We start from the raw sequence: 112006 nt of genomic DNA on the forward strand, positions 1-112006 counted from the left end.
CGCTGTTGATCTTCAGGCCCGAGGATAGGCGCTGGATCGAGGTGCTCAGGCTGCTTTCCGAAGAAGACAGGTTTTGCTGGGCGATGAGCGAGGTGATGTTGGTATTGATGACAGACATCGTGCGGTTCCTTTCGTGGTTGGGCAGTTGTCTTGCTGACAGCGCGAACATCGGCGCCCCGAAAACCCACCTTTAGCGCCCGGCAAAAAAAATTTCGCCCGCGCCGATCGCCCGCCCGGTCGCTCAAGCTGAACGGCAAAAGTGCCTGTATTAGCGCCTTTGGCCCCGCCTGCGCGGGGCTATAAAGCTCGCCATCATTGTCTACGGCCGGCTGCCGTCCACGGAGTGCCCATGAACCCCTCGACCCTGGTCGGCCTGCTCGCCAGCCTGCTCCTGCTGACCGTCCTGCTGCTGTTCACCGCCCAGCAGCCGTCGCTGCTCATCGACTTGCCAGGCCTTGGCGTGGTGTTGCTGGGCACCTTCGCCGCCACGTTCATCAGCTACCCCATGGCCGAGGCGCGGCGCCTGCCGCGCCTGTTCGCCGCCGTGCTGCGCAACGAGCCGGACCACGCCGAGCGCGCCATCGACGACCTGGTCAACCTGGCCCGGCGGCACCTCGACGGCGACAGCCGCGCCGTGGAAAACGCCCTGGCCCAGGTACACAACCCGTTCGTCTGCCACGGCGTGCAGTTGCTGGTGGACCAGGTGGCCGAAGAGGACATCCTCGAACTGCTGCAATGGCGCATCGCCCGCCTGCGCGCCAAGGAGCGCGCCGAGGCGGCGATCCTGCGCAGCATGGCCAGCTACGCGCCGGCCTTCGGCATGCTCGGCACCCTGGTCGGCCTGGTGAACATGGTGTTCGTGCTGGGTGACGGCGACCTGGGCAGCGTCGGCCGGCAGATGGCCCTGAGCCTGACCACCACCCTGTATGGCGTGCTGCTGGCCAACCTGCTGTTCAAGCCCGTGGCCCTCAAGCTGGAACGCCGCACCGAACGCCGCGTGGTGATCATGAACATGATCCTGCAAGGCATCTCGATGATGGCCCGCAAGCGCAGCCCTGGCCTGATGCGCGAAACCCTCAAGGCCTTCGTCGCCCACTACCACGACGAACTGCACGCCGAAGATGCCCGCCCGGCGCGCAAACCACTGTCGCTGGCCTGGCGCAAACGCCCATGATGCCCAACGCCTCCCCCAGCAGCCTGGCCGACAACCGCCACTGGCTGGCCCACCAGCGCGCCCTCGAAGTCGAGCTGAACAAGGCCCGCGAACGACAGATCACCCTCAAGCGCACGGCGTCCGCCCCGGACTGGCTGGACACGCCGGCGGCGGAGCCGGAAAGCGACAGCTGGATGCTGACCTACCTCGACCTGATGACCCTGTTGCTGGTGATGATCCTGGCGATGCTGGCCCAGGCGATGATTCACCACCGGCCTGCCGCGAAAACACCAGTCCATTTCGAGTTGCCGGTCGATGTCGAGCGACTGACCCGTATCGATCCGCCGGGCTCGCTGCTACGGGTGCCGCCCAGCGTTGTCGAGCCGGTGATCGCCGAAGTGCCTGCCATCGAAGCGACACCTGCCCCGCCGCCGGAGCCAGAGCCGGACCCGCTGGCCGAGCTGCCCGTGGACCAGCTGGGCGCCGATGTCGAAGTCATCCGCAACGAGCGCAGCGTGAGCTTCCGCATCGACAGCAGCATCCTCTTCCCGTCCGGGCAGACCGAGCTCGACCCCAAGGGCATGCAAGTGCTGCAGCGCCTGGCGAAGGTGCTGGCCACGGTGTCGCACCAGATCGTCGTGGCCGGGCATACCGACACCCGCACCATCCGCAATGCGCGGTATCCGTCGAACTGGGAGTTGTCCGGGGCACGGGCCGGGAGCGTGGTGCGCTTCCTGCAGCAGCAGGGGATCGCCGGAAGCAGGTTGAGTGCCGTTGGGCTGGCGGATACGAAGCCGCTGGGGGATAACGCGACGGCTGAGGGACGGGCGAAGAATCGGCGGGTGGAGTTGACGTTGGAACAGCAGCCAGCCGAAAGATGAGGATGCACTTTTCTCCGTCGGCATGAGCCACCGCTCGCTAAGCTTCAGCAAGCCGCAGGAAGCGGCCCTTCACTTGCGACAACGGAGCGTCCATGTCCCTCGCCCTCGTCCACAGCCGCGCCCAGGTCGGCGTGCAGGCCCCGGCAGTCAGTGTCGAAACCCACCTGGCCAACGGTCTGCCCCACCTCACCCTGGTCGGCCTGCCGGAAACCACGGTCAAGGAAAGCAAGGACCGGGTGCGCAGCGCCATCGTCAACTCCGGGCTGAACTACCCTCAGCGGCGCATCACCCAGAACCTGGCACCCGCCGACTTGCCCAAGGACGGCGGGCGCTACGACCTGGCCATCGCCTTGGGCATCCTGGCCGCCGATGGCCAGGTGCCGATGACGGCGCTGGCCGATGTCGAGTGCCTGGGCGAGCTGGCGTTGTCCGGCAGCCTGCGCCCGGTGCAGGGCGTGCTGCCGGCGGCGCTGGCGGCGCGCGAGGCCGGGCGGGCGCTGGTGGTGCCCAGGGAGAATGCCGAGGAGGCCTGCCTGGCCGGCGGGCTGGTGGTGTATGCGGTGGGGCATCTGCTGGAGCTGGTGGCGCACCTCAACGGGCAGGTGCCACTGCCGCCGTTTGCCGCCAACGGCCTGATCCTGCACAGCCGGCCCTACCCGGACCTGAGCGAGGTGCAAGGCCAGCTGGCGGCCAAGCGTGCCCTGCTGCTGGCGGCGGCCGGGGCGCACAACCTGCTGTTCACCGGGCCGCCCGGCACCGGCAAGACGCTGCTCGCCAGCCGCCTGCCTGGCCTGCTGCCGCCGCTGGATGAACATGAAGCGCTGGAGGTGGCGGCGATCCAGTCGGTGAGCGGGCATACGCCGCTCAGCAGCTGGCCGCAGCGGCCGTTCCGCCACCCGCACCATTCGGCCTCGGGGCCGGCCCTGGTTGGTGGTAGCAGCCGGCCGCAGCCTGGCGAGATCACCCTGGCGCACCATGGCGTGCTGTTCCTGGACGAGCTTCCGGAGTTCGAGCGGCGCGTGCTGGAGGTGTTGCGCGAGCCGCTGGAGTCCGGGGAGATCGTGATTGCCCGGGCGCGTGACAAGGTGCGCTTCCCGGCGCGCTTCCAGCTGGTGGCGGCGATGAACCCCTGCCCCTGTGGCTACCTGGGCGACCCCACTGGCCGCTGCCGGTGCAGCACCGAGCAGATCGCCCGCTATCGCAACAAGCTGTCCGGGCCGTTGCTGGACCGCATCGATTTGCACCTGACGGTGGCGCGGGAGACCACCACGCTGAACAACCAGCCCTGCGGCGAGAGCAGTGCCGAGGTGGCGGTGCGGGTGGCCGAGGCGCGCGAGGTGCAGCAGCGCCGGCAAGGCTGTGCCAATGCGTTTCTCGACCTGGAGGGGTTACGCCGGCACTGTGGGTTGCTGGCGGCGGACCAGGCCTGGCTCGAGGCAGCGTGCGAGCGGCTCAGCCTTTCGTTGCGGGCGGCGCATCGATTGTTGAAGGTGGCGCGCACGCTGGCGGATCTGGAATGTAGCCAGGCGATTGCGCGGGCGCACCTGGCCGAGGCCCTGCAGTATCGCCCGGGGAGCCTTTAGATCCCCGGGCTGCTCTGCACAAGGCCCCCTGTAGGAGCGGCCTTGTGTCGCGAAAGGGGCGCAAAGCGCCCCCAAAATCCATCAAGAAACCACCTCCCCCCGAACCATCGCCGACACCGAATAAGCCCCAGGCCCAGTCAACGCCAACCCACCATACAACGCCACCAGCAGCCAGGCGAACTGCCCCTGCTCCAGCGTCCAGTCCGGGTGCACCACCACCAGCGCCACCAGCAACACCGCCAGCACCGGCAGGCACGCCAGCCGTGCCGCAACCCCCAGTACCAGCAACACTGGGCACAGCACCTCGGCAAACACCGCCAGGCCCAAGGTCAGCGGCGCCCCCAGGCCGAACGGGTCTTCGATCAGTTGCAGCTGCGCGTTCCAGTCCAGCAGCTTGGGCAGCCCGTGGATACACAACAGCAACAGCCCGGCCATCACCCGCATGAACAGCAGGCCAATGGCGATCAGGGTCGGTGACGCGGGGTCGAGCAGGTTGTTCAAGCGGGGCATGGCGGTCATCTCGCGGAATCGAACGACCCGCGAGCATCGCCCAGTCCCGGCGGCAATGATTGCTCAGGTGTGCTCAGCGGCCTACTCGCCAGCCAACGCTTCCTCCACCACCTTGAGCAGTACCTCTTCGGGAAACGGCTTGCCCAGGCAGGCCAGTGCCCCGGCACGCATCGCCGCCTGCACCGCGCCTTCGTCCCAATGGGCCGACATGCAGATCACCGGCAAGCGCCAACCCTGGCGCGCCAGCTCACGCTGTACCTCGAGGCCGTTCATCCCCGGCATCTTCAGGTCGAGCAGCACGCACCCGGCATCACGCGCCGGCGCCGAGGCCAGGAACACCTCCCCCGCCGCGAACGCCAAGGTCTCATAGCCTGCCGAGCGCAGCAGGTTGGCCAGGCTCTTGCGTACCGAAGCATCGTCGTCGACGATGCACACCCCTCTGTTCATGCTCCAGCCAGGCCCTCAGGCCGTGCGCCGATGACCTGGTGCATGGCCACCAGCTCCACCAGCGAGCGGGACTGCATCTTGTTCATGATGTTCTTCTTGTGCACCTTGGTGGTCACTTCGCTGGTACCGATCTGCTTGGCGATCTGCTTGTGCGAGAGGCCACCGACCACCAGCGAGAACACCTCGCGCTCGCGCTGGGTCAGGCGCTGGTACTTCGCCTCGACCTGCCGCGCATGGCGCCATTTGCGCCCTTCGGCCACCGCACGGGTGCGCACCGACGCCAGCAGTGCCAGCAACTGGTCCTCGTCGAAGGGTTTGGTCAGGAACTCCACGGCCCCGGCGCGCATGGCCTGCACGGTCATGGGAATGGTGCCGAAACCGGTCATGAACACGATCGGCCAGGGCAACGCCAGCCGGCGCAGCCGGTCCTGCACTTCGAGGCCAGTGGTCTGGGGCAGGTGCATGTCCAGCAGCAGGCAGGCATAGGGGGTTTCCAGCTTGGCGGCGAACAGTTCTTCGGCGCTGGCGAAAAGGCGGTGGGGAATATCGTCGGAACGCAGAAGCCGGCCCAGCGCGCTGCGCACGCAGGCATCGTCGTCCAGCACCAGCACTGGCACGGCAGCGCTCTCGTCGAGCGGTTCGATGGCCTCGGCAAGCGCGCCCAACGGCGAGGCTGCCAGCGTCAGGCCGGGCGCCTCGACGCTGATCTCGGCGGCCAACCGGTAACCCCGACGCGCCACCGTCTGGATCAAGCCGTGGTCGCCAAACGCCTTGCGCAGCAACGACACCTGCACTTGCAGGTTGTTGTCCTCGACCACGGTGCCGGCCCACACCTGGCTGAACAGTTCGTCCTTGCCGACCACCCGGCCCTTGGCGTTGATCAGCGTGGCCAGCACCTCGAAGGCTCGCCCGCCCAACGGGATCGGCTTGCCGTCGAGAAAGGCTTCTCGCCGCTCCAGCGAAACCTGGGCATTGCCTATTCGAATCATGGTTTCCTCGCGCGGGCACGGGCGTTTGCGCAAACCCAGCCAGCCTAGGGCAGCGCACGCCATCAGACAATTATCCCGAGGGATAGGTAGGCCTCAGCACTATACAAGCGCCCGCGCACCGGCAGGGTGCGATAACGGACAACGGCGTTCCCGTTCCTGCCAAGCCGGCTGCAGGCCGCATCCGTACTGGGCCGGCTGCGTATACTCGCGGGCCTGGATGTCGCTAGCAGGGGTGCTTGATGCTCGATGAACGCCTTGCCAACAGGCCCATCGAATTTGACCAGTCGATCGACGAGGACTGGCTGAACCGGTGCGACATCACGCCACTGGGGCAGGAAGGCGAGCTCAGTTACTTCCGCCTGCGTGACCCCGTCACGGGCCAGGCCTGGACCGCCGTGCGCGCGCCGGTCGAGGCCCCCGCCGCCTGCCAGCGCCTGGAGCGTGACTACCGCTTGCAGCTGGACCCGCAATGGGCGGTGATCCCCTGCGCCTTCGTGCGTTCGGCCGAGGGGCCGCTGCTGGTCTACCCGGCCGGGCTCTGCCTCGCCGACCTGATCGGCCATGGCCCGGTGGACCTGGCGACCTTTCTCGACATCGCGGTCAACGCTGCCAATGCACTGGCCCTGGCCCACCAGCACAACGTGCTGCACGGCGCGCTGCAACCGACGCAGGTGTGCCTGCACAACCAGCGCGTGCGGCTGGGCGGTTTTCGCGCCGACAGCGCGGAGTTGATCAGCGAACAAGGCACCGCCCTCGGCAACTGGGCGTACCTCGCCCCAGAGCAGGTCTGCCCCCACGGCAGCAGCAGCGACCGGCGCAGCGACATCTACGCCCTCGGCGCAATCCTCTACCAGCTGCTGCTGGGCGAACTGCCCCTGGCCGGGCGCGATACCCAGCACTGGCGCCAGCTGCATGCCGGCGTGCAGCCACGTGCCGCCTGCGACGTGAACGGCAACCTGCCGCAACCCCTCAGCCGGATCCTGGCCAAGGCCCTGGCCAAGGAGCCCGACGCCCGTTACCAAAGCGCCAACGCCCTGGCCGTGGACCTGGCCCACTGCCAGCGACAATGGGCCGCCCACCAGGCCATCGCCCCCTTCGAACCCGGCTGCGCCGACCCCGTCTCGCCCACGCGCGGGCGCCTGTATGGCCGCCACGCCGAGCAGAAGGCCATCGCCCTGCTGCTCAAGGCCATGCGCCGGGAAAGCCGCCCCCAGGTACTGTGGGTCAATGGCGTCGCCGGCATGGGCAAGTCGAGCCTGGTCGAGGCCGCGTTGAAGGCCCACGCCGAGGGCTACTGGGCCATCGGCAAGTGCAGCAGCAGCGAACAGACAGTGCCCTACGCACCCTGGGTCGCGATCCTCGGCTCGCTGGCCACCCAGCTACTGGCCAAGAACAGCCAGGACCACGACGCCCTGCGCCGCGAGATCCTGCGCCGCATCAAGGGCCATGGCCGACTGCTCGGCACGCTGGCACCGGACCTGAAAGTGATCCTTGGCCCCCTGCCCGACCTGCCAGCCAAACCCACACGCCTGATGCTGCAGAAAGAGCTGCGGGCCATCGTCGCGTTCCTCGAGGTGTTCAGCCGGCCCGGCCAGCCGCTGGCGCTGTTCCTCGATGACATGCAGTGGGCTGACGACGCTTCCCGGCAACTGCTGGAGCAACTGCTCGCCCAGGCACCCGGCAACCTGCTGCTGATCTTTGCCCGGCGCGCCGACACGCCAACCGGCAGTGCACTGCCGATCGTGCCTGCGACGGTTGGCGGCACCACCCTCGAGCTGCGCCCGCTGAGCGTGTCGGCGGTGACCGAGCTGATCGGCGAGCGCTACCACGTCAGCCCCGACGAAGCCTTGCCGGTGGCCGAGCTGGTGCACGACAAGACGGCCGGCAACCCGTTCTTCATCAACCAGATCCTCCGGGCCATGGTCGAGGACCAGCTGTTCACCTTCGATACCCAGGCCATGCGCTGGTCGTGGTGCCTGAAAGCGGTGGCGCGGCACCGCTATTCCGACAACGTCGCCGACCTGATGATCCACCGCCTGGCGCGCCTGCCGGCGCCCCAGCGCGATGTGCTGCGTATCGCCAGTGCGGCGGGCAGCCGCTGCGACGACGAACTGCTGCGCCAGGTGCTCGAAACAAACCCAGGCGAACCGTTGAAGGCCTTGATTGGCGCGGGCTTCCTCCTGCCAGGCCAGAAAGCCCTGGGCTTTGCCCATGAGCGGGTGATGGAAGCGGCCTACGAACTCACCCCCGTGCGCGAGCGCCCGCAACTGCATGCACGTATTGCCCGGGCCATGCACCCGGCCTGGCTGAACGGCCAGCACGAAGCCCTCCCGGACATCGCCAATCAGCTGCAACGCGCCTGCCCACGCGGGTTTGCAGCGGATGAGCGGGAGCACTACCTGCAGCTTCTGCGCGAAGCGGCCGTGCGTTCCCGCGACAGCGGCGCCCATGAACGAACCGCCGCCTACCTGCACGCGGCCGAGCAGTTGCTGGACCACGGCGCATCGCGTGAAAGCCACACGGCGCACGGCTTTGCCGTTGCCTGCATGGCCGCGGAGTGCGACCTGCAACTGTCGCGCACGGCGCATGTGCAAGCCCGCATCGGCGAATGCCGCCAGCGTGCGAATTCAGCGCTGGAGCAGGCCCGGGTCGCGGGTCTGCAGGCGCGCCTGCAAGCCTTGCACGGCGACTATCCGGGTGCCATCGACAGCGCCATGGCCGGCCTCGACCTGCTGGGCATCAGCTTGCCCCGGGGCCTGGCCCCGCAACAGGTCGAGGCCAGCTACACCCAGGTGCGCAACCTGATCGAACAGAAAGGCCGTCATTGCCTGGAGTCACTGCCGCGCACCGATTCGCCGGAGGTGACAGTCGCCATCGGCCTGCTTGCCAGCCTGTCGTCATCGTTCCACGTGAAGGACGACCTTTGCTTCCTGCACCTGGCCAAGCTCATGGAGCTGTCGCTGCTGCACGGCGTCGCCCCGGGCAGCACCTATGGCCTGGCCTGGTACGGGGTGATGATTGCCGAGCGCTTCGGCGCCTACCACGACGGCCACACCTGCTGCCTGGCGGCACTCAAGCTGATCGAGCGGCACGGCTTCGAGGCTGACCTGACCAGCGCGTTGCTGGCCCTCGACCAGGTCAGCGCCTGGACCTCGCCCATGGAGTTCGCCCGCCGCACCGCGGAGGAAGCGGTCGAGTCGCTGCGCCTGAGCGGTGACCGGGCGATGGCCTGCCACGCCTGCAACCACCGGGTTTCGGACGCGCTGTTCATGGGGCGCTACCTGCCGGATGTGGCCGAGGAAGTGGCCCAGGGCCTGGCCACCGTGCGACGCCAGGGCGAACACGAGGCCGAGCAGATTTTGCAGGCGCAGCAGGCATTCGTCGCCAGCCTGAGCGGCGCGCCCTGCCCCGCGCCACCCGCCCGCCACGGCGCGCCGGCCACGCAGTTCTTCAAGCACCTGTTCGACGGCATGGCGGCCTTCCACCTGGGCAACATCCCGCAGGCCATGCGCAGCCTGGCGAGCGCCGGTGATCACGCCTGGTCGGTGCCGGCCCACATCAACCTGGCCGATTACCACCTGTTTTGCGGCCTGGCCCTGGGCAGCCCGGAAGCCCCCGGCAGCCGCGCCGACAAACTGGCCGAACTGCAGGCCCTGCGTGCGCGTTTCGGCTGCTGGGCCGGCTTCAACCCGGCGACCTTCCGCAACAAGCTGCTGCTGATCGAAGGGGTGATCGCCAAGCTCGAAGGCGATGGCCTGACCGCCATCCGCTGCTTCGACCAGGCGCAGATCGCCGCCACCGCTGCCGGCTTCATCCACGAGCAGGCCCTGGCCCACGAGCAACTGGCCGAGGTGTGCATCCCCAGCGGCCTGATCTCCGGTGCCAACCTGCACCTGCGCATCGCCCGCGACTGCTTTCATATCTGGGGCGCGACCGGCAAGGTGCACCAGCTCGAAGCCTTGCACCCGTTCCTGCGCACCCAGCCGATCCAGGAAACCTACCGCGCCACCCAGCAGGCCAGGCTGGACCTGGAGGCCGGTATCCAGGCGGCGCGGGCGTTGTCCGAGGAAGTGCTGCTCGAAGGCCTGATCGAAACCCTGATGGGCCACTTGACCCAGCATTCCGGCGCCGACCATGGCGCGCTGCTGATCGTCAGCGGTGCCGAATTCCAGATGGCGGCGCTGGCCGACATCGATGATGCCGGGCTGCACGTGCGCATGGACAACTGCCAGAAATTCATGACCCAGGCGCCGCTGTCGGTGATCAATGCCACCCTGCGCACCAAGAAGCTGCTGGTGCTCAACGACGCCCAGAGCGACTGCCCGGAAGCCTTCCGCCAGGAGCTGCAAGCGCGCAATGCCCGCTCGGTGCTGTGCCTGCCGCTGGTGATCCAGGGTGTGCTGATCGGCCTGGTGTACCTGGAAAACCGCCTCGTGCCGAACCTGTTCGGCAGCCAGCGCCTGGCCATGCTGGAAATCCTCGCCTCGCAGGCGGCGGTGTCGCTGCAGACTGCCAAGTTCTATACGCGCCTGGCCGAGGACACCCAGAGCCGCGCGCAGATGGAGGCCGAACTGCGCCGATCACGCGCCGAACTGGCGCGCGGCGCGCACTTGCAGGCGATGAACGAGCTGTCGGCGTCGATCGCCCACGAAATCAGCCAGCCACTGCTGGGCATCGCCTCCAATGCCGCGGCCAGCCTGCGCTGGCTCAAGCGTGAGACGCCGAACCTGGAAGAGGCCATCGCCGGCCTGCAAGACATTCGCAACGACAGCGAGCGGGCGGCGAACATCGTCCGGGCCCTGCGCTCGCTGGCCAAACAGGCGCCGGCGCAGCTCAAGGCGGTGAAGATGGATGACCTGATCCGCGAGGTGGTGCGCCTGACCTCGGCCGATGCCGCCAAGTGTGCCGTCGAGGTGCAGACGCACCTGCACGCCGGGGTCAGCGTGATGGCCAACCCGGTGCAGTTGCAGCAGCTGGTGTTCAACCTGATCACCAACGGCCTGGAGGCGCTGGCGGGGTATCGCGGCGACGGGGTGATGCGGATTGCCTCAGAGGTTGCCGGGGATTGGTTGGAAATCTGCGTCGATGACAACGGGCCCGGGATTGCCGCGAATGAGCGCGAGCGGGTGTTCGAGGCGTTCCATACCACCAAGCGCGAAGGGCTGGGGATGGGGTTGGCGATCTGCAGTTCGGTGGTGCGGGCCCATGGCGGGCAGCTGCAGGCGCTGGAGTCGGAGCTTGGTGGGTGCCGGATTCGTTTTTCTCTGCCTGTTAATCATTCGTAGCCTGTTCCGGCCCTTTCGCGGGTAAACCCGCTCCCACAGGTAATCCACTGGCCTCAGACCTGTGTTGTCCCTGTGGGAGCGGGTTTACCCGCGAAGAGGCCGGTGCAGGCCTACATCAGCGCGAGGTCAGCGCCGCATAGCTGTTCATCAGGTTGCGGTAGTTGGGAATCCGCTGCGACAGCAGGTTGCCCAGGCCTTCGATGTCGTTGCGCCAGTCGCGGTGCAGCTCACAGGCCACCGAGAACCAGTTCATCATCTGCGCGCCGGCCTGGGTCATGCGCACCCAGGCAGCTTGCTGCACGGTCTCGTTGAAGGTGCCGGAGGCATCGGTCACCACGAACACCTCGAAGCCTTCCGCCAGCGCCGACAGGGTCGGGAACGCCACGCACACGTCGGTTACCACGCCAGCGATGATCAGCTGCTTGCGGCCAGTGGCCTTGATCGCCTTGACGAAGTCTTCGTTGTCCCAGGCGTTGATCTGGCCTGGGCGGGCGATGTACGGCGCGTCCGGGAACATCTCTTTGAGCTCTGGCACCAGCGGGCCGTTCGGGCCTTGCTCGAAGCTGGTGGTGAGGATGGTCGGCAGGCCGAAGAACTTGGCCAGGTCGCCCAGGGCCAGGACATTGTTCTTGAATTCGTTTGGCGAGAAGTCCTGCACCAGCGAGATCAGGCCGGTCTGGTGGTCGACCAGCAGCACCACGGCGTCGTCTTTGTTCAGGCGCTTGTAATCGGGTTGGCTCATCGGGGTGACTCCTTGGGTTGGGAAAACGGGCCGGCATTGCCCCAACAGGGCTATACCGCAGGATAGATCCGGCTTAAGAAAACGCCTGTGCCTGGCGCCAGGCCTTGGGTGGCTGGCCGACCAGGCGGCTGAAGGCACGGGTGAAATGGGCCTGGTCGCAAAAGCCGCACTCCAGGCTCACATGGGTGATCGGTGCCTCGGTGGCAAGCAGGCGCTTGGCCTTTTCCATGCGCGCCAGCAGGCGCCAGGCCTGGGGCGAAAGGCCGGTGTTGACCTTGAAGGCGCGGGAGAAATGGCTGCGGGTGAGGTTGCACACGCCGGCGATCTCGATGATCGACAGCGAGCTGCGCAGCATCAGCTCCTTGGCCTGGCGCAACCGCGCGGGCGTCAATGCGCCGGGGGTTGGCTGGGGTGCTTGGGGCGTCCCAGGGTGCATGGCGACTCTCCTGTTGAATGCAGAAAGTCTGTGCCCCGGTACATGACAAAGTCCTGAGCCAAAGCTGAATTGTTCTTAATTGTGCGGCGCTGCCCTAAGATGCAGTGCTCAGTACATGTAGGGCTTTGAGGTATGCAGGAAAATCGCGCTCATCGAACCGTGGCCATGGTGCTGTTCAACGATGTGCTGTTGCTGGACGTCACCGGGCCCATGGATGTCTTTGCCATCGCCAACCGGTTCTTGCCCGAGGGCAAGCAGTACCGGCTGCTCACCGTGGCCGAAAGCCAACAGGCGGTTCGCGGCTCGTGCGGCTTGAAAGTCCTCGCCGACCTGCGCCTGGAGGACCTGCCGAGCGGTGTCGACCTGCTGCTGGTGCCGGGCGGCCCGGGGGCTTATGACGTCACCCTGCCGACCATCGAGCACTGGCTGCCACAGGCCGTGCGCAGTGCCCGGCGCTTCGGCGCGATCTGCACCGGGGTGTTCCTGCTCGGGCGTGCCGGGTTGCTGGGCGGCTATCGCTGCACCACCCACTGGAACTATGTGGAACGCCTGGCGCGGGCGTTTCCCGAGGCCAAGGTGGCGACCGAGCAGATCTACGTGCTCGACCGTGACCTGGTCACTTCCGGCGGCATCACCGCCGGCATCGACCTGGCGCTGGCCATCGTCGCCGAGGACCATGGCAAGGCACTGGCCCTGGAAGTGGCCAAGGTGCTGCTGGTGGCGCGCCACCGCCAGGGTGGGCAGACGCCGTACGGGCCGCTGCTGGCCGCAGTGCCGCGCGATGGCTCACCGGTTGCCCGGGTGCAGGCCTACATCGTCGACCATATCGACCAGTCGTTCACCGTGCAGAAGATGGCCGACCTGGTGGCCATGAGCGGGCGCAACTTCGCCCGCACGTTCCAGCGAGAAGTGGGGATCACGCCGCTGCAGTACCTGCAGAACGCGCGGATCGACCAGGCGCGCAAGCTGCTCGAATGCGGCGACCTGCCGTTGAAGGTGGTGGCAGCGCAGTGCGGGTTTGGCAGTGACCGGCATATGCGGAAGGTATTCTGCGAGCGCATCGGCATGACGCCGGCGCAGTATCGGGCGCAGTTTGGTGGGGGCTGAAGCAGGCGCTTTCCTGTGCGGGCCCTTTCGCGGGTAAACCCGCTCCCACAGGTACGGCGCCACCCACAGATACGGCGCTACCCCCAAGGCCTGCACGATCCCTGTGGGAGCGGGTTCACCCGCGAAGAGGCCCACACAGGCTGTCTCATTTACCGGGACAATGTTTCTCAATCCCGGCGGATTGTCTACCCCTTCCCCAACCTCCAGAATTGTCCGCCAAACTGTTCTAACGCTGCCCCGGCAGCTCATGGAGTACGAGCCAATGCCACACGAAGGCAGCCTTCTGCAAACCGCGGTGATCTTCCTGCTCGCCGCCGTCCTCGCCGTCCCCCTGGCCAAGCGCCTGCAACTGGGTGCCGTGCTCGGCTACCTGCTCGCGGGCGTGGCCATCGGCCCCCAGGCCCTGGGCCTGATCCGCAACACCGAAAGCGTCGCGCACATTTCCGAGCTGGGCGTGGTCCTGCTGCTGTTCATCATCGGCCTCGAGCTGTCGCCCAAGCGCCTGTGGCTGATGCGCAAGTCGGTGTTCGGCGTCGGCACCGCCCAGGTGCTGCTGACCGGCGCGCTGATCGGCGCCATTGCCCTGTTCGGCTTCGGCCAGTCGCTGCCGGCGGCCATCGTGCTTGGCCTGGGCCTGGCGCTGTCGTCCACTGCCCTCGGCCTGCAAAGCCTGGCCGAAACCAAGCAGCTCAATGCCCCGCACGGGCGCCTGGCGTTCGCCATCCTGCTGTTCCAGGACATCGCCGCGATCCCGCTGATCGCCCTGGTCCCGCTGCTGGCCGCCAGTGGCCCGGACACCAGCCACGGCGACAGCCTGCAACATGGCCTGAAAGTGTTCGCCAGCATCGCCGTGGTGATCGTCGGCGGCCGCTACCTGCTGCGCCCGGTATTCCGCACCGTGGCCCGTACCGGCCTGCCGGAAGTGTCCACCGCCACCGCGCTGCTGGTGGTGATCGGCACCGCCTGGCTGATGGAAGAAGCCGGTATTTCCATGGCCCTGGGCGCGTTCCTCGCCGGCCTGCTGCTGGCCGACTCGGAGTACCGCCACGAGCTGGAATCGCAGATCGAACCGTTCAAGGGCCTGCTGCTGGGGCTGTTCTTCATCAGCGTCGGCATGGGCGCCAACCTCAGCCTGCTGCTGGAAATGCCCCTGGTGCTGCTGGGCCTGACCCTGTTGCTGGTGGCGGTGAAGCTGATGCTGCTGATCGGTGTCGGCCGCCTGGCCGGTGGCCTGAACAGCGCCAGCGCGCTGCGCCTGGGCATGGTCCTGGCGGCCGGTGGCGAATTCGCCTTCGTGGTGTTCAAGCTGGGCAAGGACCAGGGCCTGTTCGACACCCAGACCTACGACCTGCTGCTGATGACCATCACCCTGTCGATGGCCATCACCCCGCTGCTGATGCTCGGCTGCGCCCGCGCCCTCAAGCGCCCGCAACCGGCGCGCGAAGTGCCTGAGCAATACAAGAGCATCGACGCCGGCACGCCGCGGGTGGTGATCGTCGGCATGGGCCGCATGGGCCAGATCGTCGCGCGCATTCTGCGGGCGCAGAAAGTCCCGTTCATTGCCCTGGAAACCTCGGTGGATACCATCGAGATGACACGCATGTTCGAGCAGGTGCCGGTGTTCTACGGCGACCCCCTGCGCCCCGAGGTGCTGCATGCGGCCAAGGTCGGTGAGGCGGAGTACTTCATCATCACCATCGATGACCCGGAAGCTGCCATTCATACGGCGGAGCGAGTGAAACGCCTTTATCCGCACCTGAAAGTGCTGGCCCGCGCGCGTAACCGCCAGCATGTGCACAAGCTGGCAGACGTGGGTGCCGAGCCGATTCGCGAGACGTTCTATTCAAGCCTCGAAATGACCCGCCGGGCGCTGGTCGGGCTGGGGCTGAGTGAAGAGCAGGCGAAAGACAGGATTGATCGGTTCACCCAGCATGACGAGGAAGTGCTGGAGGCCCAGGGGCATGTGCGCGATGACCGGGCCAAGGTGATGCAGACGGCCAAGGAGGCGCGGGTGGAGTTGGCGCGGTTGTTTGATTCGGATGCGGATTGAGTAGTTAAGCTATCACCAGTCGCGCTATCTGTGGATGCTCACGGTTCGCGGCCTGCCATAGATCGTAAGCGGCCTGTTCGGCAAGGTACTGCCGGGCAGGACCAAGGCCCGCCAGCTCAAGCCGATAAGCAAGATCGGCTGAAATGGCGGCACGCCCATTGAGCACTGTAGATAACTGCCCCCGCGAATAGCCAAGGTGGCGGGCCAACTCAGTGACGTTCATGCCAATTGCAGGCAACACGTCTTCTCGCAAAGATTCCCCAGGATGGGGAGGATCGAACATTGGCATGACTGAAGACTCCTAGTGGTAATCGAGATAATCGACAAGCTCCACATCGGTACCAACGAAGCGGAACACCAAACGCCAGTTTCCCGAGACATTCACTGCCCAAAAGCTGTCCAGCTTTCCATGCAGAGGATGAAGGCGGTTACCAGGACGGTTCATGTCTGCAGGCGTTTGCGCGACCTCAAGGGAGGCAAGTAGGCGCCGCAAGCGATTAACATGATCTGCACGCACTCCAGACGAGTCACGCTGCTGATGGAGCATACGCAGGCCTTTGTGCCTGAAACTCCTGATCATTGGTAATTGAGTGTAAGGTCATGCCTTACACTTTTCAAGCGGGCATTGGCACGGCACATAGAGGCACTCCTGAAGCATTTCCGAGTTGCCAGTTTGTGCTTGGTCTGCCCGTTTAGCGCCGTGATGCCGTCTGTTCTCTGTGTAGGCGGTTTCCCAAAGCTATCTGAGCTGGATCCCGTGAAATGAATTTCAGCAGCGTCCTACAGCTTGGCAAGCTATGTCCTACGTAATCGTATTTTCTGAAGAATTAACCTACGAATCGCGTCGGCCCTCGTCCGATTGTTCCGGGAAAGCCTGCCCTCTAGGCTGACCAGGTCGCTGTCGGTTCAGCGATCGGGTGTGGAAACCTGGCAGGTAATCGGAGTTAGCTGTCGTCATGGCAGCTGCACGCGGGAGGCCGAAAGGCCTGCCGGGGTTCCGATAGCCCGGCTTTCCACCCCGCGTGCAGCCGCCACCCTTCGTGTGGAAACGGATGGTGACGGCCAACCTCTATCGGAGTTTGGCTATGAAAAAGATTGTTGCCGATTCACCACTCCCCAATACTTCCCAACGTGCATTCAGCCGCTGCGATGCCGGCCATCCACCCTTGTTCACAGTTAATCCGGGCATCTCGGCCCACGACGCCCTGGTGCATGCCGCACAGTACCTGCGCGGCGCCTATGACTGTGGCTACAAAGCCCTGGAGCATCTGGATGAAACAGGCAAGAGCCTGTTCTGGAGCAACCTGAATGCCGTCGAACTGGCCGAGGGGTTGATTGAAGCTTTGCTGGAGGAGATCGAATCAAAGCCAGTGAATTGATGTCGACACTAACGACCCCTTCGCGGGCACTGTGACGCTGAGTTTTGGTACGCACCACAGGAAAGGGCCACTGACTTCAGTAGCCCTCATCAAATGCCTGATATTCATATACACACCCTCAAGCCGGGGATGTCGAGGTCTCACCCTACGCTGATGATTCAGCCATCGACGGGGTTCCTGATCCAGTCATTGCCGCTGAATAACAACTGGCTTCGCGCTCGAACGAAACGCTAGCAATGCCACCCATTCAGGTCAACGGCTGGAACAACGTGCAACAAAAAAAGGCCGGCCCCAGGGTGGGGTCGGCCTCGTTAGCTAGAACTGCTCGGTGTTACTTACCCGCCGTCAGCGCGTTGTAGCTGGTCATCAAATTCCGATAATCCGGAATGTGGTTGGAGCACAGTGCCGCCAGCCCTTCAATATCATTGCGCCAGTCGCGGTGCAGCTCACAGGCCACGCCGAACCAGGTCATCAGCTGGGCACCGGCACGGCTCATGCGGTCATGGGCGGCGTCGCGGGTCATCTCGTTGAAGGTACCGGAAGCATCGGTCACCACGAACACCTCGAACTCTTCTTCCAGGGCCGCCAGGGCCGGGAAGGCGACGCACACTTCGGTCACTACGCCAGCGATGATCAGCTGCTTCTTGCCGGTGGCCTTCACGGCCTTGACGAAGTCTTCGTTGTCCCAGGCGTTGATCTGGCCTGGGCGGGCGATGTAAGGGGCGTCCGGGAACAGCTCTTTCAGTTCCGGCACCAGCGGGCCGTTGGGGCCTTGCTCGAAGCTGGTGGTGAGGATGGTCGGCAGGTTGAAGAACTTGGCCAGGTCGGCCAGGGCCAGCACGTTGTTCTTGAACTTGTCCGGCTCGATGTCGCGCACCAGGGACAGCAGGCCGGCCTGGTGGTCGACCAGCAGTACGGCGGCGTCGTCTTTGTTCAGGCGGTTGTATTTGAAGTTGGTCATGGTCGTAGCTCCTAAAGGTTTATGAAGTTTTCAGCAATCTGGGGTGTTTCGCGTTGATAGGCACAGATTAAAATCTTCACCTTTAGCGCGGTAGACTGCGAAAATTGCCTTTAGCGTTCCATTTGGAGAACGATGATTGGAAGACCTCAATTCCCTCTACTACTTCACCCAGGTGGTGGAGCACGGTGGCTTCGCCCCGGCCGGGCGGGCGCTGGACATGCCCAAGTCGAAACTCAGCCGGCGCATCGCCGACCTTGAGGACCGCCTGGGCGTGCGCCTGCTGCACCGCACCAGCCGCCATTGCTCGCTGACCGAGATCGGCCAGGCCTACTACAACCGCTGCCTGGCCATGCGCGTGGAGGCCGAGGGCGCGGCGGAGATCATCGAGCGCAACCGCAGCGAGCCGCGCGGCCTGGTGCGCATCAGCTGCCCGACCACCCTGCTCAACTCCTGGGTCGGGCCGATGCTGACCCGCTACATGCTCAAGTACCCGCAGGTGGAGCTGTTCATCGAGAGCACCAACCGCCGCGTCGACCTGCTGCACGAGGGCTTCGACATCGCCCTGCGGGTACGCTTCCCGCCGCTGGAGAACACCGACATGGTAATGAAGGTGCTGAGCAACAGCACCCAGTGCCTGGTCGGCAAGCCGCAGTACCTGGAGCAGTTGCCCAAGGGCTTCGACCCGCAGCTGCTCAGCACCCTGCCGAGCCTGCACTGGGGCAGTGCCCAGCGGGAGTATCAATGGGAGCTGTTCCAGGGCGAGGACACCAGCCGCAGCATCGTCATCCCGCATACCCCGCGCATGGTGACCGACGACCTGTTCGCCCTGCGCCACTTCGTGGTGGCCGGGGTGGGTATCGCGCACCTGCCGCGGGTGGCGGTGCGCGAAGACCTGGCGGCGGGACGGTTGGTGGAGCTCATTCCGGACTGGCATCCGCGCTGCGGCATCGTCCATGCGATTTTCCCGTCGCGGCGCGGCTTGCTGCCTTCGGTGCGGGCGCTGATCGATCACCTGGCCGAAGAGTTCGCAACCAGCGACATGGCCTGACGCTCTTTCACCAGCAGATCCATCAGCAGCGCCAGCACCACCGCGCCAGCGGCCACGGCGAACAGCGCAGCGTAGTGACCGCCCGTGGCGGCGAACAGCGCCGAGTAGCCGTAGCCGGCGATGGCCTGGAAGCTGGCGAACGAGACGGTCGCCCGGCTCCAGGTCGCGTTCTGCCGGGCGTGGCCGTCGACCAGATGATGCACCCGGGCCAGCGCCAGCGGCACGATGCCCGGCGGGAACGAGCCGATCAGCAGGGCGGCGGCGCCCAGCAGGCGCAGGTCGTGGCTGCCCAGCAGCACAGCCAGTGCCGCCAGTTGCACCAGCAGCACCAAGCGGATGCCGGCACGGGCCCCCAGGTGGTCGGCCAGCAGCCCGTACAGCACCGGCCCGGCAATCGCACCCAGGCCATACAGCCCCCAGATCACCGCCCCGGCATGGGTGCCTGCGCCCAAGCCACGGCTGACGTAGTCCACCAGGAACATCATCGGCGCCACCAGTGCGGTGGCCATCAGTGCATATTGACCGAACAGCAACAGCACCGCTGGCGACACCGCCGCCTGCTGGGGCGCTTGTGCCACTGGCTGCTCATGTTGCTCGTATTGCTGGGGCCAGCCAGCCCAACTGCTGGCGGTCAGCAGCAGCGACAGCGCAGCCAGGCCCAGCCAGGTCTGCTGCAAGCCCTTGCCCAGCAACCACGGCACCAGGCTGGCGGCCCCGGCGATGCCCAGGCCGATGCCCAGGAAGATTGCGCCACTGGCCAACCCCCTGCGTGACGCCTGCACATGGGGAAGAATCGCGCTGGCCACAAGCACCATGATCACCCCGCCGGCCACGCCCGACAGCAACCGCCAGCCGAAGAACCAGCCCACCGACAACGGCCAGGCACAGGCCAGGAATGCCAGGCTGACCAGCACCATCATGGCCCGCAGCACGGTCGCGCTCGACCAGCGAGACGCCAGCAGCCTGCCGATTAAGGCGCCAATCAGATAACCCGCGAGGTTGGCCGCCCCGAGATAGACGACCGCCGAGCTGGCGAACCAGTGCGCGTCGATCAGCGCCGGCACCAGTGGCGTATAGGCGAACCGCGCCAGCCCGATACCGACCAGGCTGGCACACAGCCCGGCCCAGATTGGCAGCCAGGGCGCACGTGCAGTTGAGGCATTCATGATCTTCCCTTGCGCCCGTTCAGGCGCCTGTTGGTAACGATGGGAAAAGCATAAAGCTGCCGGGCGCTGAAATAACGCAGCGAGTTCTCACTGCTACACTGCATTTTTGCATCGCCGAGGATGGCCCTGATGAACTGGGATGACACACGCGTATTCCTCGCGCTGTGCCGCGACCGGACCCTGCGTGGCGCGGCCCGCAGCCTGGGCGTTGATCAGGCGACGGTCGGCCGCCGCCTCGCTTCGCTGGAAGGCGCACTGGACGCGACGCTGTTCCTGCGCACCTCCAGCGGTTACTCGCTGACCCGTGCTGGCGAAGTGGCCATGCAGGCGGCCCTTGAAATGGAGGCCGCCGCCGCCGTCCTGCAGCGGCAGATCCTCGGCCTGGATGACCGCCTGAGCGGCGTGGTGCGGGTCACCACCACCGACTCCTTCGCCCTGGACTTCATCATCCCCGCCGTCGCCCGGCTGCGCCTGGAGCACCCGGGGATCGAGGTGCAGTTGCAGGCCTCGACGCAGATGCTCAACCTCAGCCAGCGCGAGGCGGATATCGCCGTGCGCACGCACAAGCCGGACAACCCCGAACTGGTGGTGCGGCGCCTGGCACGCTGGCACAGCGGGCTGTTCGCTTCGCGCGATTACCTGCAACGATGTGGCGAGCCGCGGCCTGGGGAGGCCTTTGCCGGGCATGAACTGGTGGTCTATCAGCCGCACCTGGACAGCGGCAAGGACGTGACCCTGGCCGGCGAGCCGATCGCCCAGGGGCGCATCGCCATGACCTGTACTTCAGGATTGATGGTGCGCCGAGCGGTGGCCAACGGCATCGGGCTGGGAGAGCTGCCGGTGCCCCTGGGGCTGCGGGATGGGCTGCAGCAGGTCTGGGCGCAGCGCAAGCCTTACGATATCTGGCTGGTGACCCACCAGGATGTGCGCCACACGGCCCGGGTGCGGGTGGTGATCGAGGCGATCGCGCAGGCCTTCAGCCTGTAGATTGCCTGTACCGGCCCTTTCGCGGGTGAACCCGCTCCCACAGGGACCGGTGGGATCTCCGGCCTGTGGTCACCCGCGAAAGGGCCGGCACAGGCAGAACCCACTCCAGCACACAGTTACAAGACCCCTGCCCCCTCCTTGCCCCACAGTCCCGGATCATCGCCCCCCGGAGCCCCCATGATCCGCGCCACCCACGGGCCAGGCCGCGCCCTGCTCGCCACCCTCGCCCTCTGCCCGGCACTCGGCCAGGCCGACGAACCTGGCTGGTCGCTGCTCAGCCGCAACTACTTCCTGCACAGCGACTTCCGCTCACCTTCCGCCAGCGGCCAGAACTACCGCCAGGAATGGGCCCAGGGCTTCATCGGCGAGCTCCGCTCGGGCTTTACCGAGGGTACCGTCGGGCTCGGCATCGATGCCCATGGCTTTCTCGGCCTCAAGCTCGACGGCGGCCGTGGCCATGCCGGCACCGGCCTGCTGCCCCGGGACAGCGATGGCCGCGCCGAGTCGAGCTATTCCAGCGCTGGCGCCGCGCTCAAGCTGCGCCTGGGCAACACCCAGCTGCGCTACGGCGAGATGAGCGTGGAAACCCCGGTGTTCGATACCGGCGACAAGCGCCTGCACCCGGAATACGCCACAGGCTGGTTCATCGAAAATACCGACCTGCCCGACTGGCACCTGCAGGCCGGGCGCTTCACCGCCTTCAACAACCAGGACAACAGCTCCACCCACGACGACTTCACAGGCTACGGCGCCACCACCGGCAACCACGCCATCAGCCTGGCCGGCGCCACCTTCGCGCCCCATGGCCCGCTCGGCGGCGCGCTGTACGCCGGGCAGCTGGAAGACACCTGGCGCCAGGCCTACCTCAACCTCAACCTGGCCGAAGGCAACTGGCGCCTGGACGGCAATCTGTACAAGACCCGCGACACCGGCAACGCCAGTGCCGGGGCGATCGACACCCTCGCCTACAGCCTGCTGGGCAAATATCGCTTTGGCGCCCAGGCCGTGACCCTGGCCTATCAGAAGGTCGAGGGCGACACCCCGTTCGACTTCGTCGGCGGCGACTCCATCTACCTGGCCAACTCGATCAAGTACGCCGACTTCAACGGCCCCGGCGAACGCTCGTGGCAACTGCGCTACGACCTCGACTTCGCCACCCTCGGCATGCCCGGCCTGAGCCTGATGGGCCGCTACGTCAGCGGCCGCGGCATCGACGGCAGCCATGCGCCGGCAAGCGGGGCCTACGTCAACCAGTACGACCAGGGCGGCAAGCACTGGGAACGCGACATCGACCTGAAGTACGTGGTGCAGTCGGGCGCGGCCAAGGACCTGAGCCTGTCGTTCTCCCACGTCAGCCACCGCGCCAACCAGGCCCAGGCCGGCGATGACATCGACCGCATCTACCTGATCATCGAATATCCACTCAAAGGCAGCTTCTGACATGAGCACATCCCCTTCAGGCGCCTGGAGCCCGTTGCGCAATACCACCTTCCGCATGCTGTGGATCGCCACCATCGCCTCCAACATCGGCACCTGGATGCACGAGGTGGGCGCCGGCTGGCTGATGACCACGTTGTCGGCGAGCCCCCTGCACGTGGCGCTGATCCAGGTGGCCGGCTCCCTGCCGATGTTCTTCCTCGCCCTGCCGGCGGGGGCGGCGGCGGATATCGTCGACAAGCGCCGCTACCTGCTGCTGGTGCAGTTATGGATGTCATCGGTGGCCGTGGTGCTGGCGGCGCTGACCCTGCTCGGGCTGATGAACGTCACCCTGCTGCTGGTGCTGACCCTGGCGCTGGGCATCGGCACGGCGCTGATGATGCCGGCCTGGAGCGCGCTGACCCCGGAACTGGTGGGCAAGCAAGACCTGGCCAATGCGGTGGCGATTTCCAGCGTCGGCATCAACGTGTCCCGCGCCATCGGCCCGGCGCTGGCCGGGGTGGTGGTCAGCCTGGTCGGGCCGTGGCTGACCTTCGCGCTCAATGCGGTGTCATTTGCCGGGGTGATCCTGGTGCTGCTGCTGTGGAAGCGCGAGGTGAAGGAGCCGTTGCTGCCGGCCGAGCGTTTCGTCGCGGCCATGCGCACCGGCCTGCGCTTCGCACGCAGCGCCAAGCCCTTGCAGGCCGTGCTGGTGCGGGCCTTGGCGTTCTTCTTCTGTGCCAGCGCCGGGACCTCGCTGCTGCCATTGATCGTGCGCGGCGAGATGCACGGCACAGCCGCCGACTTCGGCCTGCTGCTGGCCGCCATCGGCATCGGCGCGGTGGCTGGCGCCACGCTGCTGCCACGCCTGCGCGAACGCATCAGCCGCGACCGCCTGGTGCTGCTCGCCAGCCTGCTGTATGCGCTGTTCCTGCTGGCCTTGGCGCTGGTGCGCAACTTCTACCTGCTGCTGCCGGCCATGCTGCTCAGCGGCGCGGCGTGGATCGCCGTGCTGTCCAACCTGCAGGTGGCGGCGCAGACCTCGGTGCCGGCCTGGGTACGGGCGCGGGCATTGTCGGTGTACATCCTGATCTTCTTCGGTGCCATGGCCTGCGGCGGGTTGCTGTGGGGCACGCTGGCCAGCCACGCGTCGATCACCCTGAGCCTGCTGCTGGCGGCGGGTGGCCTGGCGCTGGGCACCTTGCTGACCTGCAAGGTGGCGCTGCCGGAAACCGAGGCCGAGGAGCTGACGCCATCGCTGCACTGGCCGGTGCCGGTGCTTGGCGATGACCTGGACCAGGACAGCGGGCCGGTGATGGTCACCGTGGAGTACCACATCGCGCCGGCCAAGGCCGAGGCGTTCCAGCAGGCGGCGCGGGAGCTGGAGGCGATGCGCAAGCGCAATGGCGCGTTGTCGTGGGGGTTGATGCGCGACAGTGCCGACCCTGCGCTGTGGCTGGAGTTCTTCTTTGAAGAGTCGTGGCTGGAGCATCTGCGCCATCACCATCGGGTGACCCGCGGGGAGCTGAAGATCGAGGCGCGGGTGAGGATGCTGCAGAGCGAAGGGGTCGAGGTCAAGATTCGCCATCTGTTGGCGGGTGCAGAGCGCAAGGATCTGCATTGATGCCAGCTGTGCCGGCCTCTTCGCGGGTAAACCCGCTCCCACAGGGACCGCGCAGGTTCTGAACGCTGTGCAGTACCTGTGGGAGCGGGTTTACCCGCGAAAGGGCCGGCACTGAAGAAACAAAAAAGGGGGCCAGATACTGGCCCCCCTGCTTCAGATCAGCTCAGCTCAGAACGCAAAGCACGAGCAACCCAACGCCCCCCAGAAGCCCTGGAAGTCGTTCACCGGCACACTCGACTTGCGCGCCTTGTCATGGCTGTGCGCATGCACCCCGCACGGCCCCGAGCACTGGTGCACGGCAGCGGCCAGCGACGGCGTGCCCACTCGCCAGTGCCCCGGCACCTTGGCCACCGGCGACCACTCTGGCAGCACCGGCACCTGCGGTGGGCCAAGGCGATCGAACTCGCCCGCTGCGTACACCACCTTGCCGTCGACGATGGTCAGCACCGACTCGATGCCCTTGATCGCTTCTTCCTCGACACTGAAGAAGTCCAGCGACAAGGCCGCCAGGTCCGCCAGCTGACCGACCTTGATCTGGCCCTTCTTGCCCTGCTCGCTGGAGAACCAGGCACTGCCCTGGGTGAACAGCTGCAGCGCGGTGTCGCGGTCCAGGCCCTCCGGGTACAGCTCCATGCCGCCAACGGTCTTGCCGCTGACCAACCAGTACAGCGAGGTCCAGGGGTTGTAGCTGGACACGCGGGTGGCGTCGGTACCGGCACCGACCGGCACGCCCATTTCGAGCATGCGCTTGATCGGCGGGGTCTGCTCGGCGGCCTTGGCGCCGTAGCGATCGACGAAGTACTCACCCTGGAAGGCCATGCGGTCCTGGATGGCGATACCACCGCCCAGCGCACGCACGCGCTCGATGTTCTGCGGGGTGATGGTTTCGGCGTGGTCGAAGAACCACGGCAGGCCGTTGAACGGGATGTCGCGGTTGACCTTCTCGAACACGTCGAGCATGCGCGTGATCGATTCGTTGTAGGTGGCGTGCAGGCGGAACGGCCAGCGCTGCTCGACCAGGTGGCGCACCACCGGCTCCAGTTCTTCTTCCATGGTCTGCGGCAGGTCCGGGCGCGGCTCGAGGAAGTCCTCGAAGTCGGCGGCGGAGAACACCAGCATCTCGCCGGCGCCATTGTGGCGCAGGAAGTCGGTGCCGCTGTGCAGCTTGACGCTGGAAGTCCACTTACGGAAATCGTCCAGCTCTTCCTTGGGTTTCTGGGTGAACAGGTTGTAGGCGATACGCACGGTCAGCTGGTTGTTGTCGGCCAGCTCCTGGATCACCGAATAGTCGTCGGGGAAGTTCTGGTAGCCGCCGCCGGCGTCGATGGCGCTGGTCAGGCCCAGGCGGTTCAGCTCGCGCATGAACTGGCGGGTGGAGTTGACCTGGTACTCCAGTGGCAGCTTCGGCCCCTTGGCCAGGGTTGCGTACAGGATCATCGCGTTGGGACGGGCGATCAGCATGCCGGTCGGATTGCCGAACTTGTCACGCTGGATTTCGCCGCCCGGTGGGTTCGGCGTGGTCTTGTCGTAGCCGACCGCCTTGAGCGCGGCGCGGTTGAGCAGTGCGCGGTCGTAGAGGTGCAGCAGGAACACCGGGGTGTCGGGCGCGGCCTGGTTGATTTCTTCCAGGGTCGGCATGCGTTTTTCGGCGAACTGGAATTCGTTCCAGCCACCGACCACCCGCACCCACTGCGGGGTCGGCGTGCGCGCGGCCTGGTCCTTGAGCATGCGCAGGGCATCGGCCACCGACGGCACGCCTTCCCAGCGCAGTTCCAGGTTGTAGTTCAGGCCACCGCGGATCAGGTGCAGGTGCGAGTCGTTCAGACCCGGGATCACCGTGCGCTGCTTGAGGTCGATGATCTGCGTGGCGGCGCCCTTGTGGGCCATGGCCTCGGCGTCGTTGCCCACGGCGATGAAGCGGCCGTCCTTGATGGCGACGGCGGTGGCGGTGGGCATTTCGCGGTCAACGGTGTGCAGTTTGCCGTTGAACAGAATCAGGTCGGCGGTCATGGAACCTCCTTGGGTGGATGCGTGAGCGGATCCGGCGGAGCCGGCAAAGGGCAATGCAGACCAGAGCGCGCCGGCGGCGCCGAGCACGGTGCCGGTGGCGAGGATCTGGCGACGGGTCTTGTCGTTGCGGTCCTGGGACATGGTCTTCTCCGTCTGGGCGGCAGCAGGCGCAACCGTGGAGCATGCCGGTTGACGCGGGGTCAGGGCTTGGATGAATGTGCGGTGGGTGGCTGAAGGCGAGCCTCATCGCGGCGGTTCGACGCCGCGGAGGCCTCCCGCATTTACTTCTGGAGGAACGCCAGCAGGTCTTCGTTCAGCTGCTGAGCATGAGTCACGGCAAACCCGTGGGGCGCACCCGCATACACCTTCAGCTCGGCGCCGCGAATCAGCTCCGCCGCGCGCTTGCCAGTGGCCTCGAACGGCACGATCTGGTCGTCGTCACCGTGGATCACCAGGGTCGGCACATCGATCTTGGCCATGTCCGGGCGGAAGTCGGTCTCGGAGAACGCGGTCACGCAATCCAGGGTGCCCTTGATCGACGCCAGCAGCGCGATGTTCAGGGTCTGGCTCTGCACGCCCTGGGACACCTTCTGCCCATGGTTGATGCCATAGAACGGCGCGGCGAAATCGGCGATGAACTGCGCGCGGTCGGCACGCAGGCCGGCGCGGATGCCTTCGAACACCGACAGGTCGACACCTTCGGGGTTGTCCTCACGCTGGCCGAACACCGGGGTCACCGCGCCCAGCAGCACCAGCTTGGCCACCCGCGCGCTGCCGTGGCGGGCGATGTAGCGGCTGACATCGCCGCCACCCATCGAGAAGCCCACCAGGGTCACGTCGCGCAGGTCGAGGTGCTCGATCAACTGGGCGATGTCGTCGGCGAAGGTGTCGTAGTCGTAGCCGGTCCACGGCTGGCTCGAGCGGCCGAAACCCCGGCGGTCGAAGGCGATGGCGCGGTAGCCGCGGCTGGCCAGGAACTCCATCTGCGAGTCCCACATGTCGGCGTCCAGTGGCCAGCCGTGGCTGAACAGCACGGGCTTGCCGCTGCCCCAGTCCTTGTAGTAGATCGAAGTGCCGTCGCGGGTAACGAGGGTGGTCATGTCGGTATCTCCTTGAAAGTGTCTGGTTGAGGGCGTTGGCTCAGCCGCGCAGCCAGTTGGCGCAGCGGCGGGTGACCCAAGGCATGATGTAGAACACCACGGGCAGGATGACGAACAGGTTGACGATCAGGTTGCCGCTGATCGGCCCGCCCAGTTGCGGGAAGCGCGCGAAAAACGGCGCCAGCAGCTGCGGGATGATCATCGTCATGGGGCAGATCACCAGGTAGGTCAGCAGCGCCTGTTTCCAGCGCGGCGGTTGCTTGGCGCTGCTGCTCGGCGGGGTGAACCAGAACTCCGGGTCGTCGTGCACCTGGGTGCGGTCGCCACCGTCGAGCAAGGGCAGCACTTCATTGACCAGCGCCTGGCGTTCGGCGGAGTTGACCCAGGCCTGCAACAGGCTGGCATCGGCGAAACGCACCACGGTGGTGAAGTGTAGCCCGCCCTCGTCCGGGCGAATGACGTTGACGTCCAGGTGGCCTGGCTGGCGGCGCGCGGTGCTCACCGTGCGCTTGAGCCATTCTTCGTAGGCCGCCAGCGACTCGGCGCGGGCCTTGTGCTGGATGACCAGGGTGACCACGTTGCGGTTGTCTTGGAATGCGGTGTTCATCGGCGTTCCTTGGGATGAGCTTGCCCGCATCCACTGTGCAACGGCGGACGGGCGGAGGATTGGACGGGTGTGCTGCGCTGGCCGGGCACCGCTCGGCGGTGCCCGGTGCGTGGCTTATTTGTTGGCGTTGAAGGCGTTGTAGCTGGTCATCAGGTTGCGGTAGTCCGGGATGTGGTTGGAGCACAGCGCGGCCAGGCCTTCGATGTCGTTGCGCCAGTCGCGGTGCAGCTCGCAGGCCACGCCGAACCAGGTCATCAGTTGCGCGCCGGCCTGGCTCATGCGGTCGTGGGCGGCGTCGCGGGTCATGGCGTTGAAGGTGCCGGAGGCATCGGTCACCACGAAGACGTCGAACTCTTCTTCCAGGGCAGCCAGGGCCGGGAAGGCGACGCACACTTCGGTCACTACGCCAGCGATGATCAGCTGCTTCTTGCCGGTGGCCTTCACGGCCTTGACGAAGTCTTCGTTGTCCCAGGCGTTGATCTGGCCTGGGCGGGCGATGTACGGGGCGTCCGGGAACAGTTCTTTCAGTTCCGGCACCAGCGGGCCGTTGGGGCCTTGTTCGAAGCTGGTGGTGAGGATGGTCGGCAGGTTGAAGAACTTGGCCAGGTCGGCCAGGGCCAGGACGTTGTTCTTGAACGCGTCCGGCTCGATGTCACGGACCAGGGACAGCAGGCCAGCCTGGTGATCGACCAGCAGTACGGCGGCGTCGTCTTTGTTCAGGCGGTTGTATTTGAAGTTGGTCATTTGGGTAGCTCCTAAGGGTTTTGATTTTCAGTAAGTTGGGTGTTTCGCGTTGATGGGAGAAGATTAAAACCATCACCTTTGGAGCGGTAGATAGTGGTTTTTGGCTTTAGCGTTCCATTTAAGGAACGATCTGAGCACATGGATACAAGCCCGGGCCAGACCGCCTGATTCCGCAATTCGGACACACTTTTAGATACCTTCTGCCGGATTGTCAGATTTCTCCTACAGATAAATCTCCAGCCCTGGTAGGACGCGTCTCAATTGACACAGCCCCCGGAAATAGGCGTTTCCAGGGTGATAGCTTCCCGGTTCCGTAGCTCAAGGAACCGAGTCATGAACCTGCGCACCAGCATTTTCGGCAATGGCCAGGGCCTGGATGGTGACCTCACCACCACCGGCGCCACCTGCATCGCCAGCCAGTCCCGCGGCACTTTCAACGGCCGCCGCTGGTTGATCGAGGGCGACCGCACCACCGATTGCCCGCTTTGCGGCGAAGCCGGCGTCATCATTGAAGGCGAACGACGCTGGATCCAGGACGGCCGCCCTACTGCCGTGGACGGCACGCTGGTCAAATGCGGTTGCCCATTGGGTAGCAACCGCGTGGTGGCGCCGCTGCATCAGTCGCCTGCGGCGCGCAGCGCGCCTGCTATGGCAGCTGTACATGAAACATCGCCTCCGGCCTACTCAAGCTCACCGGTGAAAAACACCTATCACCCCCCTGCATTCCCGGCCCCCCCTGGCCCGCATGGAATGGAGCCTGGCTTTTACGTCGTGCCGCGGTGCATGACCTATCAGGAGGTCCTTCTTGAACTGGGTGCCCCCCAAGCCAACCTGCCGCGCTCGCTCCTCGAGCGCCTGAACCCGACCTATCAGCAGGGGTTCAAGGCAGGCGAGATTTTCGTCATCGGCGATGGCTTGAGTCGGCCGGTCTGTACACAGGCAGAGCTATCTGCGATGAGCGCGGCCAAGAAGGCGCGGGAAGCGTTGGCGAGTCTGACGCCGGAAGAGGCGGAGTTCATGATGCAGCACCAGGCGGAGATTGCTGGGTTGCTCAGTGATGTGAGCGTGGCCGTGGGAATGAGCCAGGCGATGATGAACAAGTCATTGGAGGAGCTGAGTTCGATATTGCGAGAAATCGAAAAACTACATAGAAGTCAGTTCATAAAGCACGGTCACCTGAGGCACGAAGAATTTTTCACAGAGCGCAGAAAGCTATTCCAACTATTAGATAGAAATCTGAAAATGACCGTTCTGAATAAACATCTGAATCTTGGTGATTATAAAGCGCTACGAAGAGACCTCGGCATTTCCTCTAGGAGTTTGGTACACCACTGGAGTAAAGCCGGGGGACCGCTGCATATTCCAGGCTATTCAACACATCTGGACAAGCTGGCCAAGATGGCTAAATATTTGAAAGCCGGGGGCTACATAGGGATTGCCATAGGTGGCGCAGGCTCGGCAGTCAAAATCGCAGAAGTGTGCCAGGCAGGTAATACTAAAGCCTGTAAAAAAGTCAAGGTCACCGAAGCCGGTAATTTTTCAGGCGACCTGGCTGGTGGCTGGGCGATGGGGAAGATATCAGGCAGCGTCGCTGCGAAGGTATGCTTGAGAGCTGGGGCTGGTAGTTTGGCATGTATCGTAGTAATCACAGGAGCCGGTGCAGTTGCGGGAAGTGTTGGAGGTATGCAAATTGGAGAAGAAGTAGCCGACTTGATCTTCGAGGCTTTTCCTGATGATTGATAACCTTGACTTGAAGTTAAAGCTATTTTTATATATAGCTCCGTTTCTCTTATGCTGTATCGGGTTTGCGGTAGATTTGCACATAGCTTGCTCTCGTGAGTATGAAGCCATGGCTTCAGCGCTTCAGAAAAGCAAGTGCTTCGAGATTGCGACAACAGTCTTTAGCAAGCAGAACATACGCAGCAGGATAATGATTATCTCCATGATATCAAGCGAACTCTCGTCGCCCTCAGCCAGCATTCTCAGAGGGTCACTGGACATTGAAGATTATTTATACTTCCCCGAGCCACTCCAAAGGAAAATAATATTCTCGTCCAGAATAAATGCCGTAGCTGTACTCTGGTTAATACTCGATTATTTTTTCCTATAGCAATTTCAATGAAGTAACCGGTTGGACCGTATATAAATCACCCGGGGCTATCGCGGCGCCAGGAGAGGAGTCAATGAGTAGGTGAAATAACTACCTCTCCCCCATTGCCTGCCATCTCAACCTCCTCTATTACTACCCCCTGCCCTCCCCTCACCCCCGAGACCTCCATGCTGGCGTTCATCCAGTCGTCCCCGTTGTTGCTCGGCACCGCCCTCCTCCTGCTCGACCTTGTGCTCTGGCAGCTGATCCCCCTTCAGCGCCGGGCCTGGCGCATCGGCACGCGGCTGGTGATCTTCCTGCTGTTCAGCGCGGTGCTGGTGGCCGCCGGCATGAGCCCGCTGCAACCGCCGCCGTGGCCCGACGATGTGTCGCGCAACCTCATGGCCACGGTATTGGCCATCGGCTGGTGGCTGTTCGGCGCGCGCACGGTGACCGTGGTGTTCGGCCTGCTGCTGGTGGCCCGGGGCAGCCATGGCGGGCGTTTGCTGCAGGATGTGCTGGGGGCGCTGATCTTTCTCGCCGCGGTGGTCGCCGCCGCGGGGTATGTGATGCAACTGCCGGTGAAAGGCCTGCTGGCGACCTCCGGGGTGATGGCCATCGTCATCGGCCTGGCGTTGCAGAGCACCCTGGCCGACGTGTTCAGCGGCATCGTGCTGAACACCACGCGGCCCTACCAGATTGGCGATTCGATCTCCATCGACGGCACCGAAGGCAAGGTGCTGGACATCGACTGGCGCGCCACTCGCCTGCTCACTGGCAGCGGCAGCCTGGCAGTGATCCCCAATTCGGTGGCGGCCAAGGCGCGACTGCTCAACCACAGCCGGCCGGCCGACGTGCACGGGGTTTCGATCAGCGTGGTGGTGCCGGCCAAGGTGCGGCCCAAGCGGGTGTTCGATGCGCTGGAGAAGGCGTTGCAGGGCACCAGCGCGGTGCTCGCTTCACCCAGGCCCAAGGTCACGGTGAAGGCGTCGTCGCTGGAGTCGGTGGAATACGAGGCCAGCGGTTTCGTTGCCGACATGGGTGCCAAGACCGAGGCGCGCAACCAGCTGTTCGACCTGGCCCACCGGCACCTGGAGGCCAGCGGGGTGATGTGGAACGTCGACCTCGCGCTGCCGCCGCGCACGCGCCAGCGCGAGGTGCTGGACGAGGTGCGGGTGTTCCGCTCGTTGAGCGCCGAGGAGCGCGATGCCTTGAGCCAGCGGATGACGGCGGTGGAATACCTGGCCGACCAGGTGATCCTCGGTGTAGGCGAGCAGTCCGATCATTTGCTGGTGATAGGCAGCGGCGTGGTGTCGGCATCGATACGCGATGGCGACAAGCTGCTGGAGGCCGGGCGCATGGGGCCCGGCGAGGTGCTGGGGATCGAGGGGATCATCGACGAGGACGACTCGCAGGCCGAGTTCCGCACCTTGACCAGCTGCGTGCTGTACCGGATCGACAAGGCCCAGGTGAAGCGCTGCCTGGAGCAGCGGAGCGAGGTGCAGACGGCGTTGAGCAAGCTGCAGCGGTTCCGCCTTCAGAACCGGGAATCGCTGTTGTTGCAGAAACCGGTTTCGATCAAGAAAGGTGGCTTCTTGAGCTGGTTGCACAAATAAGCCTGTACCGGCCCTTTCGCGGGTAAACCCGCTCCCACAGGGATCGCGCAAGGACTGAATCCTGTGCAGTACCTGTGGGAGCGGGTTTATCGGGGCGCCGAACCGCCGCGAAGAGGCCATTTGCTACAGCACAACCCTCAGACATTGACCGGCGTGGTATAGCGAGAACCCTGACTCATAAAACGCAGTCCGCAACGAAGGCGCACTCACCCCGCTCATCGCCGAGAACGGAATCGGCAAACTGTCCGCCTCCCCCTTCAGCAGAAACTCGGCAAACGCCCGGCCGATCACGGTCCCGGTGGTATTGCCACGCCCGTTGTAGCCGGTCACCGCCACCAGCCCCGGCGCCGGCTCGAACAGCCGCATCAGGTGGTCCGGGGTGAAATCGATGCAGCCAGTCCAGTGCATCTCCCACTCGACCTTGCCCAGCGCCGGGTAGTAGTGGCTCTGGATGCGGTCGGCCCATCTGCGCACGAACCACGCCGGCTTGTTGTCGACCCGGCCCAGGCTGCCGAGCAGCAGGCGGCCCTGGTCGTCGCGGCGGATGCTGCTGAGCACGGTGCGGGTGTCCCATGAGCCCTGGCCATGCGGCAGCACCTTGTCGGCTGCCGCGCCATGCAACGGCCTGGACGCCACCTGGTAGTAGTAACCACGGAAGAACTGCTTCTGCAGGTTGCTCCAGTCGCCCTCGGTGTAGGCACCGGTGGAAATCACCACCTTGTCGGCGCGCACGGCGCCGCGTGCAGTCTTCACCCGCCAGGCATCGCCATCACGCTCCAGGCCTTCGACCGAGGACTGCTGGAACAGCTTGCCGCCCAGGCGCATCATGGCGACGGCCAGGCCCAGGGTGTAGCCCATGGGGTTGAGGGTGCCGGCGCGGTGGTCGAGCAGCGCGGCGGAGATCTTGTCGGTGCCGCAGTATTCCTGGCATTGGGCGCCGGTCAACAGCTCGACATCGGCACCGCGGCGGCGCCATTGCTCATGGCGGGCCTCGAGATCGGCGATGCCGGTGGCATTGTGCGCCATGTGCAGCGTGCCTTTGTGCTGGGCCTGGCAGTCGATGCCAAGGCGTTCGATCATGGCGAACACTTCGCCCGGGGCCTCGCCGAGCACCTTGTTCAGGCGGCTGCCCTGCTTCTGGCCGAGGGTCGCCTCGACATCGTCGGGGCGGATCCAGGTGCCGGCGTTGACCAGGCCGACGTTGCGCCCGGAGCCGCCATGGCCGACCTTCCAGGCCTCCAGCAGGATCACCGACTTGCCCTGTTCGAGCAGGTGTATGGCTGCCGACAGGCCGGTGATGCCGCCGCCGATCACGCAGACATCGGCCTGGTGTTCACCGGCCAGGGCCTGCATGGCGACGGTCGGTTGGCTGACGTGCTCCCACAAGCATTGTTGACGCAGTTCGGACATGGCCCGGCTCCAGCGATATTGTTCTTGTTGCGGTTGGGGCGGCGTTGCCGCCCATTCGCGGGTGAACCCGCTCCCACAAGGACCTCACAGGTTTCGAAAGCTGTGGGGCCCCTGTGGGAGCGGGTTTACCCGCGAACCGGGGGCAAGGCCCCCGGCCATGCAGCATCAATGCATCAGTCGAACACGATCCCCTGCGCCAGCGGCAGCTCACGCGAGTAGTTCACGGTATTGGTCTGGCGACGCATGTAGCCCTTCCACGCATCCGACCCGGACTCGCGGCCACCACCGGTCTCCTTCTCGCCCCCAAACGCCCCGCCGATCTCCGCACCGCTGGTACCGATGTTGACGTTGGCAATGCCGCAATCGCTGCCTGAAGCACTCTGGAATCGCTCGGCCTCGCGAATGTCGGTGGTGAAGATGCACGACGACAGGCCTTGCGGCACCTCGTTGTTCAGGCGCAGGGCCTCCTCGAAATCGTCGTAGGCCAGCACGTAGAGGATCGGCGCGAAAGTCTCGTGGCGCACCACCTCACTCTGGGCCGGCATCTCGGCAATGGCCGGCGACACGTAGTAGGCATTCGGGTATTCGCCGGCCAGCTGGCGCTCGCCACCGAACACCTGCCCACCTTCGTCACGGGCCTTGGCCAACGCGCCCTGCATGGCGTCGAACGAGAGCTTGTCGATCAACGGGCCGACCAGGTTGTCCTTGCGTGGATCGCCGATGCGCACCTTGGCGTAGGCGGCTTTGACCCGCGCCACCACGTCGTCCTTGATCGAGCGGTGCACGATCAACCGGCGCAGGGTGGTACAGCGCTGGCCGGCGGTGCCGACGGCGGAGAACAGGATGCCGCGCACGGCCAGGTCGAGGTCGGCACTCGGTGCCAGGATCATGGCGTTGTTGCCGCCCAGTTCGAGAATGCTGCGACCGAAACGGGCCGCCACACGTGGGCCGACTTCGCGCCCCATGCGGGTGCTGCCGGTGGCGCTGACCAGCGGCACGCGCGGGTCGTCGACCAGCGCTTCGCCGGCTTCACGGCCGCCGATCACCAGCTGGGCCAGGCCCGCCGGGGCATCGCCGAAGGCTTTCAGGGCTTTTTCGAACAGCGCCTGACACGCCAGGGCGGTCAGCGGGGTCTTCTCGGACGGCTTCCACACCACCGCGTTGCCGGCCACCAGGGCCAGGGCGGTATTCCAGGCCCATACGGCGACCGGGAAGTTGAAGGCGCTGATCACGCCGACCACACCCAGCGGATGCCAGGTTTCACGCATGTGGTGGCCTGGGCGCTCAGAGGCGATGGTAAGGCCATAAAGCTGGCGCGACAGGCCCACGGCGAAGTCGCAGATGTCGATCATCTCCTGCACTTCGCCCAGGCCTTCCTGGGTGATCTTGCCGGCTTCGATCGACACCAGTTCGCCGAGGTCGGCCTTGTGCGCCCGCAACACTTCGCCGAACAGGCGCACCAGCTCGCCGCGGCGCGGTGCCGGCACGCTGCGCCAGGCTTCGAAGGCGGCCTGGGCCTGATCGATGCGGGCGCGGGTCTCGGCCTTGCCGAGCAGTTTCACCGAGGCGATCTGGCTGCCGTCGATCGGCGTGTGAACAGGGTGTTCGCCCTGGGTGTAAGCCGCGGCGGCAACGCCAAGGCGCTCGAGCAATCCAGCAACCATTTGTGCTTCTCCTGCATCGGGTGATGGGGTGAAAAAGGGTGTGGGTCAGTATTAATCCGATCTCTGCAGTGCAACAAACGACCTTTATTCCGCATATCATTCCGCCAGGTAATGATCCGAGCCTCAGAGACCGCTATGTCCAAACGCCTGGTGCCCTCCATGACCGCCCTGCAGTGCTTCGAGGCTGCAGCCCGTCACCTGAGCTTCACCCGCGCAGCCGAAGAGCTGCACCTGACCCAGAGCGCGGTCAGCAAGCAGGTGGCACAGCTCGAAGACCTGCTGCGCCACCACCTGTTCCTGCGCATCCGCCGGCGCCTGCAGCTGACCCCGGCGGGCAGCCTGTACCTGGCCGAGGTCAACAAGATCCTCACCCAGGTCGATATGTCCAGCCGCTACGTGCTGACCTACGGCGAGCAGACCGAGATATTGAAGGTAGCCACTCAACCGAGTTTTGGCGTGCGCTGGCTGATCCCGCACCTCAAGGGCTTTGGCAAGCGCCACCCGAACATCCACCTGGACATCCGCAACGAGATGGAGCCGTTCGCCCTGTTGCAAGGGTCGGCGGACGTGGTGTTCTTCCATGGCCAGGGCACCTGGCCAGGGGCGACCTGCGTGGAGCTGTTCGGCGAGCAGGTGCTGCCGGTGTGCGCGCCGGAATTGCTCGCCGGGCGCGAGCTGGGGGGTGCGGGGGATCTCGCGGAGTTGGTGCTGCTGCAGAGCACGGCGCGGCCGCAGGCCTGGCATGAGTGGTTTCTGGAACTGGGGTTGCACAGTGTCAGTGCCTACCATGGGCCACGGTTCGATACGTTCTACATGGCGTTGAGCGCGGCGCAGGCCGGGTGCGGGGTGGCGTTGGTGCCGCGGTACCTGGTGGCCAAGGAGTTGGCCGAGGGGAGCCTGGTGATTGCCTGGGACCATGCGATGCACAGTGGCGGGAAGCATTACATGGCGTATGCCGAGCATGCGGCGGAAGTGCCCAAGGTGCGGGCGTTGGTGGAATGGATTCGCGAGCAGCTTCCGGCTTGAGGGCCCTTTCGCGGGTAAACCCGCTCCCACAGTGATGGCACACAGTCTGAAGCTTGTGCAGTACCTGTGGGAGCGGGTTTACCCGCGAAGAGGCCCTCAAGGTCGATCATAAATGGAATGACTGGCGCACTTTTTTTCGCTTGTGAGCCCAGTGCATTCCCAGCTTTCATGTAAAGGTCCGAACCCAACCAGGAAGCTAGCGATGCCCGCCCACGATTTCGTCAGCCCCGACAGCATCCGTGCGCAGTTCTCTGCCGCCATGTCGCTCATGTACAAACAGGAAGTGCCGCTGTACGGCAAGCTGCTGGAGCTGGTGAGCGAAATCAACCAGCGGGTCCTGGCCGAGCAGCCCAAGGTGGCCGAGGCCCTGTGCTGGACCGGCGAAATCGAACGACTCGACCAGGAGCGCCACGGTGCCATCCGCGTCGGCAGCGCCGCAGAGCTCGCGACCATCGCCCGCCTGTTCGCGGTCATGGGCATGCAGCCAGTTGGCTATTACGACCTCAGCTGCGCTGGCGTGCCGGTGCATTCCACCGCGTTTCGCGCCGAGCACGAGCAATCCCTGCACGTCAGCCCGTTCCGCGTGTTCACCTCGCTGCTGCGCCTGGAGCTGATCGACAACCCGCAACTGCGCGAGATGGCCCAGGGCATCCTGGCCAAGCGCCAGATCTTCACCGCCCGCGCCCTCGAGCTGATTGCCCAGGCCGAGCGCGATGGCGGCCTGAACGCCTCCGATGCCGACGAATTCGTGCAACAAGCCTTGCATACCTTCCGCTGGCACCAGGACGCCACGGTCACTGCCGAGCAGTATCAGCAATTGCATGACCAGCACCGCCTGATCGCCGACGTGGTGGCCTTCAAGGGCCCGCACATCAACCACCTGACCCCGCGCACCCTGGACATCGATGCAATCCAGCTGGGCATGCCAGCCAAGGGCATCCCGCCGAAGGCCGTGGTCGAAGGCCCGCCTACTCGCCGTCACCCGATCCTGTTGCGCCAGACCAGCTTCAAGGCATTGCAGGAGAGGGTCGCGTTCAGTGATCACCAGGGCAGCCACACCGCCCGCTTCGGCGAGATCGAACAGCGTGGCGCGGCGTTGACGCCCAAAGGCCGCCAGCTCTACGACAAGCTGCTCGATGCCACCCGGGCCGCCCTGGGCGGGGTACCGGCCGAGGCCAATGCCGAGCGCTACATGGCTTTGCTGCGCGAAACCTTCGCCGCATTCCCGGACGACCTGGGGCAAATGCGTGAGCAAGGGCTGGCGTATTTCCGCTACTTCGCCACCGAGAAAGGCCTGGCGGCGCGTGGGCAGGCCGAGCGGCCGAGCACGCTGGAGGGGCTGATCGAAGCTGGTCATGTGCACTTCGAGGCGCTGGTGTACGAGGACTTCCTGCCGGTGAGTGCGGCGGGGATTTTCCAGTCGAACCTGGGGGATGAGGGGCAGGCCGAGTATGGCAGCAATGCCAATCGGGAGGCGTTCGAATCAGCATTGGGGCTGCGGGTGCAGGATGAGCTGGCGCTGTATGCGCAGAGTGAGCGGCGATCGTTGCAGGCTTGTGCCCAGGCGTTGGGCCTGGGTTCGATGTAAGGCTCAAGGGCCCATTCGCGGGTAAACCCGCTCCCACAGGGATCGCACACAGTCTGAATGTGGTGCAGTACCTGTGGGGAGCGGGTTTACCCGCGAATGGGCCGCGCAGCGGCCCCGTACGGCCTCAGCGGAAGCGGTCCACTTCCTGGCGCAGCTGCGCCGCCAAGCCTTCCAGCTCGCGCGCGGTAAAGGCCAGCTCGTTGGCCACGTCACGCTGCTCGCTGTTGGCCTGGGCAATGCTCTGCAGGTTGCGGCTGAGCACGGTCGCGGTGCTGCTCTGCTCCTGGGTCGCGGTGCTGATCACGGCGAACTGCTCCCCCGCCGTGCGGCTCTGCTCGTCGATCCGCGCCAGCGCCTGGGCCACCTTGTCGTTGCGCGCCAGGCCTTCCTCCATCAACTGGTTGCCCTGTTCCAGGGTGTTGATGGCATGCCCGGTCTGCTGCTGGATGCTGGTGATCATCCCGGAGATCTCGTCGGTGGCCTGGCGCGTGCGTGCCGCCAGGCCGCGCACCTCGTCCGCCACCACGGCAAAGCCGCGGCCCTGCTCGCCGGCACGCGCTGCCTCGATGGCGGCGTTCAGCGCCAGCAGGTTGGTCTGCTCGGCAATCGCGGTGATCACGCTGATGATGCCACCGATCTCCTGGGAACGTGCGCCCAGGCTGTCCATCACCGTGGCCGTGCCACCCAGGGCTTCGGCGATCTGCTTCAGCGAGCTGGAGGCTTCATCCATGGCACTGCGGCCGATGCGGGTCTGCTGGGCGTTGTCGCGGGCCATGCGCTCGGTGCCGGCCATGTTGTCGGCGATGTTCATCGAGGTGGCGCTGAATTCTTCCACCGCGCCGGCCATGCTGCTGATCTCGCCGGACTGCTGGTCCATGCCCTCGCAGGCTCCGGCAGACAAGCCAGACAGCGATTGCGCACGGCTGCTGACCTGCTCGGAGGCGCTGCGGATGTGCTCGACCATGGTCGACAGCGCCTCGCCCATCTTGTTGAAGCTGCGGGCCAGCTGGCCGATCTCGTCATGGCTGGTCACCGCCAGGCGTGCACTCAGGTCGCCGGCGCCCAGGGCTTCGGCCTGGCGCACCAGGTCGTCCAGCGGGCGCAACTTGCGGCGCAGCAGCCACAGGGTGGCGGCCACGGCCAGCAGCATCGCCAGCAGGCTGCCAATGGCCAGGCGCAGGCCGACACTCCAGGTCACCTCGCGGATCTCGGCCTTGGGCATGCTGGCGACCACGGTCCAGGGGCCCTCGGCGAACGGTGCGCTGGCGCTGAACAGGTCCTGGTCGGCGTTGGCCGGCGGCACCAGCCACTGGTCCTTCTCGTCGCGGATGGCCAGGGAGCCGGTTTCGCCGATGCGGAAGCGCTTGAGGTTGGCGAACTGGGCGTTCTGCGCATCGGTGTAGTCGAAACCGACGAACAGCACGGCGATCACCCGGCCATTGCCGTCGCTGACCGGCACGTAGCGGGTCATGTAGTTGCGCTCGAACAGCACGGCACGGCCGACGTACATCTGCCCTGCCAGCAGTTTGCCGTAGGCCGGGTGCTGGCGGTCGAGCTGGGTGCCGATGGCGCGGGTGCCGTCCTGCTTCTTCAGGTTGGTGCTGATGCGCACGAAGTCTTCACCGCTGCGCACGAACAGGGTCGCGATGCCGGCGGTCATCTGCTGGAACTCGTCGACCACCTGGAAGTTGTTGTTGAGCAACTGGTCGCCCAGGTACAGGGCCGGGGTGGCAAGTCCGGCAACCTGTACGGTCTCGCCCGCATGCAGGGTCAGGCCCGAGGCAAAGCGGCGCTCGAACAGGCCGCTCAGGCGCTGGGTGTTGTCCTTGAGCGAGCCGTGGAAGGTGTCGAGCTGGTCGGCCAGCAGCCGCGCCTCGCTGGCCAGGTGCGCCTGGCGGGTGGCGAGGTTGGCGTCGTCCAGCGAGCGCAGGGCGAACAGGGTACTGCCGGAGATCACCAGCGCCAGCACGATGGCGAGGGCGACACCGAGTTGCGAAGCGATTCGGGCACGCGGTTGAGACATTTGAGAAGCTCCTGGCAAGAGGCCGGGATCATCCTGATCACGCTGACCACCCGCTTTTCATCAAGAGGGGGAAGCACGTCCTCTTCCGGGACGCTGGTGCCACTAGATCGGCGTCGCTGGCGAATACTTGAGTGTCGGGCCGGGGTATTCGCAAACGTTTTCTTCAAGCCTGTGCCGCCCTCTTCGCGGGTAAACCCGCTCCCACAGGGATATCACAGGGCCTGAGGCTGGTGCTGTACCTGTGGGAGCGGGTTTACCCGCGAAGAGGCCGGTACAGGCAGTCAAAGCGCCGGCAGGATTTGCACTGCCGGCAGGTCCACCGCCGCCGCTTCCTCTTGCAAAAATACACTCAACCGCCGCAACCGCTCGCCACCCGGCCGGGTCCGCGGCCACACCAGGTAATAGTCCATGCCACTGGGCACCGCCGTCGGCCACGGCAGGCTCAGGCGCCCCTGGGCAACATCCTCGGCAACCATCAGCAAGTCGCCCATGGAGATGCCATACCCGCGCGCCGCCGCGATCATCCCCAGCTCCAGGGTGTCGAACACCTGCCCTCCCTTGAGCGAGACCGTGTCGCTGAGCCCCATGCGCTCCAGCCATTCCCGCCAGTCGCGCTTGTCCGGCGTCGGGTGCAGCAACTCGATGCCCGCCAACCGGCGTTCATCCCACGGACCTTGCGCCAGCAGGTCTGGCGCCCCGACCGGGATCAGCAGCTCGGAAAACAGCCGGCGCACCTCCCAGTCGGCCGGGAACACTCCGTCGCTGAGCAACACCGCGCAATCGAACGGTTCCTGGTTGAAGTCGACATGGTCGACATCCATCCAGGCACTGGTCAACTGCACCTCGTTGCCCGGCTGCAGGTGCCGATACTGGCTCAGGCGCGCCAGCAGCCAGCGCATGGTCAGGGTCGAGGGCGCCTTCATGCGCAGGATGTCGTCTTCCCCGCGCAGGGTGTCGCAGGCCCGCTCCAGGGCGGCAAAGCCTTCGCGCACACCGGGCAGCAGCACCCGCGCCGCCTCGGTCAGTTGCAGGCTGCGGCCGCTGCGCACGAACAGGCGGCAGGCAAAGTGCTCCTCCAGGGTGCGGATGTGCCGGCTGACCGCACTCTGGGTGATCGACAGCTCTTCCCCGGCGCGGGTGAACGAGCTCAAGCGCGCGGCGGCTTCGAATGCGCGCAGCGCATACAGCGGGGGCAATTGACGAGACATGGAGCTCCTGCCACGCGGGGGATGAAAAGGAATGCACAGGATCATACATACATGAGTTCAACTCATGCCACGCATCGCTTTTATCCTTTTGTGCAAAGTTGACCGAGGCTTCAGAATCGTCCCTCGCCCACAGGCCCAGGAAGAAGGACTTCACCCATGCACGTCGCGCCCACCACTGAACTCAAGGCTCTGCTGCGCCTGGCCGGGCCGCTGATCGCCTCGCAGTTGGCGCACATGCTGATGGTGCTCACCGACACCCTGATGATGGCCCGCATCAGCCCCCAGGCCCTGGCCGGCGGTGGCCTGGGCGCAGCGAGCTATTCGTTCGTGTCGATCTTCTGCCTGGGCGTGATCGCCGCGGTCGGCACCCTGGTGGCGATCCGCAAGGGTGCCAACGACGTCGCTGGCGCCACGCGCCTGGCGCAGAGCGGCCTGTGGCTGGCCTGGGGCCTGGCGCTGGGCGCGGCGCTGGTGCTGTGGAACCTCGAGCCGGTGCTGTTGCAGTTCGGCCAGCAGCCGGAAAACGTCGATGCGGCCAGCGAGTTCCTCACCCTGCTGCCGCTGGCCCTGCCCGGCTACCTGACCTTCATGGCCCTGCGCGGCTTCACCAGCGCCCTGGGCCGCTCGACCCCGGTGATGGTCATCAGCCTGGTCGGCACGGTGCTCAACTACCTGTTCAACGTGGCCCTGATCGAGGGCATGTTCGGCCTGCCCAAGCTCGGCCTGATGGGCATCGGCCTGGTCACCGCGGTGGTGTCGATGGGCATGGCCATCGCCCTGGCGCTGTACATCCGCTGGCACCCGGCCTATGCCGCCTACCCGCTGCGCAAGGGCCTGTCGCGCCCGTCGATGCCGGCGCTGCGCGAGCTGTGGCGCCTCGGGCTGCCAATTGGCGGCACCTACATGGTCGAGGTCGGGCTGTTCGCCTTCGCCGCGCTGTGCATGGGCGTGCTCGGCAGCACGGAGCTGGCGGCGCACCAGGTCGCCCTGCAGATCGTCTCCACCGCGTTCATGGTGCCGACGGGGCTTTCCTACGCGGTGACCATGCGCGTCGGGCTGTACTACGGCGGCGGCAACCTGCTGGCGGCGCGCAGCGCCGGGCGGGTGGGGATCGGCTTCGGGGCGATGATCATGTTCGGCTTCGCGGCGTTGTTCCTGCTCCTGCCGGAAGCGCTGGTGGGGTTGTTCATCGACCGCAATGACCCAGCCTTCGCCGGGATCTATCAACTGGCGGTGCAACTGGTGATGGTGGCGGCGTGGTTCGAGCTGTTCGACGGCATGCAGACCATCGCCATTGGCTCGATTCGCGGGTTGAAGGACGCCAAGACCACCTTCCTGATCGGGCTGTGCTGCTACTGGCTGGTGGGGGCGCCGAGTGCCTGGCTGTTCGCCTTCAACCTTGGCGGCGGAGCGGTGGGGATCTGGTGGGGGCTGGCGTTGGGGCTGGCTTGTGCGGCGGTGGCGTTGACCCTGGGGTTCGAATGGCGGATGAAGCGGTTGCTGGGGAAGGCAGCCCTGGCTGACAGAACTGCAGTGTCTGTGTGATTGCTGGGGCTGCTTTGCAGCCCTTTCGCGACACAAGGCCGCTCCTACCATGGATCGCGTAAACCTGTAGGAGCGCGAAAGGAGGGCAAAGCCCTCCCCGCAGCATTACAGGCTAACCAGCTGCGGCCGAACACTCTCAGTCAGGTACTCGATCAACTCCCCCACCGGCAACGGCTTGCTGACCAGGAACCCTTGCACCTGGTCACAGCCGAACTCCCTCAGCAACGCCATCTGCTCCGGGCTTTCCACGCCCTCGGCCACCACCTCCAGGTTGAGGTTGTGCGCCAGGTTGATCATCGCGTGCACCAGCTTGCGGTTCTCTTCGCGCATCTCCATCTCGGCGACGAAGCTGCGGTCGACCTTGAGCAAGGTGATCGGCAGGCTGTTCAGGTGCACGAACGACGAGAAACCCGTGCCGAAGTCATCCAGCGAGAAGCGCACCCCCAGCCGCCCCAGGGCGTCCATGGTCTGGCGCACCAGCTCGTTGCGGCGCATCACCGCCGTTTCGGTCAGCTCGAACTCCAGCCAGCGGGCATCCACGCCGTGCTCGATGATCAGCCGGCTCAGGGTCGCCAGCAGTTGGCTGTCCTGGAACTGGCGGAAGCTCAGGTTCACCGCCATGTGCAGTGGCGCCAGCCCGCCTTCGCGCAGCGCCTGCATGTCACGCAGGGCGCGGGAGATGACCCAGTAGCCCAGCGGCACGATCAGCCCGCTCTGCTCGGCCAGCGGCACGAATTCGCTCGGCGGCAGCAGGCCGCGTTCGGCATGGCGCCAGCGCACCAGGGCTTCGAGGCCGACGATGCGGCCGTCGGCCAGGTTCAGCCGCGGCTGGTAGTGCAGCTCCAGCTCATCGCGACGCAGGGCGCGGCGCAGCTCGCTTTCCAGGTCGGCCAGGCTGCGCGCGTTGCGGTTGATGCGCTCGTTGAACACATGGAAGGTGCAGCCCTGGACGCCCTTGGCCTGGCGCATGGCGATGTGCGCGTGCCACATCAGCGGGTCGGCGCCGCCCTGGGCGCGGGCGTGGGCCAGGCCCAGGCTGCAGCCCAGCAGCAGGCTTTCGCCGTCGATCCAGTAGGGTTCGGCCAGGGCCTCGACGATGCGCTCGGCGAGCCACTCGGCGCGGTTGGCATCGCGGCGGGTATCGATCAGCAGGGCGAACTCGTCGCTGCCCAGGCGCGCCAGCTGGTCGCCGGCTTCCAGCTCCTTCTTCAGGCGCGACACCACCTGCAGGATCAGCCGGTCGCCGCCCTGGTGGCCAAGGGCGTCGTTGACGTGGCGGAAGTTGTCCAGGTCGAGGTGGCCGAGGGCTAGGCCGCGGCCATCGTTCTCAGCCAGGCGCGCAGTCAGCAGGGCCTGGAAACCCTGGCGGTTGGCGATACCGGTCAAAGGGTCCTGCTCGGCCAGGCGCTGCAAGGTGGCCACCAGCACGCCGCGCTCGCGCACATGGCGCAGCGAGCGGCGCAGGGCATCGCTGCTGAGCTGGCAACGGACCAGCCAGTCGCTGACGCCGGTCGGCGCGGTTGCAGGTTCGTCGTCGAGCAGGAGGATGGTCGGCAGCTCGCAACGCCCGGGGGCCGGCTGCAAGGCCGGGGTGGCCAGCACCACGGCCTGGCGGTCGTGGCTGAACAGGCTGTCGACCGAGGCCCAGTTCGGCGCGGTCAGCAATACCGCGGCGTCGCCCAGAGGCTTGAGGCACTCGCGCAACAAGGCGGCCCACTCCGGCTCATCGGCCAGCAGCAGCAAACGCAGAGGTTCGGCGGGCGTGGACAAGCGGGCTCCTTAAAGCGTGGCGGCATTCGTTCGAAGGCGGGACATGCTACTGCATAAATGAAAATGATTTTCACTTTTAGACAGATCCTTTGCCCGCAGTGCCTCCCGTCACAATTTGACGTGCATCCTGCGGGAAAGTCGTTAAAGCAGCAATTACGATTTTTTCGGTGAATAGCATTAGTCTGATTCATGGTATGGGGCGCGACAGAAAGTCTGACTCAAACGTCAGACGGTCGCGCCACAAACGCCCCATGCCTGTTAGAATGCGCGGCTATTTTCTGGCGACCCCCGGTTTCTAGCATGTCCCGACTCAATCCCCGGCAACAGGAAGCCCGTGACTATGTCGGCGGCCCTCTATTGGTGCTCGCCGGTGCAGGCTCGGGCAAGACCAGCGTGATCACGCGCAAGATTGCCCACCTCATCCAGAACTGCGGCATCCGTGCCCAGTACATCGTGGCGATGACCTTCACCAACAAGGCCGCGCGCGAGATGAAGGAACGGGTCGCCACCCTGCTGCGTCCGGGGGAAGGCCGGGGCCTGACGGTGTGCACCTTCCACAACCTGGGCCTGAACATCATCCGCAAGGAGCACGAGCACCTGGGCTACAAGCCGGGGTTCTCGATCTTCGACGAGTCCGACATCAAGGCGCTGCTGTCGGACATCATGCAGAAGGAATACTCCGGCGACGACGGCATCGACGAGATCAAGAACATGATCGGTGCCTGGAAGAACGACCTGATCCTGCCCGCCGAAGCCCTGGAAAAAGCCCGCAATCCGCGCGAACAGACCGCCGCCATCGTCTACACCCACTACCAGCGCACGCTCAAGGCGTTCAACGCGGTGGACTTCGACGACCTGATCCTGCAGCCGGTCAAGCTGTTCCAGGAGCACCCCGAGGTGCTCGAGCGCTGGCAGAACCGCGTGCGCTACCTGCTGGTGGACGAATACCAGGACACCAACGCCAGCCAGTACCTGCTGGTGAAGATGCTGATCGGCATGCGCAACCAGTTCACCGTGGTCGGCGACGACGACCAGTCGATCTACGCCTGGCGTGGCGCGCGCCCGGAGAACCTGATGCTGCTCAAGGAGGACTACCCCTCCCTGAAGATCGTCATGCTCGAACAGAACTACCGCTCCACCAGCCGCATCCTGCGCTGCGCCAACGTGCTGATCGCCAACAACCCGCATGCCTTCGAAAAGCAGCTGTGGAGCGAGATGGGCGTGGGCGACGAGATCCGCGTGATCCGCTGCAAGAACGAGGACGCCGAGGCCGAGCGCGTGGCCATGGAAATCCTCACCCTGCACCTGCGCACCAACCGCCCGTACAGCGACTTCGCCATCCTCTACCGCGGCAACTACCAGGCCAAGCTGATCGAACTGAAGCTGCAGCACCACCAGGTGCCGTATCGCCTGTCGGGCGGCAACAGCTTCTTCGGCCGCCAGGAAGTCAAGGACCTGATGGCCTACCTGCGCCTGCTGGTGAACCCGGACGACGACAACGCCTACCTGCGGGTCATCAACGTGCCGCGCCGGGAAATCGGCTCGACCACCCTGGAAAAGCTCGGCAACTATTCCACCGAGCGCGGCATCTCGATGTACGCCGCCAGCGAGGAGCTGGGCCTGGGCGAACACCTGGACGCCCGCTACACCGAGCGCCTGCAGCGCTTCAAGCACTGGCTCGACGGGGTTCGCCACAAGGTCGCCCTGGAAGACCCGATCGCCGCGCTGCACGAGATGATCCGCGACATCGACTACGAGAACTGGATCCGCCAGCAGACCGCCAGCGACAAGGCGGCGGAGTTCCGCATCAGCAACGTCTGGTTCCTGGTCGAAGCGCTGAAGAACACCCTCGAGAAAGACGAAGAGGGTGACATGACCATCGAGGACGCCATCGGCAAGCTGGTGCTGCGCGACATGCTCGAACGCCAGCAGGAAGAGGAAGAGAACGCCGAGGGTGTGCAGATGATGACCCTGCACGCCTCCAAGGGCCTGGAATTCCCTTACGTGTTCATCATGGGCATGGAGGAGGAAATCCTCCCCCACCGCTCCAGCATCGAGGCCGACACCATCGAAGAGGAGCGCCGCCTGGCCTACGTGGGCATTACCCGCGCACGCCAGACCCTGGCCTTCACCTTCGCCGCCAAGCGCAAGCAGTACGGTGAGATCATCGACTGCACGCCGAGCCGGTTCCTCGACGAACTGCCACCGGACGACCTGGCCTGGGAAGGCCTGGACGATGCACCGGTCGAGGTGAAGGCCGCACGCGGCAACAACGCCCTGGCCGACATCCGGGCAATGCTCAAACGCTGATCAACCATTACTCTTTAACTCTGCCGCTATTTGCGGCCACCTTTGCTACATCGAGGAAAACATAGTGGAAGCACTGCATCAGAAGATTCGCGAAGAAGGCATCGTGCTTTCCGACCAGGTTCTCAAAGTCGACGCGTTTCTCAACCACCAGATCGACCCGGCGCTGATGCAGCTGATCGGTGACGAGTTCGCCCGCCTGTTCGCCGATGCCGGCGTGACCAAGATCGTCACCATCGAAGCCTCAGGCATCGCCCCGGCGGTGATGACCGGCCTGAAGCTGGGCGTACCGGTGATCTTCGCGCGCAAGCACCAGTCGCTGACCCTGACCGAGAACCTGCTGACTGCTTCGGTGTACTCCTTCACCAAGCAGACCGAGAACACCGTGGCGATCTCGCCGCGCCACCTCAACAGCAGCGACCGCGTGCTGGTGATCGACGACTTCCTGGCCAACGGCAAAGCTTCCCAGGCACTGATCTCGATCATCAAGCAGGCTGGCGCCACCGTGGCCGGCCTGGGCATCGTCATCGAGAAGTCGTTCCAGGGCGGCCGTGCCGAGCTGGACAGCCAGGGCTACCGCGTCGAATCGCTGGCCCGGGTGAAGTCGCTGGAAGGTGGTGTGGTCAGCTTTATCGAGTGATGGCCCTTGGGGCCGCTTTGCGGCCCTTTCGCGACACAAGGCCGCTCCTACAGGGGATCGCATTCCCTTGTAGGAGCGGCCTTGTGTCGCGAAAGGGCTGCAAAGCAGCCCCGGCAATCGTTCAGGTCGCCGCCAACCCCGCCAGCAGCAACCGCTGGTAAAGCTCCTCTTTCAACCCCTGCGGCTTGTCCAGCTGCATGCGCACCAGATGCGCCTCATACCCCTCCGGCCCCGGCGCCTCCAGCGCGGCCTTGCCCAGCTCCAGCACCTCGCTCAGCTTGAACTTGCTCTTCAGCCAGTTCAGCGCCCGCAGCAAGTCCCGCTCCTCAGCCGTGAAGTCCGTACCCAGCGGATACTCCGGGAACAACCGCGCATGGCGCGCCCTGATTTCCTCCAGCCGCTGCGGCGTGTTATCGGCAAAACGCGGATCCAGCTCGAAATCCCTGGCCAGCTTGCCGGCACGCCTGGCCTGCTCCATCAGCTCACCCTGGAACCGCGAATCGCTCACCGCCAGCAACCGCGCAATCACCTCGCTGTCGGTCTGCCCGCGCAAGTCGGCAATCCCATACTCGGTCACCACGATATCGCGCAGGTGCCGGGGGATGGTGCAGTGGCCATACTGCCAGAACAGGTTGGACGTCACCTCCCCGCCCGCCTCGCGCCAGCTGCGCAGCAGCAGGATCGAACGCCCGCCCTCCAGCGCATGGCCCTGGGCGACGAAGTTGTACTGCCCGCCCACGCCACTGAGCACCCGGCCATCCTCCAGCTGGTCGGCCACCCCGGCACCGAGCAGGGTCATGCCGAACACCGTGTTGACGAAGCGCGCGTCGCGGCGCTGGCGGCGCTTGAGGTCTTCCTGCCCGTACAGCTCGTTGATGAAGCTGATGCGGGTCATGGCGAAGCGGGCGCGCTGCTCCAGCGGCATCTCCCGCAGGCGCTGGTAGAACGCCCGCGGGCCGAGAAAGAAGCCGCCGTGCACCAGCACGCCCTGCTCATCCGCCGGGCGCCGCACCACGCCGGCCTCGGCCAGCGCCAGCAGGCCGTTGACGAACATCTCGCTGCAGCCGTAAAGGCCCTGGGCAAAGGCATCCAGGCCCCCTTCCCGCTCGATCAGCGTTTGCCATGGGCCGACGTCCAGCTCGTCGAGCAGGGCGCGATAACCTGGGTTGTCGCCCTGGCGCGCCAGCAACGCCGCCGCCAGCGCATCGCCCATGGCGCCGATGCCGATCTGCAGGGTGCCACCGTCGCGCACCAGCGAACTGGCGTGCAGGCCGATGCAGTGGTCCTGGGTGGTGACCGGCATGTTCGGGGTAGAGAACAGGCGGCGCTGCTCGGCCTCGTCGATCAGCAGGTCGAAGGTGTCGATGGGCAGTTCCGCGTCGCCTGGCATGTAGGGCAATTCGGCGTGTACCTGGCCGAGCATGAGGATGGTTTCGCCGGCCTCCCGGCGCTTGGCGATCATCGGCAGCAGGTCGAGGGTGATGTCGGGGTTGCAGGCCAGGCTCAGGTGCACGGGCTTTTCCGGCGTGGCGGCGACCAGCTGGGCGATCAGGTTCAGGCCCTTGGCGTTGATGTCGCGGGCGGCGTGGCTGTAGTTGCTGCTGATGTAGTCCTGCTGGGCGGTTTCGCTGTGCAGCAGGCTGCCGGGTTGCATGAAGAACTGCTCGACGCGGATGTTCGGTGGCAGGTCGTCGTGGTGCAGGTCGGCGAGGTAGGTGAGTTCTTCGTAGTCGCCGAACACGCGCTCGACGAAGGGTTCGAGCAAGCGCCGCTGCAGGCCGTCGCCCAGGGGTGGGCGGCCCAGGGATAACGCGGTGTAGATGGTCAGGCGGCGTTCCGGCAGTTCACGTACGCGGGCGTAGAGCGCGTTGACGAAGGCGTTGGGCTTGCCCAGGCCCAGGGGCAGGCCCATGTGGATGTGGGCTGGCAGGCGGGAGAGGACCTGCTCGACAGCGTGGTCGATGGCGCAGAGGTGCATCGGGGGGCCTCCTGAATCATCCTTGGGGTCAGGGGTTGGACATGGCGCTAGTGGGTTGGTTGCCTGTGCGGTCCCTGTGGGAGCGGGTTTACCCGCGAAAGGGCCAGCACAGGCAACCCAAAAACTAAGCCCGCCAAAACAGGCGGGCCTCATGCAATTCATCTACCGGCTCAAAGCCCGGACATTTTCTTGATGGCCCCTTTGAGGTCATCATCCGAGCAATCCGCGCAGGTGCCTTTCGGCGGCATGGCATTCAGGCCGGTAATGGCCTTGGCCAGCAGCCCGTCCACCCCACCCTGCTCATCGGCGCGTTTCTTCCACGCCGCGCCATCACCAATCTTCGGTGCCCCCAGCAAGCCGGTGCCATGGCAGGCATTGCAATGCTTGGCGATCACGTCGTCCGGCGTCTTGGCTGCACCGCCAGCCGCTGCGGCCGCGACTTCCATACCCTTGCACTCCTGGCCCTGCACGCACACCTGGCCCACCGGGTCGAGGCGCTTGGCGAGTTCGTCGTTGGTCGCTGCGCTTGCGCTCATTGCCCATAGGGCGACTACGGCTGCTGGTACGGCCAGCATCTTCTTGATTTGGTTCACGCGTACACCCTCATGGTGGCTAATCACGCCCGCGGCCACGGTTATGCGAGCGTTGAAAAGTATAGCGGGTAGCCTGAAAGCGTGGAACGACCCTACTGGGGAAAGGGGTATTGGCGCATCAATGCACTGCGCTGGATCAAAAATTCGACGGGGTAGCCGCGCTGATCAGCCGTGCCGGGGCATCGAACGGGTTGCGGAAACGGTGCGGGCGGGTGCTTTCGAAATAGTAGCTGTCACCCGCTTCAAGGATGAACAGCTCGTTGCCCACCACCAGCTCAAGGCGCCCCTCGAGAAGGATGCCGGTCTCTTCGCCATCGTGGGTGAGCATTTCGGCGCCAGTGTCGGCACCCGGTGGGTAGACCTCGGTGAGAAAGGCAATGGCACGGTTGGGGTGCGACTTGCCGACCAGCTTCATGGTCACCGCGCCGTCGGAGATATCGATCAGCTCGTGGGCCTTGTAGACGATCTGCGTAGGGCTTTCGGACTCGAGCTCGACGGAAAAGAACTCGACCATCGACATGGGAATGCCGCTCAGCACCTTGCGCAGCGAGCTGATCGACGGGCTCACGCTGTTCTTCTCGATCATCGAGATGGTGCTGTTGGTCACCCCCGCGCGCTTGGCGAGTTCCCGCTGGGACAGGCCCTTGAGCTTGCGGATGGCTTGCAGTCGTTCGCCGACGTCCAAAGCTTGCGCCTCCTGAAACGGTGTGATGGCGGGGTGAATGTGAACGATATCATGGCAATGCCGTTCAGTATTTACAACACACCGCCCTCACGCTGTCCGCTACGGCGCCTTATTCGCCGTAATAGTCCAGCGGCACGCGCCTCAGGTTGCAGAAGATCTGGTATGGGATGGTCCCGGCCTGCTGCGCCACCTCGCTGGCCAGCACCTGCTTGCCCCACAGCTCCACCGGGCTGCCGACGGTGGCTTCGGGCACCTCGGTGAGGTCGATGCAAAGCATGTCCATCGACACCCGCCCGATCAGTTGGCTGCGCTTGCCGGCAACCACCACCGGGGTGCCGGTGGGCGCATGGCGCGGGTAGCCATCGGCATAGCCCATGGCGACCACGCCGACCCGGGTCGGGCGCGGGCTGACGAACTTGGCGCCATAACCGACCGGCGCACCGGCTGGCAGCTCGCGCACGCTGATGACCCGCGATTGCAGGGTCATCACCGGTTGCAGGCGTGCGGCCTGGGGCTGGTCGACCTCGAAGGGGGTGGCGCCATACAGCATGATGCCCGGGCGTACCCAGTCGCTCGGCGCCTGCGGCCAGGCCAGCACGCCGGGCGAGTTGCGCAGGCTGCACTCGGCGACCAGGCCGTCACGGGCGGCGTTGAACACGGCGATCTGCTGTTCGGTGGCGTCGGCGTCGGGCTCGTCGGCGCGGGCGAAGTGAGTCATCAGCACGATGCGCGACACCCGCCCGGTGGCCAGCAGGCGCTGGTACGCGTCGTGGTAGTCCTTGGGGTGCAGGCCGACGCGGTGCATGCCGCTGTCGAGCTTGAGCCAGATGGTCAGCGGCTTGTGCAGCTGGGTCTGCTCGATGGCTTCGAGCTGCCACAGCGAATGCACCACGCACCACAGGTCGTGTTCGGCGATCAGCGCCAGCTCGCTGGCTTCGAAGAAGCCTTCGAGCAGCAGCACCGGGGCCTTGATGCCGGCGGCGCGCAGCTCCAGCGCTTCTTCGATGCAGGCCACGGCAAAGCCGTCGGCCTCGGGCTCCAGGGCCAGGGCGCAGCGCACGGCGCCATGGCCATAGGCGTCGGCCTTGACCACGGCGAGGGCCTTGGCACCGGTGAGTTCACGGGCCAGGCGGTAGTTGTGGCGGAGGGCTTGCAGGTCGATCAGGGCGCGGGCGGGACGCATGGCGGCTGCCTTATGGTGTTCGGGTTGAAATCGGTGTTGGGTTCTTCGCGGCTGAAGCCGCTCCCACAGTGGACCGCACAATGCTCAGGATCATGCGGTCCCTGTGGGAGCGGCTTTAGCCGCGAAGAGGCCGGTACAGGCGACCTTACTGCTGGTGGGCAGGCTCGGCCCGCCCATGCTTGGCCACTTCCGGGCTGTTGCCATAGCGCGAGATATCCAGGCCTTCGGCACTGATCTGCGGCTTCTTGCGCGCAATCAGGTCGGCCAGCAGGCGCCCGGAACCGCAGGCCATGGTCCACCCCAGCGTGCCGTGGCCGGTGTTGAGGAACAGGTTGCGGAACGCGGTGGCGCCAACGATCGGCGTGCCGTCCGGGGTGGCCGGGCGCAGGCCGGTCCAGAAACTCGCCTGGCTCAGGTCGCCGCCGCGAGGATAAAGGTCGTTGACGATCATCTCCAGCGTTTCGCGTCGACGCGGGTTCAGCGACAGGTCGAAGCCGGCGATTTCCGCCATGCCGCCGACGCGGATACGGTTGTCGAAACGGGTGATCGCCACTTTGTAGGTTTCGTCCAGGATGGTCGAGGTCGGCGCCATCTCGGCATGGGTGATCGGCACGGTCAGCGAATAGCCCTTGAGCGGGTACACCGGCGCCTTGACCCCCAGCGGCTTGAGCATCTGCGGCGAGTAGCTGCCCAGCGCCAGCACGTAGCGGTCGGCGGTTTCCAGCTTGCCGTCGATCCACACGCCATTGATGCGGTCACCGGCGAAGTCCAGGCGCTGGATGTCCTGGCCGAAGCGGAACTCCACGCCCAGCTTCACGGCCATCTCGGCCAGCTTGGTGGTGAACAGCTGGCAGTCGCCGGTCTGGTCGTTGGGCAGCCGCAGGGCGCCGGCGAGGATGTCCTTCACGCCGGCCAGGGCCGGTTCGACGCGGGCGATGCCGTCGCGGTCAAGCAGCTCGTAGGGCACGCCGGACTGTTCCAGCACGGCGATGTCCTTGGCCGCCGCATCCACCTGGGCCTGGGTGCGGAACAGCTGGGTGGTGCCCAGGCTACGGTTTTCATAGGCGATGCCGGTTTCGGCGCGCAGTTCGTCGAGGCAGTCGCGGCTGTACTCGGACAGGCGCACCATGCGCTCCTTGTTCACCGCGTAGCGGCTGGCGGTGCAGTTGCGCAGCATCTGCGCCATCCACAGGTACTGGTCGACGTCACCGGTGAGCTTGATGGCCAGGGGCGCGTGGCGCTCGAGCAGCCACTTGATGGCCTTGAGCGGCACGCCGGGGGCGGCCCAGGGCGAGGCGTAGCCGGGCGAGATCTGGCCGGCGTTGGCAAAGCTGGTTTCCAGGGCCACTGCCGGCTGGCGGTCGACCACGGTCACCTCGAAGCCTTGCCGGGCCAGGTAATAGGCACTGGCGGTACCGATCACGCCGCTACCAAGTACCAATACTCGCATCGTTCATCCCTCGCACGCGGCGCACCGCTGTTTTGTTGATATGGCATGGATGGGCGCAGTATAAGAATCTCAGACCAGTGCAATTCACTATATAAAAGCCTATTATTGGCGAGAATTCTCGGCAAAAACGCCTTTCACGGAGGGGCATCCCCTATGAGAACCCAGCACCAGAGCAAGCGTGAACTGGACAAGATCGACCGCAACATCCTGCGGATCCTGCAGAATGACGGGCGTATTTCCTTCACCGAACTGGGCGAGAAAGTCGGGCTGTCCACCACCCCTTGCACCGAGCGCGTGCGCCGCCTGGAGCGCGAGGGCATCATCATGGGCTACAACGCCCGGCTCAACCCGCAGCACCTCAAGGGCAGCCTGCTGGTGTTCGTGGAAATCAGCCTGGACTACAAGTCGGGCGATACCTTCGAGGAGTTCCGCCGGGCGGTGCTCAAGCTGCCCCACGTGCTGGAGTGCCACCTGGTGTCGGGTGACTTCGACTACCTGGTGAAGGCGCGGATTTCGGAGATGGCCTCGTACCGCAAGCTGCTCGGCGACATCCTGCTGAAGCTGCCGCACGTGCGCGAGTCGAAGAGCTACATCGTCATGGAAGAGGTGAAGGAAAGCCTCTGCCTGCCGATCCCGGACTGAGGCTAGACCAGGACCTGGCGGGTGCTGGCGATGTACTGGTGGACCAGCTGTTCGGCGGCGGGCTCGATCATCGGCTCCGGGCCACGACCGCGTGGGCAGGCCATGCGCGGTGTGGTGCCGAACAGGCGGCAGATCATCGGGCGCTCGTCATACACGGTGCAGCCGTTGGGGCCCAGGTGCACGCAGTCCAGACGCTCGAGGGCGGCGTCCTGCTCGGCCTGGGTCTTGCGCGGCAGGCGGGCCATTTCTTCCGCCGAGGTGGTGACCGGGCCGCAGCAGTCGTGGCAGCCGGGGACGCATTCGAATGACGGAATGAGCTCGCGCAGGAAGTGGATCTTGTGGCGGTTGCAGGACATGGCTGGGTACAAAGCTGAAAGATTGGATGGATTATAGGCCCATTCGCGGGTGAACCCGCTCCCACAGGTATCCCGCAAGATTCGAGCCCTGTGACGGACCTGTGGGAGCGGGTTTACCCGCGAACGAGGGCGCAGCCCTCGCTGGTTGCCCCACCGCGATGGCTCAGCTTATCCTCGCGCCTCCCTCCATTTTCAAGGGCCGCCCCTCATGATCCACAGCGCGCAGCACGCCGCCTCCTACTACGCCGCCAGCAGCGCGCCCCACCCGGATCATTCCTTCCTGCAGGGCGACCAGCGCGCCGACGTGTGCATCGTCGGCGGCGGCTATTCGGGGCTGAATACCGCCATCGAACTGGCCGAGCGCGGCTTCTCGGTAATCCTGCTGGAAGCGCGCAAGCTCGGCTGGGGCGCCAGCGGGCGTAATGGCGGCCAGCTGATCCGCGGCGTCGGCCACGGCTTGGAGCAGTTCCTGCCGGTGATTGGCGAGGAAGGCGTGCGCAGCCTCAAGCTGATGGGCCTGGAAGCGGTAGACATCGTCCGCCAGCGGATCGAACGCCACGCCATCGCCTGCGACCTGACCTGGGGCTACAGCGACCTGGCCAACAAGCCCGATGAGCTCAAGGGCTTTGCCGAGGACGCCGAGGAGCTGCGCAGCCTGGGCTACCGCCACGAACTACGCCTGATCGGCAAGGACGATATCCACAGCGTGGTCGGCTCCGACCGCTATGTAGGCGGGTTGGTCGACATGGGCTCGGGCCACCTGCACCCGCTGAACCTGGCCCTCGGCGAAGCGGCTGCGGCCAGTCTCCTTGGCGTGCAGCTGTTCGAGCAGTCCGAGGTGACGCGCATCGACTACGGCGCCGAAGTGCAGGTGCACACGGCCCGGGGACGGGTGCGCGCCAAGACCCTGGTGCTGTGCTGCAACGCCTACCTCAACGACCTCAACCCCGAGCTGGGCGGCAAGGTGCTGCCAGCCGGCAGCTACATCATCGCCACCGAGCCGCTTGGCGAGGAACGTGCCCGCCAGCTGCTGCCGCAGAACATGGCGGTGTGCGACCAGCGCGTGGCGCTGGACTACTATCGCCTGTCGGCCGACCGCCGCCTGCTGTTCGGCGGCGCCTGCCATTATTCCGGCCGCGACCCGAAGGATATCGCCGGCTACATGCGGCCGAAGATGCTCAAGGTGTTCCCGCAACTGGCGGACGTGCGCATCGACTACCAGTGGGGCGGCATGATCGGCATCGGCGCCAACCGCCTGCCGCAGGTCGGCCGCCTGGCCAGCCAGCCCAATGTGTATTACGCCCAGGCCTACGCCGGGCATGGCCTTAACGCCACACACCTGGCTGCACGCCTGCTGGGTGAAGCCATCAGCGGCCAGGAGAGCGGGCGTTTCGACTTGTTCGCCAAGGTGCCGCACATGACCTTCCCGGGCGGCAAGCACCTGCGCTCGCCGATCCTGGCCTTGGGCATGCTCTGGCATCAACTCAAAGAGCTGGTCTAAAGGCTGGCACCCTACCCCTGTGGGAGCGGGTTGTCAGTCTTTCCAGAAGGGTTTGCGACCCTCAGTCCGCGCCTGCTCCCAGCTCAGGCCGATGTCCCGCAGTTGGTCATCGTCCAGCTGCAGCAAGGCCCGGCGGGTGTGCCAGCGGTGCAGCATCAGCCCCCAACGCCCAAGCCCGGCCGGCGCGTTGAACACCTTGGTCTGCTGCCCGGCATCCAGCTCTCTGGCCATCAGTTGCAAACGCACATCGCTCATGCCACCCATCGCTGCGGTCTCCCATTCAGTGTGTAACCGTGGAGACAGCATGCGCGTGGGCAGCCTCGGCAATACAGATCCAATACAGGCTTATTATTCCCATACAGAATTGGCCGCCCGACAGCTGAATGATGTATTTTCAGCTCATCTGTACTGGTCGCTTTCTACAGGAACGCGCAGGAGTATGCCGTGACCCTCTACCTGAACCTCGCCGAACTGCTCGGCGCGCGCATCGAACAGGGCCTCTATCGCCCAGGCCAGCGCCTGCCTTCGGTGCGCGCCCTGAGCGAGGAACATGGTGTCAGCCTGAGCACCGTGCAGCAGGCCTACCGCATGCTCGAAGACAGCGGCATGGTCTCGCCACGGCCCAAGTCCGGCTATTTCGTCAGCGACCACCGCGCCCTCCCCGCCCTGCCTGCGGTCAGCCGCCCGGCCCAACGCCCGGTGGACATCTCCCAGTGGGAACAGGTACTGGAGCTGGTGCGCAGTACCCCGCGCCGGGACGTGATCCAGCTTGGCCGTGGCATGCCCGACATCGACAGCCCGTCCCTCAAGCCACTGCTGCGCAGCCTCGCCCAGCTCAGCCGCCGGCAGGACATGCCCGGCCTGTACTACGACAACATCCACGGCAACCTGGCCCTGCGCGAGCAGATCGCCCGGTTGATGCTCGACTCCGGCTGCCGCCTGGGCCCGGCCGACCTGGTGGTGACCACCGGCTGCCACGAGGCGCTGTCGTGCAGCATCCGCGCGGTGTGCGAACCCGGCGACATCGTCGCGGTCGACTCGCCGAGCTTCCACGGTGCCATGCAGACCCTCAAGGGCCTGGGCATGAAGGCCCTGGAGATCCCCACCGACCCGGTCACCGGCATCAGCCTCGAAGCCCTGGAACTGGCCCTGGAGCAGTGGCCGATCAAGCTCATCCAGCTCACCCCGAGCTGCAACAACCCGCTGGGCTACATCATGCCCGAGGCGCGCAAGAAGGCCCTGCTGAGCCTGGCCCAGCGCTACGACGTGGCGATCCTCGAAGACGATGTGTATGGCGACCTGGCCTATACCTACCCGCGCCCGCGCACGATCAAGTCGTTCGACGACGATGGCCGCGTGCTGCTGTGCAGTTCGTTCTCCAAGACCCTCGCCCCTGGCCTGCGCATCGGCTGGGTCGCCCCCGGGCGCTACCTGGAGCGGGTGCTGCACATGAAGTACATCAGCACCGGCAGCACCGCCAGCCAGCCGCAGCTGGCGATTGCCGACTTCATCGCCGCCGGCCACTACCAGCCCCACGTGCGGCGCATGCGCAGCCAGTACCAGCGCTCCCGCGACCTGATGAGCGACTGGGTGACCCGCTACTTCCCGGCCGGCACCCGGGCCAGCCGGCCCCAGGGCGGATTCATGCTGTGGGTGGAATTGCCCGAACATTTCGACACGCTGCGGCTCAATCGCGCTTTACTGGAGCAGGGCGTACAGATTGCCGTGGGCAGCATCTTCTCGGCCTCGGGCAAGTTCCGCCAATGCCTGCGCATGAACTTCGCCGCGCGGCCGACACCGGCGATCGAGGCGGCGGTGCGCAAGGTCGGTGAGACCGCCCTTCGTCTACTGGATGAAGACCACGTCGAAGGGTAACTTTGCGCCGCCCTGCGTAGTCCAACCCGTTAGCGCTTAGCCGTACAGGACGATTCACCCTTGAGCCTCCAGCGAGCCTTGCCTCTGCTGCTGGTGCTGTTGCTCGGCCTCAATGGCTGCGCCAGCGTCGGCACGCCCCGCGAAACCAGCCAGGCGCTGCCCGCCAGCGACTCGGCGCTCGGCCGCTCGGTGCTGCGCCAGGCCGCGCCTTACCAGGGGCGCTCAGGCTTTCGCCTGCTGCCCAACAGCAACGAGGCGTTCCGCGCCCGCGCCGAGCTGATCCGCAACGCCCAGTCGAGCATCGACCTGCAGTACTACATCGTCCACGACGGCCTCAGCACCCGCGCCCTGGTGCACGAGCTGCTGCGCGCCGCCGACCGCGGCGTACGCGTGCGCATCCTGCTCGACGACACCACCAGCGACGGCCTGGACACCCTCATGGGTACCCTCGATGCCCACCCGAACATCCAGATCCGCCTGTTCAACCCGCTGCACCTGGGCCGCAGCACCGGCGTCACCCGCGCCGTCGGCCGCCTGTTCAACCTGTCGCGCCAGCACCGGCGCATGCACAACAAGCTGTTCCTGGTGGATGGCAGCATGGCCATCGTCGGCGGGCGCAACCTGGGCGACGAGTATTTCGATGCCGAGCCCAACCTCAACTTCACCGACATCGACCTGCTGGGCGTTGGCCCGGTAGCCGAACAGCTGGGGCACAGTTTCGACCAGTATTGGAACAGCGCCCTGAGCCGGCCGATCACCGACTTCCTCTGGCGCGAGCCGGATGCCGACGATCTGCGCGCCAGCCGTCAGCGTCTCGAAGTATCGCTGGCCCAGGCACGGGTGCAGCGCAAGGCCCTGTATGACCGGCTGATGGCCTATCAGACCCAGCCACGCCTGGACGTGTGGCGCAACGAGCTGATCTGGGCCCACGCCCAAGCGCTGTGGGATGCGCCGAGCAAGGTGCTGGCCGACGACGAGCCCGACCCGCAGCTGCTGCTGAGCCAGCAACTGGCGCCGGACCTGGCCAGCGTGCACCGCGAACTGATCCTGGTCTCGGCCTACTTCGTGCCCGGTGAGCCGGGCCTGCTGTACCTGACCGGGCGCGCCGACGCCGGAGCCTCGGTCAAGCTGCTGACCAATTCGCTGGAAGCCACCGACGTGCCAGCGGTACACGGCGGCTATGCGCCCTATCGCCGGGCCTTGCTCGAGCATGGCGTGCAGCTGTTCGAACTGCGCCGCCAGCCGGGCGCCCCGGCGACTACGCGCCTGAGCCTGCATGGCAGCAGCTCGGACTCGAGCCTGCACAGCAAGGCGATGGTGTTCGACCGGCACAAGACCTTCATCGGTTCGTTCAACTTCGACCCGCGCTCTGTGCTGTGGAACACCGAAGTCGGCGTGCTGGTGGACAGCCCGGAGCTGGCCGAATACACCCGCGAACTGGCCCTGCAGGGCATGGCGCCGGCGCTGAGTTACCAGGTGAAGCTGGTGGGTGACAAGCTGGTGTGGGCGACCGAGGACAATGGCCAGCGGCACATGCTGACCTCGGAGCCGGGCGGTATCTGGCGGCGCTTCAATGCCTGGATCAGCAAGGCGGTCGGTTTGGAGAAGATGCTGTAGCCGGTATTGCCGGGGCCGCTTTGCGGCCCGCTCGCGACACGACGCCGCTCCTACACAAGCACCGCGTATTCTTGTAGGAGCGGCCTTGTGTCGCGAAAGGGCCGCCAAGCGGCCCCAAAATCCATCAGGCAGACGCCGCCTCAAAAGCCCCCGGCCGCCGCGTCAGCACCACCAACCCCGCCGCCCCCGCCGCCATCAGCCACAGCAACGCATGCCCGCTGACCCACTGGCTCCCCGCCCCGGCCAGCAACGGCCCGAGCAGGCAACCAATACCCCACAGCTGCGCCACATGGGCATTGGCCCGCACCAGCGCATCGTCGCGGTAGCGCTCGCCAATCAGGATCAGCGACAAGGTGAACAAGCCCCCGGCACTGGCGCCGAACAGCACCCACAGCGGCCAGATCGCCGGTGTGTCCAGCAACAGCGGAATCGCCAGGCTGGACACCATCAAGGTCATCGCGCAACCGGTGAACAGCGCCTGGCGCGACATATGGTCGGCCAGCGCCCCGATCGGCAGTTGCAGCACCGCATCACCCACCACCACGGTGCTGACCATGAACAGGGCGATCTCGGTGCTGAAGCCCTGCTGCAGGCAATACACCGGCAACAGGGTAAGAATCATCGCCTCGAAGGCGGCAAACAGTGCGACCGCCCAGGCGATCACCGGCAAGCGCCGGCAGAAGGCGAACAGGTCGCCGAAGGTCACGCTGCAGGCCTCGGTGCTGGGGGCACCGCCGCGACCGAGCAGCAACAAGGGCGCGAGCAGCAGAAGGCCGGTCGCGGCCCAGAAGCCAAAGTCGTCGTCGGAGCCGAGAAAGCCCAGTACCAGCGGCCCGGCCAGCTGGCTCAGGGCGTAACTGCTGCCGTACAACGCCACCAGGCGGCCGCGCCATTGCTCGACCACCAGCTGATTGATCCAGCTTTCACCGAGGATGAACACCACGGTCAACGACATGCCGATCAACAGGCGCAGCGCCAGCCACAGCGGGTAGCTGGGCAGCAAGGCGACCAGGCCGATCGACAGCGCCCCGCCCCACAGGCACAGGCGCATGGCCGAGGGCACGCCGACCCAACCGGCCAGGCGGCTGGCCAGGCTGGCGCCCAGCAGCACGCCGAGCGCCGGCATCGCCGCCATCACGCCGATGGCGAACCCACCGTAGCCCCAGGCCTCCAGGCGCAGGGACACCAGCGGCATGCTCACGCCGAGCGCCAAACCGACACTGAGCACCGATGCCAGTACAGCGAAGTAGGTACCCCAACGCATTGCAGCCTCCCAGGCTGGTTTTTCCAGGCCCATTCGCGGGTAAACCCGCTCCCACAGGTACATCACCACTTTTGAAAGCAGTGCAGCACCTGTGGGAGCGGGTTTACCCGCGAAAAGGCCCTACCGGATTACAGCTTGATCCAGGTCGCCTTCAGCTCGGTGTACTTCTCCAGCGCATGCAGCGACTTGTCACGGCCGTTGCCCGACTGCTTGAAGCCACCGAACGGCGCGGTCATGTCGCCGCCGTCGTACTGGTTGACCCAGACGCTGCCAGCGCGCACGGCGCGGGCGGTCTTGTGGGCCTTGGAGATGTCCGAGGTCCAGATACCGGCGGCCAGGCCATACGGGGTGTCGTTGGCGATGGCGATGGCTTCTTCGGCGGTGTCGAAGGCGATCACCGACAGCACTGGGCCGAAGATTTCTTCCTGGGCGATGCGCATGGCATTGGTCACGCCGTCGAAGATGGTCGGCTCGACGTAGGTGCCGCCGGTCTCTTCGAGTGTACGCTTGCCGCCAGCCAGCAGCGTGGCGCCGTCCTTGTGGCCGGCGTCGATGTACGACAGCACGGTGTTCATCTGCTGGGTGTCGACCAGGGCACCGACGGTGGTCTGCGGGTCCAGCGGGTTGCCTGGCTTCCAGCCCTTGAGGGCCTCGACCACCATGGGCAGGAACTTGTCCTTGATCGAACGCTCGACCAGCAAGCGAGAGCCTGCAGTGCAGACTTCGCCCTGGTTGAAGGCGATGGCGCTGGCAGCGGCTTCGGCAGCGGCTTGCAGGTCCGGGGCGTCGGCGAAGACGATGTTCGGGCTCTTGCCGCCGGCTTCCAGCCAGATGCGCTTCATGTTCGATTCGCCAGCGTAGACCATCAGCTGCTTGGCGATCTTGGTCGAGCCGGTGAACACCAGGGTGTCGACGTCCATGTGCAGGGCCAGGGCCTTGCCCACGGTGTGGCCGTAGCCTGGCAGCACGTTCAGCACGCCGGCCGGGATGCCGGCTTCAATGGCCAGCTGGGCGATGCGGATGGCGGTCAACGGGGATTTTTCGGACGGCTTGAGCACCACCGAGTTACCAGTGGCCAGGGCCGGGCCGAGTTTCCAGCAGGCCATCAGCAGCGGGAAGTTCCACGGTACGATGGCACCGACCACGCCCACCGGCTCGCGAGTGACCAGGCCAAGCTGGTCGTGTGGGGTCGGGGCGACTTCGTCGTAGACCTTGTCGATGGCTTCGGCGGTCCAGTGGATGGCATTGGCCGCGCCCGGGATGTCGATGCTGGAGGAGTCGCCGATCGGCTTGCCCATGTCCAGGGTTTCGAGCAGTGCCAGTTCTTCCACGTTTTTACGCAGCAGGTCGGCGAAGCGGATCAGCTTGGCCTTGCGCTTGGCCGGGGCCAGTTGCGACCAGACGCCGGAGTCGAAGGTGGCGCGGGCGTTTTCCACGGCGCGGTTGGCATCAGCCAGGTCGCAGCTGGCGACCTTGGCCAGGAAGCGTCCGTCGACCGGGCTCAGGCAGTCGAATGTTTCACCGGATGCGGCGTCGGTGTATTCGCCGTTGATGAAGGCACGGCCTTCGATCTTCAGTTGCTGGGCACGTTGTTCCCAGTCCGCACGGGTCAGGGTGGTCATACGAAACTCCTCCTCTTGTTTAGGTGCAACGCCGCACTGAGGACTCACTGGCGTTGTCAGAATTCTGGCCGGGCGACGAGCGCACACGGGCAAGCGATACCCTAAACCAGCCCGGGTAAAGTATCAATATATTTGACACGAACGGCCTAAAAGCCTACTGATGTTCATTTTATTAAACAACAACAGGAGCCGCACCATGAGCATCGACAGCATCATCGACTTCGCCCAGGTTCTCACCGAGGCCGAACGTTACCGCCCGGCGGCGGAGAAAATCCTCAAGGGCGAGCCGGACCAGGCTGTCTACAACCACTATTCGAGCCCGTGCGGGCAATTTGCCGCAGGAGTCTGGGAAGGTGCAGTGGGGCAATGGACGGTGAGCTACACCGAGCATGAGTACTGCGAGATCGTCCAGGGCGTTTCGGTGCTGCGCGATCAGGATGGCGGGGCCAAGACCCTGCGTGCCGGTGATCGGTTCGTCATCCCGGCAGGGTTCAAGGGCACCTGGGAGGTGCTGGAGCCTTGCCGCAAGATCTATGTGATGTTCGAGCAGAAATAATTTTTCGCCTGTTCGGGCCTCTTCGCGGGTAAACCCGCTCCCACAGGGATAGCGCATTCCCTGAGGGCGGCGGAGAACCCGCGAAGAGGCCGGCACAGGCATAAAAAAACCCGCGTCCTTTCGGATGCGGGTTTTTTTCAGGTCGCCGATCAATTACTTGATCTTGGCTTCCTTGTACACCACGTGCTTGCGAACAACCGGATCGTATTTCTTGATCTCGATTTTGTCCGGGGTGGTGCGCTTGTTCTTGTCGGTGGTGTAGAAGTGGCCGGTACCGGCACTCGAAACCAGACGGATCAATTCACGCATGATGCTCTCCCTTAAACCTTGGCGCCAGCTTTACGGATGTCAACCAGAACGGCGTCGATGCCGCGCTTGTCGATGATACGCATGCCTTTGGCGGAAACGCGCAGACGCACGAAACGCTTCTCGGATTCAACCCAGAAACGGTGGTGCTGCAGGTTCGGCAGGAAACGACGACGGGTTTTGTTGTTTGCGTGGGAAATGTTGTTCCCGGTTACTGGACCCTTACCAGTAACTTGACAGACTCTCGACATGACTCAGCCCTCTAAAACCACATGCCCAACCCGGCATGGGTTGGCCGCTTAATCTCTCAGTCTTTGGCGCCAGGCGCCGTGATTCTGGAGGTCTTATCGACCGGATCCGCTGATGCGACAGGCCGAGCCCCTAGAAAAGAGCGCTGCTTTATACCAGAAAGACTGCGCTGCAACAACAGAAGATGAGCATTCCACTGCCACGAATTGCGCGCGAGCAGCATAACGACTCGCCCGCCGCACTGTCGACCGCTCGTCGCCAAGCGCCTGAAAAAGAAGGTGGTCATTTCCTTTTACGCACACTAGGGTAGGACGTTTCCAGACTGCACCGGCAGATGGGCCATCGACCAGCCAAGGAGCCACCATGCGTGCTGCCGCCCTTTCCTTATTGTTCACCTCCCTGTTTGCCGCAGGCGTTGCCCAGGCCGCCCCGCTGAGTGTCTGCACCGAAGCCAGCCCCGAAGGCTTCGACGTGGTCCAGTACAACTCGCTGACCACCACCAATGCCTCGGCTGACGTGCTGATGAACCGTCTGGTCGAGTTCGACGCAGGCCAGGGCAAGGTGGTGCCGAGCCTGGCCCAGAGCTGGACGGTGTCTACCGACGGCCTGGTCTACGATTTCACCCTGCGTGACGGGGTCAAGTTCCACAAGACCGCGTACTTCACGCCGAGCCGCGAGCTCAATGCCGACGACGTGCTGTTCAGCTTCCAGCGCATGCTCTACCCGGCCCACGCCTGGCACAAGAGCGCTCCCGGCGGCTACCCGCATGCGCAGTCGCTGCAACTGGGCAGCCTGATCAAGGCGATCGAGGCGCCCACGCCGAACACCGTGCGCTTCACCCTGACCCACGCCGACGCCACCTTCCTGGCCACCTTGAGCATGGGCTTCGCTTCGATCTACTCGGCCGAATACGCCGACAAGCTGATGAAGGACGGCACCCCGGAGAAGCTCAACAGCCAGCCGATCGGCACCGGCCCGTTCGTCTTCCAGCGCTTCCAGAAGGACGCCGTGGTGCGCTACCGCGCCAACCCGGACTACTTCGGCGGCAAGCCGGCGGTCGACCCGCTGATCTTCGCCATCACCACCGATGCCAACGTGCGCCTGCAGAAGCTCAAGCGCGGCGAATGCCAGGTGGCCCTGTCGCCCAAGCCGCTGGATATTGCCGAGGCTGGCAAGGACGGCAACCTCAAGGTCGCCACCACCCCGGCATTCATGACCGCCTTCGTCGCCATCAACAGCGAGCACCCGCCGCTGGACAAGCCCGAGGTGCGCCAGGCGATCAACCTGGCCTTCGACAAGCAGGCCTACCTCAAGGCCGTATTCGAAGGCACCGCCACCGCCGCCAACGGCCCCTACCCGCCCAACACCTGGAGCTATGCCAAGAACCTGCCGGGCTACCCGCTGGACGTGGACAAGGCCAAGGCGCTGCTGGCCAAGGCGGGCCTGGCCGAGGGCTTCAGCACGACGATCTGGACCCGCCCTTCGGGCAGCCTGCTCAACCCCAACCCGAGCCTGGGCGCGCAGATGCTGCAGGCGGACCTGGCGAAGATCGGCGTCAAGGCCGAGATCCGCGTGATCGAATGGGGCGAGCTGATCCGCCGCGCCAAGGCTGGCGAGCATGACTTGCTGTTCATGGGCTGGGCCGGCGACAACGGCGACCCGGACAACTTCCTCAGCCCGCAGTTTTCCTGCGCGGCGGTGCAGTCGGGCACCAACTTCGCGCGCTTCTGCGACAACCGCCTGGACCAGCTGATCAGCGCAGGGCGCACCACCAACGACCAGAGCGTGCGCAGCCGGCTGTACCAGCAGGCGCAGACGCTGATCCAGCAGCAGGCGCTGTGGGTGCCGCTGGCGCACCCGACGGCGGCGACGCTGTTGCGCCAAGGGGTCGAAGGGTTCCAGGTGAGCCCGTTCGGGCGGCTGGACTTCAGCAAGGTGTCGGCTACTCGGTAAACCTGCATTGGCCCTTTCGCGGGTGAACCCGCTCCCACAGGACCACCACAGGCTCAAAATCTGTGGAGATCCTGTGGGAGCGGGTTCACCCGCGAAAGGGCCGGCACAGGCAGCACAAGGCCTCAGGCCACGATCCACCCCTGCTCGACCATCGACAGTGGCTCCCCATCGCCAACGATGATGTGATCCAGCACCCGCACATCGATCAACGCCAACCCGCGCTTCAGCGAAACCGTCAGGTGCACGTCATCCTGGCTCGGCTCACTGCTCCCCGAAGGATGGTTGTGACACAGAATCAGCGCCGCCGCGTTGTGCTGCAATGCCCGACGCACCACCTCTCGGGGATAGACATTCGCCCGGTCTATCGTGCCCCGGAAGAGGATCTCGAACGCCAACGGCCGATGCTTGCTATCCAGGAACAGGCAACCGAAAACCTCGCTTGCCTCATGGCGCAACATGGATTTCAGATAGCGCCGCACTGCTGTCGGGCTCTCCAGGGCAGGCGTGCGCTCGATATTTTCATCCAGATAGCGCCTGCCAATCTCCAGCAACGCCTGCAACTGCGCATATTTCACCGGCCCCAGCCCCGGCTCGCGCAATACGGCCTGCCGCTCAGCCTCAAGAAACGACCTGAGCCCGCCAAAGCGCGCCAACAGCCCCCGGGCAAGGTCCAGCACATTGCGCCCGGCCACCCCGGAGCCCAGCAACACGGCCAGCAACTCGGCGTCGGACAGCACCGCCGCGCCACGCAGCAACAACTTCTCCCTCGGCCGCTCATCCGCCGGCCACTCCCTGATGTTCATCCCCGCTCCCTGCCCTTGCTGCGGCCCGTTTCGGCCCTGTGTTAATCTATTTCGCCTCGTACATGCGACGTTCTGCCGCAGGCGGTTCCGAACGTCGCCGACCGCTCTCACTGGAATAAAGGCAAGCCTATGCAGCGGCTGTATCGCAAGCGCATCGTTCTCGGCGTCGGGGGTGGCATTGCCGCCTACAAAAGCGCCGAGCTGATTCGCCGACTCCTGGAGCACGGCGCGCAGGTGCGCGTCGTCATGACCCGTGGTGGTGCCGAATTCATCACCCCGCTGACCCTGCAGGCGCTGTCCGGCCACCCGGTGCACATGGATCTGCTCGACCCTGCCGCCGAAGCGGCCATGGGCCACATCGAACTGGCCAAGTGGGCCGACCTGGTGCTGATCGCCCCGGCCACCGCCGACCTCATGGCGCGCATGGCCCAGGGCATGGCCGACGACCTGCTGACGACATTGGTGCTGGCCACCGACGCCACCGTGGCCGTTGCCCCGGCAATGAACCAGGCAATGTGGCGCGACCCGGCCACGCAAGACAACCTCGACCTGCTCAAGCGCCGCGGCATCCAGGTGTTCGGCCCGGCCTCCGGCAGCCAGGCCTGTGGCGACGTGGGCCTGGGCCGCATGCTCGAAGCCACCGACCTGGCCTGGTGCGCCGCCGAAAGCTTCAAGCGCCAGGCGCTGACCGGCAAGCACGTGCTGATCACCGCCGGCCCCACCCAGGAAAACATCGACCCGGTGCGCTACATCACCAATCATAGCTCCGGGAAGATGGGCTTCGCCCTGGCCGAAGCGGCCGCCGAAGCCGGGGCTCGGGTGACCCTGGTGACGGGCCCTGTGCACCTGCAGACACCCGACCGGGTGCAGCGCATCGACGTGGTCAGCGCGCGGGACATGCTCGCGGCCTGTGAAGCGGCCATGCCATGCGACCTGTTCATCGCCTCTGCAGCGGTCGCGGACTACCGCCCAGAGGTGGTCGCCGCGCAAAAGCTCAAGAAGGATCCTACGACCGGCGACGGCATGCTGCTGCAGATGGTGCGCAATCCCGATATCCTTGCGACCATCGCTGGTCGCGTCGACCGCCCGTTCAGCGTCGGCTTCGCCGCCGAGACCGAACACTTGCTCGATTACGCCACGCGCAAGCTCAAGGACAAGAACCTCGACCTGATCGTCGCCAATGATGTGGCCAACCCCAGCATCGGCTTCAACAGCGAGGAAAACGCCCTGACCGTGATCGACCGCCAGCAGCACCAGACCCTCTTCGCGCAGACCAGCAAGGGCAAGATTGCCCGGCAACTGGTCGCCTTCATCGCCGAACGGCTCAACCAGGTTCAATAAGTTACATGCACGCTCTTCAAGCCAAGATCCTCGACCCACGCCTGGGCAGCGAATTCCCGCTGCCGCAATACGCCACCCCGGGTTCCGCCGGCCTCGACCTGCGCGCCCTGCTCAAGGAGGACACCGTTCTCGAGCCGGGCCAGACCCTGCTGATCCCCACCGGCCTGTCGATCTACATCGGCGACCCGGGCCTGGCGGCGATGATCCTGCCGCGCTCGGGCCTGGGCCACAAACACGGCATCGTGCTCGGCAACCTGGTCGGCCTGATCGACTCGGACTACCAGGGCGAGCTGATGGTGTCGTGCTGGAACCGTGGCGACACGCCGTTCACCATCGCCGTCGGCGAGCGCATCGCACAGCTGATCCTGGTGCCGGTGGTGCAGGCGCACTTCGACATCGTCGAGGCCTTCGACGAGACCCAGCGCGGCGCGGGTGGCTTCGGGCATTCCGGTACCCGCTGAGCCGGCCACCGACCGTTCAGGCCATGGATGGCGAACTCTCTGGCGATTGCACCGTCCAAGCGTTCAGTTTGCGCCTGCCCAGAAAGCCTTTGACTAAATGGAGCTCCAGAGATGAACGACATGGCCCACCTGGTCCCCGCACTGCCCGAGAGCATCTTCCGCGCCTATGACATCCGTGGCGTGGTCGGCAAGACGCTGCATGGCGAAACCGCCTACTGGATCGGCCGCGCCATCGGCGCGCAGACCCTCGCCCAGGGCGAACCGCAGATTTCCGTCGGCCGTGATGGTCGCCTGTCCGGCCCGATGCTGGTCGAACAGCTGATCCAGGGCCTGGTCGACGCCGGTTGCCAGGTCAGCGACGTCGGCCTGGTGCCGACCCCGGCGCTGTACTTCGCCGCCAACGTGCTGGCCGGCAAGTCGGGGGTGATGCTCACCGGCAGCCACAACCCGTCGGACTACAACGGCTTCAAGATCGTCATCGCCGGCGACACCCTGGCCAACGAGCAGATCCAGGCCCTGCTGACCCGCCTGAAGACCGACGACGTGCCACGCGGCCAAGGCAGCGTGCAGAAGGTCGAGATCCTCGAGCGCTACTTCCAGCAGATCGTCGGTGACGTGAAGCTTGCGAAGAAGCTCAAGGTGGTGGTCGACTGCGGCAACGGCGCCGCCGGCGTGGTCGCGCCGCAACTGATCGAAGCCCTGGGCTGCGAGGTCATCCCGCTGTTCTGCGAGGTGGACGGCAACTTCCCCAACCACCACCCGGACCCGGGCAAGCCGGAAAACCTCGAAGACCTGATCGCCAAGGTCAGGGAAACCGGCGCCGACATCGGCCTGGCCTTCGACGGCGACGGCGACCGCGTGGGCGTGGTGACCAATACCGGCAGCATCGTCTACCCTGACCGCCTGCTGATGCTGTTCGCCCAGGACGTGCTGGCGCGCAACCCGGGCGCCGAGATCATCTTCGACGTCAAGTGCACCCGGCGCCTGACGCCGCTGATCGAACAGCACGGCGGCCGCGCGCTGATGTGGAAGACCGGCCACTCGCTGATCAAGAAGAAGATGAAGCAGACCGGCTCGCTGCTGGCTGGCGAGATGAGCGGCCACATCTTCATCAAGGAACGCTGGTACGGTTTCGACGACGGCATCTACAGCGCCGCGCGCCTGCTGGAGATCCTCAGCAAGGCTTCGCAGAGCGCCGAAGAGCTGTTCGCCGCCTTCCCGAACGATATTTCCACGCCGGAAATCAACATTGATGTGACCGACGAGGGTAAATTCAGCATCATTGATGCACTGCAACGCGACGCCGACTGGGGCGAAGCCAGCCTGACCACCATCGACGGTGTGCGGGTCGACTACGCCAGCGGCTGGGGCCTGGTCCGCGCCTCCAACACCACACCGGTGCTGGTGCTGCGTTTCGAGGCCGAAAGCGCCGCCGAGTTGCAACGTATCAAGGATGTTTTCCGTGTCCAGTTGCTGCGGGTTGCCCCTGAGCTGCAACTGCCGTTCTGACCGACTATCTGTTCCTTACAGGAGCCCTGCATGACCCTCGATCGCGATGCCGCTTCCCATGTAGCCGAGGTTTTGTCCGAAGCACTGCCTTACATCCGCCGCTTTGTCGGCAAGACCCTGGTGATCAAGTACGGCGGCAACGCGATGGAGAGCGAAGAGCTCAAGACCGGCTTTGCCCGGGACATCGTGCTGATGAAGGCCGTGGGCATCAACCCGGTGGTCGTGCACGGTGGCGGCCCGCAAATCGGTGACCTGCTCAAGCGCCTGTCGATCGAAAGCCACTTCATCGATGGCATGCGCGTCACCGACGCGGCGACCATGGACGTGGTGGAAATGGTCCTCGGCGGCCAGGTCAACAAGGACATCGTCAACCTGATCAACCGCCACGGCGGCAGCGCCATCGGCCTGACCGGCAAGGACGCCGAGCTGATTCGCGCGAAGAAGCTCACCGTCAGCCGCCAGACCCCGGAGATGACCCAGCCGGAAATCATCGACATCGGCCACGTCGGCGAAGTGGTGAGCGTCAACACCGACCTGCTGAACATGCTGGTGAAGGGCGATTTCATCCCGGTGATCGCGCCGATCGGCGTGGGCGCCAACGGCGAGTCGTACAACATCAACGCCGACCTGGTGGCCGGCAAGGTGGCCGAAGCGCTGAAGGCTGAGAAGCTGATGCTGCTGACCAACATCGCCGGCCTGATGGACAAGGAAGGCAAGGTGCTGACCGGCCTGACCACCGAGCAGGTCAACGAGCTGATCGCCGACGGCACCATCTACGGCGGCATGCTGCCGAAGATCAAGTGCGCGCTGGATGCGGTGCAGGGCGGCGTGACCACCTCGCACATCGTCGACGGCCGCGTGCCGAACGCGGTGCTGCTGGAGATCTTCACCGACAGCGGCGTGGGCACCCTGATCAGCAACCGCAAGCGTCACTGATACCTGTGCCGGCCTCTTCGCGGGTAAACCCGCTCCCACAGGTACAGCACCACCTTCAAGGTTGGTGAAGACCCTGTGGGAGCGGGTTTACCCGCGAAAGGGCCGGAACAGGCGATACAAAAAAGGCGACCTTCACCGAAGGTCGCCTTTTTCATTTCCAGGCCAGGATCAGATCCCGTATTGCGCCCGATAGGCCTCAACGGCCGGCAGGTGCTGCTTGAGCTGCGGGTCGTCCGCCAGGAACTCCAGCACCTGGGTCAGCGACACGATGCTCACCACTGGGATACCGAAGTCACGCTCCACTTCCTGGATGGCCGACAGCTCGCCGTTGCCGCGCTCTTCGCGGTTCAGCGCGATCAGCACGCCGGCGGCCTTGGCCTGCTGGGCGTTGATGATCTGCATGACCTCGCGGATGGCGGTACCGGCGGTGATCACGTCATCGATGATAAGCACTTCACCGGCCAGCGGCGCACCCACCAGGCTGCCGCCTTCGCCGTGATCCTTGGCTTCCTTGCGGTTGAAGCACCATGGCACGTCGAGCTGATGCTGATCGGCCAGGGCGACGGCAGTGGTTGCCGCCAGTGGAATGCCCTTGTAGGCCGGGCCGAACAGCACGTCGAACGGGATCTTGCTGTCGACGATGGCTGCGGCATAGCAGCGGCCCAGCTCGGCCAGGGCGGAACCGGTGTTGAACAGGCCGGCATTGAAGAAATACGGGCTGGTACGCCCCGATTTCAGGGTGAATTCACCGAAGCGCAGCACGCCGCGGTCGATGGCAAAACGGATGAAGTCGCGCTGATACGGCTGCATGTAAGGTCCCGGACACCACGGATTTAGCTAAATGGGTTGAGCTCGGGTATCATACACGCACGAGATTTTTGGGGCCATTTATGCGGATCATCAGTGTGAACGTGAATGGCATTCAGGCTGCAGCCGAGCGTGGATTGCTCAGCTGGTTGCAAGCCCAGAATGCCGACGTCATCTGCCTTCAGGATACCCGCGCCTCGGCCTTTGAACTCGATGACCCAGCTTTCCAGCTCGATGGCTATTTCCTTTATGCCTGCGACGCGGAGGTGCCCGCCCAAGGTGGCGTGGCACTCTACTCGCGCATGCAGCCCAAGGCAGTCATCACCGGCCTGGGCTTCGAGACAGCCGACCGCTACGGGCGTTATCTGCAAGCAGATTTCGACAAAGTCAGTATTGCCAGCCTGCTGCTGCCTTCGGGCATGAACGGCGACGAAGACTTGAACCAGAAGTTCAAGTTGATGGACGACTTCGCCAAGTACCTGGACAAGCAGCGTCGCAAGCGTCGCGAATACATCTATTGCGGCTCGTTCTACGTGGCGCAGCAGAAGCTCGACATCAAGAACTGGCGTGACAGCCAGCAGTCGCCGGGCTTCCTGCCGCCCGAGCGCGCCTGGATGGACGCGATCACCGGCGACATGGGCTACGTCGATGCCCTGCGCGAAGTCAGCCGTGAAGGCGACCAGTACAGCTGGTGGCCGGACAACGAACAGGCCGAGATGCTCAACCTGGGCTACCGGTTCGACTACCAGATCCTCACCCCGGGCCTGCGCCGCTTCGTGCGCAACGCCCGCCTGCCGCGTCAGCCGCGCTTCTCCCAGCATGCGCCGCTGATCGTCGACTACGACTGGACGTTGACCATCTAAAAGCATTGGGGCCGCTTCGCGCCCCTTTCGCGACACAAGGCCGCTCCTACAGGTAATCGCATGGGTCCATACGGACGCGATCTCTTGTAGGAGCGGCCTTGTGTCGCGAAAGGGCCGCAAAGCGGCCCCAGCTTTATCAGATCAGATCGAAGTCAGTCGGCCAGGGCAGCGTTCTGCAGTTCGAAGATTTCAGTCATGCCCTTCTGCGCCAGCGCCAGCATGGCGTTGAAGTCTGCAGGCTGGAACGGCGCGCCTTCGGCGGTGCCCTGCACTTCGATGAAACCACCGGCGCTGGTCATCACCACGTTCAGATCGGTCTCGGCAGCCGAGTCTTCCAGGTAGTCCAGGTCGAGCACGGCTTCGCCCTGATACATACCCACCGAAACGGCAGCGATCATGTGCTTGAGCGGGTTGCCGGCCTTCAGGCCGCCGCGCTTCTTGATCACCGCCAGGGCATCGCACAGGGCGACCATGGCACCAGTGATGGACGCGGTGCGGGTGCCGCCATCGGCCTGGATCACGTCGCAGTCGATGTACAGGGTGATGTCGCCGAGCTTGCTCATGTCCAGCGCGGCGCGCAGCGAGCGGCCGATCAGGCGCTGGATTTCCAGGGTGCGGCCGCCTTGCTTGCCACGGCTGGCTTCGCGCTGGTTACGCTCGCCGGTGGAACGCGGCAGCATGCCGTACTCGGCGGTCAGCCAGCCTTGGCCCTGGCCTTTGAGGAAGCGCGGCACGCCGTTTTCGACGCTGACCGTGCAGATGACCTTGGTGTCACCGAACTCGACCAGTACCGACCCTTCGGCGTGCTTGGTGTAGTTGCGGGTGATGCGGATCGAGCGGAGCTGATCGGCGGCGCGACCACTTGGACGTTTCATCTGGGATACCTGTACTGGGACTTTGAATCTGACCGCCATTATAGGGCCCGTCGCCCGAGGTGGACATGCCTATTGTCGCGCCCCCGGCAGCCTGTCGCCTTTTCCCACCCGCGCGCCCACGCTCTGTAACATGGGCGGATTGGGCGCCACGGGCGCACTGCGCTACAATCCCGCGCCTTCCCTTCTTTTACGCGAGGTACTTTCCATGGTGCACAGCATGACCGCTTTTGCGCGTGTCGAGCGCGCCGGCAGCCAAGGCACCCTGGTCTGGGAACTGCGCTCGGTCAACCACCGTTACCTCGAGCCGCACCTGCGCTTGCCCGATGCCCTGCGCGACCTCGAAGGCGCCGTGCGCGAAGGCCTGCGCCAGGGCCTGTCGCGCGGCAAGGTCGAATGCACCCTGCGCCTGCACGAAGACAGCAGCGGCAAGCCGCTCAAGGTCGACCGCGAGCGCGCCGCGCAGCTGGTCGCCGCCGCCGAGGAAGTGGCCGGGCTGATCAAGCAGCCCGCCGCGCTCAACCCGCTGGAAGTGCTGTCCTGGCCGGGCGTGCTGGTGGCCGACGCCAGCGACCCGCAGGCCCTCAACGCCGAAGCCGTGGCGCTGTTCGACGAAGCCCTGGGCGAACTCAAGGCCGGGCGCCTGCGCGAAGGCCAGGAACTGGCCCGACTGATCAACGAGCGCCTGGACAGCATGGCCAGCGAGGTCACCACCCTGCGCGCCCTGGTGCCGCAGATGCTCGCGGCCCAGCGGCAGAAGATCCTCGACCGCTTCGGCGACCTCAAGGCCGAACTCGACCCCCAGCGCCTGGAGCAGGAAATGGTCCTGCTGGCACAGAAGAGCGACGTTGCCGAGGAACTCGACCGCCTCAGCACCCACGTCAACGAAGTGCGCCGGGTGCTCAAGTCCGGCGGCGCCGCCGGCCGGCGCCTGGATTTCCTCATGCAGGAACTCAACCGCGAAGCCAACACCCTGGGCTCCAAGGCCTTCGACCCGCGCAGCACGCAAGCGGCGGTCAACCTGAAGGTGTTGATCGAGCAGATGCGTGAACAAGTACAGAACATCGAGTAAGGCCACCCCCACCATGAATCAAAGCAGCGGCACCCTCTACATCGTTTCGGCTCCCTCCGGCGCCGGCAAGACCAGCCTGGTCACCGCCCTGATCAAGGCCGACCCGCGCGTCAGCGTCTCGGTCTCGCACACCACCCGCGCCATGCGCCCGGGTGAGGAACACGGCGTGAACTACCACTTCGTCAGCCATGACGATTTCAAGGGGCTGATCGCCCAGGGTGACTTCCTCGAGCACGCCGAGGTGTTCGGCAATTTCTACGGCACTTCGCGCAGCGCGCTGCAAGAAGTGCTGGACCAGGGCAACGACCTGATTCTGGAAATCGACTGGCAAGGCGCCCAGCAGGTGCGCAAGCTGATGCCCGAGGCACGTTCGGTGTTCATTCTGCCGCCGAGCCAGCAGGCCCTGCGCGAGCGTCTGGATGGCCGTGGCCAGGACAGCGAGGAGATCATCGCCGGGCGCATGAAGGAAGCGGTCAGCGAGATGGAGCATTACGACGAGTATGAGTACGTCATCATCAATGACGACTTCGCCGTGGCGCTGGAGGAATTGAAGGCGGTGTTCGTGGCCAACCGGTTGCTACTTAAGAAGCAACAGCAGCGCCACGAGATCCTGCTGAAGCAATTGATCGGCTGAAGAATTCGCGGGTAAACCCGCTCCCACAGGGATTGCGGCGCATTCAAGACCAGCGCCGAACCTGTGGGAGCGGGTTTACCCGCGAATGGCTCGAAAGGCTATTCCTGAAGTGGCAGGGTAGCCTGCTGACGCAGGGTCGCCCCCAGGAAATAAGCCGGCGCCCGCATCCGCGAAATCATCATCAGCACGATCCCCAGTGCCGAAATGATCGCTGCAATCACGAACACCAGCCCCAGCCCTGCCACGTGCGAACCGCTGCCGAAGTCCGGCGAGGCGCTGTCGATCGCCGTGCGCACGAAGATCACCGACAGGATCACCCCACCCACCAGCGGGCACAGGCCGCGCATGAAGAAGTGGCGCAGGCTGCCGAACAGGCTGTCGCGGAAGTACCACACGCAGGCGAACGCCGTCAGCGAATAGTAGAAGCAGATCATCATGCCCAGCGCAGTGATGGTGTCGGCCAGCACGTTCTCGCTCAGGGTGCGCATGGTCACGTAGAACACCCCGGCCGCCACGCCGGCGCAGATGGTCGCGTAGCGCGGCGTCTGCGAGCGCGGGCAGACGCTGGCGAACTTCTGCGGCACCGCACCGTAGTAGCCCATGGCAAGCAGCGTGCGCGCCGGCGACACGAAGGTCGACTGCAGCGAGGCCGCCGTGCTGGCCAGCACGGCGATGGACATCAGGATCGCCAGCGGCCCCATCACCGGCCCGGCCAGGTGGGCAAAGACGTTTTCCTGGATGCGCGGGTTGTTCAGGCCCAGGCCATGCTCGCTGATGCCGGCGAACTGCAGGGTGGCGATGGCGGTGACCAGGTACAGGCCGAGGATCAGCAGCACGGTCCAGGTGGCGGCCTTGCCCGGCACCTCGTCGCTGCCGATCGACTCTTCGCTGACGGTCAGGCACACGTCCCAGCCCCAGAAAATGAAGATCGACAACGACAGCCCGGCGGCAAAGGCCGAGAACGACTCGACGCCGAACGGGTTGAACCAGGCGAAATCGAATTCCAGCGGCGGCGGCGCAGTGGTGCCGCCGAAGGCGGCGAAGGCAAAGCCCAGCAGCACCAGCAACTGCAACGCCACCAGGCCGTACTGCACGGTCATGGTGGTGGCCATGCCGCGGCAGCAGATCCACACCGCCAGGGCGATGAACACGCAACAGGTGGTGATGTTCACCAACAGGTTGTCGGCCAGGGCCGCCAGTTCGTGCTGGCCGGTGATCTGGCTGAGGAACAGGTAGAAGAAATCGACGGCCACGCCGGCCAGGTTGGACAGCACGATGGTGGTGGCGACCACCAGCCCCCAGCCGCCGATCCAGCCGATCATCGGGCCGAAGGCGCGGGCCGACCAGGTAAAGGAGGTGCCGCTGTCCGGCTCGGCCGAGTTCAGCTCGCGGTAGCCCAGGGCGACCAGCAGCATCGGCAGGAAGCCAACGATGAACACGGCGGGAAGATGCGCACCGACCTCACGCACGGTCGGGCCGAGGGCGCCGGTCAGGGTGTAGACCGGGGCGATGGTGGAAATGCCCAGCACCACGCTGGCCAGCAGGCCAAGACGGCCCTTGGCCAGGCCTTTGCTGCGCTGAGTGCTGCCCGAGTCGGCCACGTCGGGTGGGCGGCCGGCTTCTGTGTAATTGCTCATGAGTTTGTGCCGTAACTATTGGAATTGTTTTCACAGGCCCCGTACCCAGGGCCTGCTTCCACTCATTGAAAGCGCGCTGCCGGGGGTAGGTCATCCCGGACTTTCGGCTGACTTGCGGTCAGGCCTCCCGTGCAGCATGGGCAATGCAGGCCTCGCGGAACGCCTGGAACAGGCGCAGCGAGACCGGGTTGTCGGCGAAACGCCATTCCGGGTGCCACTGCACGCCGAGCACGAAGCCCGGCGCGTCAGGCATCGACACCGCCTCGATCAGGCCATCCGGGGCCCGTGCCTCGACCCGCAGGCCCGGGGCCAGGCGGTCGATGCCCTGACTGTGCAGCGAGTTGACCTCGAACTGCGCAGCCAGACCCAGCCGCTCGAACAACCCGCCAGGCGCAATGCTGACGGGATGGCGAGGGCCATACTGCACCTCCAGGGGTGCCTCTTCGGGTTCGCGATGGTCCAGGTAGCCGGGCAGTTCGTGCACGCGCTGGTGCAAGCTGCCGCCCAGGGCCACGTTCAGTTCCTGGAAGCCCCGGCAGATGCACAGCACCGGCACGCCGGCAGCGATGGCCGCCTGCAGCAACGGCAGGGTCAGGCGGTCACGCGCCAGGTCGTGGCGGGTGCCGTCGGCGCTGGGAGCGCCATTGTAATGATGCGGCTCGACATTTGAAGGCGAGCCGGTAAAAACAATGCCGTCGAGCTGGGCCAGCAGCGCCTGCGGGTCGCTGCCGCCGTCGCGGGCCGGCAGGATCAGCGGCAACCCGGCAAAGCCCGCGGCCTCCACATACTTGTCGCCCACCGTGTGCGACGAGTTCTTCCCCACCTGCTGGCGGCAGGCGCTGACACCGATCAAGGGGACCGCAGTTGCGCTCATGGGCTTACACCGTGTGCAGGTACCAGTTGTACTCGAGGTCGGAAATCGACACTTCGAACTCGGCCAGCTCGCTTTCCTTGCAGGCCACGAAGATATCGATGTAGTCCGGACTGATGTATTGGTTGAGGACTTCGCTGTCATCCAGCGCGCGCAGGGCATCGCGCAGGTTGTTCGGCAGGCTCTGTTCCAGCTGCTCGTAGGAGTTGCCTTCGATCGGTGCAGGCGGCTCGACCTTGCCGGTCAGGCCGTGGTGGATACCGGCGAGGATCGCCGCCAGCATCAGGTACGGGTTGGCGTCGGCGCCGGCGACGCGGTGCTCGATGCGCACGTTGTCGCTGCTGTCGGTCGGCACGCGCACGGCCACGGTGCGGTTGTCCAGGCCCCAGCTCGGCGCGTTCGGCACGTAGAACTGCGCGCCGAAGCGGCGGTAGGAGTTGATGTTCGGGCAGAGGAAGGCCATCGACGCCGGCATGGTTTCCAGTACGCCGCCGACGGCATGGCGCAGGGCGTCGCTTTGCAGCGGGTCGTCACTGGCGAAGATGTTCTTGCCGGTCTTCTTGTCGAGCAGCGAGATGTGCACGTGCAGGCCGTTGCCGGCCTGGCCCGGGTAGGGCTTGGCCATGAAGGTGGTGTCCATTTCATGGTCGTAGGCGACGTTCTTGATCAGGCGCTTGAGCAGGATCGCGTAGTCGCAGGCCTTCAGCGGGTCGGCCACGTGGTGCAGGTTGACCTCGAACTGCGCCGGGGCGCTTTCCTTGACGATGGCGTCGGCCGGCAGGCCCTGCTCCTTGGCCGCTTCGAGCATGTCCTGCAGGCAGTCGGCGTATTCGTCGAGGTCGTCGATCAGGTACACCTGGGTCGACTGCGGGCGCTTGCCGGAGATTGGCGAGCGTGGCGGTTGCGGGCGGCCGTTGAGGTTGTCCTGGTCGATCAGGTAGAACTCCAGCTCGAACGCGGCGCAGATGTCCAGGCCCAGGGCGTCGAACTTGCTCACCACCTGGCGCAGCACCTCGCGCGGGTCGGCGAAGAACGGCTCGCCTTCGATCTCGTGCATGGTCATCAGCAACTGCGCGGTCGGGCGCTTCTGCCAGGGCTCATTGGAGAGGCTGCCGGCGATCGGGTAACAGATGCGGTCGGCGTCGCCGATGTCCAGGCCCAGGCCGGTGCTTTCCACGGTGGAGCCGTTGATGTCGAGGGCGAACAGCGACGCCGGCAGGTTGATGCCCTTCTCGTACACCTTGTGCAGGCTGGCCCGCTCGATGCGCTTGCCGCGTACCACGCCGTTCATGTCGGAGATCAGCAGGTCGACGTACTGCGTATCCGGATGGGCCTGAAGGAAGTCATTCATCTCGCTGGAAGTACTGGCGCACGGGGTGACCGACGTCATGGCTTACATCCTATGATTTGCTGCGGCGATGTGGGGGATACGGCTGGCGCCTCACGGGCGACGATGGTTGCAGCTGTTGTTCTTTTCACTTTCCCATCGTGGGGATTGGTTACCCGACCGGGCGCATTGATTCCCGGGGGCCGTTTCACTATAAAATGGCCCTGACGCAACAGACATTGGCAATTCGGCAAGCAGAGCGTGCACCAATGCAATATCAGATTACCCACGCCGACCTCTCCCTGGTCCTGGCACTGGAGCGCGGTCGCTCGCTGGCCAAGGCCGCGGAACTGCTCAAGGTCGACGTCTCGACCGTGTTCCGTTCGATCCGGCGGCTGGAGTCGGCGCTCGGCACCGCGCTGTTCGTCAAGAGCCGCAAGGGCTACCTGCCGACCGACACCGCCCAGGCCCTGGCCGAACAGGCCGAACGCGCCGAGCAGGCGCTGGAGGCCGCACGCATCGCCATGACCAGCGGCGAGCAGGTGGTCAGCGGCACCGTGCGCCTGACCTGCACCGAAGCGGTGATGCACAGCCTGCTGCTGCCGGCGCTGGCGGCGTTCATGCCCAACTACCCGGCGCTGTCGCTGGAGATGGGCACCTCCAACACCTTCGCCAACCTCAGCCGGCGCGATGCCGACATCGCCCTGCGCCTGACCAACACGCCGCCGGAACACCTGGTCGGCCGCTGCCTGGGCTCTACTTCCTACGTGATCTGCGGCCAGCCGCAGTGGCGCGCGCGCCTGGACGAGGCGGCGGGCAGCGTGCCGTGGATCGCCCCGGACGACTCGATGCAGGACCACCCCACGGTGGTCTGGCGCAACCAGCAGTATCCGGGGCTGAGCCCGCGCTATCAGTGCAGCGGCATGTCGACCATCGCCCAGCTGGTGAGCACCGGCCTGGGGGTGGCGGCGTTGCCGGACTATATGGTGGATGCGCTGCCGGGCGTCGAGGCCTTGAGCGGGCCGCTGCCGGGGTGCGATACCCAATTGTGGCTGCTGACCCGCCCGGATTGCCGGGCACTGCGCTCGGTGCAGACATTGTTCGAGGAACTGACGCCGCGGTTGCGGGATGCGATGCTCTGAGGTTATCGTCGGGATCATGCAGCGAGGGCGTCTGCTGCGGCCCTTTCGCGGGCAAACCCGCTCCCACAGAGTGCAGAGATACCCAGGCCTGACGAGATAGCCGACAAAACAGCGCTTCCCTATTGGCTGGTGATTTTTTAAACTATCGAGTCCGCCTGCCCATACTGGGCGCACGCCTACCGCATTTGCTACTGAGGAAGACCATGGCCCGCGTAACTGTTGAAGACTGCCTGGAACACGTGGATAACCGTTTTGAGCTGGTCATGCTCTCGACCAAGCGCGCCCGTCAGCTGGCTACCGGCGGCAAAGAGCCGCGCGTAGCGTGGGAAAACGACAAACCGACCGTGGTCGCCCTGCGCGAAATCGCCGAAGGTATCGTCACCCCTGAGTTCATCGCCGCCGAAGAGATCGTCACCGAGGATCCGGTCTTCGCCGCGTTCGAGGACGAGTCCAACGAGGCTGTCTGATCGATGCCCTGTCGACGTCGCGCGGCACAAGGCCTTCTTCCTCGGCAAGAGGTGAAACCATGCCGGGCATAGAAGCCTTAGCCGAACGGCTGTCGACCTACCTGGGCCCCGAACAGGTCAACCTGGTTCGCCGCGCCTATTTCTATGCCGAACAGGCACACGACGGGCAGCGCCGCCGCAGCGGCGAGCCCTACGTGACCCATCCGCTGGCCGTGGCCAGCATCCTCGCCGACATGCACATGGACCATCAGAGCCTGATGGCGGCCATGCTGCACGACGTGATCGAAGACACCGGCATCGCCAAGGAAGCCCTCTGCCAGCAGTTTGGCGAGACCGTGGCCGAACTGGTCGACGGGGTCAGCAAGCTGACCCAGATGAACTTCGAGACCAAGGCCGAGGCGCAGGCCGAGAACTTCCAGAAGATGGCCATGGCCATGGCCCGCGATATCCGCGTGATCCTGGTCAAGCTGGCCGACCGCCTGCACAACATGCGCACCCTGGAAGTGCTGTCCGGCGAAAAGCGCCGGCGCATCGCCAAGGAAACCCTCGAGATCTACGCCCCCATCGCCAACCGCCTGGGGATGCACACCGTGCGCGTGGAGTTCGAGGACCTCGGCTTCAAGGCCATGCACCCGATGCGCTCGTCGCTGATCCACCGGGCGGTGAAGAGCGCGCGCGGCAACCGCAAGGAGATCGTCGCCAAGATCGAGCACTCGCTGGCCAACTGCCTGGCCGCCGACGGCATCGAGGGCGAGGTCAGCGGCCGGCAGAAACACCTCTATGGCATCTACAAGAAGATGCGCGGCAAGCGCCGCGCCTTCAACGAGATCATGGACGTGTACGCCTTCCGCATCATCGTCGACAAGGTCGACACCTGCTACCGCGTGCTCGGCGCCGTGCACAACCTGTACAAGCCGCTGCCCGGCCGCTTCAAGGACTACATCGCGATCCCCAAGGCCAACGGCTACCAGTCGTTGCACACCACGCTGTTCGGCATGCACGGCGTACCCATCGAGATCCAGATCCGCACCCGCGAGATGGAAGAGATGGCCAACAACGGCATCGCCGCGCACTGGCTGTACAAGTCCAACGAGGACGAGCAGCCCAAGGGCAGCCATGCCCGCGCACGGCAGTGGGTCAAGGGCATCCTCGAGCTGCAGCAGCGCGCCGGCAACTCGCTGGAATTCATCGAGAGCGTGAAGATCGACCTGTTCCCGGACGAGGTCTACGTGTTCACGCCCAAGGGCCGGATCATGGAGCTGCCCAAAGGCTCCACCGCCGTCGACTTCGCCTATGCGGTGCACACCGACGTCGGCAACAGCTGCATCGCCTGCCGCATCAACCGCCGCCTGGCGCCGTTGTCCGAGCCGCTGCAGAGCGGTTCGACGGTGGAGATCGTCAGTGCCCCGGGCGCCCGGCCGAACCCGGCCTGGCTCAACTTCGTGGTCACCGGCAAGGCGCGCACGCACATCCGTCACGCGCTCAAGCAGCAGCGCCGTTCCGAGTCGATCAACCTTGGCGAGCGCCTGCTGAACAAGGTGCTCACCGGCTTCGACAGCAGCCTGGAGAAGATTCCCCAGGAGCGCATCCAGGGCATTCTCGCCGAGTACCGCCTGGAACTGATCGAAGACCTGCTCGAAGACATCGGCCTGGGCAATCGCATGGCCTACGTGGTCGCCCGCCGCCTGCTGTCGGCCGAAGGCGAGCAGTTGCCGGCGGCGGAAGGCCCGCTGGCCATCCGCGGCACCGAAGGTCTGGTACTGAGCTACGCCAAGTGCTGCACGCCGATCCCGGGTGACCCGATCGTCGGCCACCTGTCGGCCGGCAAGGGCATGGTCGTGCACCTGGAAAACTGCCGCAACATCAGTGAAATCCGACACAACCCGGAGAAGTGCGTACAGCTCTCCTGGGCCAAGGACATCACCGGCGAATTCAATGTAGAGTTGCGCGTGGAACTCGAACACCAGCGCGGCCTGATCGCGCTGCTGGCCAGCAGCGTCAACGCTGCCGACGGCAACATCGAGAAGATCAGCATGGACGAACGCGACGGCCGTATCAGCGTGGTCCAACTGGTGGTCAGCGTGCACGACCGCGTGCACCTGGCGCGTGTGATCAAGAAGCTGCGTACCCTGACCGGCGTGGTCCGCATCACCCGCATGCGTACGTAGTCCGCCAACCGCAAGGAGTCATCATGAGCAAGACCGTCATCAACAGCGACAAGGCCCCTGCCGCTATCGGCACCTACTCCCAGGCGATCAAGGCCGGCAACACCGTGTACATGTCGGGGCAGATTCCGCTCGACCCGAAGACCATGGAACTGGTCGAAGGCTTCGAAGCCCAGACCGTTCAGGTGTTCGAGAACCTCAAGGCCGTGGCAGAAGCCGCTGGCGGTTCGTTCAAGGACATCGTCAAGCTGAACATCTTCCTCACCGACCTGAGCCACTTCGCCAAGGTCAACGAAGTGATGGGTCGCTACTTCGAGCAGCCGTACCCGGCCCGCGCCGCCATCGGCGTCGCCGCGCTGCCTAAAGGCGCCCAGGTCGAAATGGACGCCATCCTGGTCATCGAATGATGCCCCTGGTGACGGGCGCCCTGCCCGTCACCCTCCCCCTGCAAGGTTATCCCCTCATGCGTCAAGCACTGCTCCTCGCGCTGGCAGGCCTGCTTCTGGGCGGCTGCGCCAACCACAAACCCCAAGACTACGCTGGAACCTGGATCAACCAGGACGCCATCGATGCCACCGTCAAAAGTGGCAAAGTGCTCGAGACACTTTCTGCGCAAGGCGCAGTGTCCGAGATACAGATCGACAACCAAGGCCAGCAGGCCACTTACCTGCACGATTCCTTCGAACACGTCAGTGGTCGCCTCAGCCCTGCGGACGACACCCTTCGATTCGTCGACAGTTCCGGCAAGGAACAGCTGAAACTGAAGGGTGACGAACTGCACTTCACCACCTATGACGGCAACCAACTGGTCTTCGTCAAACCCAAGGCAGCTGAGCCTGCGGGCACCGTCCAGCCTTTGGGCAGCACCTTCAGAAAAGCGCTGTATCAAGCCTACCTCGGAGGATCGTGGAAGATCACCGAAGGCCAGGGCGTGGGCGCCACGGTGCACTTCAATGACAACAGCAGCGTTACCGGCCTTCCAGGGCCTGCCTACTACGCGCTGTGCATGGGGGGTGACTGTCGCAACATGGCCGGCGACAACGACAGCATGTGGCTGGAGCGCGATCAACGGGGTGCGCCGTTCATCTTCAAGCGCGATGGCGACACGCTGACCATCTTCAAGGCAGTGAATACCGCCCAGCCGGACGAGATTCCGCAACTGGTCGCCGGTGCGCGGCAGTGGGTGCTGGAGCGGGACTGACGCCTCTCGTCAATCCGAGTGCCATCCCTGTGGGAGCGGGTTTACCCGCGAAGCAGACAACGCGGTGGATGGCACGGGCTTCGCCCCTGTTCGCGGGCAAGCCCGCTCCCACAGGGGACCGCGCAGGCTTTTCAGATTCCGAGCAAGACAGTTGCTCCCGAAAAAGAACACCGCGCAGGCTTATGGATCAGCGCTTGCCTGCCAGAATCGCCGCATAGCCTTGCTTGTAGCTCGGATACACCGGCGCCCAGCCCAACGCCCGCACCCGGGCATTGCTGCAACGCTTGCTGCCGGTACGGCGCACGCGCTGCTCATCGGACCACTCGGTAACCCCCATGTACTCCCGCAGCCAGGCCACCACGTCGGCCAGCGGCGCGGGGTCGTCGTCGACACCGATATAGCAGTCCTCCAGCGCCGCGCCGTCGGCATCGGCCTGCAACAGGAAGGCCATCAAGCTGGCCGCATCCTCGGCATGAATCCGGTTGCCGTACAGCGGCGGCTCCTCGGCCACCCGATACCCCTGGCGCACCTGGCTCAGCAGCCACTCCCGGCCCGGCCCATAGATCCCGGTCAGGCGGATCACGCTGGCCGGGATGCCGCTCGCCAAGGCCAGGCCTTCGGCTTCGAGCATCACCCGCCCGGAATAGCCCTCAGGCTCGGTGGCCGCCGTTTCGTCGATCCACGCCCCGTCCTGCTGCGCGAACACACTGCTGCTGGAAACGAACAGCAACCGACGCGGGCGCTGGCCGCGCTCGGCCAGCCAGCCCAGCACATGGCGCAAACCCTCGACGTAGGCGCTCTGGTAACCGGCTTCGTCATGCTGGCTGGCGGCCACGCAGTACACCAGGTAGTCCGGCGAACGCTGCGGCCAGGACGGTGGAATGGCAGGGTCGGCAAGGTCGGCAGCGATGGGGGCGACACCCTCGGGCAACTGCCCCACCGAGCGGCGCAGGCCACTCACTTGCCAGCCTTTGGCCAGCAACTGGCGGGCCAGACGGCCGCCTACATCACCGCAACCCACAATTACTGCAGAAAGGCCTGACATCTCTAAACTCCTAGACCAAAGGATCAGGCTAGCCGCATTGGACGATGGACGGCTAGACCACAGGTGAAAAAAGCAACAAGATTACTTTTGTTAACAAGAATTACTTGCAATAATGGCACCCCTATCTGTTCTCGGCCTATTTCGAGGCCTTGGAGAACGCACACTTTCTTCTTCATCAGGTCCGGCCAGCATGACACGTACTCAACCTTCCGCTTCGCCAACCCCGTCGCGCGCCTGGCGCGCCATCGCCGCGCTGATGTTCAGCCTGGTGCTGGCCCCGCTGGCCATGGCCGATGAGCCCAACGCCAATGCCGCCACCACGGCCGCCGCCAGCGCCCCGGCCAGCCCGGCTGCCACCCCGGCACCCGCCGCCGAAGGCCAGGCCGCTACCCCGGTCGACGCACCTGCCGCTGCCGACCCGGCCGTCCAGGAACTGGTTGAAGACACCTCGCTGGGCATGGCCCACGACCTGTCCCCATGGGGCATGTACAAGAACGCCGACATCATCGTGAAGATCGTGATGATCGGCCTGGCCATCGCGTCGATCATCACCTGGACCATCTGGATCGCCAAAGGCTTCGAGCTGATGGGCGCCAAGCGTCGCCTGCGGGGCGAAATCGCCGCACTGAAACAGTCGGTGAGCCTGAAAGAAGCCAGCGAAGTCTCCAATAAAGAAGGCACCCTGGCCCACACCCTGGTCCACGATGCCCTCGAAGAGATGCGCCTGTCGGCCAACGCCCGCGAGAAGGAAGGCATCAAGGAACGCGTCAGCTTCCGCCTGGAGCGCCTGGTAGCCGCCAGCGGCCGCAGCATGAGCAACGGCACCGGCGTGCTGGCCACCATTGGTTCGACCGCTCCATTCGTCGGCCTGTTCGGTACCGTATGGGGCATCATGAACAGCTTCATCGGCATCGCCAAGACCCAGACCACCAACCTGGCCGTGGTAGCCCCAGGTATCGCCGAAGCCCTGCTGGCCACCGCCCTGGGCCTGGTCGCGGCGATCCCGGCCGTGGTCATCTACAACGTCTTCGCCCGCTCCATCGCCGGCTACAAGGCACAGGTGTCCGACGCCTCCGCCCAGGTACTGCTGCTGGTCAGCCGTGACCTGGACCACCAGGGTGGCGAGCGCGCCGCCCCGCACATGGTGAAAGTGGGGTAAGCCATGGGCCTGCATCTCAACGAAGGTGGCGACGACCTCGCCGAAAACCACGAAATCAACGTTACGCCGTTCATCGACGTGATGCTGGTGCTGCTGATCATCTTCATGGTCGCCGCCCCCCTGGCCACGGTCGACATCAAGGTCGACCTGCCGGCCTCGACCGCCAAGCCGGCGCCGAGGCCGGAGAAACCGGTGTTCGTCAGCGTCAAGACCGACCAGAAGCTGTACGTCGGCGACGATCAGGTGGCAGCCCCCGAACAGCTTGGCCAGATGCTCGACGCCAAGACCAAGGGTGACAAGGAAACCACCATCTTCTTCCAGGCCGACAAGGGCGTGGATTACGGTGACCTGATGGAAGTGATGAACACCATGCGCGCGGCCGGTTACCTCAAGGTCGGTCTGGTAGGTCTCGAGACGGCAGCCAAGAAATGACGAAAACGCGCTCAAACATGGCGCGCTACGGTGGCAGCCTGGCAATCGTGCTGGGCTTGCACGCGGTTGCCGTGCTGCTGACGCTCAACTGGTCGGTGCCCCAGGCCATCGAGCTGCCGCCGGCAGCCATGATGGTCGAGCTGGCGCCGCTGCCTGAGCCCGCGCCGCCACCGCCACCGAAGGTCGCACCCCAGCCACCGGCCGAGGTCGAGGAGCCGCCGCTGCCCAAGCTGGTCGAGGCGCCGAAGCCGAAGATCGCCGTCGCCAAGCCCAAGCCCAAGCCGAAACCTCAGCCGCCCAAGCCCGAGAAGAAGCCTGAGCCGCCGAAGGACGAGCCGCCGGCCAAGGAAGAAGTGGTCGACACGCCGCCAAGCAACACGCCACCGCAGAAATCGGCGGCACCGGCACCGAGCATCGCCTCCAACAGCAAAGCGTTGCCGACCTGGCAGAGCGACCTGCTGCGCCACCTGGCGAAGTACAAGCGCTACCCGGAAGACGCTCGCCGTCGAGGCCTGCAAGGTATCAACAAGCTGCGTTTCGTGGTCGACGCCGAAGGCAAGGTGGTTTCCTATGCCATGGCAGGCGGCTCCGGCAGCGCGGCCCTGGACCGGGCGACGATGGAAATGATCCGCCGCGCCGGCACCGTACCGAAACCGCCAGCGGAGCTGCTGACCAATGGCACGATCGAGGTGGTGGCGCCGTTCGTCTACTCCCTGGACCGCCGCTGACACTTTTGTTTCTGTCACAAATCGGCAAGTCTGATAACGTGCGTCTATCGATTGCAGCCGCTATGCTGGGCCCGCAACTTCATGGACGCACGTTATGACCCTCACAGAATTACGCTACATCGTCACGCTCGCTCAAGAGCAGCACTTCGGCCACGCCGCCGAGCGCTGCCATGTCAGCCAGCCGACCCTGTCGGTCGGCGTGAAGAAGCTCGAGGACGAGCTGGGCGTGCTGATCTTCGAGCGCAGCAAGAGCGCGGTGCGCCTGACCCCGGTCGGCGAAAGCATCGTCGCCCAGGCGCAGAAGGTGCTGGAGCAGGCCCAGGGCATCCGTGAACTGGCCCAGGCCGGCAAAAACCAGCTCACCGCCCCGCTCAAGGTCGGTGCCATCTATACCGTCGGCCCCTACCTGTTCCCGCACCTGATCCCGCAGTTGCATCGGGTGGCGCCGCAGATGCCGCTGTACATCGAAGAGAACTTCACCCACGTGCTGCGCGAGAAACTGCGCAACGGCGAGCTGGACGCAGTGATCATCGCCCTGCCGTTCAACGAAGCCGACGTGCTGACCCTGCCGCTGTACGACGAGCCCTTCTGCGCGCTGATGCCGGCCGACCACCCGTGGACGGCGAAGAAGACCATCGACACCGCCATGCTCAATGACAAGAGCCTGCTGCTGCTCGGCGAGGGCCACTGTTTCCGTGACCAGGTCCTGGAAGCCTGCCCGACGCTGAACAAGGGCGGCGACGGTGCCAAGCACACCACGGTCGAATCCAGCTCGCTGGAAACCATCCGCCACATGGTCGCCTCGGGCCTTGGCGTGTCGATCCTGCCGTTGTCGGCCGTGCACAGCCACCACTATGCCCCGGGGGTCATCGAAGTGCGTCCGCTCACGCCACCGGCGCCGTTCCGCACCGTGGCCATCGCCTGGCGCGCCAGCTTCCCGCGGCCGAAGGCGATCGAGATCCTTGCCGACTCGATCCGCCTCTGCTCGGTGGCCAAGCCGCCCGTGGAACAACCGGCCTGATCCATGACTGAGCTGTCGAAGGTCTCGGTCACCGCGCTCAAGGGCGTAGGCGAAGCCATGGCGGAAAAGCTCGCCAAGGTCGGCCTGGAGAACCTGCAGGATGTGCTGTTCCACCTGCCCCTGCGCTACCAGGACCGCACCCGCGTGGTGCCCATCGGCCAGCTGCGCCCGGGCCAGGACGCGGTCATCGAAGGGGTGGTCAGCGGCGCCGACGTGACCATGGGCAAGCGCCGCAGCCTTGTGGTGCGCCTGGGTGACGGCAGCGGTGTGCTGAGCCTGCGCTTCTACCACTTCAGCAACGCGCAGAAGGAAGGCCTCAAGCGTGGCACCCACCTGCGCTGCTACGGCGAAGCCCGCCCCGGCGCCTCGGGCCTGGAAATCTACCACCCGGAGTACCGCGCGCTGAACGGCGATGAGCCCGCGCCCCCGGTCGAGCAGACCCTGACGCCGATCTACCCGTCCACCGAAGGCCTGACCCAGCAGCGCCTGCGCCTGCTGTGCCAGCAGAGCCTGGGCATGCTCGGCCCGCGCAGCCTGCCCGACTGGCTGCCCGACGAACTGGCCCGCGACTACCACCTGGCACCGCTGGACGATGCCATCCGCTACCTGCACAACCCGCCGGCCGATGCCGACGTCGACGAACTCGCCGAAGGTCAGCACTGGGCCCAGCACCGCCTGGCCTTCGAAGAACTGCTGACCCACCAGCTGTCCCAGCAGCGCCTGCGCGAAAGCCTGCGCAGCCTGCGCGCGCCGGTGCTGCCCAAGGCCAAGCGCCTGCAGGCGCAATACCTGGCCAACCTGGGCTTCAAGCCGACCGGCGCGCAGCAGCGGGTTGCCAACGAAATCGCCTACGACCTGAGCCAGCACGAACCGATGCTGCGCCTGGTCCAGGGCGATGTCGGCGCCGGCAAGACCGTGGTCGCTGCCCTCGCCGCGCTGCAGGCCCTTGAGGCCGGCTACCAGGTGGCACTGATGGCGCCCACCGAGATCCTCGCCGAACAGCACTACATCACCTTCAAGCGCTGGCTCGAGCCGCTGGGCATCGACGTCGCCTGGCTGGCCGGCAAGCTCAAGGGCAAGGCCCGCGCCAGCGCCCTGGAACAGATCGCCGGTGGTACGCCGATGGTGGTCGGCACCCACGCGCTGTTCCAGGAAGAAGTGCAGTTCAAGCACCTGGCCCTGGCGATCATCGACGAACAGCACCGCTTCGGCGTGCAGCAGCGCCTGGCCCTGCGCAAGAAAGGCGTGGCCGGCCAGCTGTGCCCGCACCAGTTGATCATGACCGCCACGCCGATCCCGCGGACCCTGGCCATGAGCGCCTATGCCGACCTCGACACTTCGGTGCTCGACGAGCTGCCGCCCGGCCGCACCCCGGTGAACACCGTGCTGGTCGCCGACAGCCGCCGCTTCGAGGTGGTCGAGCGCGTCCGCGCCGCCTGTGCCGAAGGGCGCCAGGCCTACTGGGTGTGCACGCTGATCGAGGAATCCGAAGAACTCACCTGCCAGGCTGCCGAAAGCACCTTCGAGGAGCTTGGCAGTGCCCTGGGCGAGCTGCGCGTGGGGCTGATCCACGGGCGCATGAAACCGGCAGAAAAGGCCGCGGTGATGGCCGACTTCAAGCAGGGCAACCTGCAGTTGCTGGTCGCCACCACGGTGATCGAGGTCGGCGTCGACGTGCCCAACGCCAGCCTGATGATCATCGAGAACCCCGAGCGCCTGGGCCTGGCCCAGCTGCACCAGCTGCGCGGCCGGGTCGGCCGGGGCAGCGCGGTGAGCCACTGCGTGCTGTTGTATCACCCACCGTTGTCGCAGATCGGCCGCGAACGCCTGGGGATCATGCGCGAGACCAACGACGGCTTCATCATTGCCGAAAAGGACCTGGAGCTGCGCGGCCCCGGTGAAATGCTCGGTACCCGCCAGACCGGCCTGTTGCAGTTCAAGGTCGCCGACCTGATGCGTGACGCCGACCTGCTGCCGGCGGTACGCGATGCCGCCCAGGCGCTGCTGGCACGCTGGCCCGACCATGTCAGCCCGCTGCTCGACCGCTGGCTGCGCCACGGCCAGCAATATGGCCAGGTGTGACGCCTGTCCCAGAATGGATCCAGCTTTGCGAACAGGCTGGTTATACTTTGCTTTCAAAAGAAATAGTGGATACAGACCATGACTGAAGTTGCCCTGGATACCGCAACCCCACACGCACCGTCTGTCATCCGGCTGTTGCTCGAAAAAGTTGGCGTGCCCTTCAGAGAAGTGGCGGAACACCCAGCGTTGCCGGCCGCATCACGGGTGCAGGCGGTCCTTCTTGATGACGAGATCGGTGCCCTTCTGGTGCTGTTCCCACAGAGCAAGCTGCTGGACCTCAGCCGCCTCGAAGAACTGACCGGGCGCAAGCTCAAGGCCGTGCCGGTGCCGCGCCTCAAGCAGATGCTCGACAAGCACCAGCTCAAGACCTTGCCGGCCATCCCGGCGCTGACCAGCTCACCGTGCCTTTACGAAGGCAAGTTGCTCGAATCCGAGCGACTGCTGATCCAGTCCGGTGAAGCCGGGCTATTGCTGGAAATCGACAAGGAAAACTTCAAGCGCATGCTGAAGAAGGCCAGTGCTGGCAGCTTTGGCCAGCCCGTGCGCGACATCCGCCCCAACCTCGACCGGCCGGATGACGACCCCAAGGAAATCACCCAGGCGGTGCAGGCCTTCACCGCCCGGCGCATCCAGAAGCGTCTTGAAGAGACCATCGAGATTCCGCCGCTGGCCGACACCGCGCAGAAGATCATCAAGCTGCGCGTCGACCCCAACGCCAGCATCGACGACATCACCGGCGTGGTCGAGACCGACCCGGCGCTGGCCGCCCAGGTGGTCAGCTGGGCCGCCTCGCCCTACTACGCCTCGCCCGGCAAGATCCGCTCGGTGGAAGACGCCATCGTTCGCGTGCTGGGCTTCGACCTGGTGATCAACCTGGCCCTGGGCCTGGCGCTGGGCAAGACCCTGAGCCTGCCCAAGGACCATCCGCAGCAGGCCACGCCGTACTGGCAGCAGTCGATCTACACCGCCGCCATCATCGAGGGCCTGACCCGCGCCATGCCGCGCGCCGAGCGCCCGGAAGCCGGCCTGACCTACCTGGCCGGGTTGCTGCACAACTTCGGCTACCTGCTGCTGGCGCACGTGTTCCCGCCCCATTTCTCGCTGATCTGCCGCCACCTGGAGGTCAACCCGCACCTGTGCCACACCTTCGTCGAGCAGCACCTGCTGGGCATCAGCCGCGAACAGATCAGCGCCTGGCTGATGAAGCTGTGGGACATGCCGGAAGAACTGTCCACCGCGCTGCGTTTCCAGCACGACCCGACCTATGACGGCGAATATGCGGCGTTTCCCAACCTGGTGTGCCTGGCCACCCGCCTGCTGCGTTCACGCGGGATTGGCTCGGGGCCGCAGGAAGCGATCCCGGACGAGTTGCTGGAGCGTCTGGGGATCACCCGGGACAAGGCCGAGGAAGTGGTGAGCAAGGTGCTCGAGGCCGAGTCGCTGTTGCGCGAGCTGGCGTCCCAGTTCAACGCCCCGCACTGAGGGTTGGCTTTGAACCTGTGGGAGCGGCGGGGGGATGGCACCGGCTACGCCGGTGTTCGCGGGTAAACCCGCTCCCACAGGGTATGCGTCAGCCTTTCTTCTTGGGTTTCAGGTACTTCATCAACCCCTGGAACCACATCACCAGCGCCGGGTTGCCCTTGATCTGGATGCTCTTGTCCTGAATCCCCTGCATGAAGGCCAGCTGCTTGTTGCCGGCCTGCATCGTGGCGAAACCATAGGCCGCGTCCTTGAAGGCGATGGCGAAGGCCGGCTGCGGGTGGCTGCCGCCCTTGCTGCTGACGCGCTCGTTGCTGACGATGAAGTGCCGGGCGACCTTGCCGTCCAGGGTCTGCATCTGGAACACCAGGTCCTTGTCCTTGAGTTGCTGCTGGAACGCCGGGTTGTTGCGGCTGGCCCTGGCCATCAGCAGCCCCATGGCCCAGAGAAGAAAGCGAAACTTCATCAACGCGCCTCGAATGAAAAATGACTGAGGCGCGCAGTTTATCCTTTTCTTGAACTTTTTATGCAAGTTCGAAACATTTCACCTGCATAAAGCACAACGGGCGCCCTGAGGCGCCCGCTTGATCGACACTGGGATCAGCCGGTCACTTTTTCTTGGCCGGCTTGGCCGGTACGTTGACGCTGTCGCGCAGGTTCTTGCCCGGCTTGAAGGCGACGGTGTTGCTGGCCTTGATCTTCACCGGCTCACCGGTCTGCGGGTTCTTGCCAGTGCGAGCGCCACGATGGCGTTTTTCAAAGGTACCGAAACCGACCAGGGTGACCGTGTCCTTGTCCAGGGCACCGGTGATGCTGTCGAGAATAGCGTTCAATACCTGGTTGGCCTTTTCCTTGGTCAGGTCGGCCTTTTCGGCGATGACAGCGGCGAGTTCTGGTTTACGCATAGTGAAGCCTCTTTGACGGGATTTCTTGTTGTTATGCCGTGCTGCCATTGAAGCAGCGTTCAAGGCACCGCAGGCTCTAATCTGCGGCAGACGGAACTGAGAATGGCACGCCGACCGGGGCCGCGCCAGTATCTGGGCGGCCATTGTGGGGGCAACAACAGGATAAATCCGACAGAACGCCCGCCATTCATGCCATCAGGGCGGGTAACTGGCGATTGAGGGCCAGTTTTTCCATCACCGCGCTACCGGTCAGGGCATAGCCGAGCAGCTGGCCGTCGGCGGCATGGCAGAGCACTTTCAGGTCACTGCCCTGCCCTTCGACCTGCCAGTTGCCTTCACGGCCCAGAGGCGGCGGCGAAACCACCAAGGGGCAGGCCGGGGTCTTCACGGTGATCGGCATCGGCCCGTAGCTGACCTGGGTTGGGTTGCCGGCCAGGGTCTGGGCCAGGGCGCGGGCGCAGGCCATCAGCGGCATGACATAGAGCAGGTTGATGCCGTCGACCTCGGCGCAGTCGCCCAAGGCGAAGATATTGGCGTGCGAGGTACGCAGCTGGCGGTCCACCACCACGCCTCGGTTGGTCTGCAGGCCGGCGGCGGCGGCCAGGTCGGTGCGCGGGCGCAGGCCGATGGCCGAGACCACCAGGTCGCAGGCGATCACCTGGCCGTCGGAGAGGTGCGCTTCGAGGCCTTCACCGACCTGGTCCAGGCGTGTCAGCACCGGACCGAGGTGGAAGCGCACGCCCAGGCCTTGCAGGCCGGCCTGCACGGCCGTGGCCGCCGCCGGGTGCAACAGCGTCGGCATCACCTGTTCGCACGGTGCCACCACATCGACCTGGAAACCGCCCAGGCTCATGTCGTTGGCGAACTCGCAGCCGATCAGGCCGGCGCCGAGAATCAGCACCCGTTGCTTGCCGACGGCGGCCGCACGGAAGCGGGCGTAGTCCTCGAGGTCGTTGATCGGGAAGACCCACTGCGCAGCGTCGCCCTCGATCGGCACCTGCACGGTCTGCGCGCCCCAGGCCAGCACCAGGTCGCGGTACTCGACCGCTTCCTCGCCGATCCACAGGCGCTTGTGGCCCGGGTCGATGCCGCTGATGCGGGTGTGGGTGCGGACCTCGGCCTTGAGCTGCTCGGCCATGGCACCGGGCTCGGCCATGCACAGGCCGTCGGCGTCCTTGTTTTTGGCAAAGCCGGTGGACAGCATCGGCTTGGAGTAGGAACGGCCATCGTCGGCGGTAATCAGCAACAGCGGCGTGTCGCCGTCAAGCTTGCGAAACTCGCGGGCCAGGTTGTAGCCGGCCAGGCCGGTACCGATGATTACCACTGGGGACGTCATGCCGTGTTTTCCTCTATCAGCCGATGGCGATCATTTCGAAGTCGCTCTTGCCCACGCCGCAGTCTGGGCACAACCAGTCTTCCGGCACGTCTTCCCAGCGCGTGCCGGGGGCGATGCCGTCGTCTGGCCAGCCCTGGGCTTCGTCGTAGATCAGGCCACAGACAATACACTGCCACTTTTTCATCGGGTCGGTTCCTCGGTCAGGCTCAGGCTTTTTTGTATAGGCGGGCATTATGCAAGCAGTCGGGGCAATCATGCTAAGCTCGCGGCCTCTCTGGCTGTCATCAAGCATACCGACGTGTCGTACGAAACCCCGCAAGCAGCCGCTGTCGCGTGGCTGCCGTATTCACAGCTGGCCACCGATAGCGACCAGCCAACCCTGGACTGGCTGTTCGACGAAGGCTCCCTGACCCGCCGCCTCACCCGCCTGTCCCATGATCACTTCAGCGTCACGCCCCTGTTCGAGGGCTGGCAGCCGCTGCGCGCCGACGAATGCCAGGCCCTGGGCATCGCCCCAGGCGCCGAGGGCTGGGTGCGCGAGGTGTACCTGCGCGGCCATGGCGAACCGTGGGTGTTCGCCCGCAGTGTGGCCAGCCGCAGCGCCCTGGAGCGCGGCGGGCTGGACCTGGAAACCCTGGGCAGCCGTTCGCTGGGCGAACTGCTGTTCTGCGACCAGGCGTTCATCCGCCACCCGATCGAGGTGTGCCGTTATCCACAGGGCTGGCTGCCAGCCGCCGTCGCCCATGACGGCCTGTGGGGCCGGCGCTCGCGCTTCGAGCGTGACGGTCTCGACCTGCTGGTGGCCGAGGTATTCCTGCCTACACTGTGGCAGGCGGCCAAGGAGGAGACCCACTGATGTACCTGCAACTGCTCAAGTCGCTGAACCGCCTGCACCCGCGCGCCTGGGACTTCATCCAGCTCAGCCGCATGGACCGCCCCATCGGCATCTACCTGCTGCTGTGGCCGACCCTGTCGGCGGTGTGGATTGCCGGGCAGGGTTCGCCGACCCTGGCCAACGTGCTGATCTTCGGCATCGGCGTGGTGCTGATGCGTGCCGCGGGCTGTTGCATCAACGACTTCGCCGACCGCAAGGTCGACGGCCACGTCAAGCGCACCGCCGACCGGCCGCTGGCCAGTGGCCGGGTCCGGTCGCGCGAGGCCCTGGCACTGTTCGCCATCCTGGTCGCGGTGAGCTTCCTGCTGGTGCTGTGCACCAACAGCCGCACCGTGTGGCTGTCGTTCGGCGCGGTGGCCCTGGCCTTCTGCTACCCGTTCATGAAGCGCTACACCTACTACCCGCAGGTGGTGCTGGGCGCCGCGTATTCCTGGGGCATCCCCATGGCCTTCAGCGCCGCCGGCGGCGAGCTGCCGGCCAGCGCCTGGCTGCTGTACATCGCCAACCTGCTGTGGACGGTGGGTTACGACACCTACTACGCCATGGTCGACCGCGATGACGACCTGAAGATCGGGGTGAAATCGACCGCGATCCTGTTCGGCGAGGCCGACCGGGTGATCATCCTGACCTTGCAGCTGCTGTCGCTGGGCTGCCTGCTGCTGGCGGGCAGCCGCTTCGAGCTCGGTGGCTGGTTCCACCTGGGGCTGCTGGGGGCGGCGGCATGCTTTGCCTGGGAGTTCTGGTCGACGCGCAAGCTGGACCGTGAATCGTGCTTCAAGGCGTTCCTGCACAATCACTGGGCGGGGTTGCTGGTGTTCATCGGCGTGGTGCTGGATTACGCATTGCGCTGACATTCACCACCCCCTGTGGGAGCGGGTTTACCCGCGAATGCGTCTGTAGACCCACCAACGCATTCGCGGGTAAACCCGCTCCCACAGGGTCATGCGATATCCCTCAAGGCTTGGCCACGTGCCAGACGTCCTTCATGCCATCACCGGTCATGTCGCCGGCCTTCTTGTCCTTGACGAAGGTGTACACCGGCTTGCCGTCGTAGGCCCACTGCATCTTGCCGTCGTCACGCTTGATCTGTGTCCACTTGCCATCGGCCTTTTCGCCACCCATGACCATCAGCGGCGGCCAGTTGGTCGCGCAGTCACCATTGCACATGGACTTGCCGCCAGCGTCTTTATCGAAGGTGTAGAGCGTCATGCCATTGTGATCGACCCACATGCCGTCCTTCTCCATGGCATGGTGGGCCGAAGCCACTCCAGGCAGCGCAAATGCAGCGATCAGGGCCATCCAGCTCAGCGTGTGTCGTGTCATTGGATTCACCATAAATTCGGGCGTGGAATGCGTAGGGTTTGCCGCCACGGCGGCTCTGTGTAGCCTAGTCCAGTCATTGAATGTCGCCAGAACGGCCAACACCCTGTCACACAGCTGCAATAATTCCGTTATCTAATGCGGGCCAAGACACGATTCCCGGGAGAGGTTTTGAGCATGGTTGGCAGAAACATTCTGATCGTCGACGACGAAGCACCGATTCGCGAGATGATCGCCGTTGCCCTGGAAATGGCCGGCTATGACTGCCTGGAAGCGGAAAACTCCCAGCAAGCCCATGCGATCATCGTCGACCGCAAGCCCGACCTGATCCTCCTCGACTGGATGCTGCCCGGCACCTCCGGCATCGAGCTGGCCCGCCGCCTCAAGCGTGACGAGCTGACCGGGGACATCCCGATCATCATGCTCACCGCCAAGGGCGAAGAGGACAACAAGATCCAGGGCCTGGAAGTGGGCGCCGACGACTACATCACCAAACCGTTCTCGCCACGCGAGCTGGTGGCGCGCCTGAAGGCCGTGCTGCGCCGTACCGGCCCGAGCGACAGCGAAGCGCCGATCGAAGTCGGCGGCCTGCTGCTCGACCCGATCAGCCACCGCGTGACCATCGACGGCAAGCCAGCCGAAATGGGCCCGACCGAATACCGCCTGCTGCAGTTCTTCATGACCCACCAGGAGCGCGCCTACACCCGTGGTCAGCTGCTCGACCAGGTGTGGGGCGGTAACGTGTATGTCGAGGAACGCACTGTCGACGTGCACATCCGTCGCCTGCGCAAGGCACTGGGTGAAGCCTACGAAAATCTGGTACAAACCGTCCGGGGCACTGGCTACCGCTTCTCCACCAAGAGCTGACAAAGCCCGGAAGCGCCAAGCTGCACGTCGTTGTACAAGGACCGTCAATTGAACCAGAACTGGCACGCGACCCTTATTCGCCACTTGCTGCTGCTGGTCAGCGTCTGCCTGATCGGTGGCCTGGCCAGTGGTTACTACGGCTGGAGCCTGGCCATCGGCCTGGCGCTCTACCTGGGTTGGACCCTCAAGCAACTGTTGCGCCTGCACGACTGGCTGCGCAACCACCAGCCCGACGAAGCCCCGCCCGATGGCTACGGCCTGTGGGGCGAGGTGTTCGACAGCATCTATCACCTGCAACGCCGCGACCAGCGCGTGCGCGGGCGCCTGCAGGCGGTGATCGACCGGGTGCAGGAGTCCACCGCGGCCCTGCGCGACGCGGTGATCATGCTCGACAGCGATGGCAACCTGGAATGGTGGAACCGCGCCGCCGAAACCCTGCTGGGCTTCAAGACCCCCCAGGACGGCGGCCAGCCGGTGACCAACCTGGTGCGCCACCCGCGCTTCAAGGAATACTTCGAGGCCGAGAACTACCTCGAGCCGCTGGAGATCCCGTCACCGATCAACGACCGCCTGCGCGTGCAGCTGCACATCACCCGCTACGGCAACAACGAGCACCTGATGCTGGTGCGCGATGTCACCCGCATCCACCAGCTCGAACAGATGCGCAAGGACTTCATCGCCAACGTGTCCCACGAGCTGCGCACGCCGTTGACGGTGATCACCGGCTACCTGGAAACCCTGCTGGACAACGTCGAGGACGTGAACCCGCGCTGGAAGCGGGCGTTGCAGCAGATGACCCAGCAAGGCTCGCGCATGCAGACGCTGCTCAACGACCTGTTGCTGCTGGCCAAGCTGGAAGCCACCGACTACCCGTCGGACAACCAGCCGGTGGCGGTCGATGCCCTGCTGGCCGCCATCAAGAACGATGCCCAGGCGCTGTCCGGCCAGCGCAACCAGCGCATCACCCTGGAAGCCGCGCCGGGCCTGCGCCTGAAGGGCAGCGAGTCGGAGCTGCGCAGCGCCTTCTCCAACCTGGTGTTCAATGCGGTGAAATACACCCAGGACGAAGGCAGCATCCGTATCCGCTGGTGGAGCGACGAACAGGGCGCGCACCTGTCGGTGCAGGATTCGGGCGTGGGCATCGATGCCAAGCACCTGCCGCGGCTGACCGAGCGCTTCTACCGGGTCGATTCGAGCCGGGCGTCGAACACCGGTGGCACCGGGCTGGGCCTGGCGATCGTCAAGCACGTGCTGATGCGCCACCGCGGCAAGCTGGAAATCAGCAGCGTGCCGGGGCATGGCAGTACCTTCACCTGTCACTTTGCCCCGGCACAATTGGCCGCAGGCAGGGGCTGAGATCGGGGCTGCCTTGCAGCCCTTCGCGGGCAAGCCCGCTCCCACAGAAACCGCGTAGCGACTGGAACCGACGCGATCCGTGTGGGAGCGGGCTTGCCCGCGAAGGCCTTCAGCCGCTACATTGGATCCCCTGTGCCAGCAAGAGCTGGCACTTTTTTTCTCTCCTTTTCTAAGACGGACCCCGTAAAAACTCCATCATGGACCCTTCCCCTGGTATCAGCCTCACCTCGTTGTTCGCCGATTTCGGCATGATCATCTTTGCCTTCCTGCTGGTGCTGCTCAACGGCTTCTTCGTCGCCGCCGAGTTCGCCATGGTCAAGCTGCGCGCCACCCGCGTGGAGTCCATCGCCGAACAGCACGGCTGGCGCGGCAGCATCCTGCGCAAGGTGCACAACCAGCTCGACGCCTACCTGTCGGCCTGCCAGCTGGGCATCACCCTGGCCTCGCTGGGCCTGGGCTGGGTCGGCGAGCCGGCCTTCGCCCACCTGCTCGAACCGCTGCTGGCCTACCTGGGCGTGGACAGCGCCGAGGTGGTCAAGGCCGTGTCGTTCTTCGTCGCCTTCTTCGTCATCTCGTACCTGCACATCGTGGTCGGCGAGCTGGCGCCGAAATCGTGGGCGATCCGCAAGCCCGAGCTGCTGTCGCTGTGGACCGCAGTGCCGCTGTACCTGTTCTACTGGGCCATGTACCCGGCCATCTACCTGCTCAACGCCAGCGCCAACACCATCCTGCGCATCGCCGGCCAGGGCGAGCCCGGCCCGCACCACGAGCACCACTACAGCCGCGAAGAACTGAAGCTGATCCTGCACTCCAGCCGTGGCCAGGACCCGAGTGACCAGGGTATGCGCGTGCTGGCCTCGGCCGTGGAAATGGGCGAGCTGGAAGTGGTCGACTGGGCCAACTCGCGCGAGGACATGGTGAGCATCGACGCCCATGCACCGCTCAAGGAAATCCTCGCCCTGGTGCGCCGTCACAAGTTCAGCCGCTACCCGCTGTACGACGCCGAGCGCGAGGAGTTCACCGGCCTGCTGCACATCAAGGACCTGCTGCTGGAGCTGGCCGAGCTGGAGCACCTGCCCGAGACCGTCGACCTGGTGGACCTGGCCCGGCCGCTGGAGCGGGTGTCGCGGCACATGCCGCTGTCGCAGCTGCTGGAGCAGTTCCGCAAGGGCGGCGCGCACTTCGTGCTGGTGGAGGAAGCCGACGGCAAGGTGATCGGCTACCTGACCATGGAAGACGTGCTGGAGGTGCTGGTCGGCGACATCCAGGACGAACACCGCAAGGCCGAGCGCGGCATCCTCGCCTACCAGCCCGGCAAGCTGCTGGTGCGCGGCGACACGCCGCTGTTCAAGGTCGAGCGGCTGCTGGGCGTCGACCTCGACCACATCGAGGCGGAAACCCTCGCCGGCCTGGTCTACGAGACCCTCAAGCGCGTACCTGAGGAAGAGGAAGTGCTGGAAGTCGAAGGCCTGCGCATCATCATCAAGAAGATGAAAGGGCCGAAGATCGTCCTGGCCAAGGTGCTCAAGCTCGATTGACCTCAGGGGTTGCCGGCGGTGAAGTCCGGCAACCCGCCGATCGGCCGGTCGAACTGGAACGGGATCGATTCCAGTGCCAGGCCGGTGTTGCGCTGTACCACGAAATGCAGGTGCGGGCCGGTGCTGTTGCCGGTGTTGCCCGACTTGGCCAGGGCCTGGCCGAGCACCACCTGCTGCCCCTCCCTCACCACCACCGACCCGCGCATCAGGTGCAGGTACACGCCCATGGTGCCGTCGGGGTGCAGGATCCTCACGAAGTTGCCCGAGGGGTTGCTGCCCCGTCCTGTCTGGCTGTTCTCGACCTTGGCCACCGTGCCGCCCCGCGCGGCGATGATCGGCGTGCCTTCGGGCATGGCGATGTCCATCGCGTAGCGGCTCCTGGGGCCGAAATGGCTGAAGCGCCCGTTCGGGCCCTGGGTCAGGCGGAACGGCCCGCCCTTCCACGGGAACGGGTAGCGATAGGCGAGCGAATGCTGGCCAGGGTCACCCATGGCGTACTGGAAGTTGGTGGCGTACTGCAGCTTGCCACCCGGTGCCGCCAACACCGAGCTCAGCACCTTGCTGGAGCGTGGCCCCACCACGGCTCGGATCATCCGCGGCTTGTTGCCACCGAAGGCGTTGCTCAGCTTGTCGATGCGCAGCTCGACCTGCATCGGCACGTAGAGGTCGTTGCGCACCATGAAGCGAACGCCACCGGGGAAGGTCTCGGCCTGCAGGCGCACCTTGCCGTCGATGCGCTCGAGCATCGGCTCGCGGAATTCGAAGGTTTTCGCCCCGGGGCTGTAGCGCTCGGAGTACGAGACCACGCCGGCGTTGTCGACGGTCTTGTAGATGGTCACGCCCAGGCTCGACGTGGAGGCCGAGAGCAAGGCACCGAGCAACAGCAAGCGGGCGGTGGCTGGCATGATGGTGGCTTTTTGACAGTTACGGTCTGTCGAAGCCTAGCAGCGGGATCTCGGAGTGCTATGACAGTTGGTCGGATCCTGTGGGAGCGGGTTTACCCGCGAATACGCCGGTGGCTCCACCATTGCATTTCGCGGGTGAACCCGCTCCCACAGGGTTCGAGGTAAGACCGAGCTAGGCGCCGGGGGTGAAGTGCTTCTGCTGGGTACCACGGGCGATCAGCCGCGACAGGTAGTCGAGCTTCTGTGCGTCCTGGTCGACGAAGCGGAAGGTCAGCTGCAGCCAGTCGCTCTCGGGCTTGGGCTCCAGTGCCGCAATGGCGTGCAGGTAGCCGTTCAGGCGTGCCACTTCGGCGCTCTCGCCCTGCTCCAGGTCCAGCACCGCGCCTTCGAGCACCTGGGGCAGGGCCGCGCTGCGGCGCACCACCAGCAAGGCTTCCTTGAGGCTCAGGGCCTTGATCACGCAAGGCTGGGTACCGCTGGCCAGGCGCAGCTGGCCCTGGCCACGCCCGGACTGGGCCGCGGCGGCCGCAGACTGTGGCTTGGGCGCGTTGAGCAACGGTTTGGCCGCCGCAGGCGCCGCCACCTTGACCGCTTCCGGCTTGCCGCCCGTCAGGGCGCTCAGCGAATCGTTGGCAAAGGCCGAATTGACCCGCGCCTGTCCCCCGGCCATCAGGCTGTCCAGCTTGCCGATCTTGGTCAGGGCCTTCTTCACCTTGGTCAGCAGCTGTTCGTTGGTGAACGGTTTGCCGACAAAGTCGGAGACGCCGGCCTGGATGGCCTGGATCACGTTCTCCTTGTCACCGCGGCTGGTCACCATGATGAACTGCAGGTTCTTCATCTCTGGCTGCTGGCGGCACCAGGTGAGCAGCTCCAGGCCGGACATCTCGGGCATTTCCCAGTCGCACAGGACCAGGTCGAAGGTTTCCTTGGCCAGCATGGCCATGGCCTTGCGGCCGTTGACCGCGTCTTCGATGACCATGCCCGGGAAGGCGTTGCGCAGGCACTTCCTCACCAGGTCACGGATGAACGGCGCATCATCCACGACCAGCACATTGACTTTACTCATCGATACTCCTCTTGAACCCGGCTAGCCTACCGCGCGATGGTGGCCTATTGCCAATAACTGGGCCACGCCGGGACTTCTTCGCATCGTTCGCGGGTGCCTGCTGGTTGCGCTGCCACAAACGAAAACGCCCGGCGAATGCCGGGCGTCGAGGCTCGGGAGCAATTCTATTTATCGTCCGGTTCGCCCGGAACATTAGCGCTTTCAGCCGCATCGTAGGCGGTACCCTCGACTTCCGCCTTCATGCGCTTGAGGCCCATGTGGCGCACGTCGGTGCCGCGCACCAGGTAGATCACCAGCTCGGAGATGTTGCGCGCGTGGTCGCCGATCCGCTCCAGCGAGCGCAGCACCCAGATCACGCTGAGCACCCGCGAGATCGAACGCGGGTCTTCCATCATGTAGGTGACCAGCTCGCGCAGCGCGGTCTTGTACTCGCGGTCGATGGTCTTGTCGTACTGGGCCACCGACAGTGCCAGGTCGGCATCGAAGCGGGCGAAGGCGTCGAGGGCGTCGCGCACCATGTTGCGTACCTGGTCGCCGATGTGGCGCACCTCGACGTAGCCACGCGGCGCCTCGCCTTCCTCGCACAGCTGGATGGCGCGGCGGGCGATCTTGGTCGACTCGTCGCCGATGCGCTCGAGGTCGATCACCGACTTGGAGATGCTGATGATCAGGCGCAGGTCGGAGGCTGCCGGCTGGCGGCGGGCGAGGATGCGCAGGCATTCCTCGTCGATGTTGCGCTCCATCTGGTTGATCTGTTCGTCGACCTCACGCACCTGCTGGGCCAGGCCCGAGTCGGCCTCGATCAGCGCGGTGACGGCGTCGTTCACCTGCTTTTCCACCAGGCCGCCCATGGCCAGCAGATGGCTGCGCACCTCTTCGAGTTCGGCGTTGAACTGCTGGGAGATATGGTGGGTGAGGCTTTCTTTGTTGATCATCGTTTCGCTCCGCGAAGCAGCTGCAAGTAGTTCGAATCGTTCCCTGTGGGAGCGGGTTTACCCGCGAACACCGGCGAAGCCGGTGCCATACACCGCGGCGCCTGATTCGCGGGTGAACCCGCTCCCACAGGGGCCAGGTACGCTTCCTGGACTTCGATCAGCCGTAACGCCCGGTGATGTAGTCTTCGGTCTGCTTTTTCGCCGGGTTGGTGAACAGGGTGTCGGTATCACCGTATTCGACCAGTTTGCCCATGTACATGAATGCGGTGTAGTCCGAAACCCGGGCTGCCTGCTGCATGTTGTGGGTGACGATGACGATGGTGTACTTGGATTTCAGTTCGTAGATCAGCTCTTCGACTTTCAGCGTCGAGATCGGGTCCAGTGCCGAGCAGGGTTCGTCGAGCAGCAGCACTTCCGGCTCCACGGCGATGGTGCGGGCGATCACCAGACGTTGCTGCTGGCCGCCGGACAGGCCGAGGGCCGATTCGTGCAGGCGGTCCTTGACCTCGTCCCACAGCGCCGCGCCCTTGAGCGCCCACTCCACGGCTTCGTCGAGCACGCGCTTCTTGTTGATACCCTGGATGCGCAGGCCGTAGACCACGTTCTCGTAGATGGTCTTGGGGAACGGGTTGGGCTTCTGGAACACCATGCCCACGCGGCGGCGCAGCTCGGCCACGTCCTCGCCCTTGCGGTAGATGTTGTTGCCGTAGAGGTTGATGGCACCCTCCACGCGGCAGCCGTCGACCAGGTCGTTCATGCGGTTGAAGGTGCGCAGCAGGGTCGACTTGCCGCAGCCGGACGGGCCGATGAAGGCGGTCACGCGCTGCTTGGGGATGTTCATCTGCACGTCGAACAGGGCTTGCTTGTCGCCGTAGAACAGGCTCAGGCCCGGCACTTCGATGGCCACGGTCTCTTCGGCCAGGCGCAGGCTCTGCTTGCTGCGACCCAGGGCAGACATGTCGATGCCGTGGGTGTGGGATTCATTCTGCATGGTTGACTCCATACGCTGTCAATTCGTTTCGAAGGGCCGCCCGGCATGCGGGCGACGCTTGCAGATCAGGCTCAGCTGTCGAGCGCCTTGTACTTCTCGCGCAGGTGGTTACGGATCCACACCGCCGACAGGTTGAGGGTGGCGATCACCAGCACCAGCAGCAACGCGGTGGCGTACACCAGTGGCCGCGCGGCCTCGACGTTGGGGCTCTGGAAGCCGACGTCGTAGATGTGGAAGCCCAGGTGCATGATCTTCTGGTCCAGGTGCAGGTACGGGTAGTTGCCGTCCAGCGGCAGCGATGGCGCCAGCTTCACCACACCCACCAGCATCAACGGCGCCACTTCACCGGCGGCGCGGGCCACGGCGAGGATCATGCCGGTCATCATCGCCGGGCTGGCCATCGGCAGGACGATCTTCCACAGGGTCTCGGCCTTGGTCGCGCCCAGGGCCAGGGAACCTTCGCGCAAGGTGCGCGGAATGCGCGCCAGGCCTTCCTCGGTGGCCACGATCACCACCGGCACGGCCAGCAGCGCCAGGGTCAGCGAGGCCCACAGCAGGCCCGGGGTGCCGAGGGTCGGCGCCGGCAGCGCTTCGGGGAAGAACAGCCGGTCGATCGAGCCGCCCAGCACGTAGACGAAGAAGCCCAGGCCGAACACGCCGTAGACGATCGCCGGCACGCCCGCCAGGTTGTTCACGGCGATGCGGATCAACCGGGTCACCGGGCCCTGCTTGGCGTATTCGCGCAGGTACACGGCCGCCAGCACACCGAACGGGGTGACGATCACGGCCATGATCAGGGTCATCATCACGGTGCCGAAGATGGCCGGGAAGATACCGCCCTCGGTGTTGGCCTCACGCGGGTCGGCGCTGAGGAATTCCCAGACCTTGCCAAAGTACGTGCCCAGCTTGGTGAAGCCAGACATGGCGTTCGGCTGGATGGCATGCACCACCTTGCTCAGGTTGATCTCCACCTCGCGGCCGTTGCCGTCGCGGGCCACCAGGCTGTCGCGGGCGAAGGCCTGGTGCAGGCCGCTGAGGCGCTCTTCGATGGCCTTGTAGCGGCTGTTCAGCTCGGCGCGCTCGGCGTCCATGTCGGCCTGGGCGGCGGCGTCCAGCTTGCCGTCCAGTTCCAGCTTGCGGCCATGCAGGCGCAGGCGCTCGAGGCCATGGTTGATGGCGCCGATGTCTTTCTTTTCCAGCTGCTGCAGCTCGCTGTTGAGCTGGCTGGCGCGCTTCAGGCGGGCCTGCAGCTCGGCCCAGGCGCCTGGGCCCTGGGCGACCACGCGGCCCTCTTGCTTGACGCTGACCAGGTAGCCGTAGAAGTTGCCCCACTCGCGGCGCTCCAGCGCAATCAGCTCGGCCGGGTGCTGCTCATCGACCATCCAGTCGCCGACCACCCAGGTGAAATCACTGCCATACAGGTCGCGGTTACCCACCTTGACCAGCTCGCGGGTCATGAACGCCGGGCCGTCGTCCGGCACCGGCAGGCCGGCGCCCTTGAGGCGCGGGCGCGGCACTTGTTCCTTCTGCACCACTTCGCCGATCACCACGTGATCGGCCTGGCCCGGCACCTTGTAGGTGGCCTGGACCAGGTCGGCCGGCCAGAAGTGGCCCAGGCCGCGCACGGCAATCACCGCCAGCAGGCCGATGGTCATGATCACCGCCATGGCCACTGCGCCACCGCTGATCCAGACGCCTGGGGCGCCGCTCTTGAACCAGCCCTTGAGGGAATCCTTTTTCACGGATCGCTACCTTTCTATCAAAGCGACGAGTATTTCTTGCGCAGACGCTGGCGAATCAGCTCGGCCAAGGTGTTCATGATGAAGGTGAACATCAGCAGCACGAGGGCGGCGAGGAACAGCACACGATAGTGGCTGCCGCCGACTTCCGACTCCGGCATCTCCACCGCCACGTTGGCGGCCAGGGTGCGCATGCCCTGGAACAGGTTCATTTCCATGATCGGGGTATTGCCGGTGGCCATCAGCACGATCATGGTCTCGCCCACCGCGCGGCCCATGCCGATCATCAGCGCCGAGAAGATGCCCGGGCTGGCGGTGAGGATGACCACGCGGGTCAGGGTCTGCCACGGCGTCGCACCCAGCGCCAGCGAGCCCAGGGTCAGGCTGCGCGGCACGCTGAACACGGCGTCCTCGGCGATCGAGTAGATGTTCGGGATGACCGCGAAGCCCATGGCGATACCGACCACCAGGGCGTTGCGCTGGTCGAAGGTCAGGTGCAGCTCGTCATGGATCCACAGGCGCATGTCGCCGCCGAAGAACCAGCTTTCCAGCAGCGGGCTGACCCCCAGGGCGAACCAGCCGATCGCCAGGATCACCGGGATCAGGATCGCCGCTTCCCAGCCATCCGGGACGCGCAGGCGGATCGACTCGGGCAGGCGGGTCCAGGCGAAGCCAGTCAGCAGGATGCCCAGCGGCATGATCAGGAACAGGCTGAACACGCCCGGCAGGTGGCCTTCGAGGTACGGCGCAAGGAACAGGCCGGCGAAGAAGCCGAGGATCACCGTCGGCATCGCTTCCATCAGCTCGATCACCGGCTTGACCTTGCGGCGCATGCCCGGGGCCATGAAGTAGGCGGTGTAGATGGCAGCGGCAATGGCCAGCGGCGCCGCCAGGATCATCGCGTAGAACGCGGCCTTGAGAGTACCGAAGGTCAGTGGCGACAGGCTCAGCTTGGGTTCGAAGTCGGTGTTCGAGGCGGTCGACTGCCAGACGTACTGGGGTGCGTCGTAGTTCTCGTACCAGACCTTGCCCCACAGCGCACTGAAGGAAACTTCCGGGTGCGGGTTGCGCAGGCTCAGCGGCAGCAGCTTGCCGCCTTCTTCGATGATGATGCGGTTGGCCCGCGGCGACAGGGCCAGGGTGCCTGGGCCTGTGGCGGCCGGCTCGACCAGCAGGGTGCGGTGCGCGGTGCTGTGGAACACGCCAAGCTTGCCGTCGCTGTCGAGGGCGATGAAGCCTTTGCGACGTTCTTCGGCATCGATCTGGGCGATCGGCGCCTTGCTCATCTGGAAGGTGCGGATCTGCTTGAAGCGCTGCTCGCCATCGGTGTCACGGGCCATGAACCACTGGGCCAGGCCGCCTTTGGAGTCGCCGATGATCAGCGAAATGCCGCCGACCAGCTGGGTGCTGGCGGTGATTTCGGTGTCGGCATCTTCGGTCAGCTTGTAGCGGCCGTTGAGGCTCTTGTCGCGCAGGCTGAACACATCGGCGGTGGCGCGGCCGTTGATCACGTACAACCACTGCTGGCGTGGGTCGATGAAGATGTTCTTCACCGCCTCGGTCATCTGCGGCAGGACAATGCGGCTCTGCTCGGTGGTGACCTCTTCGGTCATCATGTTTTCTTCGCGGGTCAGCTGCAGCACCTGCAGCTGCGCGCCCGTGGAGCCGGCCACGATCAGGCTGTCGCCGTTGGCGTTGACGCTCACATGCTCCAGCGCACGGCCCTGCTCGTCGAGCAGGAACGGCGTCTGGCCGTAGGGGTAGTCGATGCCGGGGGTGATGGTCTTCCTGTTGTCCGGGTAGGTGACCTTGTAGGTGTGGTGGAACACCAGCGCCTGGCCGTTGGACAAGCCCAGCACGATCAGCGGGCTGCCCGGCTGGTCGGCGCCGATCGAACTGACCTGGGTACCCGCCGGCAGCGGCAGGTCGACGCGCTTGAGCTCGTTGCCGGTCTTGGTATCGAAGAAAAGCGCCTGGCCCTTGTCGGAAACGCGCATGCCTACCAGGTTCTGCTCTTCGAGCGCGATCATCAGCGGCTTGCCGGCATCCTGCTGCAGCCAGGCCGGCTCCAGGGCTTTCTTGCCGGTCAGCTCGGCGCCCTGGAACAGCGGCAGGACCACGTAGGCCAGGTAGAAGAAGATCAGGGTGATGGCCGCGAGCACGGCAAGCCCGCCCACCAGCACGTACCAGCGGGTCAGGCGATCCTTGAGGGCGCGCATGCGGCGCTTGCGTTGCAACTCCGGCGTATTGAAGTCAATCCGCACGGGAGGGGAATTTGGGGTCATCGAGGAATTGGCCAGATCATTCATGCGCACACCCTAGCGGTACCGTATGACAAAAACATGACAAAGTGGTGACGCGACGAAGCCCGCCGCTCAGCAATGCTGGCTTCGGGGCTGGAGAATACGTGGAAGAGGCCGGCATGGGCACCGGCCTCGTCCTCAGTTACTTACTTTTTTGCAACGTTGCCCGCGTGGGACAGGCCCAGGTCAGCCAGGGTCTTGTCGACCACCTTGGCCGGCAGCGGGATGTAGCCATCCTTCACCACCACCTGCTGGCCAGCCTGCGACAGCACCAGCTTGACGAACTCGGCTTCCAGCGGGGCCAGAGGCTTGTTCGGCGCCTTGTTGACGTAGACGTACAGGAAGCGCGACAGCGGGTACTTGCCGTTCAGGGCGTTGGCTTCGTTGTCTTCGACGAACTCGCCGCCTTCTTTCTTGGCCAGTGGCACGGTCTTCACGCTGGCGGTCTTGTAGCCGATGCCCGAGTAGCCGATGCCGTTCAGCGAGGAGCTGATCGACTGCACGACCGAAGCCGAGCCAGGCTGTTCGTTGACGTTGGCCTTGAAGTCGCCTTTGCACAGGGCTTCTTCCTTGAAGTAGCCGTAGGTACCGGACACCGAGTTGCGGCCGAACAGCTGGATCGGCTTGTTGGCCAGGTCGCCGGTCACACCGACGTCGCCCCAGGTCTTGGCTTCAGCCTTGGCACCGCACAGGCGCGTGGAGGAGAAGATGGCGTCGACCTGAGCCATGGTCAGGCCCTTGATCGGGTTGTCCTTGTGCACGAACACCGCCAGGGCGTCGACCGCGACCGGGATGGCGGTCGGCTTGTAGCCGTACTTCTGCTCGAAGGCCTGCAGCTCGACATCCTTCATCTTGCGGCTCATCGGGCCCAGGTTGGCGGTGCCTTCGGTCAGCGCAGGTGGCGCGGTCGAGGAGCCGGCGGCCTGGATCTGGATGTTTACGTTCGGGTATTCCTTCTTGTAGGCCTCGGCCCACAGGGTCATGAGGTTCGCGAGGGTGTCGGAACCGACGCTGGAGAGGTTGCCCGAAACACCGGTGGTCTTGGTGTAGGTCGGGATCGACGGATCGACGGCGGCTACCGCGTTGGCGGCTGCGACGCCAGCGGCAGCGAAGGTGAGGGCCGCCATCAAACGCTTCAGTTTCATGCCTTGCTCCTAGCAGGAATTTGGGGGTGTTGGATGGAACGGGCCCAAGTATCGGCAGGCCGCATGAACACGATATGACTTGATTGTGACAAATGGATGAAAGGCCATCACTGAAAGGCAGGCCTGGCTTCTTCGCGGCTGAAGCCGCTCCCACAGGGTTTTGCGCAACCCCTGTAGGAGCGGCTTCAGCCGCGAAGAGGCCAGCAGCCTTGATACAGATCAGCGCTTGTTGGCGAGCAGGTACAGCCCCACACACAGCCCTACTGCACACAGCCCGGCCACGTAATAGGCCGGTGCCATCGGGCTGACCTTGAGCAGCGCCGTCACCACCATCGGCGTCAAACCCCCGAAGATCGCGTACGCCACGTTGTAGGAGAACGACAAGCCACTGAAGCGCACCGCCGGCGGGAACGCCTTGACCATCACGTACGGCACAGCGCCAATGACACCCACGCAGAGCCCGGTCACCGCATACAGCGGGAACAGCAGCTCAGGCCGGGTCGGCAGGCTGTGGTAGAAGGTCCAGGAAGAGGCCAGCAGCGCCAGGCTGCCGATCACGAACACCCGGCCCGCGCCGAAGCGGTCTGCCAGGCCACCGGCGCTGACGCAACCCAGGCTCAGCAGCACGATCGCCAGGCTGTTGGCCTTCAGCGAGTCGGTGGGGCTGACGTGGTAGATGCTCTGCAGCAGCGCCGGGGTCATCAGGATCACCACCACGATGCCCGCCGAGAGCATCCAGGTCAGCAGCATCGACAGGATGATCGGGCCACGGTGGTCACGCAGCACCGCGCGCAGTGGCAGCTCCTCGGCCAGGGCCTTGCGCGCCTGCATCTCGGCGAACACCGGGGTTTCGTGCAGCCAGCGGCGCAGGTAGACCGAGAACAGGCCGAACACGCCGCCGAGCAGGAACGGGATACGCCAGGCGTAGTCGGCCACTTCTTCCACGCTGTAGACACTGTTGATCAGCGTGGCCACCAGCGAGCCGAGCAGGATGCCCGCGGTCAGGCCAGCGGTCAGGGTGCCGCAGGCGTAGCCGGTGTTGCGCGCCGGTACGTGCTCGGAAACGAACACCCAGGCACCCGGCACCTCGCCGCCGATGGCCGCGCCCTGGATCACGCGCATGAGCAGCAACAGGATCGGCGCCCACAGGCCGATCTGTGCATAAGTCGGCAGCAGGCCCATGACCAGGGTCGGCAGGGCCATCATGAAGATACTCAGGGTGAACATCTTCTTGCGCCCGAGCAGGTCGCCGAAGTGGGCCATGACGATGCCGCCAAGCGGCCGGGCCAGGTAACCGGCGGCGAAGATGCCGAAGGTCTGCATCAGGCGCAGCCACTCAGGCATGTCGGCGGGGAAGAACAGCTTGCCGACCACCGTGGCGAAGAACACGAAGATGATGAAGTCGTAGAACTCCAGCGCTCCGCCCAGGGCGGACAGTGAGAGGGTCTTGTAGTCACTGCGGGTCAGCGGCCGGGAGGGCTGCTCGATACTGCTCGGCACGGAGGTCATCGCTCTTTTATCTCTTGTGGGCATGCAGGCCGCTTGTCGCGCGGCTTCTGGATTGGGACGAGGAGCGAAGATAGCAAATTGCCGAGCCGCGCTGAAAGCGATACAAAATCCCTACAGATATTCATGAAGACGCGGTCGTCGCTGAACCAATGGCTATATATACTGGCCGTTCATAGGAAAAGGCTGCTATTAACAAGGGAAGTTGTGCGAAAACGCCGGTTATCATGTCAGACGGTTTCGCAGAGTTTCCCTAGCGCCGCCAGTTGAAACAGAATCAGCGTAGTATGTTGCCTGCTGAATCGTTTACTCGGCCTTGCGCCATCTCAACGAAAGCGTCACGGGTCAGAGGCCCCATCGCATGATCGAGCTCGAACAAGAAGATCCTATCCCGCAAGGCGACCTGGCCTTGCAGATCACCGCGCTGCCGCGCGAAACCAACGGCTTCGGCGATATCTTCGGTGGCTGGCTGGTGGCCCAGATGGACCTGGCGGGCACCGCCATGGCCAGCCGCGTCGCCGGTGGCCGGGTGGCCACGGTGTCCATCGACCGCATGGCGTTCCTGGTGCCGGTGGCCGTGGGCGCGCAGCTGTCGTTCTACACCCAGACCCTGGACATCGGCCGCAGCTCGATCCGCATGATGGTCGAGGTATGGAGCGACGACCCGCTGTCCAGCGAATGGCGCAAGGTCACCGAAGCACAGTTCGTGTTCGTCGCCATCGACGGCAGCGGCCGCACCCGCTCGGTGCCTCGTCGCTGAGCCTCGCGAGCGGTAAACTCATTGCACGTCATCGGGTCCAAGGGCCCACAGGCATTCAATGGGACGAGCGCAATGGCTAACTTCAAGGTCGAATCCGAGCAACACGGCGAACTCAACTGCTGGCGTATCAGCAGCGACCACGCCGATCTACTGATCGCCCAGCAAGGGGCGCAGATCCTCAGCTACCAGCGCGTCGGCGAGCCCCCGCTGCTGTGGCTGAGCGACCAGGCCATCTTCCGCCAGGGCAAATCCGTGCGTGCCGGTGTGCCGGTGTGCTGGCCGTGGTTCGGCAACCTGCAACGCAACCCGGCGTCGGTGCAGGCCATGTACCGTGGCGAGCAGGCGCCTGCCCATGGCCTGGCGCGCACGCGTGACTGGCAATTGCTGGGGGTCGAGGAAAAAGGCCCGGACCTGCATATCGAGTTCGCGCTGCCCGAGGCCCAGGGCGATCTACCGGACTGGCCGCACGATGTCGAACTGACACTGCAGGTGGTGCTGGGCGATGAGCTCTGCGTGAGCCTGACCAGCCGCAACATGGGCAACAGTCCGGTGACACTCAGCCAGGCCCTGCACAGCTACTTTGCCGTCAGCGACGTGCGCCAGGCGCAGGTAGAAGGTGTCGAAGGGTTGCAGTACATCGAGACCCTGGCCGACTGGGAACAGCGCCAGCAGCAAGGTGCGCTGGCATTCTCCGGGGAAACCGACCGGATCTACCTCGATACCCCGCAAACCCTGAGCATCGTCGATCCGCACTGGGAACGGCGCATTACGCTTGGCAGTAGCGGCTCGCGTTCGGCGGTGATCTGGAACCCATGGACCGAGCGGGCCAGTGAGCTGGCAGACATGGCCGACGATGGCTGGCAGCGGATGCTGTGCATCGAGACGGCAAATGTGTGGGACGATGTGGTGGAGCTCAAGCCGGGGGCCAGCCGGTCGTTGCAGGTCAGGATCGGTAGCGCAAAGATCTGACGCCTTTTCTGGCAGGCCCGGCCCTTTCGCGGGTAAACCCGCTCCCACAGCTTCAGAGCAGCGCTGTACCTGTGGGAGCGGCTTTAGCCGCGAAAGGGCCAGCACAGGAAACTCAGAGGTCGGCGTCCTCCACCACTCTCACCTTCCCCGCATCCAGCGCGTACGCCGCGTCCGCCAGGTCATTGCTGACCTTCTCCACCTTCAGCTTGCCGCTGACCCACAGCGGCGTGTAGATGTCGTCGATCTTCAGACCTTTCGGATAGCGCACCAGCACCAGCTGGTTCGGCGGCGGCGGCGGCACGTGGATGCAGGCGCCCGGGTATGGCACCAGGAAGAACAGCGTGCTGTTGCCCTTGGCATCGCTCTCCAGCGGCACCGGGTAGCCGCCCAGGCGGATCTCCTTGCCGTTCATGGCCGCCACGGTCTTGGTCGAATACATCACCGCCGGCAAGCCCTTGCTCTGCTTCAGGCCGCC

Annotated in this window: 99 protein-coding genes and 2 pseudogenes (2 of these 101 running past the window's edge); 49 read left to right on the plus strand and 52 right to left on the minus strand. The window is 65.1% G+C overall.

Features of this window, described 5'->3' with window-relative positions; genetic code table 11:
* Positions 1-118, minus strand: partial view of a FliC/FljB family flagellin gene (locus ACIP21_RS05995; RefSeq protein ID WP_400685143.1) — the beginning only. The gene continues 935 nt to the left of window position 1, outside the view; 118 of the gene's 1053 nt are visible here — the first part of the coding sequence; it begins with the start codon at positions 116-118; its stop codon lies beyond the left edge, outside the window.
* A gap of 231 nt (positions 119-349) precedes the next feature.
* Here ACIP21_RS05995 and ACIP21_RS06000 point away from each other — a divergent pair, with 231 nt between their 5' ends.
* The 3 genes from ACIP21_RS06000 (at position 350) to ACIP21_RS06010 (ending at position 3617) form a co-directional block, all read left to right on the plus strand.
* Entirely contained in the window at positions 350-1174 is an 825-nt protein-coding gene (locus ACIP21_RS06000) for a motility protein A (RefSeq protein WP_400685146.1), read from the plus strand.
* Entirely contained in the window at positions 1171-2034 is an 864-nt protein-coding gene (locus tag ACIP21_RS06005) for a flagellar motor protein MotB (RefSeq protein ID WP_400685148.1), read from the plus strand. The genes ACIP21_RS06000 and ACIP21_RS06005 overlap by 4 nt, the downstream gene beginning before the upstream one ends.
* A 92-nt stretch (positions 2035-2126) precedes the next feature.
* The gene (locus ACIP21_RS06010) at positions 2127-3617 is read left to right on the plus strand and encodes a YifB family Mg chelatase-like AAA ATPase (RefSeq protein WP_400685151.1); all 1491 of its coding nucleotides are present in this window, start codon (positions 2127-2129) and stop codon (positions 3615-3617) included.
* Positions 3618-3698: 81 nt separating this feature from the next.
* Here ACIP21_RS06010 and ACIP21_RS06015 read toward each other — a convergent pair whose 3' ends face one another.
* From ACIP21_RS06015 to ACIP21_RS06025, 3 genes are all read right to left on the minus strand, one after another.
* The gene (locus ACIP21_RS06015; RefSeq protein WP_400685153.1) at positions 3699-4127 is read right to left on the minus strand and encodes a DoxX family protein; all 429 of its coding nucleotides are present in this window, start codon (positions 4125-4127) and stop codon (positions 3699-3701) included.
* Positions 4128-4208: 81 nt separating this feature from the next.
* Entirely contained in the window at positions 4209-4574 is a 366-nt protein-coding gene (locus ACIP21_RS06020) for a response regulator transcription factor (RefSeq protein ID WP_400685156.1), read from the minus strand.
* On the minus strand, positions 4571-5563 hold the full coding sequence (locus ACIP21_RS06025) for a response regulator (RefSeq protein ID WP_400685158.1): 993 nt from the start codon (positions 5561-5563) through the stop codon (positions 4571-4573). The genes ACIP21_RS06020 and ACIP21_RS06025 overlap by 4 nt, the downstream gene beginning before the upstream one ends.
* A gap of 239 nt (positions 5564-5802) precedes the next feature.
* On the opposite strand from ACIP21_RS06025, the gene ACIP21_RS06030 reads away from it, so the two are divergent.
* The gene (locus tag ACIP21_RS06030; RefSeq protein ID WP_400685160.1) at positions 5803-10848 is read left to right on the plus strand and encodes an AAA family ATPase; all 5046 of its coding nucleotides are present in this window, start codon (positions 5803-5805) and stop codon (positions 10846-10848) included.
* A gap of 115 nt (positions 10849-10963) precedes the next feature.
* Here the strand turns inward: ACIP21_RS06030 and ycaC (ACIP21_RS06035) are convergent, their stop codons facing one another.
* Together ycaC (ACIP21_RS06035) and ACIP21_RS06040 are read right to left on the minus strand one after the other, a co-directional pair.
* Entirely contained in the window at positions 10964-11590 is a 627-nt protein-coding gene (ycaC, locus tag ACIP21_RS06035; protein ID WP_060498171.1) for an isochorismate family cysteine hydrolase YcaC, read from the minus strand.
* Positions 11591-11663: 73 nt separating this feature from the next.
* Positions 11664-12026, minus strand: a complete 363-nt coding sequence (locus ACIP21_RS06040; RefSeq protein WP_400685162.1) for a helix-turn-helix domain-containing protein — start codon at positions 12024-12026, stop codon at positions 11664-11666.
* A 132-nt stretch (positions 12027-12158) separates the two neighbouring features.
* Between ACIP21_RS06040 and ACIP21_RS06045 the strand changes: the two genes are divergently transcribed.
* Together ACIP21_RS06045 and ACIP21_RS06050 are read left to right on the plus strand one after the other, a co-directional pair.
* Positions 12159-13133 carry a GlxA family transcriptional regulator gene (locus tag ACIP21_RS06045; protein WP_400685163.1) on the plus strand — a complete coding sequence of 325 codons (975 nt, stop codon included), beginning with the start codon at positions 12159-12161 and terminating at the stop codon, positions 13131-13133.
* A gap of 262 nt (positions 13134-13395) precedes the next feature.
* Positions 13396-15183: a monovalent cation:proton antiporter-2 (CPA2) family protein gene (locus ACIP21_RS06050; protein WP_400685165.1), complete on the plus strand. Its 1788-nt coding sequence runs from the start codon at positions 13396-13398 to the stop codon at positions 15181-15183.
* A 4-nt stretch (positions 15184-15187) separates the two neighbouring features.
* Here the strand turns inward: ACIP21_RS06050 and ACIP21_RS06055 are convergent, their stop codons facing one another.
* Entirely contained in the window at positions 15188-15472 is a 285-nt protein-coding gene (locus ACIP21_RS06055; RefSeq protein WP_103448510.1) for a HigA family addiction module antitoxin, read from the minus strand.
* Between the two features lie 12 nt (positions 15473-15484).
* Positions 15485-15763: a type II toxin-antitoxin system RelE/ParE family toxin gene (locus tag ACIP21_RS06060; RefSeq protein ID WP_400685169.1), complete on the minus strand. Its 279-nt coding sequence runs from the start codon at positions 15761-15763 to the stop codon at positions 15485-15487.
* A 505-nt stretch (positions 15764-16268) separates the two neighbouring features.
* Here ACIP21_RS06060 and ACIP21_RS06065 point away from each other — a divergent pair.
* On the plus strand, positions 16269-16562 hold the full coding sequence (locus ACIP21_RS06065; protein ID WP_400685172.1) for a hypothetical protein: 294 nt from the start codon (positions 16269-16271) through the stop codon (positions 16560-16562).
* A gap of 331 nt (positions 16563-16893) precedes the next feature.
* On the opposite strand, the gene ycaC (ACIP21_RS06070) is transcribed toward ACIP21_RS06065, so the two are convergent.
* Positions 16894-17523: an isochorismate family cysteine hydrolase YcaC gene (gene ycaC, locus ACIP21_RS06070; RefSeq protein WP_400685174.1), complete on the minus strand. Its 630-nt coding sequence runs from the start codon at positions 17521-17523 to the stop codon at positions 16894-16896.
* A 136-nt stretch (positions 17524-17659) separates the two neighbouring features.
* Here ycaC (ACIP21_RS06070) and ACIP21_RS06075 point away from each other — a divergent pair, with 136 nt between their 5' ends.
* Positions 17660-18571 carry a LysR substrate-binding domain-containing protein gene (locus tag ACIP21_RS06075; RefSeq protein WP_400685177.1) on the plus strand — a complete coding sequence of 304 codons (912 nt, stop codon included), beginning with the start codon at positions 17660-17662 and terminating at the stop codon, positions 18569-18571.
* Here ACIP21_RS06075 and ACIP21_RS06080 read toward each other — a convergent pair.
* Positions 18532-19737, minus strand: a complete 1206-nt coding sequence (locus tag ACIP21_RS06080; protein WP_400685180.1) for a YbfB/YjiJ family MFS transporter — start codon at positions 19735-19737, stop codon at positions 18532-18534. The genes ACIP21_RS06075 and ACIP21_RS06080 overlap by 40 nt on opposite strands.
* Before the next feature lie 129 nt (positions 19738-19866).
* Between ACIP21_RS06080 and ACIP21_RS06085 the strand changes: the two genes are divergently transcribed.
* From ACIP21_RS06085 to ACIP21_RS06095, 3 genes are all read left to right on the plus strand, one after another.
* Entirely contained in the window at positions 19867-20724 is an 858-nt protein-coding gene (locus tag ACIP21_RS06085; protein WP_400685183.1) for a LysR family transcriptional regulator, read from the plus strand.
* A gap of 177 nt (positions 20725-20901) precedes the next feature.
* The gene (locus ACIP21_RS06090; RefSeq protein ID WP_400685185.1) at positions 20902-22164 is read left to right on the plus strand and encodes an OprD family porin; all 1263 of its coding nucleotides are present in this window, start codon (positions 20902-20904) and stop codon (positions 22162-22164) included.
* A gap of 1 nt (position 22165) precedes the next feature.
* Positions 22166-23764 carry an MFS transporter gene (locus ACIP21_RS06095; protein WP_400685188.1) on the plus strand — a complete coding sequence of 533 codons (1599 nt, stop codon included), beginning with the start codon at positions 22166-22168 and terminating at the stop codon, positions 23762-23764.
* A gap of 168 nt (positions 23765-23932) precedes the next feature.
* On the opposite strand, the gene ACIP21_RS06100 is transcribed toward ACIP21_RS06095, so the two are convergent.
* The 4 genes from ACIP21_RS06100 to ycaC (ACIP21_RS06115) form a co-directional block, all read right to left on the minus strand.
* Positions 23933-25774: an amidohydrolase gene (locus ACIP21_RS06100; protein ID WP_400685875.1), complete on the minus strand. Its 1842-nt coding sequence runs from the start codon at positions 25772-25774 to the stop codon at positions 23933-23935.
* A 281-nt stretch (positions 25775-26055) separates the two neighbouring features.
* Positions 26056-26874 (minus strand): alpha/beta fold hydrolase, encoded by an 819-nt coding sequence (locus ACIP21_RS06105; protein WP_400685190.1) that lies wholly within the window; start codon positions 26872-26874, stop codon positions 26056-26058.
* Positions 26875-26914: 40 nt separating this feature from the next.
* On the minus strand, positions 26915-27481 hold the full coding sequence (locus ACIP21_RS06110) for an antibiotic biosynthesis monooxygenase (protein WP_400685192.1): 567 nt from the start codon (positions 27479-27481) through the stop codon (positions 26915-26917).
* Between the two features lie 114 nt (positions 27482-27595).
* Positions 27596-28225: an isochorismate family cysteine hydrolase YcaC gene (ycaC, locus tag ACIP21_RS06115; protein WP_400654143.1), complete on the minus strand. Its 630-nt coding sequence runs from the start codon at positions 28223-28225 to the stop codon at positions 27596-27598.
* Between the two features lie 333 nt (positions 28226-28558).
* Here ycaC (ACIP21_RS06115) and ACIP21_RS06120 point away from each other — a divergent pair, with 333 nt between their 5' ends.
* Entirely contained in the window at positions 28559-29965 is a 1407-nt protein-coding gene (locus ACIP21_RS06120; RefSeq protein WP_400685194.1) for a PAAR domain-containing protein, read from the plus strand.
* Between the two features lie 537 nt (positions 29966-30502).
* A complete protein-coding gene (locus tag ACIP21_RS06125; protein WP_400685196.1) occupies positions 30503-31930 on the plus strand; it encodes a mechanosensitive ion channel domain-containing protein in 1428 nt (475 codons plus the stop codon).
* A 123-nt stretch (positions 31931-32053) separates the two neighbouring features.
* Here the strand turns inward: ACIP21_RS06125 and ACIP21_RS06130 are convergent, their stop codons facing one another.
* Together ACIP21_RS06130 and ACIP21_RS06135 are read right to left on the minus strand one after the other, a co-directional pair.
* A complete protein-coding gene (locus ACIP21_RS06130) occupies positions 32054-33340 on the minus strand; it encodes an NAD(P)/FAD-dependent oxidoreductase (RefSeq protein ID WP_400685198.1) in 1287 nt (428 codons plus the stop codon).
* 173 nt (positions 33341-33513) lie between these two features.
* Positions 33514-35004: an aldehyde dehydrogenase family protein gene (locus ACIP21_RS06135; protein WP_400685200.1), complete on the minus strand. Its 1491-nt coding sequence runs from the start codon at positions 35002-35004 to the stop codon at positions 33514-33516.
* Positions 35005-35139: 135 nt separating this feature from the next.
* Here ACIP21_RS06135 and ACIP21_RS06140 point away from each other — a divergent pair, with 135 nt between their 5' ends.
* Positions 35140-36030, plus strand: coding sequence for a LysR family transcriptional regulator (locus ACIP21_RS06140; protein ID WP_400685202.1), 891 nt, complete (start codon positions 35140-35142; stop codon positions 36028-36030).
* A 202-nt stretch (positions 36031-36232) separates the two neighbouring features.
* Positions 36233-37618 carry a VOC family protein gene (locus ACIP21_RS06145; RefSeq protein WP_400685204.1) on the plus strand — a complete coding sequence of 462 codons (1386 nt, stop codon included), beginning with the start codon at positions 36233-36235 and terminating at the stop codon, positions 37616-37618.
* 124 nt (positions 37619-37742) lie between these two features.
* Here ACIP21_RS06145 and ACIP21_RS06150 read toward each other — a convergent pair whose 3' ends face one another.
* The 3 genes and pseudogenes from ACIP21_RS06150 to ACIP21_RS06160 all read right to left on the minus strand — a co-directional run bounded on the left by ACIP21_RS06150 (position 37743) and on the right by ACIP21_RS06160 (position 40849).
* The gene (locus tag ACIP21_RS06150) at positions 37743-38603 is read right to left on the minus strand and encodes a methyl-accepting chemotaxis protein (RefSeq protein ID WP_400685877.1); all 861 of its coding nucleotides are present in this window, start codon (positions 38601-38603) and stop codon (positions 37743-37745) included.
* Positions 38598-39641, minus strand: a pseudogene (locus tag ACIP21_RS06155) (Cache 3/Cache 2 fusion domain-containing protein); the annotation flags it as partial. The pseudogene ACIP21_RS06155 and the gene ACIP21_RS06150, both read right to left, overlap by 6 nt.
* A 281-nt stretch (positions 39642-39922) precedes the next feature.
* Complete coding sequence (locus ACIP21_RS06160; RefSeq protein WP_400685206.1) at positions 39923-40849, minus strand: LysR substrate-binding domain-containing protein; 927 nt, start codon at positions 40847-40849, stop codon at positions 39923-39925.
* A 156-nt stretch (positions 40850-41005) separates the two neighbouring features.
* Here ACIP21_RS06160 and ACIP21_RS06165 point away from each other — a divergent pair, with 156 nt between their 5' ends.
* On the plus strand, positions 41006-42394 hold the full coding sequence (locus ACIP21_RS06165; RefSeq protein ID WP_400685208.1) for a NorM family multidrug efflux MATE transporter: 1389 nt from the start codon (positions 41006-41008) through the stop codon (positions 42392-42394).
* 105 nt (positions 42395-42499) lie between these two features.
* On the opposite strand, the gene ACIP21_RS06170 is transcribed toward ACIP21_RS06165, so the two are convergent.
* Positions 42500-44164 carry a putative bifunctional diguanylate cyclase/phosphodiesterase gene (locus ACIP21_RS06170; protein WP_400685210.1) on the minus strand — a complete coding sequence of 555 codons (1665 nt, stop codon included), beginning with the start codon at positions 44162-44164 and terminating at the stop codon, positions 42500-42502.
* 300 nt (positions 44165-44464) lie between these two features.
* On the opposite strand from ACIP21_RS06170, the gene rep reads away from it, so the two are divergent.
* Together rep and ACIP21_RS06180 are read left to right on the plus strand one after the other, a co-directional pair.
* Positions 44465-46474 (plus strand): DNA helicase Rep, encoded by a 2010-nt coding sequence (rep, locus tag ACIP21_RS06175; protein WP_400685212.1) that lies wholly within the window; start codon positions 44465-44467, stop codon positions 46472-46474.
* 64 nt (positions 46475-46538) lie between these two features.
* Positions 46539-47111 carry a xanthine phosphoribosyltransferase gene (locus ACIP21_RS06180; protein ID WP_003253535.1) on the plus strand — a complete coding sequence of 191 codons (573 nt, stop codon included), beginning with the start codon at positions 46539-46541 and terminating at the stop codon, positions 47109-47111.
* A gap of 121 nt (positions 47112-47232) precedes the next feature.
* Here the strand turns inward: ACIP21_RS06180 and ACIP21_RS06185 are convergent, their stop codons facing one another.
* From ACIP21_RS06185 to dadA, 5 genes are all read right to left on the minus strand, one after another.
* Complete coding sequence (locus ACIP21_RS06185; protein ID WP_400685214.1) at positions 47233-49089, minus strand: acetyl-CoA hydrolase/transferase C-terminal domain-containing protein; 1857 nt, start codon at positions 49087-49089, stop codon at positions 47233-47235.
* Between the two features lie 170 nt (positions 49090-49259).
* Complete coding sequence (locus ACIP21_RS06190) at positions 49260-49682, minus strand: c-type cytochrome (RefSeq protein ID WP_400685216.1); 423 nt, start codon at positions 49680-49682, stop codon at positions 49260-49262.
* Positions 49683-49818: 136 nt separating this feature from the next.
* Positions 49819-50367, minus strand: coding sequence for a cupin domain-containing protein (locus tag ACIP21_RS06195; protein WP_400685218.1), 549 nt, complete (start codon positions 50365-50367; stop codon positions 49819-49821).
* 109 nt (positions 50368-50476) lie between these two features.
* The gene (alr, locus tag ACIP21_RS06200; RefSeq protein ID WP_400685220.1) at positions 50477-51550 is read right to left on the minus strand and encodes an alanine racemase; all 1074 of its coding nucleotides are present in this window, start codon (positions 51548-51550) and stop codon (positions 50477-50479) included.
* Between the two features lie 145 nt (positions 51551-51695).
* Positions 51696-53000: a D-amino acid dehydrogenase gene (dadA, locus tag ACIP21_RS06205; protein WP_400685222.1), complete on the minus strand. Its 1305-nt coding sequence runs from the start codon at positions 52998-53000 to the stop codon at positions 51696-51698.
* Between the two features lie 153 nt (positions 53001-53153).
* On the opposite strand from dadA, the gene dadR reads away from it, so the two are divergent.
* Positions 53154-53642 carry a transcriptional regulator DadR gene (gene dadR, locus ACIP21_RS06210; protein WP_003258963.1) on the plus strand — a complete coding sequence of 163 codons (489 nt, stop codon included), beginning with the start codon at positions 53154-53156 and terminating at the stop codon, positions 53640-53642.
* Positions 53643-53644: 2 nt separating this feature from the next.
* Here the strand turns inward: dadR and ACIP21_RS06215 are convergent, their stop codons facing one another.
* Positions 53645-53998 (minus strand): YkgJ family cysteine cluster protein, encoded by a 354-nt coding sequence (locus ACIP21_RS06215; protein ID WP_400685224.1) that lies wholly within the window; start codon positions 53996-53998, stop codon positions 53645-53647.
* 208 nt (positions 53999-54206) lie between these two features.
* Between ACIP21_RS06215 and ACIP21_RS06220 the strand changes: the two genes are divergently transcribed.
* A complete protein-coding gene (locus tag ACIP21_RS06220) occupies positions 54207-55499 on the plus strand; it encodes an NAD(P)/FAD-dependent oxidoreductase (protein WP_400685226.1) in 1293 nt (430 codons plus the stop codon).
* 33 nt (positions 55500-55532) lie between these two features.
* Here ACIP21_RS06220 and ACIP21_RS06225 read toward each other — a convergent pair whose 3' ends face one another.
* Complete coding sequence (locus ACIP21_RS06225) at positions 55533-55763, minus strand: DUF1127 domain-containing protein (protein ID WP_400685228.1); 231 nt, start codon at positions 55761-55763, stop codon at positions 55533-55535.
* A gap of 180 nt (positions 55764-55943) precedes the next feature.
* Between ACIP21_RS06225 and ACIP21_RS06230 the strand changes: the two genes are divergently transcribed.
* Positions 55944-57374 carry a PLP-dependent aminotransferase family protein gene (locus ACIP21_RS06230; RefSeq protein ID WP_400685231.1) on the plus strand — a complete coding sequence of 477 codons (1431 nt, stop codon included), beginning with the start codon at positions 55944-55946 and terminating at the stop codon, positions 57372-57374.
* A 60-nt stretch (positions 57375-57434) separates the two neighbouring features.
* The gene (locus tag ACIP21_RS06235) at positions 57435-58991 is read left to right on the plus strand and encodes a phospholipase D family protein (RefSeq protein ID WP_400685233.1); all 1557 of its coding nucleotides are present in this window, start codon (positions 57435-57437) and stop codon (positions 58989-58991) included.
* 124 nt (positions 58992-59115) lie between these two features.
* On the opposite strand, the gene ACIP21_RS06240 is transcribed toward ACIP21_RS06235, so the two are convergent.
* Positions 59116-60255 carry an MFS transporter gene (locus tag ACIP21_RS06240; protein ID WP_400685235.1) on the minus strand — a complete coding sequence of 380 codons (1140 nt, stop codon included), beginning with the start codon at positions 60253-60255 and terminating at the stop codon, positions 59116-59118.
* A gap of 128 nt (positions 60256-60383) precedes the next feature.
* Positions 60384-61877, minus strand: coding sequence for an aldehyde dehydrogenase (locus ACIP21_RS06245; RefSeq protein ID WP_400685237.1), 1494 nt, complete (start codon positions 61875-61877; stop codon positions 60384-60386).
* 196 nt (positions 61878-62073) lie between these two features.
* On the opposite strand from ACIP21_RS06245, the gene ACIP21_RS06250 reads away from it, so the two are divergent.
* Positions 62074-62433, plus strand: coding sequence for a cupin domain-containing protein (locus ACIP21_RS06250; RefSeq protein ID WP_400685239.1), 360 nt, complete (start codon positions 62074-62076; stop codon positions 62431-62433).
* 153 nt (positions 62434-62586) lie between these two features.
* Here ACIP21_RS06250 and rpmG read toward each other — a convergent pair whose 3' ends face one another.
* Positions 62587-62742: a 50S ribosomal protein L33 gene (gene rpmG / locus ACIP21_RS06255; RefSeq protein WP_003253507.1), complete on the minus strand. Its 156-nt coding sequence runs from the start codon at positions 62740-62742 to the stop codon at positions 62587-62589.
* 11 nt (positions 62743-62753) lie between these two features.
* Positions 62754-62990: a 50S ribosomal protein L28 gene (gene rpmB, locus ACIP21_RS06260; RefSeq protein WP_003253504.1), complete on the minus strand. Its 237-nt coding sequence runs from the start codon at positions 62988-62990 to the stop codon at positions 62754-62756.
* Positions 62991-63351: 361 nt separating this feature from the next.
* Between rpmB and ACIP21_RS06265 the strand changes: the two genes are divergently transcribed.
* Positions 63352-64941 carry an ABC transporter substrate-binding protein gene (locus ACIP21_RS06265; protein WP_400685242.1) on the plus strand — a complete coding sequence of 530 codons (1590 nt, stop codon included), beginning with the start codon at positions 63352-63354 and terminating at the stop codon, positions 64939-64941.
* Between the two features lie 122 nt (positions 64942-65063).
* Here ACIP21_RS06265 and radC read toward each other — a convergent pair whose 3' ends face one another.
* The gene (radC, locus tag ACIP21_RS06270) at positions 65064-65744 is read right to left on the minus strand and encodes a DNA repair protein RadC (RefSeq protein WP_400685244.1); all 681 of its coding nucleotides are present in this window, start codon (positions 65742-65744) and stop codon (positions 65064-65066) included.
* A gap of 129 nt (positions 65745-65873) precedes the next feature.
* On the opposite strand from radC, the gene coaBC reads away from it, so the two are divergent.
* From coaBC to argB, 4 genes and pseudogenes are all read left to right on the plus strand, one after another.
* A complete protein-coding gene (gene coaBC, locus ACIP21_RS06275) occupies positions 65874-67085 on the plus strand; it encodes a bifunctional phosphopantothenoylcysteine decarboxylase/phosphopantothenate--cysteine ligase CoaBC (RefSeq protein WP_400685247.1) in 1212 nt (403 codons plus the stop codon).
* Between the two features lie 5 nt (positions 67086-67090).
* On the plus strand, positions 67091-67546 hold the full coding sequence (dut, locus tag ACIP21_RS06280; protein WP_400685249.1) for a dUTP diphosphatase: 456 nt from the start codon (positions 67091-67093) through the stop codon (positions 67544-67546).
* Between the two features lie 135 nt (positions 67547-67681).
* Positions 67682-69055 (plus strand): annotated as a pseudogene (locus ACIP21_RS06285) (phosphomannomutase/phosphoglucomutase); the annotation flags it as partial.
* A gap of 30 nt (positions 69056-69085) precedes the next feature.
* The gene (gene argB / locus ACIP21_RS06290; protein WP_400685252.1) at positions 69086-69991 is read left to right on the plus strand and encodes an acetylglutamate kinase; all 906 of its coding nucleotides are present in this window, start codon (positions 69086-69088) and stop codon (positions 69989-69991) included.
* Between the two features lie 168 nt (positions 69992-70159).
* Here the strand turns inward: argB and pyrE are convergent, their stop codons facing one another.
* A complete protein-coding gene (pyrE, locus tag ACIP21_RS06295; protein ID WP_014861506.1) occupies positions 70160-70801 on the minus strand; it encodes an orotate phosphoribosyltransferase in 642 nt (213 codons plus the stop codon).
* An 80-nt stretch (positions 70802-70881) separates the two neighbouring features.
* On the opposite strand from pyrE, the gene ACIP21_RS06300 reads away from it, so the two are divergent.
* Positions 70882-71661, plus strand: coding sequence for an exodeoxyribonuclease III (locus ACIP21_RS06300; RefSeq protein ID WP_008091582.1), 780 nt, complete (start codon positions 70882-70884; stop codon positions 71659-71661).
* 152 nt (positions 71662-71813) lie between these two features.
* On the opposite strand, the gene rph is transcribed toward ACIP21_RS06300, so the two are convergent.
* Positions 71814-72536, minus strand: coding sequence for a ribonuclease PH (gene rph, locus ACIP21_RS06305; RefSeq protein ID WP_400685255.1), 723 nt, complete (start codon positions 72534-72536; stop codon positions 71814-71816).
* A gap of 205 nt (positions 72537-72741) precedes the next feature.
* Between rph and ACIP21_RS06310 the strand changes: the two genes are divergently transcribed.
* Both ACIP21_RS06310 and gmk read left to right on the plus strand, forming a co-directional pair.
* Positions 72742-73605 carry a YicC/YloC family endoribonuclease gene (locus ACIP21_RS06310; protein WP_400685258.1) on the plus strand — a complete coding sequence of 288 codons (864 nt, stop codon included), beginning with the start codon at positions 72742-72744 and terminating at the stop codon, positions 73603-73605.
* A 13-nt stretch (positions 73606-73618) separates the two neighbouring features.
* Complete coding sequence (gene gmk / locus ACIP21_RS06315; protein WP_400685260.1) at positions 73619-74239, plus strand: guanylate kinase; 621 nt, start codon at positions 73619-73621, stop codon at positions 74237-74239.
* Between the two features lie 98 nt (positions 74240-74337).
* Here gmk and ACIP21_RS06320 read toward each other — a convergent pair whose 3' ends face one another.
* The 3 genes from ACIP21_RS06320 to ACIP21_RS06330 form a co-directional block, all read right to left on the minus strand.
* Positions 74338-75876, minus strand: coding sequence for an APC family permease (locus tag ACIP21_RS06320; RefSeq protein ID WP_400685262.1), 1539 nt, complete (start codon positions 75874-75876; stop codon positions 74338-74340).
* A 118-nt stretch (positions 75877-75994) separates the two neighbouring features.
* The gene (locus tag ACIP21_RS06325; RefSeq protein WP_400685265.1) at positions 75995-76750 is read right to left on the minus strand and encodes a gamma-glutamyl-gamma-aminobutyrate hydrolase family protein; all 756 of its coding nucleotides are present in this window, start codon (positions 76748-76750) and stop codon (positions 75995-75997) included.
* A gap of 4 nt (positions 76751-76754) precedes the next feature.
* Positions 76755-78137 carry a glutamine synthetase family protein gene (locus ACIP21_RS06330; protein WP_400685268.1) on the minus strand — a complete coding sequence of 461 codons (1383 nt, stop codon included), beginning with the start codon at positions 78135-78137 and terminating at the stop codon, positions 76755-76757.
* A gap of 206 nt (positions 78138-78343) precedes the next feature.
* Between ACIP21_RS06330 and ACIP21_RS06335 the strand changes: the two genes are divergently transcribed.
* The 5 genes from ACIP21_RS06335 to ACIP21_RS06355 all read left to right on the plus strand — a co-directional run bounded on the left by ACIP21_RS06335 (position 78344) and on the right by ACIP21_RS06355 (position 83049).
* Positions 78344-79216, plus strand: coding sequence for a LysR family transcriptional regulator (locus ACIP21_RS06335; protein WP_400685270.1), 873 nt, complete (start codon positions 78344-78346; stop codon positions 79214-79216).
* Positions 79217-79419: 203 nt separating this feature from the next.
* Positions 79420-79683, plus strand: a complete 264-nt coding sequence (gene rpoZ / locus ACIP21_RS06340; protein ID WP_016394025.1) for a DNA-directed RNA polymerase subunit omega — start codon at positions 79420-79422, stop codon at positions 79681-79683.
* 59 nt (positions 79684-79742) lie between these two features.
* Positions 79743-81851: a bifunctional GTP diphosphokinase/guanosine-3',5'-bis pyrophosphate 3'-pyrophosphohydrolase gene (spoT, locus tag ACIP21_RS06345; protein ID WP_400685272.1), complete on the plus strand. Its 2109-nt coding sequence runs from the start codon at positions 79743-79745 to the stop codon at positions 81849-81851.
* A 23-nt stretch (positions 81852-81874) separates the two neighbouring features.
* Entirely contained in the window at positions 81875-82255 is a 381-nt protein-coding gene (locus tag ACIP21_RS06350; RefSeq protein WP_009684531.1) for a RidA family protein, read from the plus strand.
* Between the two features lie 56 nt (positions 82256-82311).
* Complete coding sequence (locus ACIP21_RS06355; protein WP_400685879.1) at positions 82312-83049, plus strand: hypothetical protein; 738 nt, start codon at positions 82312-82314, stop codon at positions 83047-83049.
* Between the two features lie 187 nt (positions 83050-83236).
* Here ACIP21_RS06355 and ACIP21_RS06360 read toward each other — a convergent pair whose 3' ends face one another.
* Positions 83237-84094, minus strand: coding sequence for an SDR family oxidoreductase (locus ACIP21_RS06360; protein WP_400685274.1), 858 nt, complete (start codon positions 84092-84094; stop codon positions 83237-83239).
* 190 nt (positions 84095-84284) lie between these two features.
* On the opposite strand from ACIP21_RS06360, the gene exbB reads away from it, so the two are divergent.
* The 6 genes from exbB to ACIP21_RS06390 all read left to right on the plus strand — a co-directional run bounded on the left by exbB (position 84285) and on the right by ACIP21_RS06390 (position 90998).
* Entirely contained in the window at positions 84285-85253 is a 969-nt protein-coding gene (exbB, locus tag ACIP21_RS06365; RefSeq protein ID WP_400685277.1) for a tonB-system energizer ExbB, read from the plus strand.
* A 3-nt stretch (positions 85254-85256) separates the two neighbouring features.
* Entirely contained in the window at positions 85257-85685 is a 429-nt protein-coding gene (gene exbD / locus ACIP21_RS06370; RefSeq protein ID WP_400685279.1) for a TonB system transport protein ExbD, read from the plus strand.
* A complete protein-coding gene (locus ACIP21_RS06375; RefSeq protein ID WP_400685281.1) occupies positions 85682-86413 on the plus strand; it encodes an energy transducer TonB in 732 nt (243 codons plus the stop codon). The genes exbD and ACIP21_RS06375 overlap by 4 nt, the downstream gene beginning before the upstream one ends.
* A 94-nt stretch (positions 86414-86507) precedes the next feature.
* Positions 86508-87434 carry a hydrogen peroxide-inducible genes activator gene (locus ACIP21_RS06380; RefSeq protein WP_027917036.1) on the plus strand — a complete coding sequence of 309 codons (927 nt, stop codon included), beginning with the start codon at positions 86508-86510 and terminating at the stop codon, positions 87432-87434.
* 3 nt (positions 87435-87437) lie between these two features.
* Positions 87438-89516 (plus strand): ATP-dependent DNA helicase RecG, encoded by a 2079-nt coding sequence (recG, locus tag ACIP21_RS06385; RefSeq protein WP_400685285.1) that lies wholly within the window; start codon positions 87438-87440, stop codon positions 89514-89516.
* Between the two features lie 78 nt (positions 89517-89594).
* Positions 89595-90998, plus strand: a complete 1404-nt coding sequence (locus tag ACIP21_RS06390; RefSeq protein ID WP_400685288.1) for an HDOD domain-containing protein — start codon at positions 89595-89597, stop codon at positions 90996-90998.
* Between the two features lie 88 nt (positions 90999-91086).
* Here the strand turns inward: ACIP21_RS06390 and ACIP21_RS06395 are convergent, their stop codons facing one another.
* From ACIP21_RS06395 to ACIP21_RS06410, 4 genes are all read right to left on the minus strand, one after another.
* Positions 91087-91461, minus strand: a complete 375-nt coding sequence (locus ACIP21_RS06395; RefSeq protein WP_400685290.1) for a helicase — start codon at positions 91459-91461, stop codon at positions 91087-91089.
* 142 nt (positions 91462-91603) lie between these two features.
* Entirely contained in the window at positions 91604-91900 is a 297-nt protein-coding gene (locus tag ACIP21_RS06400) for an HU family DNA-binding protein (protein WP_060507706.1), read from the minus strand.
* A gap of 187 nt (positions 91901-92087) precedes the next feature.
* A complete protein-coding gene (locus ACIP21_RS06405; protein ID WP_400685293.1) occupies positions 92088-93236 on the minus strand; it encodes an NAD(P)/FAD-dependent oxidoreductase in 1149 nt (382 codons plus the stop codon).
* Between the two features lie 16 nt (positions 93237-93252).
* On the minus strand, positions 93253-93420 hold the full coding sequence (locus ACIP21_RS06410) for a rubredoxin (protein ID WP_028689962.1): 168 nt from the start codon (positions 93418-93420) through the stop codon (positions 93253-93255).
* Between the two features lie 114 nt (positions 93421-93534).
* On the opposite strand from ACIP21_RS06410, the gene ACIP21_RS06415 reads away from it, so the two are divergent.
* A complete protein-coding gene (locus ACIP21_RS06415; RefSeq protein WP_400685296.1) occupies positions 93535-94092 on the plus strand; it encodes a chorismate--pyruvate lyase family protein in 558 nt (185 codons plus the stop codon).
* Positions 94092-94982: a 4-hydroxybenzoate octaprenyltransferase gene (ubiA, locus tag ACIP21_RS06420; RefSeq protein ID WP_400685298.1), complete on the plus strand. Its 891-nt coding sequence runs from the start codon at positions 94092-94094 to the stop codon at positions 94980-94982. The genes ACIP21_RS06415 and ubiA overlap by 1 nt, the downstream gene beginning before the upstream one ends.
* A gap of 103 nt (positions 94983-95085) precedes the next feature.
* Here ubiA and ACIP21_RS06425 read toward each other — a convergent pair whose 3' ends face one another.
* A complete protein-coding gene (locus ACIP21_RS06425) occupies positions 95086-95454 on the minus strand; it encodes a hypothetical protein (RefSeq protein ID WP_400685301.1) in 369 nt (122 codons plus the stop codon).
* Positions 95455-95628: 174 nt separating this feature from the next.
* Between ACIP21_RS06425 and phoB the strand changes: the two genes are divergently transcribed.
* From phoB to ACIP21_RS06440, 3 genes are all read left to right on the plus strand, one after another.
* Positions 95629-96318: a phosphate regulon transcriptional regulator PhoB gene (phoB, locus tag ACIP21_RS06430; RefSeq protein ID WP_003253341.1), complete on the plus strand. Its 690-nt coding sequence runs from the start codon at positions 95629-95631 to the stop codon at positions 96316-96318.
* Between the two features lie 48 nt (positions 96319-96366).
* The gene (gene phoR / locus ACIP21_RS06435; protein WP_400685303.1) at positions 96367-97674 is read left to right on the plus strand and encodes a phosphate regulon sensor histidine kinase PhoR; all 1308 of its coding nucleotides are present in this window, start codon (positions 96367-96369) and stop codon (positions 97672-97674) included.
* Between the two features lie 197 nt (positions 97675-97871).
* On the plus strand, positions 97872-99212 hold the full coding sequence (locus ACIP21_RS06440) for a hemolysin family protein (protein ID WP_400685304.1): 1341 nt from the start codon (positions 97872-97874) through the stop codon (positions 99210-99212).
* 2 nt (positions 99213-99214) lie between these two features.
* Here ACIP21_RS06440 and ACIP21_RS06445 read toward each other — a convergent pair whose 3' ends face one another.
* From ACIP21_RS06445 to ACIP21_RS06480, 8 genes are all read right to left on the minus strand, one after another.
* Positions 99215-100117, minus strand: coding sequence for a peptidoglycan DD-metalloendopeptidase family protein (locus ACIP21_RS06445; RefSeq protein ID WP_400685306.1), 903 nt, complete (start codon positions 100115-100117; stop codon positions 99215-99217).
* Between the two features lie 172 nt (positions 100118-100289).
* Positions 100290-101183 carry a response regulator gene (locus ACIP21_RS06450; protein ID WP_400685308.1) on the minus strand — a complete coding sequence of 298 codons (894 nt, stop codon included), beginning with the start codon at positions 101181-101183 and terminating at the stop codon, positions 100290-100292.
* A 164-nt stretch (positions 101184-101347) separates the two neighbouring features.
* Positions 101348-102118: a phosphate signaling complex protein PhoU gene (gene phoU / locus ACIP21_RS06455; RefSeq protein WP_400685311.1), complete on the minus strand. Its 771-nt coding sequence runs from the start codon at positions 102116-102118 to the stop codon at positions 101348-101350.
* Positions 102119-102275: 157 nt separating this feature from the next.
* Positions 102276-103109 carry a phosphate ABC transporter ATP-binding protein PstB gene (gene pstB, locus ACIP21_RS06460; RefSeq protein ID WP_400685314.1) on the minus strand — a complete coding sequence of 278 codons (834 nt, stop codon included), beginning with the start codon at positions 103107-103109 and terminating at the stop codon, positions 102276-102278.
* 71 nt (positions 103110-103180) lie between these two features.
* Positions 103181-104851, minus strand: coding sequence for a phosphate ABC transporter permease PstA (gene pstA, locus ACIP21_RS06465; RefSeq protein WP_400685317.1), 1671 nt, complete (start codon positions 104849-104851; stop codon positions 103181-103183).
* Positions 104852-104868: 17 nt separating this feature from the next.
* Positions 104869-107157, minus strand: a complete 2289-nt coding sequence (locus ACIP21_RS06470) for a phosphate ABC transporter permease (RefSeq protein ID WP_400685319.1) — start codon at positions 107155-107157, stop codon at positions 104869-104871.
* A gap of 140 nt (positions 107158-107297) precedes the next feature.
* The gene (locus tag ACIP21_RS06475) at positions 107298-108296 is read right to left on the minus strand and encodes a phosphate ABC transporter substrate-binding protein PstS (protein WP_400685321.1); all 999 of its coding nucleotides are present in this window, start codon (positions 108294-108296) and stop codon (positions 107298-107300) included.
* A 219-nt stretch (positions 108297-108515) separates the two neighbouring features.
* Positions 108516-109805, minus strand: coding sequence for an MFS transporter (locus ACIP21_RS06480; protein WP_400685324.1), 1290 nt, complete (start codon positions 109803-109805; stop codon positions 108516-108518).
* A 358-nt stretch (positions 109806-110163) separates the two neighbouring features.
* On the opposite strand from ACIP21_RS06480, the gene ACIP21_RS06485 reads away from it, so the two are divergent.
* Together ACIP21_RS06485 and ACIP21_RS06490 are read left to right on the plus strand one after the other, a co-directional pair.
* Entirely contained in the window at positions 110164-110562 is a 399-nt protein-coding gene (locus tag ACIP21_RS06485; protein ID WP_400685327.1) for an acyl-CoA thioesterase, read from the plus strand.
* Positions 110563-110634: 72 nt separating this feature from the next.
* Positions 110635-111531, plus strand: a complete 897-nt coding sequence (locus tag ACIP21_RS06490) for a D-hexose-6-phosphate mutarotase (RefSeq protein ID WP_400685330.1) — start codon at positions 110635-110637, stop codon at positions 111529-111531.
* A gap of 112 nt (positions 111532-111643) precedes the next feature.
* On the opposite strand, the gene ACIP21_RS06495 is transcribed toward ACIP21_RS06490, so the two are convergent.
* On the minus strand, positions 111644-112006 hold the 3' portion of the coding sequence (locus tag ACIP21_RS06495) for a DUF3299 domain-containing protein (protein WP_400685333.1). It continues 171 nt past the right edge of the window; the window shows 363 of its 534 coding nt (coding positions 172-534); its start codon lies off the right edge, out of view; the stop codon is at positions 111644-111646.

Source organism: Pseudomonas sp. NPDC089401, from assembly GCF_044749485.1.
Taxonomy (GTDB): domain Bacteria; phylum Pseudomonadota; class Gammaproteobacteria; order Pseudomonadales; family Pseudomonadaceae; genus Aquipseudomonas.

What these genes read in the sequence shown, in the direction of transcription:
- ACIP21_RS06000 (WP_400685146.1), top strand. Translation starts at nt 350, where the DNA reads ATGAACCCCTCGACCCTGGTCGGCCTGCTCGCCAGCCTGCTCCTGCTG.
- ACIP21_RS06005 (WP_400685148.1), top strand. Translation starts at nt 1,171, where the DNA reads ATGATGCCCAACGCCTCCCCCAGCAGCCTGGCCGACAACCGCCACTGG.
- ACIP21_RS06010 (WP_400685151.1), top strand. Translation starts at nt 2,127, where the DNA reads ATGTCCCTCGCCCTCGTCCACAGCCGCGCCCAGGTCGGCGTGCAGGCC.
- ACIP21_RS06015 (WP_400685153.1), bottom strand. Translation starts at nt 4,127, where the DNA reads ATGCCCCGCTTGAACAACCTGCTCGACCCCGCGTCACCGACCCTGATC.
- ACIP21_RS06020 (WP_400685156.1), bottom strand. Translation starts at nt 4,574, where the DNA reads ATGAACAGAGGGGTGTGCATCGTCGACGACGATGCTTCGGTACGCAAG.
- ACIP21_RS06025 (WP_400685158.1), bottom strand. Translation starts at nt 5,563, where the DNA reads ATGATTCGAATAGGCAATGCCCAGGTTTCGCTGGAGCGGCGAGAAGCC.
- ACIP21_RS06030 (WP_400685160.1), top strand. Translation starts at nt 5,803, where the DNA reads ATGCTCGATGAACGCCTTGCCAACAGGCCCATCGAATTTGACCAGTCG.
- ycaC (WP_060498171.1), bottom strand. Translation starts at nt 11,590, where the DNA reads ATGAGCCAACCCGATTACAAGCGCCTGAACAAAGACGACGCCGTGGTG.
- ACIP21_RS06040 (WP_400685162.1), bottom strand. Translation starts at nt 12,026, where the DNA reads ATGCACCCTGGGACGCCCCAAGCACCCCAGCCAACCCCCGGCGCATTG.
- ACIP21_RS06045 (WP_400685163.1), top strand. Translation starts at nt 12,159, where the DNA reads ATGCAGGAAAATCGCGCTCATCGAACCGTGGCCATGGTGCTGTTCAAC.
- ACIP21_RS06050 (WP_400685165.1), top strand. Translation starts at nt 13,396, where the DNA reads ATGCCACACGAAGGCAGCCTTCTGCAAACCGCGGTGATCTTCCTGCTC.
- ACIP21_RS06055 (WP_103448510.1), bottom strand. Translation starts at nt 15,472, where the DNA reads ATGCCAATGTTCGATCCTCCCCATCCTGGGGAATCTTTGCGAGAAGAC.
- ACIP21_RS06060 (WP_400685169.1), bottom strand. Translation starts at nt 15,763, where the DNA reads ATGATCAGGAGTTTCAGGCACAAAGGCCTGCGTATGCTCCATCAGCAG.
- ACIP21_RS06065 (WP_400685172.1), top strand. Translation starts at nt 16,269, where the DNA reads ATGAAAAAGATTGTTGCCGATTCACCACTCCCCAATACTTCCCAACGT.
- ycaC (WP_400685174.1), bottom strand. Translation starts at nt 17,523, where the DNA reads ATGACCAACTTCAAATACAACCGCCTGAACAAAGACGACGCCGCCGTA.
- ACIP21_RS06080 (WP_400685180.1), bottom strand. Translation starts at nt 19,737, where the DNA reads ATGAATGCCTCAACTGCACGTGCGCCCTGGCTGCCAATCTGGGCCGGG.
- ACIP21_RS06085 (WP_400685183.1), top strand. Translation starts at nt 19,867, where the DNA reads ATGAACTGGGATGACACACGCGTATTCCTCGCGCTGTGCCGCGACCGG.
- ACIP21_RS06090 (WP_400685185.1), top strand. Translation starts at nt 20,902, where the DNA reads ATGATCCGCGCCACCCACGGGCCAGGCCGCGCCCTGCTCGCCACCCTC.
- ACIP21_RS06095 (WP_400685188.1), top strand. Translation starts at nt 22,166, where the DNA reads ATGAGCACATCCCCTTCAGGCGCCTGGAGCCCGTTGCGCAATACCACC.
- ACIP21_RS06100 (WP_400685875.1), bottom strand. Translation starts at nt 25,774, where the DNA reads ATGACCGCCGACCTGATTCTGTTCAACGGCAAACTGCACACCGTTGAC.
- ACIP21_RS06105 (WP_400685190.1), bottom strand. Translation starts at nt 26,874, where the DNA reads ATGACCACCCTCGTTACCCGCGACGGCACTTCGATCTACTACAAGGAC.
- ACIP21_RS06110 (WP_400685192.1), bottom strand. Translation starts at nt 27,481, where the DNA reads ATGAACACCGCATTCCAAGACAACCGCAACGTGGTCACCCTGGTCATC.
- ycaC (WP_400654143.1), bottom strand. Translation starts at nt 28,225, where the DNA reads ATGACCAACTTCAAATACAACCGCCTGAACAAAGACGACGCCGCCGTA.
- ACIP21_RS06120 (WP_400685194.1), top strand. Translation starts at nt 28,559, where the DNA reads ATGAACCTGCGCACCAGCATTTTCGGCAATGGCCAGGGCCTGGATGGT.
- ACIP21_RS06125 (WP_400685196.1), top strand. Translation starts at nt 30,503, where the DNA reads ATGCTGGCGTTCATCCAGTCGTCCCCGTTGTTGCTCGGCACCGCCCTC.
- ACIP21_RS06130 (WP_400685198.1), bottom strand. Translation starts at nt 33,340, where the DNA reads ATGTCCGAACTGCGTCAACAATGCTTGTGGGAGCACGTCAGCCAACCG.
- ACIP21_RS06135 (WP_400685200.1), bottom strand. Translation starts at nt 35,004, where the DNA reads ATGGTTGCTGGATTGCTCGAGCGCCTTGGCGTTGCCGCCGCGGCTTAC.
- ACIP21_RS06140 (WP_400685202.1), top strand. Translation starts at nt 35,140, where the DNA reads ATGTCCAAACGCCTGGTGCCCTCCATGACCGCCCTGCAGTGCTTCGAG.
- ACIP21_RS06145 (WP_400685204.1), top strand. Translation starts at nt 36,233, where the DNA reads ATGCCCGCCCACGATTTCGTCAGCCCCGACAGCATCCGTGCGCAGTTC.
- ACIP21_RS06150 (WP_400685877.1), bottom strand. Translation starts at nt 38,603, where the DNA reads ATGGGCGAGGCGCTGTCGACCATGGTCGAGCACATCCGCAGCGCCTCC.
- ACIP21_RS06160 (WP_400685206.1), bottom strand. Translation starts at nt 40,849, where the DNA reads ATGTCTCGTCAATTGCCCCCGCTGTATGCGCTGCGCGCATTCGAAGCC.
- ACIP21_RS06165 (WP_400685208.1), top strand. Translation starts at nt 41,006, where the DNA reads ATGCACGTCGCGCCCACCACTGAACTCAAGGCTCTGCTGCGCCTGGCC.
- rep (WP_400685212.1), top strand. Translation starts at nt 44,465, where the DNA reads ATGTCCCGACTCAATCCCCGGCAACAGGAAGCCCGTGACTATGTCGGC.
- ACIP21_RS06185 (WP_400685214.1), bottom strand. Translation starts at nt 49,089, where the DNA reads ATGCACCTCTGCGCCATCGACCACGCTGTCGAGCAGGTCCTCTCCCGC.
- alr (WP_400685220.1), bottom strand. Translation starts at nt 51,550, where the DNA reads ATGCGTCCCGCCCGCGCCCTGATCGACCTGCAAGCCCTCCGCCACAAC.
- dadA (WP_400685222.1), bottom strand. Translation starts at nt 53,000, where the DNA reads ATGCGAGTATTGGTACTTGGTAGCGGCGTGATCGGTACCGCCAGTGCC.
- dadR (WP_003258963.1), top strand. Translation starts at nt 53,154, where the DNA reads ATGAGAACCCAGCACCAGAGCAAGCGTGAACTGGACAAGATCGACCGC.
- ACIP21_RS06215 (WP_400685224.1), bottom strand. Translation starts at nt 53,998, where the DNA reads ATGTCCTGCAACCGCCACAAGATCCACTTCCTGCGCGAGCTCATTCCG.
- ACIP21_RS06220 (WP_400685226.1), top strand. Translation starts at nt 54,207, where the DNA reads ATGATCCACAGCGCGCAGCACGCCGCCTCCTACTACGCCGCCAGCAGC.
- ACIP21_RS06225 (WP_400685228.1), bottom strand. Translation starts at nt 55,763, where the DNA reads ATGGGTGGCATGAGCGATGTGCGTTTGCAACTGATGGCCAGAGAGCTG.
- ACIP21_RS06240 (WP_400685235.1), bottom strand. Translation starts at nt 60,255, where the DNA reads ATGCGTTGGGGTACCTACTTCGCTGTACTGGCATCGGTGCTCAGTGTC.
- ACIP21_RS06245 (WP_400685237.1), bottom strand. Translation starts at nt 61,877, where the DNA reads ATGACCACCCTGACCCGTGCGGACTGGGAACAACGTGCCCAGCAACTG.
- ACIP21_RS06250 (WP_400685239.1), top strand. Translation starts at nt 62,074, where the DNA reads ATGAGCATCGACAGCATCATCGACTTCGCCCAGGTTCTCACCGAGGCC.
- rpmG (WP_003253507.1), bottom strand. Translation starts at nt 62,742, where the DNA reads ATGCGTGAATTGATCCGTCTGGTTTCGAGTGCCGGTACCGGCCACTTC.
- rpmB (WP_003253504.1), bottom strand. Translation starts at nt 62,990, where the DNA reads ATGTCGAGAGTCTGTCAAGTTACTGGTAAGGGTCCAGTAACCGGGAAC.
- ACIP21_RS06265 (WP_400685242.1), top strand. Translation starts at nt 63,352, where the DNA reads ATGCGTGCTGCCGCCCTTTCCTTATTGTTCACCTCCCTGTTTGCCGCA.
- radC (WP_400685244.1), bottom strand. Translation starts at nt 65,744, where the DNA reads ATGAACATCAGGGAGTGGCCGGCGGATGAGCGGCCGAGGGAGAAGTTG.
- coaBC (WP_400685247.1), top strand. Translation starts at nt 65,874, where the DNA reads ATGCAGCGGCTGTATCGCAAGCGCATCGTTCTCGGCGTCGGGGGTGGC.
- dut (WP_400685249.1), top strand. Translation starts at nt 67,091, where the DNA reads ATGCACGCTCTTCAAGCCAAGATCCTCGACCCACGCCTGGGCAGCGAA.
- argB (WP_400685252.1), top strand. Translation starts at nt 69,086, where the DNA reads ATGACCCTCGATCGCGATGCCGCTTCCCATGTAGCCGAGGTTTTGTCC.
- pyrE (WP_014861506.1), bottom strand. Translation starts at nt 70,801, where the DNA reads ATGCAGCCGTATCAGCGCGACTTCATCCGTTTTGCCATCGACCGCGGC.
- ACIP21_RS06300 (WP_008091582.1), top strand. Translation starts at nt 70,882, where the DNA reads ATGCGGATCATCAGTGTGAACGTGAATGGCATTCAGGCTGCAGCCGAG.
- rph (WP_400685255.1), bottom strand. Translation starts at nt 72,536, where the DNA reads ATGAAACGTCCAAGTGGTCGCGCCGCCGATCAGCTCCGCTCGATCCGC.
- ACIP21_RS06310 (WP_400685258.1), top strand. Translation starts at nt 72,742, where the DNA reads ATGGTGCACAGCATGACCGCTTTTGCGCGTGTCGAGCGCGCCGGCAGC.
- gmk (WP_400685260.1), top strand. Translation starts at nt 73,619, where the DNA reads ATGAATCAAAGCAGCGGCACCCTCTACATCGTTTCGGCTCCCTCCGGC.
- ACIP21_RS06320 (WP_400685262.1), bottom strand. Translation starts at nt 75,876, where the DNA reads ATGAGCAATTACACAGAAGCCGGCCGCCCACCCGACGTGGCCGACTCG.
- ACIP21_RS06325 (WP_400685265.1), bottom strand. Translation starts at nt 76,750, where the DNA reads ATGAGCGCAACTGCGGTCCCCTTGATCGGTGTCAGCGCCTGCCGCCAG.
- ACIP21_RS06330 (WP_400685268.1), bottom strand. Translation starts at nt 78,137, where the DNA reads ATGACGTCGGTCACCCCGTGCGCCAGTACTTCCAGCGAGATGAATGAC.
- ACIP21_RS06335 (WP_400685270.1), top strand. Translation starts at nt 78,344, where the DNA reads ATGCAATATCAGATTACCCACGCCGACCTCTCCCTGGTCCTGGCACTG.
- rpoZ (WP_016394025.1), top strand. Translation starts at nt 79,420, where the DNA reads ATGGCCCGCGTAACTGTTGAAGACTGCCTGGAACACGTGGATAACCGT.
- spoT (WP_400685272.1), top strand. Translation starts at nt 79,743, where the DNA reads ATGCCGGGCATAGAAGCCTTAGCCGAACGGCTGTCGACCTACCTGGGC.
- ACIP21_RS06350 (WP_009684531.1), top strand. Translation starts at nt 81,875, where the DNA reads ATGAGCAAGACCGTCATCAACAGCGACAAGGCCCCTGCCGCTATCGGC.
- ACIP21_RS06355 (WP_400685879.1), top strand. Translation starts at nt 82,312, where the DNA reads ATGCGTCAAGCACTGCTCCTCGCGCTGGCAGGCCTGCTTCTGGGCGGC.
- ACIP21_RS06360 (WP_400685274.1), bottom strand. Translation starts at nt 84,094, where the DNA reads ATGTCAGGCCTTTCTGCAGTAATTGTGGGTTGCGGTGATGTAGGCGGC.
- exbB (WP_400685277.1), top strand. Translation starts at nt 84,285, where the DNA reads ATGACACGTACTCAACCTTCCGCTTCGCCAACCCCGTCGCGCGCCTGG.
- exbD (WP_400685279.1), top strand. Translation starts at nt 85,257, where the DNA reads ATGGGCCTGCATCTCAACGAAGGTGGCGACGACCTCGCCGAAAACCAC.
- ACIP21_RS06375 (WP_400685281.1), top strand. Translation starts at nt 85,682, where the DNA reads ATGACGAAAACGCGCTCAAACATGGCGCGCTACGGTGGCAGCCTGGCA.
- ACIP21_RS06380 (WP_027917036.1), top strand. Translation starts at nt 86,508, where the DNA reads ATGACCCTCACAGAATTACGCTACATCGTCACGCTCGCTCAAGAGCAG.
- recG (WP_400685285.1), top strand. Translation starts at nt 87,438, where the DNA reads ATGACTGAGCTGTCGAAGGTCTCGGTCACCGCGCTCAAGGGCGTAGGC.
- ACIP21_RS06390 (WP_400685288.1), top strand. Translation starts at nt 89,595, where the DNA reads ATGACTGAAGTTGCCCTGGATACCGCAACCCCACACGCACCGTCTGTC.
- ACIP21_RS06395 (WP_400685290.1), bottom strand. Translation starts at nt 91,461, where the DNA reads ATGAAGTTTCGCTTTCTTCTCTGGGCCATGGGGCTGCTGATGGCCAGG.
- ACIP21_RS06400 (WP_060507706.1), bottom strand. Translation starts at nt 91,900, where the DNA reads ATGCGTAAACCAGAACTCGCCGCTGTCATCGCCGAAAAGGCCGACCTG.
- ACIP21_RS06405 (WP_400685293.1), bottom strand. Translation starts at nt 93,236, where the DNA reads ATGACGTCCCCAGTGGTAATCATCGGTACCGGCCTGGCCGGCTACAAC.
- ACIP21_RS06410 (WP_028689962.1), bottom strand. Translation starts at nt 93,420, where the DNA reads ATGAAAAAGTGGCAGTGTATTGTCTGTGGCCTGATCTACGACGAAGCC.
- ubiA (WP_400685298.1), top strand. Translation starts at nt 94,092, where the DNA reads ATGTACCTGCAACTGCTCAAGTCGCTGAACCGCCTGCACCCGCGCGCC.
- ACIP21_RS06425 (WP_400685301.1), bottom strand. Translation starts at nt 95,454, where the DNA reads ATGACACGACACACGCTGAGCTGGATGGCCCTGATCGCTGCATTTGCG.
- phoB (WP_003253341.1), top strand. Translation starts at nt 95,629, where the DNA reads ATGGTTGGCAGAAACATTCTGATCGTCGACGACGAAGCACCGATTCGC.
- ACIP21_RS06440 (WP_400685304.1), top strand. Translation starts at nt 97,872, where the DNA reads ATGGACCCTTCCCCTGGTATCAGCCTCACCTCGTTGTTCGCCGATTTC.
- ACIP21_RS06445 (WP_400685306.1), bottom strand. Translation starts at nt 100,117, where the DNA reads ATGCCAGCCACCGCCCGCTTGCTGTTGCTCGGTGCCTTGCTCTCGGCC.
- ACIP21_RS06450 (WP_400685308.1), bottom strand. Translation starts at nt 101,183, where the DNA reads ATGAGTAAAGTCAATGTGCTGGTCGTGGATGATGCGCCGTTCATCCGT.
- phoU (WP_400685311.1), bottom strand. Translation starts at nt 102,118, where the DNA reads ATGATCAACAAAGAAAGCCTCACCCACCATATCTCCCAGCAGTTCAAC.
- pstB (WP_400685314.1), bottom strand. Translation starts at nt 103,109, where the DNA reads ATGCAGAATGAATCCCACACCCACGGCATCGACATGTCTGCCCTGGGT.
- ACIP21_RS06470 (WP_400685319.1), bottom strand. Translation starts at nt 107,157, where the DNA reads ATGAATGATCTGGCCAATTCCTCGATGACCCCAAATTCCCCTCCCGTG.
- ACIP21_RS06475 (WP_400685321.1), bottom strand. Translation starts at nt 108,296, where the DNA reads ATGAAACTGAAGCGTTTGATGGCGGCCCTCACCTTCGCTGCCGCTGGC.
- ACIP21_RS06480 (WP_400685324.1), bottom strand. Translation starts at nt 109,805, where the DNA reads ATGACCTCCGTGCCGAGCAGTATCGAGCAGCCCTCCCGGCCGCTGACC.
- ACIP21_RS06485 (WP_400685327.1), top strand. Translation starts at nt 110,164, where the DNA reads ATGATCGAGCTCGAACAAGAAGATCCTATCCCGCAAGGCGACCTGGCC.
- ACIP21_RS06490 (WP_400685330.1), top strand. Translation starts at nt 110,635, where the DNA reads ATGGCTAACTTCAAGGTCGAATCCGAGCAACACGGCGAACTCAACTGC.